Genomic DNA, 115,343 nt, shown 5'->3' on the forward strand with positions numbered 1-115,343 from the left:
TTCATCTGCTTGCTGCTCTGCAATAGCTGAGAGCAAACGTGAAACACCAATACCATAACAGCCCATAATAAACGGATTGCTGCGCCCATTTTCATCTAGGAACGTAGCGTCCATCGCCTCACTGTATTTCGTACCCAGTTTAAAGATATGGCCTACTTCAATTCCTTCTGCAAATTTAATTACGCCATGTCCATCCGGTGAAAGGTCACCTTCTTTAATTAAGCGCAAATCGAAATACGTATGCACATTGAAATCGCGTTTTGGTTGTGCATTAATGATATGGTACCCTTCTTCATTGGCGCCAATTGCTGCGTTCACAATATCTTGCACATCGTTATCAGCAAAAATACGCACATGTTCTGGTACACCGATAGGACCAAGTGAACCAAAGCCTGAACCGAGTAATTCGATTGCTTGCTCATTCGTTGCGAGCTCCACTGTTGTAGCCGATAGTGCATTTTTAATTTTAATATCGTTCACTTCATGATCCCCGCGAACGAGAACCATGATAATTTCTTCTTCATCAAGCACATAAAGCATCGATTTGATTGTTTTCTCCATTGGCATATCGAAAAATGACACAATATCGGCAATCGATTTCTGATCTGGTGTTTCTACTTTCGTAAGCTCACCGGCTTCTTCATGCGATTTCTTCTCCATGTGCATAACTGGTGCCATTTCAACGTTGGCTGCATAATCCGAAGCATCACTGTAAGCAATTGTATCTTCTCCAATATCAGATAACACGATAAATTCTTTCGTCTCGTTTCCACCGATGGAACCCGAATCCGCAATAACCGCGCGGAAATCTAGACCACAACGTGTGAAAATGTTCGAATAAGCTTGGTACATCTTATCGTAAGTTGCATCCAGACTTGCTTCTGTTGCATGGAAGGAATAGGCATCCTTCATAATGAATTCACGACCACGCAATAATCCAAAACGAGGACGCAATTCATCACGGAACTTCGTTTGAATTTGATACATCGTTAAAGGCAAGCGTTTATATGATTTCACCTCATCGCGTAGTAATGATGTAATAACTTCTTCATGTGTTGGCCCCAATGCAAAATCACGCGCATTGCGATCCTTTAAGCGCATTAATTCCGAACCATAATCTTCCCAACGACCAGACTCTTGCCAAAGCTCTGCGGGTTGTAATGCTGGTAGTAATAATTCAACCGCATCGATTCGATTTAACTCCTCACGAATGATCGTCTCGATTTTTTGTAACGTTAGTTTAGCGAGTGGTAAATAGCTGTAAATGCCACTTGCTGTTTGTCGGATAAAACCTGCGCGCAATAATAACTGATGACTTTTTACCTCTGCATCAGCAGGCACTTCTTTTAATGTTGGAATAAAACTCAATGTTTGACGCATCTTTAACACCCCTATTTTTTTATCTTTAAAATCTAAAAGACAATCATGCCCTCAGATTTCCCCCTATTTTTTAGAAAAAGGCTCGTTGGATATCGTTCCATGTCACAAGTAGCATCAATACCATCAGCAGTGCAAAGCCAATGAAATGCACCATGCCTTCTTTTTTCGGATCGATTGGTTTTCCACGAATTAATTCGTAGAGGAAGAACAACAAACGTCCGCCGTCTAATGCTGGTAATGGTAATAAATTCACGATTCCTAAGTTAATACTTAGAACTGCCGTCCAATTAAGCAACGTCAAGAAGCCATAGCTCACTACTTCTTGTGTCGAAGTATAAATTCCCACCGGACCATTTAGCATATTCAGCGAGAAGTCCCCTGTCACCATTTGTCCTAGTACATGTCCGATTTGTGTGATCCAGAACCACGTTTGCGTAAAGCCATACGTTATCTTCGTCAAGAAGGAATCTGAACCTGGTTGCGCTACACCAATTTTTCCAACGCTTGTGCCATCTTGTGCTTTTTCGGCTTTTGGCGTCACATCAATATCTTGTGTTTTGCCATCGCGCTCGATTTTGAAGTCCAATTCTTTATTTGGGCTCTTCTCCACCGTTGAATAAATATCTTGCCATGAGTCTACTGCCTTACCATTGATAGACTTCACCTCATCGCCTTGTTTCAGCCCAGCCTGTTGCGCCGCGCCATTATCCATAACCTGTCCGATTTCAGGATCGTTCGAAGGAACACTCCCCGAAACAAAAGCAAGAATTGTAAAAATAATAATAGCTAAGATAAAGTTGAATAACGGTCCCGCAAAAATAGTCATCGCACGTTTGCCGAGTGATTTGGATTGGAACACACGATCATACGGTGCAATGATCGTTTCTATTTTGCCATCGACAACGATCGCATCACTCGCGACTTTATAGCGAACAATTTTATCCTCATCATATTCTTCATAACCTTCGATGAAAAGTTCTTTTTCAAGGTCACTCCCCGATACTTCCAGAGGTTGCACATCTTGATATTGATCTTTTCCATTGATGATAATTTTGGTAACGACTTCATCATCATTTAAAATTAAGCCAACGCGGTAACCCGGTTTAAGCTCAACTACTTCGCCATCCTCGCCCGCCATACGCACGTAGCCACCGATGGGGAGAAGTCTTAATGTATACTGTGTTTCTTTCTTGCGGTAAGCAAATATTTTTGGACCAAAACCGATCGAAAAATCACGAACTAAAATGCCAGATCTTTTAGCAAATAAGAAATGTCCGAGTTCATGAAAGAAAACGATTAAGCCAAAAACAAATATAAACGCAATAATGGTTGTCATTGTTTCACCTCTATAAAAGTGTCTTCACGTATGCACGTGTTTCCTGATCTACTTGGAAAATTGTCTCCAAATCAGGGTTGGGTGTTACTTCATGGCGATTCATTGCATTTTCAACGAGCGCCTCGATGTCTTGAAAAGCTACCTGCCCATTTAAAAAGCCAGCCACAGCGATCTCATTTGCCGCATTTAAAACGGAAGGCATCGTTCCACCTATTTTACCAGCAGTGTACGCCAATTTCAATGCTGGAAAACGATGAAAGTCCATTTTATCAAAATGAAGTGTGCCGAATTCTGTAATATCAAACGGTTTTTGGAATGAAACACTCGCTCGCTCAGGGTATGTGAGGGCATATTGAATCGGGACGCGCATATCCGGCAAACCGAGCTGGGCAATATGACTACCATCTTTAAACGCTACCATCGAATGGATCACACTTTCACGGTGAACGACCACTTCAATTTGATCATACGCGATGTCAAACAACCAATGTGCCTCGATAACTTCCAATCCTTTATTGAACATCGTTGCTGAATCGATTGTAATCTTGTTCCCCATCGACCAATTAGGATGTGCTAAAGCTTCCGCAACTGTCACATTTTTCAGCTGTTCGCGCGTCTTATCACGGAAGCTTCCGCCAGAAGCCGTCACAATCAACTTATCAATATTCGCGGGATTCTCACCTTGCAAGCATTGAAAAATCGCAGAATGTTCGCTATCAATAGGAACTAAACGAACACCTTTTTCTTTCGCGGCACGCATGACTAAATGTCCCGCTGTCACAAGTGTTTCTTTATTTGCAATCGCAATTTCTTTCCCCGCTGCAATCGCATCAAGCGTTGGTTGTAAGCCCACACTTCCCATCACAGCATTAATTAAAATATCGCCATGACTATATGTCGCAACTTCTTGCAACCCTTGCGCACCATAGTATACTTTAATAGTTGGGAATTCTAGTTTTAATTTTTCATAATCACGACGATGCTCTACCGAAACAATTTCCGGTTTAAACTCTCGAATAACCTGCATTCCTAGTTTCATATTCCGTCCGAACGAAAGCGCGGCAACTTGAAATAATTCAGGGTGTTCTTTCACAATCGCAAGCGTTTGGCTTCCAACCGAACCCGTTGCGCCTAGTAAATTAATTTTTCTCATCAGTACACCTCTATTTTATAAAATTTGAAGTATATGTAGTAATGGCAAAAGAAGTGGTAACACAAATAACAAATTATCAAATCGATCTAATACCCCGCCATGACCGGGAAGTAATTTCCCAGAATCCTTTACGCCATAATAACGTTTTAACGCGGATTCCACTAAATCTCCCAGCTGACCAAAGATGGATAGTATCACGACCAGTAACGCAATAACGATCGGATTTCCGTCTAGCCCTATATATAAATAATACCCGCCAGCGATTAAAACAGCAAATACAATACCGCCAACAAATCCTTCTACAGTTTTATTTGGACTGACGTTTGGCGCCAATTTATGCTTCCCAAGCGCACGTCCCACAAAGTAAGCCATTGTATCGGTCACCCAAACAATCAGAAGCGCAAAAATAACATATTCGAGCCCTTCATTTCGCGTCTCCGCCAAATAATGAAAGCCAAACCCCGTATAAAACGCCGCCAGAATTCCAATTCCTACTTGATCAAAATGATAGCGATTTTTTGAAAATACCGTGTAAGAAAGCAGTAGCGCCATACATACAAAGGTAATCTCCATTTGTCTAATACTGTATTCTTCCAGCCATTCTAAAAAACGTGTCGGCGCTGCAATCGAGAGCGTCAACACAAGTGTGATAATACCGTTTACTGAAAACAAACTTTGCTTTGTCATCACTAATATTTCGTATAATGCGATCGCCGCGAGTAACATACTCAGCAGTTCAAATGGCAATTTCCCGTAGATCACAAACGGCAAGAACACCGCTAGACCAACAATTGCTGTAATAATTCTCGTTTTCACAATATATCCCCCTATAAGCCCCCGAAACGTCTCGAACGATTCTGGTACTCCACAACTGCTTGCTTGAAATCATCTTCCGAAAAATCTGGCCAGTGCGTCTCTGTAAAATAAAACTCGCTGTATGCCAACTGCCACAGCATAAAATTACTAAGTCGCAATTCACCACTTGTGCGAATGAGTAAATCTGGATCCGCAAGCCCTGCACTCATCAAGTACTTCGTCAAACGCTCCTCCGTCAAATCCTCAGCAGTAAGTCCAGCGTCCAACAATTCACGCATCGCAACTTGAGTCGCCGTCACAATCTCAGCCCGTGAACCATAGTTTAGCGCAAAATTAAGAACAAGTCCTGTATTATCCTTCGTTGCCTCAATCGCGCGTTCTACAGCATCCAGCGTGTGCTTTGGCAACTCTTCTTTGTACCCCATCACATTTACACGCACGTTCTCTTCCATCAACTCTGGAATAAACGTATCAAAAAACTCACCTGGCAACTTCATCAGGAAATCAACCTCATCGTTCGGTCGCTTCCAATTCTCCGTAGAAAAAGCATAAAGCGTTAAAATATCAATTCCAAGCGAGTTCGCATAACGGGTCATCCGCTTGACGACTTGCATTCCTTCACGATGCCCAGCAACCCGAGGTAAAAAACGTTTTTTCGCCCACCTGCCATTACCATCCATAATAATCGCCACGTGAGCCGGCAAAGGAAGCTCCGCTGAAATTTCACTATTTATCGTATTCTCATCTTGACGAAATATCTTCTTAAACATGTTCTTTCCTCCAATAGAATTACCAAGAGTCGGCACGTCTATACCTATAATAACAAAAATAACAGAAATTATGTACTATAACTTGCTCAGTCTAGATTAGAAATTGGTGAGACGATCCACTTTTTTTAAAATTTCGCGTGCCAGAAAGGAGAGAGGCACCTCCTTACAAGGAAATGCCCCCTTCTTGTCGAGAAGCTTTTGTAGGAAACTTATTTGGCTGAGTTAGAGTCTCCTTTATACATTAGGACGAAGATAGCATGTAATCAGCAAGTAACTCTCACAAACTTGTCCTAAAAAATAAACCAAGAGACTATCTTCCTCTCAATAAGCTTTTACTGTCAGCTCCGTTTTTCATGCTATACTTCCATTATCTCATCTTCTTTTTGCTTGGCGATTTCATCTAATTTTTTAATGCTCGCATCTGTTAGCTTTTGAACATCTTCTGTGAAGTTGCGCAAGTCGTCTTCTGTAATATCACCAGACTTCTCTAGCTTCTTCAAATCGTCATTCGCATCACGGCGCACGTTACGTACCGCTACTTTTGCGTCTTCTGCTTCTTTTTTCACTTCTTTAACTAGCTCTTTACGGCGTTCTTCTGTTAATTGCGGAATCGCGATACGTATTACTTCACCGTCGTTATTTGGCATAATACCAAGATCTGCTTTTAAAATCGCTTTTTCGATATCACCCAGTGCCGTTTTATCGTATGGTGAAATCATTAGTAAGCGCGCTTCTGGAACACTCACTGCAGCTAATTGATTAATCGGTGTTGGAGCACCGTAATACTCGACAGATACGCGATCAAGTAGTGACGCATTGGCACGACCAGCACGAATCGATCCTAATTGATGTTGTAATGCTTGCTCCGATTTTGTCATTTTCTCTTTTGCTAAGGCTAAAACTTCTTTACTCATGTTATTTCCTCCCTCTTATAGTAGTCCCAATTTTCTCGCCTAAAATAACGCGTTTGATATTGTTTTCTGTTTCTTCAAACGAAAAGACGACAAGTGGGATATCGTTATCCATACTTAAGGATGACGCCGTTGTATCCATAACTTGCAAATTATCTTTAATCACATCCAGATAGGATAACTCATCGTATTTCACAGCTGTATCATCCAATTTAGGATCGGCGCTGTAAACCCCGTCCACATTATTTTTAGCCATTAAAATGACTTCCGCTTCGATTTCCGCTGCTCGTAGCGCTGCCGTTGTATCCGTTGAAAAATAAGGATTACCAGTTCCAGCTGCAAAAATGACTACACGCCCTTTTTCTAAATGACGAATGGCTTTACGTCTAATATATGGCTCAGCAATTTGGCGCATATCGATGGAAGTTTGAACACGTGTAGCCACGCCAACGTTTTCCAGTGAATCTTGTAGTGACAAGGAGTTCATAACAGTCGCGAGCATACCCATGTAATCAGCCGCTGCGCGATCCATTCCCATTTCACTACCTAACTTACCACGCCAAATATTGCCGCCACCGACAACAATAGCAACCTCGACACCAAGTTCTACAACTTCTTTCACTTGTTGCGAGATGGAGTTCACGACGCGCGGGTTAATCCCAAACCCTTCCGTTCCTGCTAAAGCTTCACCACTAAGTTTCAATACTACTCGTTTATATTCTGGGGTATCCATATTGACCTCCATCTACTTTCTATTTGGCTCATTCCTAACACTCGGAATAATTCCATCATAATCTATAATACTAAAAAAAAGCCCGCAACAAAAGCATTTTCATACAAATTTCAAAAATATTATTTTGTTCTCCCGTTTTAGACTACTATTTACTAGTTAGCTATCGTATAATAAAGAACAGAATAAGGGGGAGAAATTTCATGAACCAGATCAAAGTATGGCAAACATTGCGGGCTTCTTTGTTTTATACCCGTTTTAACTCATGGTACTACATAAAATTTGTCTTTGTTTTACAAGCACTGATTCTTTTACTTGCGTTTCCGTTTTTGGCTTTGTTTTTCCACTTCATGACAACATCGCTCGGCTACGATAGTATTACCGATCAGAATATTTTAGAATTCTTACGAAATCCGCTTGGGTTACTATTTGCTGTTATTTTTGGATTATTAGCTTTATTTTTTATTTACATTGAATTATCTGTTTTAATTCTTATCACCTACTACCATCAGCAACAGATTCCATTCACGATCCGAATGATTCTGCGCAAAATCTTGCGGCAATCGAAATATTTGTTGTCCTATCAGTTTATTTTCTTTCTATTGTATTTCGTATTGATTGTACCAATTGCAGGGATGGGATTGCATTCTGAATTAACTGACGGGATCTATATACCTAATTTTATCGTGAATGAGTTATTGAAATCCACATCTGGCGCGATTCTTTATTTTAGTTTCATCGCCGTCGTGATTTACATTAATATCCGACTATTATTCTCGCTGGCGATTTTTCTCACTGGTGAATGCACGATTTTCCAAGCAATTAAGCGTAGCTGGGTCATAACTCGCTGGCAGACGTGGCGCATCGTAACAAATTTCGTTCTGATGTCGTTTGTAGCCACTGCCCTGATTTTCATCGCCTTTTTGATTTTCCTATTTCCGACTATTTTAGCAGAACAACTATGGGCACCTGCAGCTCCAGTCGTTGCAGGAATTTCGTTGACACTGAGCCAAATATTCTTTATTGTCGCTTTCACAATCGTGCCCATCTACATCGCGCATGCCGTCAATTTCATGTTTTTAACACGTGAAGACAAAGTCATTCCCCGCTCGCCAAATAGAATTGTGAAGAAGCCACATCGGAAGTCTTTTTATGTCGTTATCACCGCTGGAATCATTGCCCTCATAACGATTAACGGTGTTTATCTGACTGAAGTCACGTACAGCGATAATACGCAAATAATCGCCCATCGTGGACTGAAAAGTGCAGGAGTAGAAAATTCGCTGGAGTCCCTTCATGGCGCCGCGAAAATCGGTGTCGATTTTGTCGAAATGGATATCCTCGAAACAAAAGATCATCAGTTCGTCGTGTTTCACGATACCAATCTCAGACGTTTAGCCGGCATAAACCGCAACGTTCGCGATATGACCTTAGCCGAACTTGAAAAAGTAACGATTCGTCAGGATGGCTTCACATCAACGATTCCATCATTAGATACGTATATTGAACATGCGAAAAAATGGAACGTGAATCTGAATATCGAGATTAAGACACACGGCGATGAATCAAAAGATTTCCTTGCAAATTTCGAGAAAATAGTTCAGAAACATGGCGTGGAGAACAATTATATTTATCAGTCGCTGAATCGTAATATCGTTGAAACGGTTAAGAAACGCTATCCAGCGATGCGCGTCGGCTTTATTGTCCCCCTTAATTTTGGTAACTTGGTCAATGTCGATGCAGATTTTATCGTTATTGAGGAATTCTCCTTTAGCTCTAGCATGCAGAGACAGGCCCATGAGCGTAATATGGACTTATTGGTGTGGACAATCACGACGCCAGAAGCAGCGCGTAAATACATGCTTGCAGACGTCGACGGGATCATTACAGAAATCCCAGAAGACGCTATGAAGGTACAAAATGATTTGCGAAATGATCAAGCAGTTAGCACGAAATTATCGGATGCGATTGATTTGTTAACTGGAAATTAGAATAGAAGCGAGATATGATGGATTCTCATTGTATCTCGTCTTTTTATGTAGAGTCGAAAAATGCCCCACAATTGTCCCATAAAACTTTTTATTTATATGTATTTAGAGATTTATAAAAATCAAAAACCGCTATTCAACGCGAATAGCGGCCCATCTAAATCACGCAAAAACATGACTTATTTTTTTCACTTGATAAATAAGGAAATCATAAATTTGGCTTTATACCAAGGTTTAGTTAGCAAAGAATGAAGATGTCCCCCAATTGTCCCCCTAGAGATTCTACAGTGATAATTATTCCTGTAATAGCAATAGCTTATTAATGTTGCACATTTGTCTATTCATGTCAAAATCTGTTTCTCCTAAGCAAATTGCTCAAAAAATCTCATAACATGTGTTTCCTTGATCGGATTTCCCTCTATATCAGTGTATGAGTCAATCTCAATTTCAGCTGATATGTAGGCTGGGAAAACTACAGTCAATTCATTTGTTTTCAATCTGCGAAAAAGCTCTTTTTCAAATTTCCCTGATACTTTGCCGTTAACAGTATTTATTGAAAATGAATTTCTATCAACGCTAGCTGACCTTAGCTCTCCCTCAATAGTTTTTATTTCCTTATTAACTGATACAGTCGATTTCGTATTTATACTTTCTTTAAAAATAGCTAGGTTCTTATCGACATTGATTTTTTGAGATATACTAGTCAATTCCTTACCGTCAATTGATTTTGAAAACTCAAGAGAAATACCCTCTTCTTTTATAGTCTCATATAATGAGATAGTGTTATTTATTAATTCAACATTTAGTTTAGTATCAAGAATATCTAAATCAACTTCTTTCTCTGAAACACTAACTTCCTGCAGAATGTTTAACATTGGATAAAAATTATTGCTCGTCTCCAATAAATTTGTATTTTCCAACAACTCAAAATTGACCTTGAATGACCCTTTAGAAAAAGGGCTCATCATCAATTCTTGGTTATTTTCAAAGTCATAGGCACTCTTAATTGAACTAAAAGACTCGGATACATACTTCATCACATTCTCAATTATCGTATATTTATATAAGTTTGAATTTACTTCATTAACTACCCGTACCGTAATCTTATCTGCCTCCAAAGGAAAGTCTAAATAGTTTTCAAACCTGTAATCTTTTTCAATTATTCTATTAGAATTAAAATCAAATTCAATCAAATTAGGGATATTGGGATAATCCTCAATGGCCTGTTTATTGTGCTCTGCATTCGTGTATTTTATAGAATCATTGAGAAAATCAAATTCTAAAATATAAAGCTTTTCCCTACTTATAAGGTCATTAATTAACTTTGTTAAATCTTTACATTCCGACAAATATATAGTATCGCTTTTAGTTAATTCTGCTGTAAAAAAACTTGTGTCATCTATAAAATAGAATAGATAGTTATGCTGGTTGGCGTAGCCAATGAATGATAATGGTTTATCGTAATACTCAAATATGAATTTATATTCAATATTCAGCAGTTCACTGTGAGACAACTTGTTCATCGAGGTACACCTCTTTCCAGTTACCTTCAATCGCATCTACTATACAAGGTTCTTTTAAATCCCAGAGACTATAATGACCTTTATCTCCTGTTTTTTCAATAACACCACAATACCTATTCAGCTCAATCTTAATTACAGTATTTCCTATTTTAGGGTGTTTTCTTAATAAATCTTTAACTCCTTTTACAGTATCGAAAAACGATAGAGCCTTTGCGCTACACTCCTGTACTGGAGGAAAATTTCTTCTTGGAGTCTCCCAAGCTGGTATAAAGTTATCAGAATTTAATTTCCCGTTTTTAACCAATTCATTTTTACAAACTCTAAATAATACTCCCCCAATTGGACAATTAGCCGTGCTAGGCGGACATTGCTTCGGATAATCATCCCCATACCTATATTTAGATTCCATATGTAACTCCCATCCCTTGTATCTTTGTATATTCCATTAAAAAATCATTCTCAATTTATCCATATTATAGCATACCGTAAAAAAATTACAATAAATATAAAAAGAAACACCACTAACCTTCAATACTTCTTTTTGCCCTTTCATCATGGTATGCTATCCAAATATCTTCTAAATCTTCTATTAAGTTCCCTTATTAATCCCAAAGTGACGATGGATAATCAGCTTCATATCCTTCTGCTACATCACTTCTATTTCTTTTTACAGATAAAAATAGCACTCTGAAGAACTTTTCTTTTGCTTTTTCAAAGTTGTCAAACTCAAATGATTTTCCAACCACATAACTTCTCTCATCTCTAGAATTGACTATAAATTTTCCATCCAGCCAGAATAGATGAACAGCAAATGGAGTACTATCTTTATCATTAAATAACACATAACGGAGTGTCTCATATTGTTTCTTTTTGATCTCTGAAATGATAATTGCTTTTAATTCATTAATATTTTCCATATTCATTTAACCTCCTTTATTAATCCTAATTGTTCATAGTATTTAACGCTTGTAGTAAATCTAATTTGCGCCCCTCCACCTGCTCCAAAAACTTGAGCAACGTCACCTCGTTGTGGATTAGCTAAATCTTCAAAACTTAATCCCCATTCTTCCATTATGTCATCAATCTTATTTTGGACTTCTTTGGAAGATTTGCTATAGGCAGTCTTTATATTTGTCTCTGTGATGTCTTTAAGTACTTCATATTGATGATATTTCATACTACTCTCTGGATAAGGCAGCCCTCTAGTTTCATAGTCTAATATTTTCCCGCTTTCCACTGGACTTGTAAATCTTCCACCAGCATCTCCATACCTATCAACAATTTGTCCAGCTTTCAAATCAGCATTAATTGTAATAGCTCTTCCAGTTTTATCTACAATAAATCCGTTTGCTACGGGCCACTTTATTTCCCCAGCTCCATCAAGATACTTAGGTGAGCGAACCAATTCTCCCCATTTAGATTGATATGCGATTTCTCCGTTTGCTAAGCCAATTTTCTTCGGGGTAAACGGCGTTACAACTGCCCCAACTTCTTCATTCAAAGCATTTACTTTAGAACTCACACTTACTTCTTTCACGTTTTTTATCTTGCTTAAATCATTAATTCCTTTCGTAATTCCAAACATACTAGCAAAAAATACAGTTGTGCTGGCCAACCCATAGGCATCGCCTTTTTTATAAGGCTCTAAATAGCTAGACACGATACCCTCCCAAAACATTCCCATTGTTCCTGATGGATCACTTCGCAAGTTTTTCATTAACATAGCGATACTTTCTAAATGCTTTTCTGGATGTTTCAAGCTATCAAGCGCACTTTTCCCAAATCCAAAAATAGAATCCCTCGTAGACGCACCGATTTGACGTACTTTATTTCGATCATATTGGCTATTTATTATAGCAAAGTTTTCTTATTTTGAAACCAGTGTTATTAAAATTTTTTACAATCAAATATTTCTTGATAAAAAAGAAGCTATTGGATGGCAGAGAATAAGTAGCAAAAACAGAACTGGACAAAATTTTCTAGCAGAAATGCCCACGATCCAATGAATCTAAATGATTTTAGTTAAAATCTAAAAAAACCGCTATTCAACGCGAATAGCGGCCCATCTAAATCACGCGAAACATGACTTATTTCTTCACTTGGTTCATAACTTCCTCAACAAAGTTATCTTCTTTTTTCTCTAACCCTTCGCCGACTTCAAAGCGAACGAATGATTTGATTGTAGCGCCTTTTTCTTTCACGAATTGGCCTACAGTTACGTCTGGATTTTTAACAAACGGTTGGTCTTCTAGGCTAATTTCGCTAAGGTATTTCGTTAAGCGGCCTTCCACCATTTTCTCAACGATATTAGCTGGTTTGCCTTCATTAAGCGCTTGTTCTGTAAGAATTTTTCTTTCGTGCGCAATTTCGTCTTGAGAAACGTCATTACGTGAAATGTATTTAGGATTGATCGCAGCAACGTGCATCGCAACGTCTTTCGCAATCGCGTCATCAGATGTTCCTTCAAGAACAACTAACACACCAATACGTCCGCCCATGTGGATGTATTCGCCAAACGCGTGATCGGCAACTTTTTCTTTTACTTCAAAGCGACGAAGTGAGATTCTTTCACCGATTTTTTGGATAGCTTCGTTAATGTAATCTTGCAAGCTTTGACCATTTGGCATTTCTGTTTTTAATGCTTCGTCTAAATTATCTGGACGAACCGTTAAAATTTGATTGGAAATATCTTTTACTAATTGAATGAATTGGTCATTTTTAGCTACGAAATCTGTTTCTGCATTGATTTCAAGTACTACAGCATGCTTATCATTGCTGACAACACTTGTCATACCTTCTGTAGCGATACGATCAGATTTTTTAGCAGCTTTCGCGATACCTTTTTCACGTAGGTAGTCGATTGCTTGATCCATATCTCCATCTACTTCTACTAATGCTTTTTTACAATCCATCATACCTGCACCAGTTTTTTCGCGCAGTTCTTTTACCATTTGAGCTGTAACGTTAGCCATTTACAATTCCTCCTAATATAAAAATCTTTGAAAAAAGGTGATAAGAGATTGCCACTTATCACCTTGTTAGTTGTAAATCGTTTTTATGCTTCTGTAGTTGGTTCTTCCGCAACAGGAGCCGGAGCTGCTGCAACAGTTTCTTCAACAACTGGAGCTTTTACTTCTTCTACAGGAACTTCTTGCTCTTCACCTTGATTTACTTCGATGATTGCATCAGCCATTCTAGCAGTCAAAAGTTTAACCGCACGAATAGCATCGTCATTTGCAGGGATTACGTAATCAATTTCATCTGGATCACAGTTTGTATCTACAATACCGATGATCGGGATGTGTAATTTACGAGCTTCTGCAACAGCAATACGTTCTTTACGAGGGTCAACGATGAACAAAGCGTCAGGAAGACCTTTCATATCTTTAATACCGCCTAGGAATCTTTCTAATTTCTCTTGTTCTTTCTTAAGTAGAACAACTTCTTTTTTAGGAAGGACTTCGAAAGTACCGTCTTCTTCCATTTTTTCGATTTTCTTAAGATGTTTAATACGTTTTTGGATTGTTTCAAAGTTTGTCAATGTTCCACCTAACCAACGATGGTTAACGAAGTATTGACCTGAACGAATCGCTTCATCACGAACGGAATCTTGCGCTTGTTTCTTAGTTCCTACAAAAAGGATTGTTCCACCGTCAGCAGAGATTTCTTTCATGAAATTGAAAGCTTCGTCTACTTTCTTGACAGTCTTTTGTAAATCGATAATGTAGATACCATTTCTTTCTGTGAAGATATATTTCTTCATTTTTGGGTTCCAACGGCGTGTTTGATGACCGAAATGTACCCCAGCTTCTAACAATTGTTTCATTGAAATAACAGGCATGTTATTCCCTCCTATTGGTTTTATTTTTGCGGATTCTTCCGCCCTCCGCATGTATCAACCAGACAAAGACTTGCATGCAAGCACCTTTTGTTCTGTCCACCATGCGTGTGTGATTTAACACTGTTTTCTATAATAGCACAAAGTTCGCATTGTGACAAGCGTTTTGCAGTGTTTCCTCCTGTTTTATATGCCTACGAAAAACTATGCTAATCCCTTAAATCAGTCTTCTATTCATGTCTATGCCCAGAAAACGACGTGTACACATTTATCGTATTGCAAATGCATCATCCCAGTCATAGCGTGGTCAAAGCTTTGGCAATGATTTATCCGAATACTAGAGAAAAAGTAAGAATCGGCATGCCAAAACACTCAAAATACGTCCAGCCCTCCAGAAACGTCGGTATTTGAAAAGCAATCATAAAAACGGAAAGCCACGATACAAAAATTGCATAGCATTGAATCCGTTTCCTCCATATTGTTACTTCTCTTTCTAGAAAATACACTATTTTATTGGGAAATTATGCGATGCTCCTGTTAAACTCTTACAATCCAATCAAGCGACGCTCCTCTATTTTCTCAAAATGTATAGGTCAAACAGTTCATTTCTCTTCTTCATACTTATATCCATTTTACCATTTTCAGCATCAAGTGAATATATTCACAATAAACTGTAGACAAAAACTTTGTGAAGTGTTACACTTACATTGTAAATAAGAAATCCAGAAAGATGACGGCGAGTCGACCGCCGCAATTTTTTTGGAACAATAGGGACGTTAAACGTCACAATAGGACGTTTTAAGTCCCTATATCATTGGAGGGTTCACAAATGGCAATGAAAGAAAAAGCTGTTAATGAAGTAGTAGAAGTTCAAAAAGTAATCGATACACTCGCAAGTAACGGACAAAGCGCACTAAAGGCGTTCGCCGATTTTGATCAAGAGAAAGTAGATAATATCGTGCATGCGATGGCCTTAGCTGGTCTTGACCAACATATGCCACTTGCTAAACTAGCGATTGAAGAAACAGGTCGCGGAATCTACGAAGATAAATGTATTAAGAACATTTTCGCAACAGAATATATTTGGAATAACATCAAAGCAGACAAAACAGTCGGTATTATTCATGAAGATAAACAAACCGGCGTGGTTGAAATTGCAGAACCAGTCGGCGTTATTGCTGGGGTAACACCTGTTACAAACCCCACTTCTACGACACTTTTCAAAGCAATCATTGCAATCAAAACACGTAACCCAATTATTTTTGCCTTCCATCCAAGCGCTCAAAAATGTTCCTCTGAAGCGGCTCGTGTCGTATATGAAGCAGCAGTTGCGGCAGGCGCTCCCGAACATTGTATTCAATGGGTAGAAAAACCATCGTTAGAAGCGACAAAACAATTGATGAACCATAAAGATGTAGCGCTCGTTCTTGCAACAGGTGGTGCTGCCATGGTTAAATCAGCGTACTCTACTGGTAAACCGGCACTTGGCGTTGGCCCTGGTAACGTTCCCGCTTACATCGATAAAACAGCGAAAATCAAACGTGCAGTAAACGACTTGATCCTATCGAAAACATTCGATTACGGTATGATCTGCGCCTCTGAACAAGCTGTAATCGTCGACAAAGAAGTGGCTAAAGCTGTTAAAGACGAAATGGAAGCAAATAAATGCTACTTCGTTAAAGGTGCTGAGTTCAAAAAACTAGAAAGCTATGTGATCAATCCAGAAACACACGCGTTAAATCCAAATGTAGTCGGTAAATCCCCTGCTTGGATCGCAAACGAAGCTGGTTTCAAAGTTCCAGAAGATACAAAAATGCTTGTAGCTGAAATTAAAGGTGTGGGCGATGATTACCCACTATCTCATGAAAAACTAAGCCCAGTTCTAGCTTTCATTGAAGCAAAAGACCAAGCACAAGCCTTCGATCGTTGTGAAGAAATGCTCGTATACGGTGGTCTCGGTCATTCAGCAGTTATTCATTCTACAGATCGCGAAGCACAACTTGCATTCGGCTTGCGCATGAAAGCATGTCGTATCATTGTGAACGCCCCATCTGCTCAAGGCGGAATCGGCGACCTTTACAATGGCTTCATTCCTTCTCTAACACTCGGTTGCGGATCTTATGGTAAAAACTCTGTATCCCAAAACGTTAGCGCAACAAACCTTTTAAACGTGAAACGTATCGCAGAACGGAGAAATAATATGCAATGGTTCAAACTGCCACCAAAAGTATTCTTTGAAAAATATTCCACACAATATCTACAAAAAATGCCTAACATCGAACGCGTATTCATCGTAACCGACCCAGGAATGGTTCAATTTAAATACGTTGACGTTGTTATCGAACACTTGAAAAAACGTAGCAATAATGTGGACTATCAAGTATTTGCAGACGTAGAACCAGACCCATCTGACGTTACCGTTTATAAAGGTGCAGAATTAATGAAAGACTTCAAACCAGATTGCATTATCGCACTTGGTGGTGGTTCCGCAATGGATGCTGCCAAAGGAATGTGGTTATTCTATGAACACCCAGAAGCTTCATTCTTCGGTTTGAAACAAAAATTCTTAGATATTCGCAAACGCACATTCAAATATCCTAAACTTGGTGAAAAAGCGCAATTCGTTGCTATCCCTACTACATCTGGTACTGGATCTGAGGTTACTCCTTTTGCCGTTATTACAGATAAAGAAAATAACATTAAATACCCACTAGCAGATTACGAGCTAACTCCAGACGTAGCAATTGTCGATGCACAATACGTTATGACTGTTCCAGCTCACATCACTGCTGATACAGGTATGGACGTATTAACACATGCGATTGAGTCTTACGTATCTGTTATGGCGAGCGATTATACACGCGGATTATCTCTACGTGCCATCGAAATGGTATTCGAATCATTACGTGCTTCCGTACTTGAAGGCGATGAAGATGCCCGTGAAAAAATGCACAACGCTTCCGCTATGGCAGGTATGGCCTTCGCCAATGCTTTCCTAGGAATTAACCATAGTTTAGCACACAAAATCGGGCCTGAATTCCACATTCCTCATGGCCGTGCCAATGCTATCCTTATGCCACACGTTATACGTTACAATGCAACAAAACCTAGAAAACATGCGTTGTTCCCAAGATACGAGTCTTACCGTGCAGACCAAGATTACGCACAAATCGCTCGCGTATTAGGTCTTCCAGCTTCGACAACAGAAGAAGGCGTGAAATCACTAGTTGATGCGATTATTAGCCTTGGTAAAGATTGCGGAATCGACATGAGCTTGAAAGGTCAAAACGTTGATAAGAAAGCATTTGACGCAGTGGTTGATACACTTGCTGATCGTGCGTTTATGGATCAATGTACGACTGCTAACCCAGTTCAACCGCTCGTTTCTGAGTTGAAGGAAGTTTATATGAATGCTTATAAAGGTGTTTAATAAATAGTAATGCAAAAGAGGACAGCCGATTTTTGGTCGTCCTCTTTTATTCATGTTAAGATGAAATTTTCATACTACCGGTATTTTCTTGGCATACTTGATTTTTTCGATGTACCCCGCTGCAAATTAGTACTGTCTGGATTTAAATTAAAGCTTTACCTCAGGTTGTGCATTTTCAGAGCTCAGCGTATCTCATCTGTATTTGATAGTGTCTCATTTGGGCTCTTCTTTCTTGCTGAATAGCCTTCTTTACATGCATAAGAGGTATACTCTCATACATCCGAAGAATATACCCAACATATTAAAGTGGAAATATACAAACGCATCACAAAGTGATAAAACCTTTCTGGAAAAATGATTAATAACTATTTTGATCATTTTTCCATACTTTCAACTTATTAGTTTACATAATATGATTATTGTCACTTAATAATTTGCTAAGAAATTTTGTTTTTCGTTGGATTTATCAAGGGAAATCGCTTATACTTGCTCTATCACCTAGCGTGATAAACTAGTTTAGGAGGACATACTATGCCAATAACAATACCTTACTTACAATTTAACGGAAATGCAAAAGAAGCTCTGGATTTTTACGGAGATGCTTTTGGAGCCACGCCAACAATGGTTCAAACCTATAATGAAATGGGTGATTCTCGTGGGGATGAAGCCCTTGGAAACCGAATTGTACATGCTCGCCTTGAAAAAGATGGTGTCGAAATACTTTATTTCTCTGACTCCTATGTTGACGAATCATTAGTTCCTGGAAATATGCTCTCCATCGCATTCATGTTTGCAGATGAGGCTTCACTTAAGTCTACGTATGACATTTTAAAAGACGGTGGACAAGTGGGGATCGAGCTTCAAGAAATGCCTTGGGGCGGGGTTTATGCAAAAGTCACGGATAAACTCGGTATTGAATGGCAACTCAATTGGCAAAAAGCATAAAATAGGGCGAGAAGCATGGTCATATTTAGATGACTTGGCTCCTCGCCTATTTACTATTCCATATTCCCCATGAGCGTCAGTGCTCCTCGTGCTTCATTATTTGAGTCTGGACAATGGTACGCTGAAAGTACGAAGGTCTGTGTCACCTGTTGTTAAAATCGCATTTCCTGTAAACTCCATCATTTCAGCCTTCTTCCCTAAAGTATATTCACGCTTTATCATGGGAACTTAGAAAACCTGAACAAAGCTAATCACGATTTTCGGTATGATACGGGCAGGTCACAACATGATCATCAATCATCCCAATCGCTTGCAAATAAGAATAAATAATAACCGGCCCAACAAAAATAAAACCACGTTTTTTAAGATCTTTGCTGATTCGCTCGGACAATTCAGTTTGAGCTGGCATTTGTGACATGTCTGTCCAATGGTTGATAATGGGCTCTCCATCTGAGTATCCCCAAATATAGTTCGCAAAAGAACCAAACTCGGCCTGCACTTTCAAAAAAGCAATGGCATTTTTGCGGACTCCGCCGATTTTTAGTTTATTTTTCACAATTTCTGCAGTTTCGCGTATGTGTTCGAGCTCCTCATCGGTCATTGCAGCGCATTTATCTGGGTTAAATTGATGAAAAGCTTCTTTATATGCAGCTCGTTTATTCAAAATTAAACGCCATGATAACCCGGCCTGTGCGCCTTCCAAATTCAGCATTTCAAATAGATATTGTTCGTTACGGCTCGGCACTCCCCATTCGTTATCATGATAAACTTGCTCTACCGTCTCATTCATTGCCCAACCACATCGTTCTTGTTGTCCCATACTTTCCCCTTCTTTCTTCAGGCTTTAAATAAAGCTCGAACATCGGCTATCTCCGCTTGTGTTAATGTAGCATCCAATGTCTTCATATTCGCACGCACTTGTTCGGGGCTCTTCGCTCCTGGAATCACGACATCTACACCAGGAATGCCAAGTGTTGCCGCCAAGACGATATTCGCAATAGAGACACCGTATTGATCTGCTAAACCTTGAAGACTATCCACTTTTGCGATGGTATCTAGATACGCTTGTCCTTGGAAATGCGGGCGATCTTTCCGGAAATCTTGCGGCGGATTCTGTGCTGTGAATTTCCCTGTTAATAGGCCACTTGCAAGCGGTGTATATGGTATGAAAGAGATACCGTTCTCAGTACAATAAGGAATCATATCTGCCTCGAGTTCCGGATAAATTAAAGAATACTTATCTTGCACCACATCCACATATCCATCTTTGTTCGCTTCTTTCAGTGCCGCCATACTAAAATTAGATACACCAATCGCTCGAATTTTACCGGCCTCTTTAAGTTCCTGCAAGGCTCCAACTGCTTCATCAGGAGGGGTTACGCCATCCGGAAAATGAATGTAGAATAAATCAATGTAATCCGTTTGCAAACGATCCAATGCGCTATCTACAGACTTCTTCAAAAAATCCGGAGAATTATCTAATGTCACACCGGCATCTGTCACAATGTGTGCAGCTTTCGTTGCCAAAACGACCTCTTGTCGGCGCCCAGTCTCTGCCAAAACCTCACCAATAAGCGCTTCTGAACGCCCCAATCCATACATAAATGCACTATCAAAAAAATCGACGCCTTCTGCTAAAGCTACACGAACCGTCTCACGGCTCACCTCTTCATCAATATTTTGAAATAGATTATGTGCGCCAATCGTATTTGCTCCAAAGCCAATTGGCGTTACCAGAAGCCCAGTCTGACCGATCTCTACTTGTTTCCCCATCTGAAAACCCTCCTTAAATTATCGCTATAACATATGATACCATAAAAAAACATCGAACGCACGTTCTTGTTCGATGTTTTTTCATTTTCTTTATTTCTTTAATTTTCCGCGTAGAACCATTGGTAAAATACCGCCGTGACGATAGTAATCAATCTCCACGTCAGAATCAAAGCGAACAAGTGCTTCAAATGTTTTCTTTGTACCATCTTCGGCAATTGCTGTTACCGTCACGAAATCTTGTGGGGAAACCGTTTCATCAATGGCTACACTAATCGTTTCGCGACCAGTAAGCCCTAATGAATCAGCGCTTTCACCAGCTTTGAATTGTAATGGTAATACGCCCATCATCGCAAGGTTTGAGCGATGAATCCGTTCATAACTTTTGGCGATAACGGTTTTAATACCAAGTAGATTTGTACCTTTCGCAGCCCAGTCACGAGAAGATCCCATACCGTAATCATCTCCAGTTAAAACAACAAGCCCTGTGCCGGCTTCTTGATATTTCATAGACGCATCATAAATCGGCATGATTTCTTCGGTTGGCCAGTAAGTCGTATAACCGCCCTCCGTTCCTGGCGCTACTTGATTACGAATTCGGATATTGGCAAATGTGCCACGCATCATCACATCATGATGCCCACGACGCGAGCCGTACGAGTTGAAATCACGAATCGCTACACCATTCGCTTGCAGATACTTCCCAGCTGGCGTATCTTTTCCGATTGCCCCTGCTGGAGAAATATGGTCGGTCGTAACCGAATCGCCAAATTTCCCGATCACACGAAGACCATTTAGCGGTTCTACTGTGCCAGCCTCTGGCGATAAATTCTCGAAAAACGGCGGATTTGCAATATACGTTGAGTCACCATCCCAGTCGTAAAGTGCTTGTTCCGAAGTCGCAATCGCGTTCCACTCTTCATTTTGACTGAAGACATGTTTGTATTCTTCGCGGAATAGTTCAGGCGTTACGGTTGCTTCCACGAGTGCCTTCACTTCTTCTTGTGCCGGCCAAATATCACTTAAGAAGACATCCTCACCGTGTAGGCCTTTCCCAATTGGTTCTGTTAACATATCGATATTTGTTGTCCCAGCAAGCGCGTACGCTACGACAAGTGGTGGTGAAGCTAGGAAGTTGGCTTTCACCAAAGCATGAATCCGTCCTTCAAAATTACGGTTTCCACTGAGTACAGCAGAAACAAGAAGATCATTATCCACAATCACCTGTTCAATTTCGTCTTTCAATGGGCCAGAGTTACCGATACACGTTGTACAGCCGTAACCAACAAGGTCAAAGCCCAACTTCTCAAGAAACGGCAATAGACCAGCATCTTCTAAATAACCCGTAACCACCTTCGAACCTGGCGCAAGCGATGTCTTCACGAATTTTGGTACTTCTAGGCCTAGTTCCACAGCCTTTTTCGCTACAAGTCCGGCGCTTAGCATCACATATGGATTTGATGTATTCGTACAACTTGTGATAGCCGCAATTGCCACGGAACCTGTTTTCATCGTTGATTGGTCGCCGTTACCGAATGTTATTTTTGCTTCCTTGTGCAGATCTTTTTTCGATAACCCGAAACCTTGGTTGCCATTTGGCGCACTAATGGATGCTTGGAAGCTTTCCTTCATTTTAGACAATGGAATCAAGTCTTGCGGACGTTTTGGACCTGCGAGATTCGGTTCGATCGTACTTAAATCAAGTTCCACCACCGACGTATAGTTCGGCTCTTCATTTTCAGGTGTGAAAAACAGCTCATTTTGTTGTAAATATTCCTTCACAAGCGCAACTTGCTTCTCTTCACGACCGGTCAAACGTAAATAGGTGAGCGACTCCTCATCCACAGGGAAAAAGCCACACGTTGCACCGTATTCTGGCGCCATATTCGCAATCGTTGCACGGTCAGCAAGCGGCAATGACGCCACGCCATGACCAAAGAACTCGACGAATTTGCCGACTACTTTCTTTTCGCGCAATACTTGTGTTACTTTTAAAGCTAAATCGGTTGCTGTTGCGCCATTTGGTAACGCGTTAATCAGCTTGACGCCGATGACTTCTGGGATTGGAAAATAAGATGGTTGGCCAAGCATTCCAGCCTCCGCCTCAATTCCACCAACACCCCAGCCCAGTACGCCAATTCCGTTGATCATCGTCGTATGTGAGTCCGTACCGACCAAACTATCTGGGAACGCCGTATACTCATTCTCCGCTACTTGATTTGCAATCACAACACTCGCCAAGTACTCCAAGTTTACCTGATGCACAATACCTGTTGCAGGTGGCACCGCACGATAGTTATCAAACGATTTCTGCGCCCAATTTAAAAATTGATACCGCTCCATGTTGCGCTCAAACTCTAATTTCATGTTGATTTCAAGCGCTTCTGGATTCGCATAACTATCCACTTGTACCGAGTGATCGACAACGAGATCTACCGGAATCTCTGGGTTGATATCTTCCGGGTTACCGCCCAGATCTGCCATCGCTTTACGCAGTGATGCCAAGTCTACAACCGCAGGGACTCCAGTGAAATCTTGCAGAATAACACGTGCTGGTTTGAATGGAACTTCCCCGTCGTTCTTACTGTTCGCATTCCAGTGTGCCAAATCCTCAATATGCTTATCTGTGATGATGCGTCCGTCCGCTTGACGCAATACTGATTCTAATAATACGCGGATCGAGTAAGGCAGTTTTTTAATGGATGTTTGACCATCCGCCTCGAGTGTTTTTAATTGATAATAATGATACGTGTCGTCGCCAATTTGAAACGACTGCTTTGCTTTCTCATTCCATTTTGTCATTATTTTTTCCTCCCACTTGTGTTTACCATTCGCTCTTGCTGCCCTCTTCTACTCCTCTATTGTACGAAAAAAAGCGTGATAAGTAAACTAAGATAATTCGATGCTTTTTGATAAGTAAAAATTATTGCCAGTGCCACACCAAAAAAAGTCGAACAAAACTGCCCGACTCTTTCTTATTTCCCTGCTAGATCCTTGCTCCAGGCCTTCTTGAACTGATCGCGATAGAATAAAATATCCTTCACGTAAATATCACTATGATTATATTTAAAAATCGCCTGTTTCTCTTTACCTTCTTTGGCTCCGTTGTCTGCTAAAAAATTGGCCGTAGAGTACACTGCGTCTTCTAAATTCCACGGATCAGCCTTTCCATCACGGTTTGCATCCACTCCGTAACCACCGTACGCCTTAATCACGGCCGGATCTACCATGTCATCATCAGAAAAGTAGCCAACGCCACCCGTCGCTTGGCAACCTTCTGCGCCCCAACCAACAAACGTACAAGGCATAAATTGCATCGGACCAATCGCACCAACACCTGAAATCATTGGCTCGACCGTCGAGAATTTGGTCTCCACGCGATGTACCGCGGCTAGTAAAAACCAGTCAATCCCATATTCTTTTGCCGCCGCCTGATAAACCTGGACAAACTGCTCCGGAATATCCTGCGTGTATGGTTTAGGTTTTTCGCCCGCCCGAAACTGCATCAAAACGACGAGCGCCAAACCTAATACGAACAAGGATAAAATCGCCAAAAACAGGCTGCGTCTTTGTTTATTTTTGCGTAGTTGCGCCTTTGTGGGCTTTTTCTTCGCTACCATTATCTTGCCAAAATTAAGATTTCACCGCTGTGTAGCGCGCGAACAAACGCATCAATTTGCGCATCATCTAAATCAAAATCAGCAAGCAAGCGTTTCACCGATTTATCACTCGTATTTGAAAACCATTTGGCAAAAGGACCTGCCGCGTAAAGCGCACCATACTTTGGATTGTATACTTGCGGGATCATGATAGCGCCACTGAGCGATTGTAAAATCCCAGAAATAACACCAAAAGCCTTTTCATTTACCGGCCTTTCTCGCTCCACATTCGTTGATTCAATGATTTCATCTATTTCGTCCTCTTGATCCGATTTAGCGAGAATCGAAATGTTCTCTTTTTTATAACCACGAACTTCTAATTCTGTAATTTTTGCTACCGCTTCATCATCATTTCCGACCACAAACACTTCCCAATTTTCCATAACAGTCGCGTCCCTTCTCTAATTCAATGTCAATATTTCTTTTATCTCATCTGTTGTTAAACGATGCAACATTTGCTCGCCAGGCTGGATTAATGCATCCATCAACGCCTGTTTTTTCTTCTGTAAATTATAGATTTTCTCTTCAATCGTGCCTTTTGTTATCATCCGAATAACCTGCACCACGTTCTTCTGACCAATTCTGTGCGCACGACTCGCCGCTTGCTCTTCCACCGCCGGATTCCACCATAAATCATATAAAATAACAGTATCTGCACCAGTCAAATTCAAACCAGTTCCACCAGCTTTTAGGGAAATAAAGAATAGATCAGCATCTCCAGCATTAAACGCGTTTACAAGGTCCATTCGACTTTTCGAAGGCGTGCTACCATCCATATAAAAATAGCGATAGCCTGCTTCTTCCGCTTGCGCTCTCATAATCTGCAACATAGACGTAAACTGCGAGAAAATCAAGATCCGCTTGCCACTTTCTCGTGCTGTCTGTATTGTATCAAACAACTGTACTAGTTTACCAGAACCACCCTCATAATTCTCAACAAAAAGGGCAGGATCACAACAAATTTGACGCAATCTTGTTAAACCAGCCAACAGTTTGATACGATCTTCCTGATCATTACTATCATTTGACGCAAGCTCTTGCTGAATTTTTTCTAGATAAGCCAAATAAATCGTTTTTTGTGGCTCGGTTAACTCAGAATAAAGATTCGTTTCGATTTTATCCGGCAACTCTTTTACAACGTCGCGTTTGAGACGGCGCATTAAGAACGGTCGAATCATTTGCGCCACTCGATCATGTGGCAGTTCTTTGAATTTGCGTAACGATGGGAAAAAGCCCGGCATAATCGTCTGGAACATCGTCCACAACTCATCGATACTATTTTCAAGAGGCGTACCACTGAGCGCGAAAATATTCGTTGTTTTCAGCGATCGAACTGCTTGCGATGCTTTCGTGTGGTAATTTTTAATCGCCTGTGCCTCGTCCAAAATAATCGTTTGGAAACGAGTCGTCAAAAACTCTTGCTCATCTTGACGGAGCGACGGATACGAAATCAAGTACACGCTATTCGGTTCGATTTGTTGAATAAGCTCCAAGCGCATTTGCGATGTGCCATGAATCACCGTCACTGGAATATCTGGTGCGAACTTCTCAAACTCGCTTGCCCAGTTATATAAAAGCGATGCCGGCGTCACAATTAAGACCGGCTTCATATCGACATTTCCTTCCAAACATGACGTAATATACGTGATCGCCTGCAAGGTTTTACCGAGTCCCATATCATCGGCCAACACGCCACCTAAATGATACTTCCCAAGCGATTTCATCCATTCAAAACCAGTCACCTGATACTCACGAAGTTCCGCGTTCAAGTTCTCTGGTAACGGATATGAAACGTCTTCTTGGTTCACAATTTCCTGTAGCAAATCACGGAATGTCCGGCTAAACTTGTTGTGCTCATTTTGCGCACTTCCCATCGCCTCATAAATCTGCATGCCACGATAAAGCGGCACTGCCATTTGCTTGTCCACTTCTTTTTTACGGACGTCTAAAATATCAAAAATCGCTTCCATTTGCTGATAACTCTCGTCTTCAAGCGACAAGAAACGGCCATTATTCAAACGATGGTACTTCCGTTTTTCCCGCAACGACTGCAGTACTTCTTGAATCTCATCCTCTTCAATTCCTTGGAAATCAAAAGCAACCGATAAATAATCATTGTCCTGCGACACATCGATTGTTGTCGTTGGCTTCACGTGCTCCTCCACCATCTCTTCTAAGCCATCTTCCAAATAAATCGCGACATCCGCTGACAAGCTTGGCACGACCCGATAATAAAACTCGTAAAGACTCGCTTCATCCGAATTCACAACCATTTGCGTCTCCGAAAAATGAACTGGTGCAGCCTCGATTTTACGCATAATTTTAGCCTCTGTTTCCATATCACGAATCATAATTCGCCCATCTGGATCCACACTTTCTGTGAGTGCAAAAGGATCAAAAACCTGCGTTCCATAATGATACTCCAGTTTTAATACATGTTCGCTGTCTTTTTGCGAGATCCACATCTTTGACACAAGCGGTTGCTGAATAACCCGGTCTTCAATCGATGGATCAATTTGGACGTGTCCACTTTTTTGTAGCGATGGCAACACATAGGACATCACTTCACTGAGTTGCGACTCCTCGAACTGGACAACCTCATTTTCCGTCACACTATGAAAGTGGATAAGCGGCGTCAATTGATCCCAAACCGCATCACTTGGCCGATAAAATACCCCGTTCAAAAACAACAACTGATAACTCTCCAAATAACTCGCCTGCTGCAATTCCTCCATCACGAGCTGATACATGTCACCATCCTCATTTTTGCGGAACACAAAAGAAAATGGCAAGGTACCCTTTTTAAAGGCCAAGCCGCTATATTTAATATCCTCATGAATACAAATCGTATTTTGCCCCATCAAATCAGCTAAAATCGACTCTGCTAAACTTGGCGGAATAATTAACACTTTCTCTTCTGCATACGATTTATTCCAATAAAAACTGTCCGTATCATACATTTTGGCAATCTCGTTAATCTTTGCCAACTCAGCAAAAATCACCAGATCACGCTCGCCGAAATAATGCTCAAACGGATCGAAACTGAAATTCTTCGTGAAAAAATAGCTCGTATGTTGCTTGATCGCCTGCAAAAAATCGCCAATGTTTTTTACCACATACGTCCGATCTTGCCCCACTTTCAAATCAAGCGTCAACATGTTTTTATCGCGATTTTCCTGCATTCGCAAAATATATTCGACCCGAAGCGGCGTCTTAGCCGTCGTATCAAACGTATCAAACTGCCGATCCATATTTTCCTGAAACAAGGAGAGAAGCGTCGTTGCTTCTTGCGCCAAAATTCGTTGCTTGAAGTTCGCTTTTTCGATTTTCGTTTGGCGCGCCTCATGTTCGAGCTCAATCGCGTAAATATGCGAGCAAATGCTGTTTTCTTGATAATAAATACAGTCGCATTGATAATTCCCATTCGCCACATGCTTTACTTCATAAGAAACCCGATCATCCACCACCACAGAGCGAAACATGTTGGCATAAGAAGTCGCCTCCTCAAAAACAGTAATGGCACCATCTTCTAGTAACTCGCGCCCTTTTTTCTTAATTGAAACAGGAATCATTGTGTTTTTTGGATCTGTTAACAAATTCGCTCAACTCCTGACATTTTGGGTCATATGATAATAATCATGACCAGATAAAACCAAATCGTACTCCGACTCGAAACCTAATTTTTTATAGAGATTCAACGCTCCTTCATTTGCCTTTTCCACGTTGAGCGCAATAATTTCGCAATTTTTAGCAACCGCCAATTCTTTAAAAGCATGCAATAATTCTTGTCCAATACCTTGTCCCCGATAAGCAGAATCGACAACGAGTGAGTCCAAATAATATTCACCCATCCACGTCTCCTGCTCCGTAAAGAGCGGTATTTTATTAACGATTCCAAACATATCTTGAATGCCTTCCCAATCGTCGTCCAGATGTTCCGCATGATCCCCATGGTAACTTACAAGAATCCCCGCAACATTCCCATCTATTTCCTTCACCATCACATTCTCCTTACTAAACCGGTAATCCGGTCGTAAAAAGCTCGCCTCAATCATTTCTAACATCATTTCCTTACTAACACCATTCAAAAACGGCAATTCCATATCCTCTAAAATTATATAAATAAGTGGTGCGACATGTTCCGCATCTTCCGCCTTCGCTTGTCGTATCATCACAATTCCTCCATTCATTTCATCAGGAATAATGTTCCCTTTTTTTATCCAATACTTCATTATATCGAAAAAACGATGATGTTACAAACTAGGAAGCCAAATTCACACAAAGTCCGCACCTCCATCCTAAATGCTTATTGCTCCTGCGTGAAAAATTTCGTCGTGCTGCCATGATTTGTAGCCGTTACTTCTAGGCGTGTCGAAATCCGTTCTTTTAGCTCCGGAACATGCGAGATAATTCCTACAAGCCGACCCGACTCCTGCGTCTCTAGCAAACATTCCACTGCCATTTCCAAGGATTCCGGATCAAGTGTACCGAATCCCTCATCGATAAACATCGTCTCAAGCGAGATTCCACCTGACATTTCCTGCACCACTTCCGCAAGTGCCAAAGCCAAAGCGAGTGATGTTTTGAAGCTTTCCCCGCCAGATAACGTCTTCACATGCCGTTCCAAGCCAGTATATTCATCATAAACCTCAAGCTCCAACCCACTTTGCACGTTTCCCTTTGACTTTTCCTTTTTGCGGATCAGTTGAAACCTACCATTCGTCATTTTTTTCAATCTTCCATTCGCCCGAAGCAAAATCGTATCCAAGAAAGTCGCTAACACAAAGCGTTCAAATGTCAGACGTCGCTCATTTTTCCCACGCGCCATATCTGCAAGATATCCAACATCCGCATACGCCTTCTCCGCCTCACTCGTCTCACCAAGGTACGCTAAAAACTGCTCCGATAATGCCGTAATCTTGCGAATCGTCTCTTTTTGCGCCATCCACTGTTCCGCTTTTTCATGATATTCCTGCTTCGCCTCACGATCTAATTGCTGTAAAACTAGAATATCCGGTTTTTTCGACTCTGCAAGTCGCGCCTCCATCGCTTTCAAACGCTCCGATACAAAATGGTATTGTTGCTCAAAATCCCTAATCCATCGTTCCTTCTCCTCCAGAATTTCTGCTGTTAAAATGGCTTGGCGATACGTTGGATAGTCCGCAAAACCATTTGCCACCATAATCTCTTTAAAAATCGTTCGCTGTGTGGCTAAAGCCATTTCGGATTTTTCCGTTGCTTTTTCTGTCACTTCTTTTGTCGAAACTGCCTTGTATTGTTGCTCCTTAGCGCTATTGTGTTCTGCCTCCACACTCTTTTTTCTTGCCTCAAAAGCAGCAATTTGCGCCGTTAGTGTCTCTTGCTGTTTATAGAATTGTGCCGTATCCTGAAACGCCTCTGGTACATCTTCTAATAGTAAGGTATACGTTGTTGCCGCCGTGTCGACTGCTTTACGTACCACTTCTAACGCCTCTTGTTGCTTCCCTTTTAACACGGCCAACTCTGTCTGCTGTTGCTTATTACGCGCCATCTGGTCTTCGATATCTCTAGTTTCCTCAAAAAAAGCTTCCATTTTCAGACGTTCTTGCTCTTTTTCAGTCAAAACCCTGGAACATTCGAGTTGCTTCGCCTTTAGTCCTGTCAATGATTCTTCCGTCGAAATGGGAATCTGTTCGATTTGCCAACGTTTCTGTTCTACCTGCATCGCGATTGTTTTTAGCACATCTGCCTTTGCGATTTTCATCGCGCGCGCCGCGTCTACCTCTTGCTTCGTCACGATCGCTGATTGCGTCGCGATTTTCGGATGGTCCAGCGCCCCACATACCGGGCATGCCTCCCCATCAACCAAGGTCGCCGCCAACATCGCCGCCTGCTCCTTCTGCCACTTTGCATCTAATTCAGCTGATCGTATTTCAGCTTCCCGAGATGCTTTTTCTACCACCTCAGAATCAATCTCCAACTGAACCAATTCCGCTTGTAATACCGCTTTTTGTTCCCAATTGTCTATCTCTGACAACAACACCGCTTCTCTTTGCTTCCATTCGCCATGTTCCTGCTTTACTTCCGCATGTCTCACGCGTGTCTCATGCACTAAACGCACTTGTTCCACCAAATATTCTGATCTAGCCAGGCAATCCTTTTCTTGCGCTTGTAAAAGACCCAATTTCTCCTCCAAAGCTTGTTTTTGCTCACGGTCACGTGCCATATCCTGTTGCAGCCCTAGTGCTCGTGTCACCTTCACTTCCATTGCTTGGAGCTGTTCTCTTTCCTTGATCCAAGCAACATACGATGGTTCCACTTCTTTGATTTGCCCCATTTCCAAAACCGCCTGCGTAAGCCTTTCTTCGCTTTCCTGCAACGCTTCCAACGCACGCTGCTGTTCTTGTTTCGCCTCATCTAGTTGTTGCTTCAATCGCAAACATAACGCATCCTGATCAATAATCGCTCCCGCCTTACGCGCCAAATCCACTACGTGCTTCTCTTGATTACACTGCGAAAATTGCTCCGTCAACGTCTCTTTTTCTGCGCGTAACTGAGCTAATTCGGCCCATTCTGCTAGCCTTCCCTCTGCTAACGTCACATTTTTAGCCGCGATTTCTGCTTTTTGCTTCGCCAGATCGACTTGTATCTGCATCGCTGCACCGGTTTCTCGCTCTGCTTTAATCCGCTCGGAAAACATCATTTCCAAATCCCCCGTTGTCTTCCCAACAAGCGCCTCCTCATCAAAAGCGCCCAGCGTAATCCCCGCTACTTTTTCACGTAATAACCGCACGCGCTGTTCCAGTTCTTTTTGCCGATCCCACAACTGATTTTCAATCAACTGATAAAAATGCGTATGTGCCAATCGCTGCAAAATCGCTTCCTTCTCCTTACTTTCCGCAACGAGTAATTCGCGAAACTCGCCTTGAGGGATCATCAAAATTTGCCGAAACTGATCCACATTCAGCTGAATAATCTCCTCCATCTTCGCACCAACATCACGAACTGAAGTCGCAAGCAATTTTTCCTGCTCCCCGTCCAACTCATAAAGCTCCGCCTTCGCAGTGACTGTTGTGAAGCCTTCCCCGCGTTGTTTTGGAACGTCCTGTTGCGGCAAACGGCGAACCAAATACCTCACATCCCGCAGTAAAAATTCGAGTGTTACTTCCGTCAAATCCTCCGCTTTCGCAAAATGACTACGTAGCGAAAACCCTTCCCGATCATTCGTATTTGCCCGTCCAAAAATCGCAAAACTAATCGCATCAAAAATCGTCGACTTCCCAGAACCCGTCTTCCCAGAAATCACAAAAATCCGCTCCGCACCGAGCTCCGTAAAATCAATTGTCTCCTTACTTGCATACGCCCCAAAAGCCTGCATCGAAAGTCGTAAAGGTCTCATATTTCCACGCCACCCTTCACACTATCCATCGTCTCGCGCATAATTTCTACTTGTTGCTCCGACATTTCTTTCCCACTAACATGCTCAAAAAACTGCGCAAACAGCTCTAAATCATCTTTTTTAATCACATCTTCAAATCGCTCAAACGATCCTTCTGCCAATTTCTCCTGTACTCGCTCTAAATGCAGCACATTCGGATAAAACGCCCGCAACTGCCCCATTGGATCAATCAGCGCACCCTCATCTAACAAATTAATTTGCAAAAAGTCCTCATTTCCAGGCTCAACGGTCGTTATCAAATCTTCCAAATATCCTTCGATAATCCGCAAATCATGCAACGGCTCTAAAAAGCGTTCCCGAACCTCCTGCAACACCTTACCTTCCAGCGTTACTATGCGCACACTCTTCTTGTCTTTACTCTCCGAAAATGAATATTTAAGTGGCGAACCCCCATAAAAAATACTCGGATGATGAATCGCATGTGGATGATGTAAATGCCCCAGTGCCACATAATCAAAACCGTCAAAACAATTCGTCGACACCCGATCCACATTTCCAATCGCTAACTGTCGCTCCGAATCACTCGGAATGCCACCCGCCACAAACGCATGCCCAACCAAAATTTGCGGCTTATCTGGATCCCAAACCGTTCGAATTTTGGCGGTTATCGCTTGCATTGCATCCTCAAACGAATGCACCGACTTATGCTCAAAAACGGCACGTACCAATGCCGGCTCATGATACGGGACAAGCCAAACTTGCGCTCCTTCCCACTCGATAGGCGTCCACACTCCACCAAGCTCCCCTTGAATATGTAAGCCACTCTTTTCATACCAAGCCGAGCCAAAATTCACCCGTTGCGCACTATCATGATTTCCACTAATAGCAAAAATCGGTTTTCCAAGTGTCACATTCAGCCTCATCAACACGTCATTCAAAAGCGTCACCGCATCCGCTGGCGGCACCGACCGATCATACAAATCCCCAGCAATCACAATACCGTCGACTTGCTCTTCCTCCGCAATCTGTGCCACCTGCTCTAAAATATAGCGCTGCTCCGCAAGCATAGAAACCCCGTTCACAATTTTACCCAAATGCCAATCTGCCGTATGTAAAAATTTCATCCCAACGCCCCATTTCAAATTTTTATGTAAAAAAAACCGTTACCTTCAGTATACTATATTTTAAAGAGAAATAAGAACACCACATAAGCACTAGACGTTTTCCAAACTTTTCAGTATACTAAAACCAAGACTAAAAAAGAATTATGGGAGTGAACCAACTTGTTCTACACTTTTGCGCGAAATTTCGTCCACGTCATCCTGACTATCCTTGGCGGACGTTTCGAAGTACAAAATAAAGAAAAAATTCCAGAAGCACCGTTCGTTGTTGTTTCAACGCACACATCGTGGATGGAGATCCTCTACTTAGGCTTTGCAATCAAACCACTTCAAATCAACTACATGGCTAAACAAGAACTATTCAAAACAAAATTCCTCAACTGGTTAATGCGCCATCTAAATGCCTTTCCAGTCAACCGTGAAAATCCCGGTCCAAGCGCGATCAAATTACCAATCCGCCTTTTAAAAGATGGTAAAGTCGTCGGTATTTTTCCAAGTGGGACCAGAAAATCAACGGGACTGCACTTAAAAAGAGGCGCCGTTACCGTAGCACTAAAAGGAAAAGTCCCGATTTTACCAGCCGTATACGACGGTCCGAAATCATTCGGTGAACTTCTCAAACGTAAAAAAATCACCATCCGCTTCGGCGATCCGATTCATTTCAACGACAAAGACCTTGATCAAAAAGAATTACTAGAAGTAAAATCAACGGAAGTATTAAGCACATTTGAGCGATTACAATCCGAAATAGACGCAACCAAACTAAAATAAACAAAAGCCTTGATCTCCCTCTAGTTATGAAGAGGAATATCAAGGTTTTTTGATAGATAGAAAAACGCTGCACCCAATTTCCGAGTACAACGTTCTTGATCACTTCGTATTAAGCGGCTGTGTCGTTCATAATATTCGACGGTGCTAAACCGACATCTTTCAATACTTTACCAAGTGCATCCGAAGCTTTTTGCATCGCCTCATCTGCTGATTTTGTATCAATTGGAGAAGCTTTTAAACCTGCCGCTTCATCTGCATAAGCATCACTTAATTCTTTTACCGCTGCTTTAAAGGCACCTGTTGATACGCCTAGATTAGGTACTTTTACATCTGCTAAAACAGTCGACACCTTATCCGCAGAAGTACTTGCTGCCGTTGCAAGCTTTGTTAACTCCGCTCCTGTTGGCGGTGTGTCACTACCAATCGCTGCTTGATAAGCATCATAATCCGCGTCGTTGTCATTAATTTTTGCTACTAAATCCATGTAGAAGCTCATTGCATCTGCACTGACGTCCTTTTTCTCTGTTGCTTTCTCATCTTTTGCACTATCTCCACAAGCCGCTAAGCTAAAAATAAGCGCGAGTGAAAACAAAGCTACTAACCATTTTTTCAAATGAAAAACCTCCTCTTTTTATACATGTTGCCTTTTTCACGCAACCTTACTCATTATAGCGATGTTACAAGAATAATTCAACCGTTTTCAGGAGATACATGCTCCCCATTTTTCTGGGTTATATTTCTTCGGTTTGCTCAAGCTTTCCGGCGACATTTTTATATTGGAAATACATTGCAATACGCCACGGGACAATCATGGCAAACGCTAAAATCCAGAACATGCCAGACAGCTCGCCGACATCGACAGAACCGCTGATCCAATACTTGATGCCAAGTCGAATTAACAGCAAACTTAGCAGGATGACAGGAAAAGATTTCGTTCGTTTAATAAAGACATACTTATGCTTAATTTCAAAGCGCGTCGTCCAAATTAAAATAAGCGAAAAAACGAACCCCATCAAAACTGCCTCTAAAATGCCAGCTGGCGATACACGAAAATATGGAATCACGAACATAAGCGCCCCTGTGCTCATCATAATTGGCGGAATAATGATCTTTTTCACAGTTGCCGGCTCCTTTGATGCTTTCATTCGAATCAAGATAACCCCGACACCAAAGACAAGTGTGATGATAATTGATAAAATAAATGACACGTTTTTTCCTCCTAATCAGCACTATTTTACTTGCCTCATTATAAACTTTTTTAGCAGAAAAACAACCTTTTTGTCCGTTTAACCAATATCTTCTAAATCCATACCACTGTTCTGTAATTGATACATCGAGTGGTACACACCGCCATGTTCCAGCAATTCCTCATGCGTTCCTCGCTCAATAATGCTTCCTTTACTCAGCACTAAAATCAGGTCGGCATCTTTAATGGTCGAAAGCCGATGCGCAATCGCAATCGTTGTTCTACCCTGGCGCATGTTACGCAGACCTGTTTGAATCAAGGTCTCCGTTTCCGTATCAATATTCGCCGTCGCCTCATCTAAAACAAGGATTTGCGGATTTGTGACTACCGTCCGGGCAAACGATATCAACTGACGCTGCCCACTTGAAAACGAAGCCCCACGTTCAATCACCTTATGGTCATACTTATCCGCGAGCGTATTAATAAATCGATCCGCCTGCACAAACTCCGCCGCTTCCAAAATTTCCTTATCCGTAATCAGCTTATTATGCAGTCTAATATTATCTTTGATCGTGCCATAAAACATGAAACTATCCTGCAAAACAAGCCCTGTTTTGGCGCGCAGTTCCTCCATCGGATACCGCTTAATCGATTTCCCATCAATCAGAATTTCACCCTGTTCAAACTCATAAAAACGCATCATCAGATTGATAATCGAACTCTTCCCACTACCAGTATGACCGACAAGCGCAACGGTTTGCCCAGACTCTGCCGTAAAAGAAATATCTTTTAGCACATCCTTTTTGCCATCATATGAAAACGTCACATTTTTAAATTCAATTTTCGCTTTATCGATTGCAAGGTTCTCCTCCACCTCTTGTTCCGGCGCTAAATCCGTACCATCCATAATTCGGAAAACACGCGAAGCCGCCGTAATTGCCTCTTGATACATCGCCAAGCGTTCCATGATATTGTAAATCGCTTCTAAAAATCGATCAAAGTAGCTAACAAACGCGTAGATTGTACCAATCGCAACAGCACCTGAAAAAGATTGAACCCCGAAGAAACTAAGAATCAATACAATCGCTAACGAATAGATCAAATCAATCGCCGGACCGAGCAAAAGGGCGTTAAACTTAATGTTTTTCATGCCAACATCATAGTAATCCTTATTGATTTCCTCAAACTCGCCGATTAATCGCTTCTCTTGGTTAAACTGCTGTACGATCGACATACCAGAAATCGATTCCGCAATTTTGGCGTTTAATTGGCTCAATTTTTCACGGCGCGCCCGGTAGAATTTCGAGCTATACTTCCGATAGACGATAATAATCAGCAACGTAAGCGGGAAAATAAGCAAGCTATACGTTGCAAGTTGCGCATCCATCACGAACATCGCTGCATAAATACCGATCAACATAAATAAACTCTGAATCGCGGTTCCAAGCACATTAATAAACATGTCCTTAATCGCTTCCGTATCATTTGTCACCCGTGAAACAAGGCTCCCCGCAGGCGTTTTATCAAAATAGCGCATCCCCATCGTTTGGAGTTTACTAAAAATATCAATCCGTATTTGCTGCACAATGCGCAGTGCAATTTTTTGGAATAATACAAGTTGAAAGTACCAAACAACCGATCGACCAAGCGTCAAGCCAATATATCCCGAGGCCAACAAAAGAATTGGCCCATACGCAAAATGTAGCGGTGTCAAATAATCATCCAAAAATATTTTGATCAAAATCGGCAGAAAGACATCCGCAAGTGTCACAAGCAGAACAAGAAATACCGTCAAAACTAGCGCCGGCACATGATATTTCGTGTAGCTAAACAAACGTTTTAAAACAGCGCGATGTTCTGTCCCGCTCATCGTTAACATCTCTTCATTATTCGGCTCCATTCGTATCACCTCCCGACTCGATGAACTCTTCTAACTGCTGATTATGGAACATTTCGGCATACCAACCATCAAGCGCCATCAACTCCGCATGCGTTCCACGCTCAGCAATCATCCCCTTATCAATCACAATCACCAGATCCGCGTGTTCCACCGAGCTCAACCGGTGCGCACTAATAATTGTCGTTTTACCCGCCCGCTCTTCTTTTAAATTATGCAAAATTTTCTCTTCCGTTTTTGCATCTACCGCCGATAATGCGTCATCTAAAATAAGTAGCTCCGGATTCATGATAAGCGCCCGAGCAATCGCAAGCCGCTGTTTCTGACCACCAGAAAGAGAGACCCCACGTTCTCCGACTACCGTATCATAGCCATCCGTGAACTCCGTAATATCCTCATGCACCGAGACCATCTCCGCAATTTGCTCCACATCCTCTTGCGAAATTTGTGGATTTCCAAACCGAATATTCTCCCGAACCGTCGTCGAAAACAAAAACTGATCCTGCGGCACATAACCGATCGCCTCACGCAAACCACGCACCGTGTATCGTTGGATTTTTTCCCCGTTGAACTTAATCGTTCCCTCGTAATCATCATACTCCCGCATCAACAATTTCAGAAGCGTTGTCTTCCCAGAACCCGTTCGCCCAACAATACCAAGCGTTCCTCCAGCTTTTAAGGTAAAAACAATATCCTTTACAACAGGCATCTTCTCATCCGGATACGTAAAAGCATCTACCTCAAAAGCAATGTCGCCATGAGGAAGCTCATGAATTGCACCAGACAAATCTTGCACATCTTCTGGCTCATTCAATAACGTGTTCAAACGATCATATGAAGCATTCCCGCGCTGAATCACATTAAATAAAAATCCAAACGCTAACATCGGCCAAATCAGCAAGAATAAATAGTTCGTAAAAGCGATCACCTGTCCAATTGTAAGCGATCCTTCCATCACGAACTTCGAACCAAACCCGAGCGATAAGACAAAGGAAACCCCGACAATAATTGAAATCATTGGATCAAACATAGCATCAAGCTTCGCTACCTTGACGTTGACCCCCACGACCTCCTCCGTTTGTCGTTTGAAATCTGCAATATCTTCATTCTCTTGGCCAAATGTTTTTGTCACCTTAATCCCAGATAAACTTTCCTGCGTCTTATCGTTCAACTTCGAAAATTCCGCCTGAGCACTATGAAAGCGATCATGCAACTTCCGTCCCAGCACAGAACTCCCCCAAACCATAAGCGGCATCGGCAAAAGCGCAATCAATGTCAGCCGCCAATCAATCGTAATCGCCATCGTTGCAATAACCGTGCTTCCCGTTAAAATCGAATCACATAACGTCAAAACACCAAATCCGGCCACTTGCTGAATCGCCGAAATATCATTCGTCGCATGCGCCATTAAATCACCGGTTCTGTAACGCTGAAAAAAGAACGGCGACATTTTAGACAGATGTTCAAATAATCGTAGCCGCAATTTCCGTTGCAACTTATTATCCGATCCAAATATCATCATCCGCCAAAAATAGCGTCCAATATACGCCACAATAGCAGCACCAAGCAAAATTCCCATCCACACCCACAACTGATTTTTTGTCAATGTGTCTTTCGTAACCGCGTCCACCGTCATCCCTAAAATTTTCGGCGGCACCAGTTGAAGTAGCGTAATCATAAACAGCAAAGAAATCCCAATCATATACGACCGCTTCTGCTCTTTAAAAAACCACCCCAACTCCTTATAAATCTTCATTTGTTAATCCCCACTTCCCGAGCAACCATTTTTCTCCTATTTTTGACCATAAAAAATAACGGACACATCGTACCTTGTCCATTACTGTTTGGAAATATATCGAATTTAAAGCACAAAAGAATACATACGAGCCCTCAAATAAGCTTGTACCTCTTTCTCGATATTACGGACGCAGAAATCAGGTCCTTCCTTACAATAATGGTGAACATATCTAATCCAATTATCTTTTTCATCGCCCTTACCTCCTTCACGAATTTGTTTACAGAAACTAGTGTAACCGATTTCTTTAAAAGATTCAAGTAAATTTATATTTTTTTATTTCACAGACAAAGAACCCCTTACTCGGGATTCTCCATCAAATAAGTATACGCATACTGCGCATAGAGTTCTGCTCCACGTACCATCGCATCTTCATCGATATTGAAGCGACCATGATGATGCGCCCATTCCGTATCTTTTTCTACATTTCCAGACCCAACAAGCGCAAAACAACCAGGCGCCTCCTGTAAATAATAACTAAAATCCTCACCAGCAGTTGTCGGGCGATCCGAATAAAGCACCCCATCCCCGAAGCTCGATACAGCGACACGTTGCGCTAATGTCGCACTTACCTCTTCGTTGATCACCGCGTGTGTCCCATAACGATAATTCACCTCAGCAGTAGCACCATACGTAGCTGCAATCTGTTTCGCAAAGCGGCTAATCGCGTGCTCCATTTTTTCACGAACCTGCGGATGAAACGACCGAACCGTCCCTTCTAAAACCGCATGCTCCGCGATGACATTATAGCGCGTTCCCGCCTCCATCCGACCAACCGTAAAAACAGCAGGCTCAAGCGGATCTGTTTCCCGTGACACAATCGCCTGTACCCCCATCACAAAAGCCGATGCAACAACGGCAGCATCAATACAAGCATCCGGCATCGCTCCATGCCCACCGCGCCCTGTAAACTTAATTTCTACCACATCCGCCGATGCAAAAACCGGTCCAGCAGTACATGAAATCGTATTCGTTGGCATCTGCGACCAAATATGGATCCCAAATACATTATCAACACCTTCCATTGCCCCCTGCTGAATCATTGCCTCCGCACCTTCCGTAATCTCTTCTGCCGGTTGAAAAATAAAACGCACAGTCCCCGCCAATTCGTCCTGAACCGCGACCAGTGCTTCCGCCGCACAAAGCAACATTGCCGTATGCGCGTCATGCCCACAAGCGTGCATTTTCCCATCATTTTGCGACTTGTAAGACAAAGTGTCACTAAGTTCCACTACCGGTAAAGCATCCATATCCGCCCGCAAAGCCACCATTTTTCCAGGTTTGGCACCGACAAGTTCCGCCACAATTCCCGTCGGCTCCATTCGGCGATATGATATTCCCAAGCGTTCGAGCTCCATCACCACACGGTTTGTTGTCCTAATCTCCTGCCACGACAACTCCGGATAACGATGCAAATCTCTCCGAAAAGCAATCATCCTCTCCTCGTTACACTTCACCTCAAGCTTTATTTTCTCATTCATGAGCTCTCCTCCAATTCAGAAATCCGCTTCCAACTACGTATTACCCATTTTACCACTACCAGCCAATTTGTCTCCCCAAAAAGCTCATAATCCCGAAATATTCTGCAAATATAAACGCACTAACAAATTTCTATCCAAAATAAAAGCCCCCCTAAATAACATCTGAAAAATGTCATCTAGAAGAGCCTATACCATTTAAAATGAACCACAATTACGTATCGAAAAATAAAAAACAATCCCATTTGTGTTTCATATACCTAATAAACATTTCTTAAAAAATCCGTCCACTTAGGCATAAAACACCTTATACCATTTATTTTTTCTTCTTTGTTTTCGCTTCTTTTTCCTGCTGTTTACCCATTGCATTCATCATTTGATTAATTTTCTTTTGCGATGGTTTCATTCCCATTTGGGCCATCATCATTTGCAACATTTGTTCATTAATTGGCGGGTTCTTTTTCAAATACGTCATCATGTAACGTCTTGCGATAAAGAATCCTAGCGCTAAACCTGCAAGCAAGCAAAGTACGCCGATAAGTATATACCACAACATAATTCTCTTTCTCCTCCTCGAAACAATATATCCCTCTTATTGTACTTGATTTATCAGGCCAAAACAATAGTTTTTCGATATTCTATAGCAATAAAAGTTCGCTATCATTAAAAAATCACAACTGCCTCATTATACCATTAACGCAGTGTTTGTACAATCCTAATCCCACAGATTATCATAAAAGAAGCGCAAAATGATCTCGTCGAAACAGATCACCTTGCGCTTCTCCAACTCATTATAAAGATTTCACCGTATTTACAACATTTTCAACCGTAAAACCATAATTTTTAATAATCGTATCGCCTGGTGCCGAAGCGCCAAATCTATCGATACCGATTGCTTTACCATCTAGGCCAATATAACGTCCCCAGCCAAGTGTTGATCCCATTTCGATGGATACGCGTTTACGTACCGCATTGGGTAATACGCTCTCTTTGTAAGCGTCCGATTGTTGTTCAAACAAATCAAATGATGGCATACTCACAACAGATGCATCAATGCCATCCTTCGCAAGTTCTGCTTGTGCTTGTACAGCCAAATTAACCTCTGAACCAGTCGCCAAAAGAAGCACATCTGCAACTTCTTTTTTAGCTGGTGATAGCACGTAAGCACCTTTAGCAACACCTGCTTCTGCAAGCTTGGCAGAATTCGGTAATGTTGGTAGGTTTTGACGCGTCAATACTAACGCTGTAGGACGATCATTTGAACTGATCGCAATCTTCCAAGCCGCTACTACTTCATTGCCATCTGCTGGACGAAGTAAAGTAAGACCAGGCATTGCACGAAGAGATGCCACTTGTTCCACAGGTTCGTGTGTTGGACCATCTTCCCCAACTGCAATACTATCATGTGTCAACACATAATTTACTGGCAAGTTCTGAATAGCCGATAAACGAATGGCTGCACGAAGATAATCAGAGAATACGAAGAAAGTCCCGCCGTATACTTTAAGTCCAGAATGAAGTGCCATACCGTTTAAGGCTGCCCCCATCGCAAATTCACGAACACCGAACCAAATATTACGTTCAGCTGGTGTTGCCTTTGTAAATTCGCCATCTGTCGCGATATTCGTATTATTCGAACCAGCTAAATCAGCAGATCCACCGAATAATTGTGGTAATTTCGCAGCCAGAGCATTAATTACTTCGCCACTTGAAGCACGACTAGCAAGCGATTTATCCTCACCATATACAGGAAGATCTTTATCCCAATCTTCTGGAAGCTCCCCACGCAAACTAAGCTCTAACTGTGTTGCAAGCTCTGGATATTTCTCCTTATAAGAGGCAAACATCGTATTCCAAGCTTCCTCTTCTTGCGCACCACGCGTAGCAATTGTTTCTTTAAAGCGATCATATACTTCGCTTGGCACGTGGAAATCCTCCGCATAATTCCAGCCATAAACAGCCTTAGCAGCCTTAGCACCGTCTGCGCCTAGTGGGGCACCATGAACCTTACTTGTACCTTCATTCGGAGCTCCAAATCCAATCACTGTTTTCACTTCAATCATCGTTGGTTGCGACGTATTTTGTTTGGCTTTCTCAATAGCCGCCAAAATTTCTGTTGTATCATTACCATCTTTAACAAGCAAATGCTCCCAACCATAAGACTCAAAGCGCTGTTTCACACTTTCAGAAAATGACTTATCTAAATCTCCATCTAACGAAATATCATTAGAATCATATAAAAGTACTAAACGGCCAAGTTGTTGATGCCCAGCGAGTGACGCCGCCTCTGAAGCAACACCCTCCATTAAATCTCCATCACCACATAATGCATATGTATAGTGATCCACAACCGGGAAACCATCTTTATTATACATTGCTTCTAAATGTCTTTCTGCCATCGCCATACCGACTGCCATCGCAATCCCTTGGCCAAGTGGTCCTGTTGTTGCATCCACACCATCAGTATGATGTACTTCTGGATGACCTGGTGTTTTGCTGTCCCACTGACGAAATTGCTTCAAATCATCCAATCCTAATTTATAACCACTCAAATGTAATAGGCTATAAAGCAACATGGAACCATGCCCCGCTGAAAGTACAAAGCGGTCACGGTTAAACCAATGTGAATTCGCCGGATTTGCTTTCAATACTTTAGACCAAAGGGCATATGCCATAGGAGCAGCCCCCATAGGTAAACCTGGGTGCCCAGAATTGGCTTTCTGAATTGCGTCGATCGATAATGTTCGAATCGTATTAATTGCTAACTGATCAGTTTTATCAAACAAATGAAACATCCTCTCTTGTTTTAGTCACTACTACTCATAATAAGCCTTTCTTGCATATTTCACAACTAAAAAAGATTGAAATGTTCGGAATTGCATTAAAATGATCGATAATGTGCGTTTGAATTACTTAAAAAAGGCTAAGCTTTGTGCCTAACCTCTCTAAATTATAGCTTGTTCCGTTCTTCTCTTTTTCGCTTTATCTTTTCCGGTGTTACATCATCACCATTTGGATCAATAAAAGTAGTGTGCTCGATTGTATCGCGCACTTGATTCCGAAAAGATTTAATATATTCTTGTCGTAATGCATCTTGTTCTAACTTCTCTTCCACCGTCAGTATTCCCGCCTTCTTTTTGCGAGACAATTCATTAATCCGGTCTATTTTTTTCTTTTCTAGCATAATTCTCCTCCTTGCGTCTTGACTTCCATCCTATACAGAAACTTCTGGCTCTTCTTTTATAGATAAATCAGAAGTACATTGCGAACATTTTGTTGCTTGTTCTGGAATAGCCGATAAACAATAAGGGCATTCTTTCGTCGCTGGCTTCTTCGGCTCCAGAGGTATGTACTTCGAAACCAATTTAATAATCAAAAATACAGAAAAAGCAATAATTAGGAAACTAATAACGTTATTAATAAACATCCCATAATTAATGGTAGGCGCTCCAGCCGCTTGTGCTGCTTTTAAAGTATCATAGTGCGCCCCGTTCAAACTAATAAACAGATTTGTAAAATCCACATTCCCTATCAACAAACCTAGCGGGGGCATAATAATATCATTCACAAGCGAGTTTACAATACTTGTAAACGCAGCTCCGATGACAATACCAATCGCCATACCTAAAGCATTTCCTTTCGAAATAAATGCTTTAAACTCTTTAAACATCCAAAAACCTCTTTTCTATCATTGTCACCGCTTATTTTACATGAAAAGGCAGGTTTTTTAAAGTATTGTGCACTAACTATTTATCTGCTAATTGGATGGAGCTATCTATGTCTGAGTTCATCCTTTTTACAGGAATTGTAACCATTTCGCCCGCTGTTAACTTACCATCGATGATTTGGTTCTCTTTCTCCACCCATGCGACAAATTCTTGCTTACTCATCTTATACTTACCAGCATACTCATCCGCTAGTCCCCAAATCGAATCCCCACTAGCAACACTGACCTCGTTATAGTCAGATTCCGCCTGATTCACAGTTACTATCAATAACACAGCGCCTAAAACAAAACATGTAATAATAAAAATAATAGCAATATAATACCGATCCCAAATTGTTTTTAAAGTCATCGTTTATCCCTCCAAAAGAATATATGTTCGCTTTTTATTCATTATAGAACACTCGTTCTGTTATGTCAATAAAAAAAACGAACAATTGTTTGCATATCCAAAAAAACTTTGATATACTGGGATTAATAAAAGAAGTAATGAAAGAGTGAACGGGGTGAAACAAATGAAATTATCAAAACGGCAACAAGATATCTATGACTTTATCAAGTCAGAAGTAAAAGACAAAGGCTATCCACCTTCCGTACGTGAAATCGGTGAAGCAGTTGGTTTAGCTTCTAGTTCGACCGTTCATGGACATTTAGCACGACTTGAAGGGAAAGGTCTGATAAGGAGAGATCCTACAAAGCCTAGAGCTATTGAAATTTTGTCATTGGAAGACGACATAGCGACCCCACATGTTATTAATGTTCCTATAATTGGTAAAGTAACAGCAGGAATACCTATTACTGCCGTTGAGAATATCGATGAATATTTTCCACTACCTGAGTATATGGCTAACGGTGAAACAGAGATTTTCATGTTAGAAATCGATGGTGAAAGTATGATTAACGCTGGAATTCTAAATGGTGACAAAGTTATCGTAAGACAGCAAAATTCTGCTAATAACGGCGAAATTGTTGTTGCTATGACGGATGATAATGAAGCAACGTGCAAGCGGTTTTTCAGAGAATCTAGCCATTTCCGATTACAGCCTGAGAATGACTCCATGAAACCTTTACTGCTTAGAAACGTATCTATACTCGGAAAAGTGATCGGTTTATACCGCGACATTCGTTAAGGCCAAGTCAAAAGAGCTTTTCCCACCACGGTGGGAAAAGCTCTTTTTGTACTTTCTATTAATATATTTCCATATATTGATCGCGTTCCCATTGATGGACCGCTGTTCTAAACATGTCACATTCAATGATTTTCGCCTCTACAAAGTGCTCTAAAATGTGTTCACCTAAGCCATCCACAATAACCTCATCGTTAACAAGTTCTTTCAATGCAAGTGCCAAGCTTTCTGGAAGATCATAAATTCCATGCGCGTGACGCTCTTCTTCATTCATACCATAAATATTACGATCTACTGGTTTTGGCGGCGTCAATTTGTTCTTAATACCATCTAAGCCAGCACGTAATAATACAGCCATTGCTAAGTACGGATTCGCTGCTGGATCGACACTACGAAGCTCCAAGCGAGTACTTAAACCACGTGAACTTGGAACACGAACAAGAGGGCTACGATTTTTCCCTGACCATGCAATGTAACAAGGCGCCTCATAACCTGGCACTAGACGCTTAAACGAATTGACCGTTGGATTAGTTACAGCTGTATAGCCTTGTGCATGCTTCAACATACCCGCCAAGAATTGGTAAGCTGTTTCGCTTAGTTGCTCTTCTCCGTTTTCATCAAAGAAAGCATTGCCAGATTCATTGAATAAGGACATATTGAAATGCATTCCAGAGCCGTTGACACCAAATAATGGTTTCGGCATAAACGTTGCATGCAAGCCGTGTTTACGAGCAATTGTTTTTACGACTAATTTGAATGTTTGGATATTATCACAAGCAGTGACCGCATCCTCATATTTGAAATCAATTTCGTGTTGACCAGGTGCAACTTCATGATGGCTCGCTTCAATTTCAAAGCCCATTTCTTCTAACTCTAACACGATGTCACGACGACAATTTTCGCCTAAATCAGTTGGCGCCAAGTCGAAATAACCGGCATTATCATTCAATTCTAGCGTTGGTTTCCCTTTCTCATCCAACTTGAATAAGAAAAATTCGGGCTCTGGTCCTAAGTTAAAATCTGTAAATCCTAAATCATGCATTTCGGCTAATACACGTTTTAAGTTAGCACGAGGATCTCCCGCAAAAATCGTTCCGTCTGGATTATAAATATCACAAATAAGTCTTGCTACTTTCCCTTTCTCCGCTGTCCATGGGAATACTACCCACGTCGCAAGGTCTGGGAATAAGTACATATCCGATTCTTCAATACGGACAAAACCTTCAATAGAGGAACCATCAAACATCATCTTATTATCCAATGCTTTACCTAGTTGGCTCACCGGAATTTCCACGTTTTTAATAATTCCTAGGATATCCGTGAATTGCAAGCGGATGAATTTCACATTTTGTTCGTCTGCGAAGCGAAAAATGTCTTCTTTAGTATACGATGTCGTCATAATTAAATCCTCCCAATAATTGATATTATATAAACTTTTTAAAAGTAAATATCGTGTGTCAAAATCTCGGTAATTGCTGTTTCCCAGAAGCATCTTGTTTCACAAAACGGCCTGCTTGTTGCATTTCTTTTCGTAAAATCTTACGCACATCCTCATCGGTGAGCGGTGACTTTTGTTCCTCTTGCTGCATTTGGTACATTTTCTTAATTCCCGCAATATTCAGACCATCATTTAAGTAGTCTTTAATCTCAAGCAGTATATCGATGTCCTGAAGCGAGTACAAACGATGATTCCCTTGATTTCTTGCTGGATGAATTAATCCTTGATCCTCATAATAACGTATTTGACGTGCGGTAAGATCTGTAAGCTTCATGACAGGACCTATCGGAAAAAGAGGCATCGATCTTCTAATTTCTTTTTCACTCACGACTTTTTCCCCCTTCGGAAAACAACGTATTTTTCATATGTTAGTTGCATTATAATGTATGTTAAATCTTTTGTCAAATCTATGTAAGATAATCTAACATATACAAAAACGCTGTTGTACCAGTCATTTAGAGTTAAAATAAAAAAACAGCAAAAAATAAATTTACTGTTTTTCAAATTTTTTTACATCTTCATGTTACTCTGTTATTTGCGAGATCGTTAATAGATTTTGCTCTACTAAACGACTCGTTGCTACTAGTACAGCAAGCTTCACATGCTCATATGTAAGGCCTCCTTGCACATACAACTGATAAGGTTCCCTAATCGGTCCGTCTGCAGTTAGTTCCAAACTTGCTCCTTGTATAAAAGTTCCTGCTGCCATGATAACGTCATTTTCATACCCAGGCATATAGGCACCTTCTGGAACAACATGTGCATTAATTGGTGAAGCAGCCTGAATAGCCTGAGCAAAAGCAACCATTTTTTCACGACTATGAAAGGACACACTTTGAATTAAATCCGTGCGCGGAGCATCCCAAGATGGATCCGTTTGAATCTGAAATGCACCTAAAATTCCCGCTGTAAAACGCGCTCCCTTAATCGCCTGCGAAACAACATGAGGTGCTAAGAAAAAACCTTGGTACATCTCAAGTAAACTGTATAAAGAAGCACCCGCCTCCGCACCAATTCCAGGTGTTGTAAGTCGGTAAGCGCACAATTCCACCAAATCTGCTCGACCAGCAATATATCCGCCTGTTTTCGCTAAACCACCGCCTGGGTTTTTAATTAAAGAACCTGCAATCAAATCAGCACCTACCTCGATAGGCTCCATTACTTCGACAAATTCACCGTAACAATTATCCACAAAAACAATTACATCAGACTTCAACTCACGAACAAACGCAATCATCTCTTTCATTTTCGCAATGGTAAAAGAAGGGCGGTCTGCATAGCCTCGAGAACGTTGAATGCCAATCATTTTCGTAGTCGACTTCACCTTCGTTCGAACCAATTCAAAATCTACAGAACCATCAGCTAGTAACGGCACCATATCATAACCAATCTGATATTCTTTTAACGAACCTTTCCCCGAACCACGAATGCCAACAATCTCTTCTAGCGTATCATACGGCGCACCCGTCATGTATAACAGATCATCCCCTGGGCGAAGGACGCCAAATAAAGCTGTCGAAATGGCGTGCGTGCCCGAAATAATCTGTGGTCGCACAAGTGCCGCTTCCGCCTTGAAAACGTCTGCATAAACCCGCTCTAGTGTATCACGACCGTCATCATCATAGCCATAACCCGTCGATGGCGTGAAATGAAAGTCACTTACCCGATTTTTCTGAAAAGCTTGCATTACTTTCCATTGATTTTCTTCCGCAATTCGCTCACTGTCTTTCTGAAATACGTGCAACTTCGCTTCTACCTCGTCAGCCAATTGGCGTATTTCTTCCGGTATTTGTTTAAAAAATGATGTCATTTTAGTTTTCCTTTCGTGCTTGATAGCCTTTTAATCGGTAACATTCTGTTGCTTCATCAAATTCTTCCTCGATCACTACCGTATCATGTTTATATTTATGTAACATCCTGCCGTCACTTGCTGGAATACTGGCTACATACGGTTGCCAAAGCTGCTTAATTTCCCATAACATTTTTTCCTTCAAAAAATACTGAGACGACTCTTCCAACGCGCTCACTTCTACATAATTTGGCTGTGTCGGAATAAAATACGGCAATTGGCAGTCCTTTTTATTGTACACTGTTAAAATCGGAATATGCTGCATCTCTAGCTCTTCTAACAGCGTCAAAACGGTTCGCTCGTGTTGTACGTAATCAGGATTAGAGCAATCCACCACATGCAAAAGAACATCCACATTCGCCGTTTCCTCCAGCGTGGAACGAAAAGCCGCAACAACCGTGGTTGGCAAATCTTGAATAAAACCAACTGTGTCTGTTAAAAGCGCCGCATAGCCTTCTGAAAAGGGCATTTTTCGAGTTGTTGGATCAAGTGTAGCAAATAGCTGATCTTCCTCAAGGGTCTTCGCATCACTTAATCTATTAAATAGCGTTGATTTCCCCGCATTCGTATAGCCGATGAGCCCAAACCGAAAAATGGCTTGGTCGTTACGACGCGAAGTCATACGCTCACGATGCTTCACTACAACATCGAGCTGCTTCTTAATATCCACCATTTTCTGCCGGATATGACGACGATCCATCTCCAACTTTGTCTCTCCAGGGCCACGCGTTCCAATTCCACCACCAAGACGCGACAAAGAAATCCCTTGACCGCTCAACCTAGGCAATAAATATTGATATTGCGCCAAGGCAACTTGCAATTTGCCTTCCCGTGTTTTCGCCCGCATCGCAAAAATATCTAAAATCAATTGCGTCCGATCAAGAATACGCGCGTCAACGATCTTCGCAATATTCCGTACCTGTGTTGCGCTCAATTCACTATTAAACAACACCACATCGACATCCATTTCAGCGACAAATGCTGCAATCTCCTCTATTTTCCCCGACCCTACAAAAGTAGCTGGATGTACACGTTCCCGTTTCTGCGTCACTTCTCCGACGACTTCTGCTTGCGCCGTTTTCGCCAAATTCCCCAATTCTAGCATCGAATAATAAAAATGTTCTTCTGTCACTTTAGGTAACTCACAGCCTACCAATATCGCTCGTTCCACCATTGTTTCCGCACTCCCATCGTATCTTCCTTTCATCGTAGCATAAATAGCCCTACAAAGAAAGACGAAAACCATTATAAAAGCCGAACGCACACGCTTTGTAGTACTAGCGCATCACATTCGACTTTATCCTTCATTTTTTAAATTCAATCAGCCTATTCATCGTCCGATTTCAAAGCTACATTTTTTTGTGGTGAGAATGTCGAAATAGCATGCTTAAAAACGAGCTGTTGCTTGCCATCGACGTCTAGTAACACCGTAAAGTTATCAAAGCTAATAACCCGACCGCGTAACTGGAATCCATTTGTTAAAAACACTGTTGCCAAAATTTTCTCTTTCCTCAATTGATTTAAATAATGATCCTGTAACCCTTGCCCACCTTGTTTCATATCGAATCGCTCCTATTCTCTATCTTTTAAGTTATCTTCATTTTAAACGAAATGCACAAGAACTACAAATTGCACTCCCTAAAAAAAGATTCTTTTTTCTCTGCTAGTTTCAAATACCCTGTTTAGCCCCGATTAAAACACCCTATTCCCTTTTCAAAAATTGCTTTATTTCCATTGCTACTACACTGTTTATTCCTGATTCTCCAGTGTCAAACCAACGCACATCTAAGCGGTTTCGAAACCAAGTCAACTGTCGCTTCGCAAAACGCCTGGAGTTCCGCTTTAATAGCTCTGTCGCATCAGCGAGTGCCATATTCCCATCAAAATATGTAAACAGTTCTTTATAACCAATGCCTCGGGTAGCCGGCACATCACGAACACCTGTATCATAAAATCTGCGTGCTTCCTCAAGTAATCCCTGCGCAAGCATCAACTCTACACGCAAATTAATCCGCGCATAAAGCTCAGAACGCTCACGATTTAATCCAATCAAAAGCGGGTCAAACTCGCTCGATTGCGCCTCTTGATTCTGCAACTCCGAAAACTTTTTGCCAGATAGATGGTAGACTTCAAGTGCTCTGATAATACGTCTTGGGTTATTGGCATGCAAGCTATTCGCACTTTCAGGATCAACCTCACGAAGCATAGAAAGTAACGTTTCACTCGGCTTTTTCGCCAGTTCTTCACGAAAAACAGGATCGCTTTTCACCTCGGAAAACGTATAATCATAAAGCACAGACTGCACATAAAGCCCTGTTCCACCAACCAAAAAAGGGATTTTTCCTCGTTTCCAAATATCTCGAATCAATTGATGCGTTTCCCGTTTGAACTCCGAAACATCATAGGTTTCGCTCGGCTCCCTAATATCAATCAAATAATGCGGGATACCAGCCATCTCTTCGGGCGTTATTTTTGCAGTGCCAATATCAAGCCCACGATACACCTGCATGGAGTCACCACTGATAATCTCTCCATCAAATTTTTGCGCCAATTCGATACTTAACGCCGTCTTCCCAACCGCAGTCGGGCCAACAATTACAATAACGGGAATTTTGCTCAAAAAAACCTCCCCTTCCATATCTCCAATGTATCATAAAATGAAGATTTGTAAAGGGAGGTTTTATTATACTATTGTTAGAAATCGATCAATGCCAATCCGCTGGCTCGCGCGCATCATCAATCTGCGTTTGCAATTCCGCAACCAATTGTTCTTTAGTTGCTGCATCCCATTGAAATAAATTATCCATGTCTTTGATAACTTCTTCTTTCCACTCTAGCAAGTACGGCATATCAAACAAAAGATAGCCCGTACGACGAAGCAAGAAATCAATCGGATGAATGACAGCTTCCTGATAAATCGCATAATGTAGCTGCGCATACAAACTATTCGGCAAAGCGGATGTCCCGTTCTCTTTGTGCTCTTGCGCGTAGGTAAAAACGTGATCAATATTAGAGCCGTAACGTTTGGCAAGTTCACGACCTTCCGCCAATGTCCAACCAAAGCGACTGTTTCCTTCTTTCGCTTTTTTCTCGATGAAAGCATCAATATTATCGGAACCGCCTACATCCCCACCCGAAATTGGTAAATGATGTGTTTGTACAGCTTTGAATTTCTTACCAGTTTCTTTGGACAGCGCTTTTGTGACTTCATCTAGTAGTTTTTCAGCCATTTTGCGATACCCCGTTAGTTTTCCTCCGGCCATCGTAATTAAGCCACTTTCCGAAAACCAGACTTCATCCTTCCGCGAAATTTCAGATGGATCTTTGCCTTCTTCATAGATCAGCGGGCGAACCCCTGCCCAGCTCGATTCAATGTCATTTTCGCTAATATGCACATCTGGAAACATATAGTTGATCGCCTTAATCACATATTTATGATCCTCTTCATTCGCTTTCGGATTAATCACCATTTCGTCATACACTGTATCCGTTGTACCCACATAAACCTTCTTTTCACGCGGAATCGCAAAAACCATCCGACCATCTGGTGTGTCAAAATAAACCGCCTGCTCCATTGGGAATTTCTTTTTATCGATGACTAAGTGTATCCCCTTCGTTAAACGAAGATGCTTATTGTTCGTCGCATAATCCATCTTACGCACCCGATCCACCCAAGGACCCGCTGCATTGACAACCCGATGTCCCTTGATATCAAAAACTTTCCCTGTAATCCGGTCACGTGCCACGACACCCACAACCTGCTTCTTCGTATCATATAAAAAGTTTTCTGCTTTCGTATAATTGATTACTTTAGCACCTAATTCCACCGCTTTTTTCATGACTTCAATCGTTAAGCGTGCATCATCTGTCCGATACTCAACGTAGTAACCCGATCCTTTTAAGCCTTCTTTTTTCACAAATGGGTTTTTCGCCAATGTTTCTTTTGCCGATAAGATTTTACGACGTTCCTCTTTTTTCACACCTGCTAAATAATCGTAAAGACGAATTCCAAACGAAGCGCTGACTTTCCCCATGTTACCACCTTTATGAAACGGTAGCATCATCCATTCTGGCGTTGTCACATGAGGACCATTTTCATAGACAATTGCGCGCTCTTTTCCAAGATCCGCTACCTCTTTAATCTCAAATTGTTGCAAATAACGCAAACCACCGTGCACCAGTTTAGTCGATCTACTAGAAGTTCCCGCCGCAAAATCTTGCATTTCAATTAGCGCCACGCTCATACCACGTGAAACCGCGTCAAGAGCAATCCCTGCACCGGTAATACCACCACCTACAATAACGAGGTCAAATGTTTCCTCCGTCATCTTTGTTTGAATCGTTTCTCTATCAAAAGCCGAAAATAATTGTACCATTCTTTTTTCCCCCTCTAGAATTAAATACAGCCTATCTATCACCATCTGTTTTCCACTTTTTGTTGGCTTTAAACCGATACACAAAAAAAGAGAGACTACAAAGTAAGCGATTGCGCTCGCCATTTGTAGTCTCTCCGTATCTCAGACAATAATTAGTATTAACTTGTCTCCAATTATAGTACAGCCTCTCGTTAAAAGTAAAGCTATTTGTTCCGCTGCTTTCGGATTTCCACCGCTTTAGCCGGGAAATCTGTCATAAACCCCTGCACCCCTTCATCAAAGAGCGCTTCGATTTGCCCTGGTTTATTTGCAGTCCAGCATCTTGTTGGAACATTTTTAAGCGCGTCTATGTTCCGAATTTTGAATGGTGGATTAATACTATCCAGCTTTAGTATATCTCGTTGTGCTAAAGCATCTTCCACATCTAATTTTGTAATTGCAGAAAGCTTGATGTCCTTATCAAGTGCGCGTAAACGTGCTAGCGTCTCCAGATTAAAAGAACAAAATACAAAGGTCAGCCTCCCCGCCTTCTTTTGACACAGTTCTAATACTTTTTCCTCAATGCCATCATAATCATACGTATCTGTTTTTAGTTCGATATTTAAGATTAGTGGATATTTACCTAAAACATCCAAGACTTCCTCCAATGTTGGAATCGTCGTTTTTTTGAACAATGCTCGCAAACGTTTTCTATAGCCTTGGTGCGCATCCAATTTACGAAGCTCGCGCAATGTAAAATCCTTTACCAATCCCGAACCGTTCGTCGTCCGATTGACTTTTTCGTCATGGATTACAACGGGAATACCATCCTTACTCAGCTGAACATCTAGTTCAATCCCATCTGCTCCAGCTTTTACCGCCGCTAAAAAAGCAGGTATCGTATTTTCTGGGTGTGTGCCTTTACTCCCTCGATGGGCAAATATTTCCGTCAAATTCCTCACCTCATTTATGCACATTACTACCCTTTTTATTATACATAAATAAGACAATTGTCTCAAATTTAATAAATTCCTGTTATTTGCTCCTCTATCGTATTACAGTCTAGGCAACATGTGGTATTATAGATTAGTAGAGAATAACCAATGAATAGCGTGTTCGTCTTGACGTTAAACGCATCCGGGGGGATTTAATAACAGTTTCATTATTCCTACTACTTCACATTAGCAATTGAAATGGGAAACATTCTTTCCATATAGATTTGCAGTTAGGAGAGATCGCATGGAGAGATCCGCTCGACATAAAAGAAAATACGTACCTAGCATAGACGGGCTTCGAGCATTGGCAGTTATTGCTGTCATCGCCTATCATCTCAGTTTCGGATGGGCTTCCGGTGGTTTCTTGGGAGTCGACATCTTTTTCGTTTTGTCAGGCTATTTAATTACAAATATTTTACTTACCGAATGGGAAAAAAATGAACGCATTGATTTGAAAAAGTTTTGGATAGGACGTTTCAGACGACTGATTCCAGCTGTGTATTTAATGATTGTCGTGGTGGTCGTTTTTGCCGTTATCTTCAATCGCCCACTGCTTGCCACTTTAAGAGGAGATGCAACAGCCTCCTTCCTATATATGAGCAATTGGTGGTTTATCTTTCATAACGTTTCTTATTTCGATTCATTTGGAATGGCCTCTCCACTGAAAAATTTATGGTCACTGGCCATCGAAGAACAATTTTATATCATTTGGCCACTATTTTTATTTGGTGCCCTGAAATTTATCAAGAAGCCTGCCATTATTTTGCGCATCATTGTGATTGCAGCTATCATTTCTGCGATTGTCATGGCTATTTTGTACTCTCCTGATGGTGATCCTAGCCGTGTTTATTACGGTACAGATACGCGTGCTTTTGGGCTATTACTCGGCGGGGCGCTAGCTTTTGTTTGGCCATTTACACGACTATCACCTAATATTCCAATGGCCGGCAAAATCACCGTTAACTTGGCAGGAACGATAAGTGTCGCCATCTTTGTATTCTGTGTTGCTACTGTTAATGAGTATGATTCCTTTTTATATCGCGGAGGCATGTTTTTAATTGCGATTAATGCCATCGTTATGATTGCAACGATCGCCCATCCAGCCTCGTACTTAAGTAAACTATTTAGCTTCAAACCACTGCGCTGGATCGGCGTAAGGTCTTACGGGATTTACCTCTGGCATTACCCCATCATCACATTGACAACACCGATTACGGAAGTCGGGACACCTAGTTTAGGACGAGCTGCCCTGCAGGTCGCGGCAACATTGATTATCGCGGAACTTTCCTATCGCTATGTGGAGACGCCAATTCGCAAAAAAGGGTTTATTCCCTACATCAAATCATTCCGCCTACAAGAACTGCTACACTGGCGTGGATATCCAATCGGTAAATGGGCTTTTATCGGGAGCCTCGTTCTTCTGTTAGGATTTTTCGCACTCGGAATGAGCAACTTGATTCCAGTTAAAACAAACGCGGAAGGCACGCAGAAAACACATGTAAAAACCGTTGCAAAACCAAAAACGTCTGTAGTCCCTCCGAAAAAAGAAGCAGCACCTTCTGATCCACCGAAAAAGCCGGCAACAACACCTAAGAACAGCGAGTCGAAAAAACCGGTGACACCCGATCAGATCAAGTATACACAATCAGTCGCTATTGGGGATTCCATCATGATTGATATACAACCTGTTTTAGAAAAAGCTGTGCCTAATATCGCGATTGATGGTTTAGTCGGACGCCAGATGACGGATGCTCTCAATACAGCTACCCAATACGGTAAATATAATTCTAAAGGTAGCGCAGTGATTCTCGAACTTGGTACTAATGGTCCTTTTGCTCTCAAAAAAATGGAAGAACTTGTTCAAATGTTTGACCAGGCCAGCATTTACCTCGTAAATACACGCGTTCCACGTCAATGGGAATCTGAGGTCAACGAATCCATCAAAAAAATCGATGCAGAGTATGACAATGTCACCTATGTCGACTGGTATAGCCTCGCTGTGAATCACCCAGAATATTTTGGTCAAGATGGTGTCCATCTAACAAAGAAAGGCGTCGCAGCCTATGTCAACTTACTCACCAGCAAGATGGCACATTAAAATAATTCGCATTGTAATCTTTAGATAGATGGCAGTGCGAATTTTTTTTGCATCATAAAAAGACTAGCCGTTCTTGCTCATTAAATAAATTCTGGATTTCATTCGATTGGAATAACGCATCCTGCTCCTGATAAAATAAATAAAGCATCAACACGCGATCAAAGGCAATACTCACCGCGATACTTTTAGGCCTGATTAACGTTTCCCGATGCCTTTTTCCATTTAAATCAATATAAAAACTGCGACCAGAATCCCAATCTATTTCTAAATTGATCGAGTCTGGTTTTTGTTCATTTTCAAAGCTATATAAATGCCTTGGTATATGTAGTTTCGATAATACTGCTACTGCTCGCTCGGTGGTCGCAACATCTGGACTAATATCATAATCTGTATCGCGCAAATATTCATGGATTTTCCAGATATATTTCTGCCGATAGTGACTACGCATGGTCCATAAATAAAAAATTCTAGCACCCTCACGCTCATCAGAAAAACTCGCTAAATGCTCCTTTTCCACCACTTTTTCCTTCTTACTCCGCACGTAAAAATAGTGCCACTGTTCACTATTTTTTAAACGTTCGCGTTCTAAACGATAATAATCTTCATCTAGTTCATGATATGTTTCTACGCTATTTTTCTTCACAATAATTTGTTCACCACGTTGTTTTAATAAACGACAGATACGCTCTAGCTCCATATAAAAACGGTTCCTTCCCTAGGATTTTTACTCCTCTATTTTCAAATAGCCATAATCTATCAAGTTTTTGATGGAGGCGATAATCCACAACTCTTTTTCTACATGTACGCGACCCTTTAAATATTTCCGAAATCCACTATCGATTGCATCCATCCGGTGAATAGCTTTTTCACACATCGATTCAAATGGTTCGATAACAATATATTTGCCCGCCTTTCTCGTTTCCACTATAGAAGTGGTCTCTCTTTTCGGTAATCCTTGTAACCTATTGACAGCATCATTAAACTTGCTCAATTTCAGATCCATTTCATTTTGATGCATAATTGAAAATTGCTTCATCATCATTCACCTTTCCAAATAATTATTGTACAATCAAGGTGTTTCCGCTTTCAAATAAGAATTAAAAAAAGACCACTATGACAGTGATCTTCATCATTGTGTATATATATTCAATTTAACACATTCTCGCTTGAGTGTAAATATTTTTACAGGCTATTCTCCAAAAACTTGTGGCCATTCTTGTTTTTTATCTAAGAAATTTTTAGCTAGTTCCTTGGCACCAGATAAACTATGACTAGCTGCCCAGCCACATTGCACTTCATTACAAGCCGGAACTTCTGTAGCATTTAATACATCAATTAACGTTTTTTCTAGAATAGAGAGCACATCCTCATAATCTTTATGATTAATAATCGATAAATAGAAGCCTGTTTGGCAACCCATTGGACTAATATCTACAATTTTATCCGAGTGGTTACGCGATAACTCTGCCATCAAATGCTCCAATGAATGAAGTGCAGGCATATCCATATGTTCTTTATTAGGTTGCATAAAGCGAATATCGTATTTATAAATTTCATCGCCATGCTCTCCCATTTTTTGACCAGCAAGACGCACATATGGTGCCTTTACTTTCGTATGATCTAGATTGAAGCTCTCAACATTCATTTTTTCAGACATTACATTTCATCCCTTTCTCAATTTTATAAGAATATTCCTAGGATAGCACACCCTAGGAATACATTTCACGTTTATTCTACCGTATTTTCTGTAATAGTTGCTAGCGATAACCATGTTTCTACCGGTACGCCTTCTAGTTGTTCGTCCATAATGAAAGAGCCATTCGAATAACGATCTGTCACGCGTAAATTAGAGACATCCATATCTACAACCACCTCTTTATTTGTGGCAATATGAATAATATCTTTACTACTCGCTAAATCGAGACTAATAAAGCGATGTGGGCTACTTTTAAGCTCTCGAAGCATGAGCAACCCGCGCTTAGCTCTGGATATCGTTTCAAATTCAGACAGTTTCATTCGTTTTGCCGAGCCTCGTTGTGTCACCAAAACGAGATCGCGTGTTTCGCTCGGCACAATGACTTTCGCACCCGCAATATAATCTCCCGCTTTAAGATTCATCGCTTTTACACCAGCAGTTCTAGCACCAGAAAGCGGTACTTCACTAATAGAATAACGCAACCCATAACCGTTATGGCTAGCAAGGAAAACATCTTCATTTCCGATCACGGTCTCTACTGAGATTAGACTATCGTCTCCTTTTAAGTTGATCGCCATCAATGTTTTCGAGTAGCGCTGTGGTTTGTAGTTGAGAACAGCAGATGCCTTAATCATGCCATTCTTTGTTACAAACAAGAAATAATCTGTCTCGCTAAAGGTTTTCATCGGAATCGCTGCAACCACTTCTTCTTCTGCCGACGTATCCGACACAAGATGGCTCACATGTTCCCCTAAGTTCTTCCATTTGATATCCGGTAATTCATGAACCGGGCGATAAATATAGTTCCCTTTACTTGTGAAAAGTAGCAGAGAATCCATTGTATTCATCGTCTGGATAAAGATGGCATGATCTGTTTCTTTCATCGATAAATCTTCTCCGTTAGATGCTGAATAAGAACGCATCCCCGTACGCTTCACATAGCCTTCTTTCGTCACAGAAACGACGACGTCTTCACTTGCAACCAGAACTTCGGTATCAATTTTTATCTCTGAAATTTCATTTTCAATTACCGTTAAGCGTGGTGTTTTGTAGGTTTTTTTGATTTCATTCAGCTCGCTCTTGAGGCATGCAATCAAGTTATTTTCATCGCCCAAAATTGCTTCTAATGCTGAAATCTGCGTCGCAAGTTCGTCAGCTTCTTGTTGTAATTGTGTAATATCCGTATTTGTTAAGCGATATAATTGTAACGAAACGATCGCTTCTGCTTGTTTTTCACTGAAATCATAGGTCGTTTGTAAGTTTAATTTTGCATCGCGTTTATCTTTAGAACCACGAATGATGCGGATGACCTCATCTAAAATCGATAAAGCCTTCATCAGACCATCAATAATGTGTTGGCGCGCCTTCGCACGACGAATATCATACTCAGAACGCTTCGTAATAATCTCTTTTTGGTGAGCAATATACGCATCAATCATCGAAATAACACCCATCAGCTGCGGTCTTTTGTTAAAGATCGCGACCATATTAAAATTATAGGAAATTTGCAGATCGGTATTTTTGAAAAGGTAGTTCAAGACGCCGTCTGCATTCGCATCTTTTTTGAGCTCAATAACGATTCGCAAACCCGTTCTATCAGTCTCGTCGCGAACCTCAGAGATACCTTCAATTTTCTTATCGATGCGCAGGTCATCCATCCGTTTGACAAGTGTCGCTTTATTGATCTCGTACGGAATTTCCGTAATCACGATCTGTTGACGACCGCCACGCATATCTTCAATAACCGTCTTCGAACGCACAACAACGCGCCCTTTTCCAGTCTCGTAAGCTTTTTGAATCCCGTCTATTCCTTGAATAATGCCACCAGTTGGAAAATCAGGGCCTTTAATCAGTTTCATAATATCTAGCGTTGTACAATCTGGCTTGTCCAAACGCTTAATGACGCCTTCAATAACTTCAGTCAAATTGTGCGGTGGAATATCCGTCGCATAACCTGCAGAAATCCCTGTTGAACCATTTACAAGCAAATTCGGAAAACGGCTCGGCAACACCGTAGGCTCGCTCGTTGTGTCGTCAAAGTTGGAAACAAAATCAACCGTTTCTTTATCCAAATCTCGCAACAACTCGGAGGAAATTTTAGATGTTCGTGCTTCCGTATAACGCATCGCTGCAGGCGGATCACCGTCGACACTACCATTATTCCCGTGCATTTCAATCAGTGTGTTACGAACTTTCCAATCTTGACTCATCCGAACCATCGCTTCGTACACTGACGAATCACCATGTGGATGGTAATTACCAATAACATTACCAACTGTTTTCGCAGATTTACGGAACCCTTTTTCAGCAGTGTTACCTTCCACATGCATCGCGAACAAAATCCGTCGCTGCACCGGTTTTAAGCCATCACGTGCATCAGGTAACGCCCGCTCCTGAATAATATATTTACTATAACGACCAAATCGGTCTCCTAAAACTTCTTCCAGGGCTAAATCTTGAATCTTTTCATCTGGAGTACTCACTCGCCCGCCTCCTCAATAATCATATTCTCATTTTCTAGAATGCTTTGGTCTTCTTCTAACGAGAATTCGACGTTTTTCTCAATCCAGTTACGTCTTGGCTCTACTTTATCGCCCATCAATGTTGCCACACGACGCTCAGCGCGAGCGATATCATCAATGCGCACACGGATTAGCGTTCGTGACTCAGGATTCATCGTCGTATCCCACAACTGGTCAGCATTCATTTCACCAAGCCCTTTGTAACGCTGAATAATGTAGCCTTTTCCGATTTTCTTAATGGCAGAATCAAGTTCTTCATCCGTCCATGCGTACGCCATCACTTCTTTTTTACCAACACCCTTACTCACCTTGTAAAGCGGTGGTAATGCGATATAAACCTTGCCCGCCTCAACAAGCGGACGCATATAGCGATAAAAGAACGTCAAGAGCAACACTTGAATATGCGCGCCATCCGTATCCGCATCGGTCATAATAACGACTTTATCATAGTTACAGTCCTCGACTTCAAACTCCGCACCTACGCCGGCACCAACTGTATGAATGATCGTACTAATCTCTTCGTTTTTCATGATATCTGCGAGCTTCGCCTTCTCGGTATTAATAACTTTACCTCGAAGTGGCAAAATAGCTTGGAAACGGCGATCTCGGCCCTGTTTGGCTGAACCACCCGCCGAGTCTCCTTCGACAAGATACAGCTCATTTTTCTGCGGGTTACGCGATTGCGCCGGCGTTAATTTACCAGAAAGCGATGTTTCTGAACGTTTGCGCTTCTTACCATTTCGCGTTTCTTCACGCGCCTTACGAGCAGCCTCACGTGCTTCACGCGCCTTCACAGCCTTCTTCACCAGCAACGCGCTCACTTCTGGGTTTTCCGCTAGAAAATAGCCCAAATGCTCAGCAACAACGGCATCCACAGCAGGTCTAGCTTCTTGCGTACCTAGTTTTTCCTTCGTTTGCCCCTCAAATTGCAGCAAATTCTCTGGAATTCGGATAGACAGCACCGCTGAAAGCCCTTCTCGGATATCGCTACCCTCCAAGTTCTTCTCTTTTTCTTTCAACATACCAACACGACGGGCGTACTCATTAAACACGCGTGTCATCGCCGCCTTCATGCCAGCTTCATGCGCACCAGCACCCTTTGTCCGCACATTATTAACAAAGCTCAAAATATTTTCTGCGTAACCATCATTAAACTGGAATGCCATTGCAATCTCAATCGTATTGCTTTCTCCTTCAAAAGAAACGACAGGATGTAGCACATCTTTGCCTTCGTTAATGTATTCAACAAAGTTCTTCACGCCATCCTCAAAATGAAATTTCTCTTCCATCCCGATTCGCTCATCGACCAGCTCGATCTCCATGCCTTTCAAAAGAAACGCTGATTCACGCAACCTTTCCGATAACGTTTCATAATTATACGAAGTCATGGAAAAAATCGTTTTATCAGGTTTAAAACGAATGATCGTACCTCTTTTGTTAGTTTTACCAAGCTTGCGCAATGTTCCAACTGGTTTACCACCATCCGCGAAATCCATTTCATACGTGAAGCCATCACGATGAATCGTCACCTTTAGCGATTCCGATAAAGCATTAACAACGGAGGAGCCAACACCGTGCAAACCACCACTTGTTTTGTAACCACCTTGACCAAATTTACCACCAGCATGAAGTACTGTTAAAATAACCTCCACAGTCGGTTTCCCAGTTTTATGCATCCCAACTGGCATACCACGACCTTCATCCGAAACACTGACACTTTCATCTTTATGCAACACAACTTTAATTTTATGGCCATATCCTGCCAATGCCTCATCGACGGAATTATCCACGATCTCATATACTAAATGATGTAATCCTCGTGTATCTGTCGAACCGATATACATCGCTGGGCGTTTACGTACCGCCTCAAGTCCTTCCAATACTTGAATGGAATCATCATTATATTCATTTTTTGAGCGACTCATCTTTTTTCTCCTTCCATTCTTGCGTATATATCTTGTTCGTTTACCCATTTCTACCTGCTGTCCAAACATATGTTGGTAGCAACTACTTTAACAGAATAGCATTAACTCACCAAATAATAAAGCCCCAATTTCTCTTTTGGTTACATAGCGGTTTTCTAACGCGAGCAGGTTTTCCATACATATATGTTTTTTGGCAAGTCAAAAGCCCCTTTTGAAGAGGCTTTCGTTACGAACTATTTACCCTAGTCTAACATTATCCTTTACCAGAAAGCAAATACTCAACCATAATACAACGATCCATGATGACCGTATGACCTCTTTCTTTTAGAAAATTATAGGCTTCATCATTGACAATACCCGACTGTGCCCAGAAGACATCTGCATCTATCACATCAAATTCTTCAGCAAGTGCTGGCAAAAATTCTGATTTCCGAAAAATATCAACAATGTCGATATGCCCTTCAATATCAGCTAGTTTGGCTACAGCCTTCTCGCCCAGTACTTCGTCTACCTTTGGATTCACAGGAATAATCGTGTAACCTTCTTGTTGCATTCGCTCGGATATTTGATACGATGTGCGCTCAGGATTATCGCTAAGCCCCACGACCGCAATCCGTTTTGCTTGTTTCAAAATCTGGTGAATTTCCGACCTTTCAGGATTCAAAATTGTCATCTAAATCCCCTCCTATACGTCTATCATAGCGGAACGGACAGCAAAATAGCAAGCAAATCGACTACCGATCATCCTCGCTTAAGTTCTTTTTCTCGAAATAAGAAAAACTGCTCTAAAATAATCGCAAAAATACTGCCTACAATGAGCCCATTATTTAGTACCGCTATAACCGCTGCAGGCAAACCCTGCGTCGCTGATGGAGACAAGAACATAACACCAACACCGACCATCAAAGATATTCCGATGACAAGGTAGGCGTTTTCCTCTCCAACTGTAATTTTTTTCAACTCTTTCAAAGCCATAATAACCATGTTCGTAAAAATAACAAATGTCACCGCATAACCAACCGGTGCAGGCAACGCGCTCATTACATTCATAATTGGCGGAAATAGCGTTATCCCAATAACAAGAATGCAACCAATTAAAAAAGGTTTAATGGACTTCTGACCAGTTTGTGTGACAAATCCAGCAGCCCCTGAAATAGGCACTGAACCAATCGCCGAAAACCCACCACCAAGCAATTGATTAACACCCGATATGAGGCCTCCACGCCGATACCGTTTTGGATCACTCGACTCGTCTTTTGCAACAATACCTTCCATCAATCGTACCGAAGCCACTAGATTCGTAATCAACAGCAAAGTAATAAATATCGCGGTTGTAATGACACCAGAATCAAAAGTCGGCGCGCCAAACGCAAATAATTTCGGTACATCAAACCAAGTATGTGCGGCACTGACACTAGGTGCCTTCCCAGCAACCAAAAATAACCCCCATCCAAGTATCAAACTAAAGATCACCGAATATTGGCGCACCCACATCGCCTTCGATCGTCCGAACGTAAATGTAGCGATGATGACAATAGCGCTTAATAAAGCCATCCACGGATCCATTGTCGGATGATCTGCTGAAATGCCAAACATTCCTTTGATAAAGGAGCCACTTAGCTGGAGGACGAGTAGCATTAAGTAAACAAAAGTAACCGTCGGCGTAAATAACTTCGCCAAAACACCGATAAAACCGCTTGCTGCAAGGATAATAAAGAAAACACCGCTCACGAGCAATCCGCCAGATAATGCTTGTAATGCCGCAATATTAGATGTGTATAAAACGCCAATAAATCCTGCATAAATTGTGAATACACTCCACCATAACCCGGCCGGCCCTTCATGTATTGGTAAGCGGTGCCCCAGTAAGCCTTGTAGCAAACCTGCAACACCCAGTACAAAAATCGTCCGCTGCATAAATCCAGCCGTTTCCACTGCGCTTAATTGGTATAAATCTGCAATCGCGATCGGCGCTACAATCGCAGCAGCGATCATAAAAATCATCCACTGTAGCGCTGCAATTCCTAACTTCATTCCAAAACCCCTTTTCATTTGTATTATTTTCTGATTATTCCGATTGAATATCACGCTTATCCAATTTCATATTCTACGCCAATTTTGGCTAAAAGTCCACGAAATAAATAAGTAGCATCTATATTCTATATCACCTTTTTATGCTATAATGGCGGGAGTTAGGTAGTTCGAAATAAAAGGAGTTTCTAAACACATGGAAATGATAATCTTACTTTGCTTTATCGCTTATATGCTTGGTTCCATACCCTCCGGTTTGTGGATAGGAAAAATTTTCTACAAGAAAGACATTCGTGAATTTGGTAGCGGTAACCTAGGTGCTACCAATTCGTTTCGCGTGCTCGGCATCAAACCTGGCATCGTCGTAACCGTGATGGACATTTTGAAAGGAACGGCTGCAACATTATTGCCATTCTTCTTTCAATTAGATATTAACCATCATTTCTGGCTACTCACGGGTGTTTTTGCAATTATCGGGCATAGTTTCCCAATCTTCGCGAAATTCAAAGGAGGCAAAGCTGTGGCCACGTCGGCCGGCGTCATTTTAGCCTATGCACCATGGCTGTTCGTGGCTGCGATCCTGATTTTTGCTCTTTCGCTAAAATTAAGCAAGTACGTCTCTCTTAGTTCTATGATAGCAGCTGCAAGTGCACTCGTTATCTCGCTCTTCTTAATGGATTGGATTTTGGTTGGTATTATAGCCGCGATTGCTGCATTCATTATTTATCGCCATATCCCGAATATTAAGCGGATCAAAAAAGGAGAAGAGCCGAAGATAACATGGATGTAAAATAATGAGTAAAAACCTCAAAAGCTAGAATAAAATCCAGCTTTTGAGGTTTTTACTTTCACCCAATTGTAATCGTGTATTCACTTGAAAAATCGTTACCTACAGCCAATTCTTCCATCGCTTTCTTGTCTTGTAATTCGACCGATGCGCCTTTCGTATCTGCAATACCAAACCATGGTTCAATACATAAAAACGGAGTCCCTGGTTTCGGCGTCCAAATACCTACATATTTGAAATTAGGAAACGCTACTTTGACAAAATGCCTGTTTTTTCGCGAACGAATAGTGATTTCATTTTTCGTTAATCCTTCGAAAATCAAAGCATCATTCGCAAATAAATCATAGTTCAGCGCTAATTTTTTTGCATCCGCTATTTTCTTTTTCTCCCCTGATAAATAAGGCCCTGATAACGCTAGAGTATCGAGTTGCTCGGTGGCGCCAAATTCCAAGTAATAGTCCTCAAACACTTCGCCCTCAACAAATGGCACGTTAAACGCGGGGTGTGCACCGATCGAGAAATAGATCGTTTTATCATCCAAATTTACGACGTGATACCCCACATGAATGGTTCCACCTTCTAATCGATAGGAGATTTCCAACGCAAAACGGAACGGATAGATCAGCAGTGATTCCTCATCTGCTTCTAGTCGTAAAGTTATCGACTGCTCACTTTGATCCGTCACTTGGAATATGCGATCCCGCGCAAAGCCATGTTGCCCCAAATGAAACGGTTTTCCATCCACCAAATACGTATCCTCTACTAAGCGTCCCACCGTCGGAAAAAGCACCGGTGAGTGTCTACCCCAAAACGCGCCATCTGCGTGCCACAAAAATTCTTTTTCCGAATTTTTATCGAAAATACGGGTTAATTCCGCTCCATCTTCTTTTAGTTCTACAAGTAATGCATCATTTTCTAATTTCAACATTCGTCATCACCATTCAAATGAAATCGCTCTAGCTGATCCCATTCGCCTTCTTTTTTTAATACGGTTCGTTGTATTTCTCCAAACAAATCATAGTGAGGATAGCCGTCGTGGCGCTTATCAATCCACTCGGGCTTGAAACCATACGTCGCTCCCCATGCTTCAAGCTTTTCGATATCCGCACAAGCCGCCTTTGTTACTGTTTTGGAATCAGGAAAGCGATCATCTAACCAGTAATGTGTTAAAAAAGCTACTTCACCGCTATCCGCTCTTTTTTTCCATGCTTCAAGCTCCGCACGCTTCACTCCAAAAGCCATCGTCCTCACCTACCATTATGATTTCATTGCTTTTAAATAAGCCTCATGCCATAAAGGGAATGTCCGTCTTGTACTCACTGGCCTAAAGTCGCCTTTGCGAACTGCGATATGCTCTGTCTCACCAAAAATATGTATTTGCTCGCTACCAACCTGCCTAATCTCATAGCCATAAACAATCCGAAACCCGTCATAAGACTTAATCCACGTTTTTACTATAGCCGTTTGTCCGTACTTCATCGCCTGCTTATATGACAAATGCACATCCAGAACCGGTGAAATATAACCTTCCTGCTCCATATCAAAATAGCGCAAACCGATGCTCTCTAGAAACTCCGTACGGCCAATCTCCATCCACACTAAATAATTAGCATGATAAACAATTCCCATCTGATCCGTTTCTGCATACCGGACAACAATCCTTGACTCATGATACTTCATCCATTTTCCCCTCCTTAGCACATACCATTCTACCACGACAAAAAAACTTCCACAATCAGAACAATCGCGGAAGTCTCTAAAACTAGTTTCGAATTAATGGTTTTTTAATTTTTCTAATTCTACTAGGAACTTGTCATTCAAGACACGGATAAATGTACCTTTCATTCCTAGGGAACGTGAGTCGATAACGCCAGCACTTTCAAGTTTACGCAAGGCATTCACAATAACTGAACGAGTAATACCTACACGGTCAGCAATTTTAGAAGCAACAAGCAAGCCTTCTTTACCATTTAGCTCATCGAAAATATGCTCAATCGCTTCAAGTTCACTATATGAAAGTGAGCTGATAGCCATTTGAACAACAGCACGACTACGCGCTTCCTCTTCAATTTCCTCTGCTTTCTCATGTAAAATTTCCATCCCAACAACTGTTCCGCCATACTCGGCAAGCAACAAATCGTCATCTGTGAAATCATTTTCTAGACGAGAAAGAATCAATGTACCAAGACGTTCCCCACCACCAACAATAGGAACAATCGTCGTTAAACCTTTGACAAAGAGATCGCTATTTTCGATTGGGAAAGCTGTGTATTGGCTAGAAACCTCCAAGTTAGAAGACGTTTCATTTACATTGAAAAGACTGTTCGTATACTCTTCTGGGAATTGACGTTCTACTAACATTTGTTTCATACGTGCATTTTCGATTGGTAAAACTTCAGAATAACCTAAAAGTTTCCCTTTACGGCTCACGACATATGTGTTTGCTTCGATAACATCCGCTAATGTATCCGCCATTTCTTTAAAGTTAACCGTTTTACCTGCTGCATTTTGTAACATGGCATTAATTTTTCTTGTTTTTGCTAATAAGTTCATTATTAGTCCTCCTAAAATTTTTATAAAATGAATTGCGTTAAATCTTTATCCATCATAATCGTTGCTAATTTGTCGTTCACATAACTTTCTGTTACCGTGACAGCTTCTAGTGTAATCTCTGGCGCTTCAAAAAGCAAGTCTTCTAATAATTTCTCCAAAATTGTATGCAATCTCCTGGCACCGATATTGTCCGTTTCTTGGTTGACGTGAAAGGCGATTTCAGCCAGTCGCTCTACAGCTTCCTTCGTAAAAATAAGTTCAATATCTTCCGTCTTCAATAGTGCTTTATATTGTTTAATCAGCGCATTATCTGGCTCCGTTAAAATTTTAACAAAATCTTCTTGGGATAATTTATCTAGCTCAATCCTGATTGGAAAACGCCCTTGTAATTCTGGAATAAGATCTGATGGCTTAGACATATGAAATGCCCCCGCGGCAATGAACAGAATATATTCTGTGTTCACCGTACCATATTTCGTCGCGATTTGTGAGCCTTCCACAATCGGCAAAATATCTCGTTGTACACCTTCACGCGATACTTGCGCATTTCCCCCGCCTTGTCCACCACTGGCAATCTTATCTATCTCATCAATAAAGATGATACCCATTTGTTCCGCGCGCAGTATTGCTTCTGACGCGACTTCGTCTTGATCAATCAACTTCGACGCTTCATCTTCAAAAAGAATTTTGCGCGCTTCTTTGACTGTTACTTTTCGCTTCTTCATTTTGGACGGAAAAAGACCTGAAAAAGCATCTTGCATACTGCCCATTTGGTCCATCCCTGTGCCACGAAACATATCTGCCATTGGACTTTGTTGCTCTTTCACTTCGACCGTAACATAGTCATTGTCCAGATCACCATTTTTTAACTGCCACTCGATTTGGTTACGTTTTGAGCGTACAGTGTCATCTTCCGGCTCCACTTCTTCTTCCTGTTGCTGATTTCCACCACCGCCGAATAGCATTTCTAGTGGATTTTGCGAGGATTGTTTCTGCTTTTTCTTATTAGGAACAAGCAGTTTTACTAAGCGTTTTTCCGCATTTTCCTCTGCTTTCACGCGAACAAGTTGCATTTTTTCATCCTTCACAAGACGAACGGAAACCTCGACAAGGTCGCGAACCATCGATTCAACATCTCGGCCAACATAACCAACTTCTGTAAATTTTGTTGCTTCTACTTTAGAAAATGGCGCCCGAACAATTTTAGCAATACGGCGCGCAATCTCTGTTTTTCCGACACCAGTTGGGCCAATCATCAAAATGTTTTTAGGAATGACCTCATCACGTATTTCATCCACCATCAACGAGCGGCGATAACGATTTCGGAGGGCTACAGCTACCGATTTTTTAGCACCTGTTTGCCCAATGATATATTGATCCAGTTTCTCTACGATTTGGCGAGGTGTTAAATTGACATTTGACAAATCGAGTCCCTCCTCTACAATTGTTCTACAATAATATTATCATTCGTGAAAACACAAATTTCCGAAGCAATATCCAGCGCATTCCGAGCAATCTCCTTGGCTTCCAATCGATCGCCATCGAAGCGAACCATCGCACGTCCTGCGGCGAGCGCATAATTCCCTCCAGAACCGATTGCTAGAATACCATCGTCAGGCTCAATGACCTCACCTGTTCCAGATACTAATAATAATTTTTCGTCATCCATAACAATTAGCATCGCCTCAAGTTTGCGTAAAACATTGTCGCTACGCCACTGCTTCGCTAGTTCTACCGCCGCACGCTCCAGGTTACCATTATACTCATTTAGCTTTCCCTCAAACTTCTCAAAAAGCGTAAAAGCATCCGCAACCGAACCTGCAAAACCGGCGACTACTTTCTCATGAAAAAGACGTCTCACTTTCTTAGCAGTATGTTTCATCACGACAGAATTTCCTAATGTTACTTGCCCATCTCCAGCCATCGCAGACTGTCCATTATGACGGATTGCAAATATCGTAGTCATTTTTTGATACGCCTCCATTCTCAAAAATTAAGCTCTTGGATGATGTTTCATATACGTTTCTTTCAAATACTCTTTTGTCACATGCGTGTATATTTGTGTTGAGGAAAGGCTCGCATGTCCCAATAGTTCTTGAACAGTTCGCATATCAGCGCCGTTATTTAACAAGTCTGTAGCAAACGTGTGTCGCAACATATGAGGATGAATTTTCCGGGTCAGCGAAGCTCTCTCAATCACCTTGTTCAAACAATAGCGAATTCCTCTTGCTGTCAGTGGATCACCATAATGATTAATAAGCAAACTCTGATGCGTCTTTTGGTGGTGCTCCATTAGCAGATCTCGTCCGCCATTTGTATAATCATTCACAGCGTCCAACGCAAAAACACCAAACGGAACATATCTTTCCTTGTTCCCTTTTCCCCTTATTAAAATTGCTTGATAGGCTTGATCAATATCAGACAATAGAATTCCTGCGCATTCACTCACTCGGATACCAGTAGCATATAACAGCTCTAGCAAGGCCCGATCTCGTAAAGTAAGCGGATCATTATTCGCATATACAACATCGAATAATGCTTCCATCTCCTGTGAGTAGAAAAATTTCGGCAAACGCAACTGCTTCTTAGAATGTGATACAAAAGCAAATGGGTTCTCATTTATAACTTTTTCTCTCAGTAGAAAGGCATAAAAACTGCGCAAACTTGAAATTTTCCGTGCTACTGTTGTGCGGGCAAATTCCTGTTTGCGTAAACGCGTAAGATATAGCCTAACATCCATATAACTCACATCCGCAAAGACATGAATCGCTTCCTCCAACATGAACGAATGAAACTCCCGAATATCATGGAGATAATTAATATTAGTATGTTCTGAATAATTGCGCTCAATGCTTAGGTAATTGCTAAACTCTTGTTCCCAATTTCGTCCAGCCATCATATGCACACACCTCTCAAACAAGTCCATCGTAACACACATGGTGTGATGTTGCAATAATTTTATACATTTTTCGCAACCTTTCGAATTGAACCGATAAAGTGTAAATTAAAGGATGAAAGGCACTCTCATGCGATTTCTAAAAATATCCATTTTTCCAATTTGTTTATATTATATCAGTAATATTTTTCCTCTAAAATGAAAATAAGACAATACGGCTTTATTGTTTGTTTGATAAAGCCGTACCACGTTGAGTCCTAAATGGTAGGAATAACTTCTTTTACAGCTGCAATAGCTCGGTTAGCATGTTGCTCATTTCGTTCTTGCTTATTACGAATTTTCGATGGTAAATCTGGGAATAGCCCAAAATTCACATTCATTGGTTGGAATGTTTTCGTGTTGGTGTTTGTAATATAATATGCCATACTACCGATCGCTGTTTCTGGTGGGAACACAAGCAAATCTTCACCAAGAACAAGACGCGCAGCATTGATTCCAGCAGCTAAACCACTTGCTGCAGACTCCACATACCCCTCAACACCTGTCATTTGTCCAGCAAAAAAAAGATCTGGCCGAGCCTTTAGTTGGTATGTTGGTAACAATACTTTCGGCGAGTTAATGAACGTGTTACGATGCATCACACCGAAACGAACAATTTCAGCATTTTCTAGACCAGGAATCATTTGGAAAACTCGTTTTTGATCGCCCCATTTCAAATGTGTCTGGAAGCCAACCATATTGTACAGCGTTCCAGCTGCATCATCTTGGCGTAATTGTAAAACCGCGTATGGGCGCTTGCCTGTCTTAGGATCCTCAAGGCCTACTGGTTTCATTGGACCAAATAACATTGTTTTGATACCACGCTTAGCCATAACTTCTATAGGCATACAACCTTCAAAGAAAATTTCTTTTTCAAATTCTTTTAATTCAGCAGTTTCAGCTGTTACTAAAGCCTCGTGGAAAGCGTTAAATTCTTCTTCTGTCATGGGACAATTTAAGTAAGCCGCTTCTCCTTTATCATATCTTGATTTCAAATAAACTTTATCCATATCGATACTATCTTGTTCAATAATTGGAGCCGCCGCATCATAGAAGTACAAGTACTCTTCTCCTGTTAGCGCCTTAATCTTCTCAGCAAGTGCTTCACTCGTCAAAGGACCTGTCGCAATAATAGTTGGCCCTTCCGGAATTTCTGTAATTTCTTCGTGATGTGCCGTCACATTCGGATGCCCTTTTACTTTCTCGGTGACATATCCAGAAAATTCATGGCGATCGACCGCTAATGCTCCACCTGCCGGAACAGAAGCTTTGTCTGCTGCTTCGATAATGATAGAGTCGAGCAAACGCATCTCTTCCTTGATTACACCAACCGCATTTGTCATCGTATTAGCGCGCAATGAATTACTGCATACTAACTCTGCAAATTTATCTGTATGATGAGCCGGTGTTTGCTTCACTGGGCGCATTTCATATAAATCCACTTTAATTCCACGTTTTGCGAGTTGCCAAGCTGCCTCACTACCTGCAAGCCCAGCTCCGATTACATTTACTTTTTGCTCCATTTTATCCCCCAGTTCAGAACAATAGCAACACACGATAATCGCCGTTGCCATTGTTTCTAGCTATTTTATTAAATTTGATATGTGTGCATCATTGCTGAGGCTGTTCTTTATAGTCACAATGTGTACATTGAATTTGCACACCTTTTTTGAGCTTCTTCTCTACAAGTGCTTTTTCATTACATTTCGGACAAGGACGCGCGATCGGTTTATCCCAAGATACATAATCACATGCTGGATAGCGATCACAACCATAAAATATCCGTTTTTTCTTACTCTTGCGTTCAATAACTTGCCCTTCGTTACATTTCGGGCACGTCACACCAATTTCTTTTACGATCGGCTTTGTGTTTCGACAATCAGGGAAACGACTGCAAGCTAAGAACTTACCGTATTTACCCATTTTAAAAACCATTGGCGCGCCGCACAGGTCACAATCTATTCCTGCGGGCTCATCTTTGATTTCAATTTTTTCCATTTCTTTATCTGCCCGTTCTACATTCTTCTCGAACCCTTTGTAGAATTGGTCAATAACCTTTACCCATTGTATTTCACCATGTTCTACTTCATCGAGCTCTGCTTCCATGTTTGCCGTGAACTGGACATCTAATATTTCAGGGAAATAATCTCGAATTAACTCATGAACAATCTCACCTAGTTCCGTAGGTACAAAGCGTTTATTATCTAAAGAAACATAGTTGCGTCGCTGGATAGTATCTAATGTAGGAGAATACGTAGATGGGCGACCAATACCGATTTCTTCTAGCGTTTTTACTAGTCTCGCCTCCGTATAACGTGGTGGTGGTTGCGTGAAATGTTGGCGCTGTTCTAGCGATTGTGACTCTACTTTGTCACCTTTTTTTAGATCCGGTAAAATGTTTTCTTTTTCTTCTTTATTATCGTCGTTACTTTCAACGTATACTTTCATAAATCCAGCAAACTTAATTTTAGAACCATTTGCTCGGAACATCACGCCATTATTATCTAAGTCTACGCGCATTGTATCCAAAACTGCTGGTGCCATTTGACTTGCTATAAAACGTTCCCAGATAAGGCGATACAATCGTAACTGATCGCGACCAAGATATTCTTTTACTTCTTGTGGAGAGCGCATAGCACTAGTCGGACGAATCGCTTCATGGGCATCTTGTGAACCCTTTGCTTTTTTGTCATTTCTTTTTTGCGTCCGCCCAAATTCTTTGCCGTAATTCTCTGTAATAAAAGTCGAAGCTTCTTGAATCGCTGTATCCGAAATACGTGTGGAGTCTGTACGCATGTAAGTAATTAGACCTACCGTCCCTTGGCGTCCAAGTGCAATTCCTTCATACAATTGTTGCGCTAACATCATCGTTTTACGCGTCCGGAAATTCAATTTACGAGCAGCTTCTTGTTGCAGTGATGAAGTTGTAAAAGGTGCTGCAGGATTGCGTAAACGTTCCTTTTTAACAACATCTATAACTTCAAATTGCTTGCCCTTGATCGTTGACATAACTTCTTTCACATCATCAACCGTTGATAATTTTTTCTTCTTGCCATTCATGCCGTAAAAATTGGCTTGGAATTCTTTTTTGCCTTTTTTGAAATTGCCGTCAATTGTCCAATATTCTTCAGGTATGAAGGCTTTGATTTCATTTTCCCGATCGATAACGAGCTTCAGTGCCACTGATTGAACGCGTCCAGCACTCAACCCTTTTTTTACTTTCTTCCATAGAATAGGACTGATATTATATCCCACTAATCGATCTAAGATACGACGAGCCTGTTGTGCATCTACTAAGTCCATATCAATCTTACGTGGATGTTTGAATGATTCTTTCACTGCTTCTTTTGTAATTTCATTAAAAACGACACGTAAATCGTCTGTTTGATCTAATCCTAAACTGGTCGCAAGGTGCCAAGCAATTGCTTCACCCTCACGATCTGGATCGGCTGCGAGATATACTTTTTTAGCTTTTTTAGCAGCTTGTTTTAGCTCTTTTAAAATGGGACCTTTCCCACGAATAGTGATATAGCGGGGTTCAAAATTGTTTTCTGTATCTACACCCATTTGACTCTTTGGTAAATCTCGAAGATGTCCCATCGAGGCTTTTACTTTATACTTCTTGCCAAGGTATTTCTCAATTGTCTTAGCTTTTGCAGGTGACTCTACTATTACTAAATAATCAGCCATTGTTAATTCCTCCCTAATTTGGGATACGCATTTAAGACAGCGGAGCGCGTCATACTATATTTTCTGACAATCAGCTTCCGATTTTAAATAGTCTCCAACTCTAATCACAAAAAATAATTTGTAATCAGTAGTAAATGTTATCCTTAGTTGTGCTATTTGTCAATTCATTTTCATTCCACTCGTTCTTTTGTATGTTTGGAATAATGATGATTCTTTAGCCAACTTATATCAAATACGCGAGAAATGCAAGTCTAATCACTTAAAATGTAGAATTTTATCCTTATTGACGCAATTCTTCCATTATATCTGGTGCGTCCATCACTAATTTTGCTCCTTCCTGAATTAATTTATTAGTACCTGCTGAGCTAAGCCCAAAAATCCCTCCTGGAACCGCAAACACTTCCCGATTCTGATTAAGGGCTGCATCCGCCGTGATCAAAGAACCACTTCTCTTCTCCGCTTGAATGATGAGCGTACCCAAACAAAGACCACTAATAATTCGATTCCGCTCTGGAAAATGCCATTTCCGCGCTGTCACATGGGGGGCATATTCACTTAAAACAAGGCCACTCTTCATTATCGCTTCAAAAAGCTCCATATTTTCACGCGGATAAAAATTGAAAAAACCACTACCAATAACCGCCATTGTCTTGCCACCTATTTCGAGAGCTTCGCGGTGAGCCTGTGCATCAATTCCCGTCGCCAAGCCGCTCACAATGACTAAGGATTCCTTACATAGAGGCTCCACCAAATGATGTAGTATCTGCTTGCCATACTCTGTCATTTTCCTAGTCCCGACAATAGCTAGTTTTTCCCACGCCAATAATTCTAGATCACCTCTAGCAAATAGTAACAAAGGGGGATCATATAATTCACGCAATAATTGCGGATAATAGTCATCTTCAATAGATACTAACTGGATTTCACGATTATCTAACTCATTCGTGGTACTTACCAAGTTAAATTGATAAAACTCTTTTTTAAATCGTTCACTCTTTTCCTCAGGCATCTCTAAAAATACCGCTATCTCGTTTGGTGCCAAGCTTCTCAAACGATCTTTTGGAATTTCACGCCATAGCTTACTTAGCTGTTTCACAGATAGGGACGGACAGTATTTCATATGCAATAACCAATTTTTCATTTATTTGCTCCTTCACGTTTACCTCATTTTATCCGCCTACCTTCATTTTGTAAATTGTGTCAAAAACAGCAAAAAAGCAGAATCGAACACGCAAAATCATCTCTTTCTTTTCAAAAGATAATTTTGCATGCTCTCTCTGCTTTTTGAACTAGCTTTTATTAGCTAAAAAAATATTTTTCACCGGTGCGAAACTTAATCGATGAATTGGGCAAATACCTTGTTTCTGAAGTCCGTCCAAATGAATTTTTGTACCATATCCCATATTTTTTGAAAAGCCGTATCCTGGAAATTCGATATCAAAACTGGCCATCATTCTATCTCGTGTCACTTTCGCAATAATCGAAGCCGCGGCTATAGAAACACTCTTACTATCGCCTTTTATTAAGGACAATTCATGTTCACAGTATTTTAACGGCATTGCATCAATCAAACAAAAATCGGGCGTAACGGGAAGCGCGTCGATAGCTTCTGCCATCGCTAACTTCGTGGCTTCATAAATATTAACTTTATCAATTACTTCATGGGATTTAATACCTATTCCTACAGCAATAGCATTTTCCATAATCGCATCAAATAATTGATCCCGTTTCGCCTCATTCAGCTGTTTGGAATCATTGACACCGACCACATCAAAATCTTCTGGCAATATAACCGCAGCCGCAACGACGGGCCCAGCAAGCGGACCGCGCCCCACCTCATCAATGCCTGCTATTCGTTCGAAACCACGAGCGCGCGCCTCTGTTTCATAGTATTTCATTATCTCCAATTGTTCGTAAAGCGCCTTTTGTTTCGCTTGCCTCCGCCTGAAAGACGTAATCAAGTTCGCGACACCTTTTCGCTCATCTAAAAGACACGCTTGAAAAAACGGATCGTCCTCAGAAATGACAGATGCCAATCGCTCTTTAATGACTGCTATTTTCTCCGCCATCTGCATCATCCTCCACTAATAAATCGCTTGGAAAATCGAAAGAAACGCGTCCCATTTTTTCTTGACGCATCTCACGTACTAGTAGTTCTGCTGCCCGTGAATAATCAGGATCACGATAGCGGTCAAAAATACCTCGGCGCTCCGCAATCATCGCCAGTACTTCTGTCGTCTCTTCCGGCAAAACCTCGATTTGCAACCAGTGATGTAGCTTTTCTGGATAATGTGCTTCTAAAAAACGCAAACCAAAGCCTGCAACCTCTTCCATATGCAAAAGATCGTCCTTTATCGCCCCAGTAAGCGCTAATTTATAACCAACGCGTTGATCTTCAAATTTAGGCCATAAAATGCCGGGAGTATCAAGCAATTCCAACGTTTTCCCCACTTTGATCCATTGTTGCGCTTTCGTCACACCTGGTTTATTCCCCGTTTTTGCAATATTTTTCTTCACAAGCCTATTAATCAAAGTAGATTTTCCAACATTAGGAATACCTAAGATCATGGCCCGAATAGCTCTTGGCTTCATGCCACGACTACGCTGACGCTCAAATTTTTCTGCCATCAACGCTTCTGCTGCCCGTTCAATTTTATGCATTCCTTTACCTTCTTGTGCATTTACTGCAACCGCTGGCAGACCTCGTTCCGCAAAATGATCAATCCATTCTTGCGTTACTTTTTCATCTGCCGTATCGGCTTTATTGAGTATAATTACTCGCCTTTTCTGGTGAATAATTTCTTCCAACATTGGGTTAGACGACGAATATGGAATTCTTGCATCCACCAGTTCAAAAATCACGTCTACCAGCTTCAATTTCTCTGTTACTTCACGACGGGCCTTCGCCATGTGACCCGGAAACCATTGTATTGTCATAATAAACTCCTTTTATTGAATAAACTTAGCATGCTCTAAAGGCCAGTAACAAACCGGTGTCGTCCCAAGTATTTTCGACTCAGGAATAGGACCCATAATGCGACTATCCTTACTTGCACGGCGATTATCTCCTAATACGAAAACCGTTCCTTTAGGCACCACACCACCTGGAATCATGTCCTCTGTACTAAAATCATCCGTTAATAAACTATTGTCTAATTGCTTTTTATACTCATCTAGATAAGGCTCTGCTTGTTTTTTCCCATTGATATATAGGACATCATTTTTGTACACGATCTTGTCCCCTGGAACACCAATGACGCGCTTCACGTACTCTCTACCCTCATCTTTAAAAATGATCACATCGAAGCGATCGACATTTCCAAATCGATTAATAATCACCCGATCTCCGTCGTGTAGCGTTGGCATCATTGAGGAACCATCCACCATCACAGGCACGAAAAAGTAAAAACGAATCAGTACCGTTAAAAGAAGTCCAAGCACAATTGCCCATGTCCAGCTCCATAATAATTTCAAATTCTTTTCGTTCAAAATGCCATCTCCCCTAGATCTCTTGTTAGACGTATCACCCTTTTGTTTTTATTTTTTCTAGTTCTAAGTATACACTAATCGCAAAAAAAAAGCTTGTACATGATGTACAAACTCTCTTTTAAAAAACAAGTTTTCGCGGTCTTTATTTACTTCTGCAAAGATTTTCCGAATGAAATCACTTTACCAAGTACTTTATCTTCGTCGATAAAGCCGATATAGCGACTATCTTTACTTATTGGACGATTGTCCCCTAAAACGAATAACTTGCCCTCAGGAACCTTTGTTGCCCCTCCGCAAGCGGGAATCGTAGCCAAGGAGAAGTTAGGATTACCTTGTGCGCCATCGTTTAATGTCGTTAAATAACCATTCGTTAAATCTTTCTTTGCCTCATCTAAGTATGGTTCATCGTATTTTTTTCCATTGATATACAGTTGATCTTGTTTATACTCAACCGTATCGCCTGGCAAACCGATCACGCGTTTGATATACTCAGTATCTTTCTCGTCCGGTGCTGGGAATACAATAATATCAAAACGATCAGGACCTGTTACTTTATTAATAAATAAGTGCTCTCCGTCATGAAGCGTCGGGTACATAGAATCCCCAAATACTGTAACTGGTGAAATCACAAAATAGCGAAGTGCCATGGAAAGTATTACAGCAACAAGAATTACTTGCACCCATCCCCATATCGCCTTACCTTTACCACGACCAGTTTTTTTAGTCTCATTAGTCTCACTATCCATATTCTCAAGTTCCTCTCTACAATTACTACGAAACACAAATTAAAGTATAGCACGAATAGCTTTAAAAAAAACAGCAAAATATACTGCGCCGTAGTAATTCTAATCCATTTCTAATAAATAGTCCATATCCTAACTACTGTTTACCCGATTCCCAAAAAGAAAAACGCTAAATCCTAAATCTGGACTTAGCGTTTTCTTGTTCCATCAAGCTGATGTTTTAATCGGGATGACAGAGCCATCTTCCAGTTGTAATTGTGGCTGTGCATCGCCCGTAACAGCTTCTTTTGTAATGATGCATTTCTTAATATCATCACGGGAAGGAATTTCAAACATAACTTCCAGCATAATATGCTCAATAATTGAGCGAAGTCCACGTGCCCCTGTTTTACGAGCAATCGCTTCTTTGGAAATCTCAGATAGAGCCTCTGGTGTAAACTCAAGCTCCACATCATCCAGTTCTAACATTTTTTGATATTGTTTCACAAGTGCATTTTTTGGTTCTGTCAAAATCGAGATCAATGTCTCTTCATCTAACTGCTCAAGTGTTGCAATGACTGGTAAGCGACCGATAAATTCTGGGATTAGACCGAATTTCAGTAGATCTTCGGGAACAACTTTAGAAAGATATGTTTCGTTTTCTTTTAATTGTTCATTCTCTGTTCCAAAACCAATCACTTTCTCGCCTAGACGATTTTTGACGATTTGTTCTACGCCGTCAAAAGCTCCACCGACGATAAACAATATATTTCCAGTATCGATTTGGATGAACTCTTGATGTGGGTGCTTACGTCCACCTTGTGGAGGAACACTTGCAACCGTTCCTTCTAAGATTTTCAGCAAGGCTTGTTGCACACCTTCACCAGATACATCACGTGTAATAGACGGATTTTCTGATTTACGTGCAACTTTATCAATTTCATCAATGTAAATAATACCTTTTTCGGCACGTTCCACATCAAAATCAGCTGCTTGGATTAGTTTTAGAAGAATATTTTCTACATCTTCGCCGACATATCCAGCTTCGGTTAAACTTGTTGCATCTGCAATTGCAAACGGAACATTAAGCAACCTTGCAAGCGTCTGTGCTAGCAATGTTTTACCACTACCAGTCGGTCCGATTAAGCAGATATTACTCTTGGAAAGCTCCACCGCATCGTCTGCTTTCTCATTGGAGTTAATACGCTTATAGTGATTATAAACGGCAACTGCCAACGCTTTTTTCGCGCGGTCTTGACCGATCACATAATCACTTAAAATGCGGCGAATTTCATGAGGTTTCGGCACATCACCAAAATCTACAAATTCAGACACATTCAGTTCTTCTTCAATAATTTCGTTACATAATTCGATACACTCGTCGCAAATATACACGCCAGGTCCTGCAACTAGTTTGCGTACTTGGTCTTGTGTTTTACCACAAAAGGAACATTTCAAAGATCCTTTTTCGTCATTAAATTTGAACAAGGTTTTCACCCCTTCTAATTAAGTGTTTTCATAAGCGTTATGCCTTATAAAACAAGCTTATGTCTGTTTATCATATCACTAGTTTGTGAGAAATGCTATTAAGAAACATTGACACTTTGCTCCAATGCATATTGAGACCCTAACTCAATTAAAGTCGCTTCGTAAAAAAAGCAACAAAAAGGAGGACACACAAGTCATAAACTCATGCCTCCTCCTCAAACATACTAATGAATTGCTTTCTTCCTAAAATTACTCCGCTGATTTTGCTTCGACTTCTTTAGCGTTTTCCACTAAAAGATCGATCGCTTTACGGATTTTAAGGTCGGATTTCAATTCGTTCATATCGCCTAATGCTGCACGAACTGCGTCTACTTCCATGCTGTATTTCTCAGCAAGCGTTTTTACTTCTTCTTCAATATCTGCTTCTGTTGGTGTAATACCTTCAGCTTCAGCAATTGCTTCAAGAACTAGGTTTGTTTTTACGCGTTTTTCAGCGTCTGTTTCCATTTGTGCATGCATCGCTTCTTCTGTTTGACCAGTGAATTGATAATAAAGTTCAGGAGTTAACCCTTGTGCTTGTAAATCTTGCGCAAAATGGTTCATCATGTGGTCTGCTTCGTGGTGTACCATTGCATGTGGAATTTCCACTTCTGCATTTTCTACCGCTTTAGCAATCGCATCATTTTGCTTCGCTTGCACAACGCTATCTTCTTTCGCTTCTTGTAAACGTTTTGTTACTTTTTCTTTCAATTCAGCAAGGTTTTCCACTTCTTCGTCGATGTCTTTTGCAAGCTCATCATCAAGTTCTGGAACCTCTTTTGCTTTTACTTCATGCACTTTGATTTTGAAGACAACTGCTTGTCCTGCAAGATCTTCTGCATGATATTCTTCTGGGAATGTTAATTCGATATCTTTTTCGTCGCCAGCTTTCAAACCAACCACTTGTTCTTCAAAACCTGGGATAAATGAACCTGATCCAAGTTCTAATGAATGATTGTCTGCTTGGCCGCCTTCAAAAGCAACACCGTCTTTAAATCCTTCAAAATCAAGGATAACTGTATCGCCATCCTCAGCTGGAGCATCTTCACGAACAACTAATTCTGCTTGACGTTCTTGCATGCTCTTAAGCTCAGCATCCACTTCTTCGTCTGTTAATTTCGAATCACGCGCTTCTACTTCCACACCTTTATAGTCGCCTAATTTCACTTCAGGTTTCACAGTCACTTCTGCTGTTAGTACCCAAACTGCATCTTTTTCCATAGACTCTACATTGATTTGTGGGTTGTCCACTGGATCAATTCCAGATTCTTCAATTGCAGCTGCATAAACTTCTGGCAACAAGATATCCAAAGCATCTTGGTACAAAGCCTCTTCTCCAAAACGTTGGTTAAAAATTTGACGTGGCACTTTCCCTTTACGGAAACCTGGTACGTTTAAATTTTTACGAACTTTTTGGAACGCTTTGTCCATTCCTGTTTTAATTTGATCTTGATTGATTTCGAAAGTTAATGTACCAACATTACCTTCTTTTTTTTCCCATTTCACTGACATGGTATTCCCTCCATACATCTATTTACTGGTTAATAGTCTTGATTACTCAATCCTTATTTCAGTCACACTCATATATAATAACATAAAACTTATCTACTTGAAAACTACAATCCTCTAGTTACAGCAGATAATTTTGCTGTGCTTGTTCCATCCTCTCAATAAATCGTGTTGCTTCTATTAACTCCTCCTGATTTATTGCCGTGTCATCTTGCTGACTCTCACCATATAGTTGTAGCAACCACTGGCTATAAGCCTCGCTCCAGAGGTCTGTATCTGTCGATGGGAACTGAAAAGGATACATAATAAATAAATGCTGTTGAACAATAACTAGCACTTGCTCCAAAAGGCTTGGATTCGTATGCTCCCAGCGCTTCGTTAACTTCTCCATTAATTCCTCCATAAACGTGTTGCGGCTTAAAAGCGGTACTTTACTCGGGTTAAAGCTTTCTTCCAACCCTAATTTCTTCACAAGAAATACTACATTCACCTTCTTTTCTTGCAAAAGCTCAAAAATCATCGACTTCACAAACGGAGAGGTTGTCGCATCCTTTAAAAACACGGCAAACGGCTCAAAATATGGCTCAATATCATGAAACCGAGCTTGTTGCAAAAATTCTAATTGCTCCGGCGTCCCCCACTCTAAAAAATTCGCGATATTCCGTCTTGGCTTAATTTTTTTTGGAAACAGAATGACATTGCTCTCGGCCACATCATTGATTTCAAGATCATCCAACTGAGATTCTTTCTCCAAGTGTTGTTTTACTAGACTAAAGTACGTATCCATTTCGTTGAGCGATAAAAACGTTGCTGAGAGCTCACCCAGTATCGCTTTGTTATACCCATCCATCATTAAAAAGGCCTGACCAACTTCTTTAGCATTGCCAAACTCCTGCTGGGCATTGTAGAATTTAATCAAGGCATACACTATTTGTTCATTGCAAGGCTGATCGCTGTAGGCTTGCTCAAGAAATTTCTGTACGGCTTGCGCCTCATTGTCACCAAGTGCAACTGCTCCTTCTTTTAAAAACATCTCCACAATTGTAGGAAAAATAATTTCTGACTCTTTCATAATTCAAAACTCCTCACAGAATAGATCCCATTTTTTTATAACTCTCCATACAATATTTGTTGGATGGGTAGCGTTTCTCGCTATTCTCCTTTATTTTACACGATTTCGCGCCTAGTTGATATTCTTTTTTCACTAAAATGCCTTTTTAGGCGATATCATTTTCTTTAACACACAAAAAACGTGACGAATCGTCACGTTTTGACGGGGTTTTATTTAAAAAAGTCTTCTTGCTTACAATGGAGAATTTCAGCTAAAATCGCTGCTTTTTCAGCGGTTAACCTCACCATCCCTTTTTCTAAATTAGAATAACCAGAACTGTATTTGTAACCCATTTTTCTTGAAATAAACGCTTGCGAAATACCTAGAGACTCTCTCTTCTTTCTCACTTTCGCCCAATTGATTTTCTTGTCTGTAGCTGTTGCCATGTGTATCGCTCCATTCTACTCAATTTGTGTTTATAACCCTATAATATCAACTCTATTAGTTGATGTCAACTGAATATAATTCGTTTTGTGTAACAAAATAGCTGTATTGTGTAAGTTGTGGTATAATATTTTCTAAAAGGAGTGATAAAATGTCGAAATTAAAAAATCGTTTGACCATTTTAAGAGAACAGAAGGGGTGGTCCAAAGTAGAGACCGCTCGTAGGCTCGGCTTAAATGCCACATCAACATACGGCAATTGGGAGTACGGTATTCGGGAGCCTGATATCGAAATGTTACGTCATATTTCCATGGTATTTGATGTTTCCGTGGATTACTTAATCGGGCAAAAAGATGATTCTGATTACAAACCGAGCGAACTCGAAAAGAATCTCGACATCGCAAAATCCTTAGAAAAAATACGGGAAAATATTCGTTTCGAGGAGAGTATACAACTAGATGCGAAAACGGTTCGTCCAGAAGTCACCCAATTTATCGATGATACAATCGTCTTTTTACTAAATCAAGCGAAAGCGTTAAATCAAGCGACTGAGGAACAAGAGTAAAAATCAATTGCTTTTTCAGGGCACCTTACCAAGCCAACTTTTACTAACATTCTAAAACCAAAAAACAAATTCGTTTTTTCTTAATTATGACGTTTCAACCTATTCATTTTGTGGAATTAGAGGGAGAGACTATAAATATAGATAAGGGAGGCGATCCATTTGTCTCATTGGTTTTTTCAAAAAAATGACAAGACAATTGGTCCACTGACAGATTATGAACTCAGAACACTCTACAAAAGAAAGGAGTTAACAGATGAAACAAAGGTAAAGCAAGAGGAGAACGGCACATGGATTCTTCTAAAAGATAGCCCCATTTTCCAAGCTTTACACCACACAACTGATGCCCACACAAGCTCTGCAAAGAACACCAATCACCATCCTCATGAAAAAAATGGCGCCCAACATTTAGGTTTAGGAGATGTTTTTTCAGATATATTTAAGAAACATCCTAAATCAGATAGTGAGAAGGTTTTTATTGCCGGAACAATTTACACAACGCCGAAAGAAGAAGAAATTGCATCTTCATGGACGCGACCATTTCTGTTTTCTCGCGTATTTTTTGCGCTAGCTATTACTTATTTATTGTTACTTGCTTGTACTTATATTTTTTCCAACTCCAATACCATTCCCGGCTTAATGGTAATCGGATCGTTCGCGGTACCGTTTTCTGTTCTTGTACTGTTTTTTGAAATCAATGCACCGCGGAATATTAGTTTCTTCGATGTACTGAAGATGTTCTTCATTGGTGGTGTTGCGGCACTTGTTGCCACGCTCATCTTATACGATTTAATTCCTGTTGGTAAGCTGAACTATTTCAATGCCTTCTTAGTTGGAATTATTGAAGAAACTGGGAAAATGGTGATTGTCGCCCTCTTCATCGTGGCATTGAAACCAAAATATATTTTGAACGGCTTACTTATTGGGGCAGCTGTTGGTGCCGGTTTCGCATCCTTTGAATCGCTCGGTTATGCGTTTAATTACAGTATCGAAGCCGCAGCCGTATTTAAAAATCTTCATTTCGCTGGTGATACGATGCTAAATATCATTTTCTCTCGCGGTTGGCAGTCGATTGGCGGACATGTTGTCTGGGCAGCGATTTCCGGTGCAGCACTTATGATTGCCATGGGATCTGATCCGAAACTAAAAATGCGCCACATATTTAGCGGCAAATTCTTAAGCCTCTTCATCATTCCAATCGGGCTTCACTTCCTGTGGGATTGCCCATGGAATCCTCTACCACAGATTGCGTTCAAACAAATTCTACTCATCGTGGTCGTTTGGATTGTTATTTTCTACCTTATCAATAAAGGGTTACGCCAAATCTCAGCTAAAAAAGTTGCGAAAGCGTAAATTCCGAACCCATTCTATCTTTTTTGCTAGAATGGGTTTTTTTGTGCCTCAAAATAGTGTACAATGAATGGATATAATTTGACTTTAAAAAGGAGAATCGTCCCTATGCGTGCATCTTTAAAGAATAGCAAACGGATCGTCGTCAAAGTCGGTACAAGTACGTTGATGTATCCAAATGGCAATGTAAATTTACGCACTATTGAAAAATTAGCAATGGTACTCAGCGACCTTTGCAACGAAGGAAAAGAAGTGGTTCTTGTGTCGTCTGGTGCCATTGGTGTAGGCTGTCACAAATTACAACTTCCCGAACGCCCCACCACCATTCCAGAACAACAAGCGATTGCAGCCGTGGGTCAAAGTGAGCTGATGCATATCTACAGCAAGTTTTTCGGTGAATATGGGCATACGGTCGGCCAAGTCCTGTTAACACGCGATGTGATCGATTATCCAATCAGCCGTAAAAACGTCATCAACACCTTCAATATGCTCATCGAAAAAGGCATCGTCCCTATCGTTAACGAAAATGACACCGTCGCTATCGAAGAAATTGAGCACTTAACAAAATTCGGCGACAATGATCGTTTATCTGCAATTGTACTTGAGGTCATTCAAGCAGATCTACTGATTATGTTATCTGATATCGACGGTTTTTACGATAGTAATCCGAATGAGTTCCCTGATTCCACTATGTTTACAGAGATTAATCAAATTACACCCGAACTACAAGCGCTTGCTGGGGGGAAAGGTTCTGCTTTTGGAACTGGTGGTATGTTTACAAAGCTCGCCGCAGCTGAAAAAGTATTGAAGAATGGTGGGAAAATGGTGTTAACAAACGGGAACAATCCGAGTGTTATTTTTGATATCATAAACGGGGATGCTATTGGCACGCTTTTTGCGACAAAACAGTTAGTAAAGGGGGAAAATAGAACATGAGCGAACTGATTCAAAAGGGAAAACAAGCAAAAGAAGCCGCGCTAACTCTAGCTCAAGCAAAAACAAAGGCAAAAAATCAGGCCTTATCTGATCTAGCTACGTCACTTATCGCGAATACCGAGCTTATTTTAGCAGCTAACGAAAAAGATTTAGAGCAAGCTTCTGAAAATGGCGTGCGCGATGCAATGCTCGACCGGTTGCGACTTAACAAGCAACGCGTGGCAGATATCGCAGAAGGCGTTCGACAAGTAGCGTCTCTCGCTGATCCGATTGGCGAAGTGATGCATATGTGGAAAAACGAGGCCGAATTAACAATTGGGAAACAGCGTGTACCACTCGGTGTCATTGGCATCATTTACGAATCACGACCAAACGTAACCGTAGACGCCGCTGTCCTTTGCTTTAAAACAGGGAATGCTACTATTTTACGCGGTGGAAGCGAGGCCTTCCATTCTAATCTTGCTTTAGTAAGTGTCATTCGTGATTCGCTTACCAACTCAGGATTCCCAGCAGATGCTGTACAAATTGTTGAAAATACATCGCGAGAAACGGCTCAAGAACTAATGCGACTAAATCGCTATCTTGATGTACTCATCCCTCGTGGAAGCGCACGCTTGATTCAAGCTGTCCTTGAAACTGCCACCGTTCCTGTCATCGAAACCGGAACTGGCAATTGCCATGTTTATATCGATAAAGATGCGCAATTAGAGATGGCCACAAAGATTATTGTCAATGCCAAAGCTAGTCGCCCTTCTGTTTGCAACGCTGCCGAAACGCTACTCATACATGAAGACGTTGCTGCTGATTTTCTCCCGTCCATTATCGCCAAACTCCGCACCGAAAAAGTGGAAGTTCGCGGAGATAAAACGGTTGCCACAATCGTCTCTGATGTCATTCCTGCTGTGGAACTAGATTGGGAAACCGAATATGCCGATTATATTTTGGCTATTAAAGTTGTCACAAGCGTTGATGCTGCTATCGCGCATATCAATCACTACGGCACAAAACATTCTGAGGCAATTGTCACCGATAATTATTTTACCAGCCAAAAATTCCTCCAACAAGTCGATGCTGCAGCGGTTTATGTCAATGCATCTACCCGTTTCACAGACGGTTTCGAATTCGGTTTTGGGGCTGAAATCGGTATCAGTACGCAAAAACTACATGCGCGCGGTCCGATGGGATTAAACGAACTTACCTCTACAAAATATATCATTTATGGGGAAGGTCAAATCCGCGAATAACAAAAAATCGATGCTACGCACTAAGCTGCAAGCATCGATTTTTTTGTTATATTTGTTGTCTGTACCAACCTGAAACATCTTCAAAAACCTGTTCTTTATTTATTTCATTGGTGAGCTCATGTCTGGCATCTTCGTATATTTTCAGCGTCACATCTTCCACACCGGCCCGTTCGTATTTCACCGCTAATTTGGGCACGTCCTTACCGAGATGTCCTACCGGGTCTTTACTCCCCGAAATAAGCAATAACGGCAGTTCTTTCGGCGTACCCCGAATCGTCTTCTCATTTTGCGATTGCTCCACACCGCGTAATAAACTATGATAAAAACCTAAGGAACCGATGACTTGACCGCCAAACGGATCTGCCATATAAGCCTGGTGAACTTCCCGATCTCGTGAAAGCCAGCTAAATGGATGTTTTTCCTTCGCAAATTCGTGATTAAAGCCGTAAAATGATAATTTATGCAGCACCTTGCTACGCCTCGTCGCATTTTTCTGCGCTCTAAATCTGGCGTACAATAGCCCTGTTTTCAAAAGCGGATCTGGCTGCAAGCCGCTACCCGCGAGGACTGTCGCATCAACTTTGTATTGCGTAATCAAAACACGTGCCACAAAACTACCCATGCTATGTCCGAAAAGCAGATGGGGTAGATCGGGATAACGCGCTTTCACAAAATCAGCGACGGAAACCTCATCTGATACCATCGCATCAAAACCGTCTGGAAAAGGTAAATGCCCAAGCCCTGCCTCGTCTGACGCACTCTTACCAAACCCTCGATGATCGTCTGCAATCGCAATGAACCCTTGACTGTTTAAATAGCGTGCAAATTGACTATATCTTGCGCCATGCTCCCCCATTCCATGCACGATTTGGACAATGCCGATTGGATCTGCTACCTCTTCCCAAATATGTACGTGCAAAGGTAAATTATCATGTGTCGTTATTTTTAATTCTGTGTGCATCGTATCCCTCCTCTTTCCATCCTAAATTTATTATACAGCACTTAACCTTCCATACCCAAATATTCCTATCGGTACACTATCCAGTCTCCATTTTTTCTGTTACTTTTTTCACTTGTTCACCTAATCACAACATGTTAAAATAGAGCTATGAAGGAGATGTTGACATGATGAATGATATCGCGCATTTACAAATGTTTGACTATTGTTTAAAGAAATATGGTAACAAAGAGCTCTTCGCTAATACACGTATGGTTGTAGAGATCGACGGCAAGCTCTGGACAGGCGATTTTTTGATATTGGAGGATTGCCATATTATCGAGGTGGACTGGGCTGATAATGGCTACACGAACGTAGAGCTGACACGTGAGTCGATTAATCCTACTTTTGATGAAGCTATTCACGTGTCGAATGTGAATGTCAGTCAAAATCGCATCGATGCAAAAATTGCTTCGCTCAAACAACCGGAAATACTGTATCAGGAAATCAAACGTTTTGTCGGTACGATCGATAACAGTTCGACTGATCTAAAACCACTTTTATACAATGCGTATTGTTTAGATACACGTGTAAAGTTACCATTTTTGGATATCGCAAATAAAGACATGCAAGTGGTTTCCTTAACGGTGTAATAGTTCAAGAACGGCGGCTTTTCATGGCTGCCGTTCTTTTTACGCCAAACTTACAATTTTGTCACATAAAAAACTAGTTTTGTCATCTGGATCGATGTTTTTAAGCGGCTCCTATTTGGTAAAATAGTAATTTAGAAATGGAGCGATGGAACGTGATGAAATGGTGCAGAATTTTTCTGATTATGTATTTTATATATATTATTTATGTGTTAGATGGGTATTTTTTCTTAATTTTAAACGTATTGTTAGCTTACATACCGCTTGAACTGGCAGCCTTTGTGTATCGTAAAAAGAGAAGCCCTTATCTTTTTTGGCCAGTCGCTTTTTTATGGCTATTATTTTTTCCGAATGCGCCGTATTTGTTAACCGATTTCTTTCATCTAGAAAATTTACGTATTAACGCCGCCCAAATTGGTGTCTTCTCGAACCATCCTCATATTTGGGAGAGGTTTACTGTCATGACCGTCGGCGTTTTCTTTGGACTATACACCGGTTTTGTATCTTTGAAATGGATGCTAGATGAATGGATGATCCGCTGGAAATCAGCGAGTACCCTGTTTTATTGGGCAACGTTTGGTGGGCTTACAATTCTTTCTGGCTACGCTATTTATTTAGGCCGATTCGCCCGACTACATTCCGTTTATTTGTTCACTGACCCACTGCGTTCGCTACAACAAATGCTGGATGCCTTTTCTTATCCCATGCTTTATTTTGTAATCTGTTTTATCGTGATCCAAACGCTTATATACCTCATATTTTTAAAATTCCCGGATAAAAAAGACTAGTGAGCAAGCTCACTAGTCTTTTTTATTGATCATCGGGTGTGGATTTGCACCACACAAACTCATATTTAAATCTTCATTTGTTTAAATGTACTTTATACTGTTGCTCTGCTTCGAAGTTCTTTGCAACTAAATGCGTCTACCTATTCCGCCACCGATAATGTTAAATTAACAACGGTAACTATTATACCATGCCCTTTATTTTTATGCAAGTCTTTTTTGCAGCTAGAAGATAAATCGTAATAATGCCATCAGGATAACTCCTAGAATAACTGTCCAAAGCAGACTTCTTGTAAGGAGCGAAATCACGAGTGTACAGATGACTGCAATAAGCTCCAGCCAATGGATTTGAAATCCTGTCGATCCGTTTGTCATGAAGCTTTCGATGATCAGGGCACTAAATATGCAGAGCGGGATATAGCTGAGCCACTTTAACATCGGTTCGGGGATTTCCATATTCCGCATCATTAAAAATGGTAACATCCGAGGTATTGCGGTAACGAGAGAACAACCAAGTAATAGGAGAAGGAATGAATAGCTGATACTCATCGGTCTGTCACCACCCCAATAGTAGCTACGATTAAGGTCGAAAGCACTACAGCAACATTGGTTGTCACGATGAAGGAGAGACCAATCATACAAATAAGCATGTATGTAATCAGCATCACAATATGCCTTATCTTCGTTTTAGGAACACTCTGTAGCTGAAAAACAAATAAAGCAACAAACATCGCTGTGAGTGCAAAATCAAGTCCTAAGACGTTCGGATTTGGAATGAGTTTCCCAACAAGTCCGCCGAGTGTACAGGACGCAATCCAGACAATGTAAGCCGTAATATTTAGTCCGTTCATCCAAGCGGCATAAATCGGCTCTTTCTTCGCCAGTTTTATTGCTGCGACGCCAAAAGATTCATCTGTCACCAACAGGCTGATACCGATATTTTTTAACATGGCATCTTTTTGAAAATGCGGTGCTAATGTCGCCCCAAGTAACAGATGGCGGAAATTGACGATGAAAGTCGTCACAACGATAGCAAGCGTCGTGCTATTAGTAAGCAACATCGCACAAATAATAAACTGCGCTGCTCCCGCATAAACAAAAATCGCAAGTAATGTAATTTCTAAAACACTCAAATGGGCTGCTACACCGGCAACACCTGCAGCAATACCAATGCTTATGTATCCTAGTAGCGTTGGAATACAATCCCGAACGCCTTGTTTAAAAGTAATATTCCCTGCTTCTTCTGACAATTCAATCCCTCCTTTTCTTTCATATCCTATCAGAATCTACAAGGTTTGACCAGTGCGCTGTTGACTTTTTAACCATTTCATTTTATACTAACTTTATAAAATGACTCCGAAGTCAAAATATGACTCGCGTTTAAAGGAGAGCTCTAAATGAATTGGAAGGAACAGCAAAAATACGACCGAGAACAGCTAATACTAGCACAGGCTGAAACAATGCTAACACAAAACATGGACGGTACGATTAATATGGATGAACTGGCTCTTGCTGTTGGTATTTCTAAGGGAACACTTTATAATCATTTCACAAACAAAGATGCGATCATTGCTCGAATTTTAGAGCGTAATGCCCAGAATTTCCTTAAAATGATGCGCGAGACAATGATCAATGTGGATGACAGCACATTGCGTATCAAAACACTGATTCACACGATTAGTCGCAACCCCTATTTCATTTTAGTGTTACAAAATAAGCCTGATAGGACAAAGAAAACAGAGCTCACTTCCATTTTCGAGAAGATTTACGAGGAGTTGGCAATTCTTTTTAAGCATTTGCAAACACAGAACATACTTGATTCTGTCTATCCGACTACATTTCTAGTTTCGTATTTTATTCATTTATTTGATCCTGCTATCTTTGATCATCTATTACAAGAAGGCGTATTGGAAGATCAGATTATCGCCTTAACCGAGCGTTTTTTCTTCCAGGGAACGCAAAAGGAGAGTTAAACCATGAAACCATTTATAACAAATGTGAATTACCATTTCATTTTAAAACAGGCGATGAACGCTTTTTATGGCGCTCAAAATACAAATGATGAAGGTGTCAAAAATGCACTTCGGTTTTCATGTATTGATAAAGCAACGGCTATTTTCGATACATTGGACAGCGAGCAAGAGCAACTAATCGGAGAGATTTTCCATATTCGCTCCGAAGAGCATTTAGAAAAGTATGATGCAACATTACAAGATTTTCTCCTCCCCTTCCCTACCATTGATGACGCGGTTGTGAAAAAACTCTTTCCGAAAGCGAAGAAATTGAAAGCTCCGACAATATCACCCGAGGAAATGGCACGACTTGTATTTCTAGGCTGGAATGACACTGGCGCACAGAAGAAATTTATTATCGCTCCATATAAAGAGCAATTAACTGGCATACAAGGTAATTTCACACCTATAGCAAAAAAAGGTATCTGCGCCTTTTGCCACGAAAATGGGCGTGTCGGTTTATTTAAAGCAGATATTAAAACAAAGGGGAATACCGATCAATATCGTGCAGTGGGACAATATATTTGCGCAGACAGCATAGCATGTAGTACGCAAATGAAGGATCGTACAAAGCTTGATGAGTTTATTGGTGTCTTAAAATCGTGAGTTCGGGTATACTATTATATATAAAATAAAGGAGGTAGAAAAATGGCAACACAACCAAAAATGCTCTTTGTTAATTTAGCAGTAAAAGATCTTGATAAGTCGGTGGAATTCTTCACTGCGCTTGGTTTCGAATTTAATCCTCAATTTACAGACGAAAACGCAACATGCATGATCTTGAATGAAAATACGTTCATCATGTTACTTGTCGAAAAATTCTTCCAAAATTTCACGAAAAAAGAAATTGCGGATTCAACAAAAACAACAGAAGCGATAATCGCCATCTCCGCAGATGATCGCGCTGGTGTAGACGAAATTGTTGAAAAAGCCCTTGCTGCTGGCGGGACGGTTTCTAACGATAAAACGGACGAAGGTTTCATGTATAGCTGGAGCTTCCAAGATATTGATGGACACCTTTGGGAAGTTGTCTATATGGACCCTAGCGCAGTTAACGGCTAAGATAAAAAACGATGGGAATCAGATCCTATCGTTTTTTTGCGTACCCATAATGATGCGTGTACCCCTGTAAGATAAGCGGCATGATTATTTCATGAAAATCATTCAGTTCTTCCATATAGTAATCAATTTCTTGCTTTGCAATACCTAATGAGCTTTCCTCGTTACGTTTTTTTAGGAAGGTTTCTGTTGCCTCTTCAAAAGAATAGCGATTGCGGATAGCATCTGCCACAGTCAGCCCATTTTGCGCCTCTGTTTTCCCTAGATTATAGTAGTCTAATTGTGAGTAGCTCCCCCCACTAACTGCCTTCAAGCTATTGGCCACAGTCGCTACAATACGAGGTCGGTACACTGCAATGAAATCCGGATGTTGTCGTAAAATTTCCCTGGCTAGATTTTTTGTATAATAATTGTCAAACCAAAAATCAGCAAACCGAAAAATCTCCTTTGCTAAGAGCTTCGTTATTTCCGTTGATATCAGCTTTTCATGCATTATTCTCCACCTTTTGGTTATAAGACATACGATTATTGTACTTTTATTTCTAATTGGATGCAATATCTTTTAGCTACTTTATCGCTTCTTTCTGGCAATAAAGCACTCGGTTGAAAAATTTATGAAAAAATGTTGATTTATATCTTGGCAAACCAACATTTTCATGATACAATAATTCTTGTGCTTATGGAGGAATACCCAAGTTTGGCTGAAGGGATCGGTCTTGAAAACCGACAGGCGGGTAAGACCGCGCGGGGGTTCGAATCCCTCTTCCTCCTTTTTAAATAATATGTGTGAAAACAGATCTATGTTAATCATAGATCTGTTTTTTTATTCTAATTTTCGAATGTAAAGACGCCCATCAAATGCGCGAATGATGGGCGTCTTTATTGCTTATTGAGACAAACGAGGCATTGACTGCTTTCGCTAAGTCATACGGATTGATGCCTACTTGAAAACCTCTTTTTCCCGCGGAGATTAAAATACTGTCTTGTGACATTGCCTGATCTGCGATAAAAGTTGGAAATAGCCTTTTCATGCCAATCGGTGAACAACCGCCACGTATGTATCCTGTCGTTGCTTCCAAGTCTTTCATCGGTAACATCTCTATCTTTTTATTATGACTTGCCTTGGCTAATTGTTTCAGATCTAATGCTTCATTCCCTGGAATACACGCCACGACGATACCCGTTTTGTCTCCTTTTGTCACCAATGTTTTATAGATTTCGTCCGGCGGTACGTTTAAATCATGCGCCACCGTGACGGCATCCATGTGTTTATCGTGAAATGGAATTTGATGCAATTCGTAAGCTATCTTTTTTTGATCTAAAATTCTGCCAACATTGGTTTTAGGAATTTTTTTATTATGCGCCATGTGCCCTTCCCTCCAAATGAAAACAGGTATTCCATCGCGCTTTTAGAATACCTGTTGCCGTTTAAATTTAACTGACAATTTCTCCATCGGAAACAATTTCTTTACGATCCCATTTCACAATGATTTTGACTGTCTTTTTACGTTTATCGACTTCCTCATAGCTCTCTGTGTACAATTTCTTTTGATGCTGGATTTGTTCGGCGATAAAGCCAGCTTCGAGTTTGAATATCACATTGCTGTCATTGTCTAGGCGTAAAGCGACCATTTCGCCACTTAAAATCAGATGCATTTCATCTTTCTTTTCGGTAGTCACTGCGAGGTCTCCAAACGAAGCTCGCGCAAAAAAGTCCGCAAGCTCATCTAGCGTCTCTAACGGGTATTTCCGCGCGAGTTCTTTGCCAGCCCAATATAAAATATGCGGCGCCTCTTCACCTAACACATTTGGCAACAGCGTATCGCGAATTAGTTCGTAGCCAAATACTGGTATCATTTTTTCGTTTACAATTTCTTCATTTTCTGCCATTTACAATACCCCGCTTTCTTCTTTGTTTATTATACCCAGAAAACCCGCAAAATAGAAACATCAACCTATAAAATTCGCAAAAAAAAACTGAAAATCCATCAAAAAACTTGCGAAAACGCTTAAAAAATACGAAAATGGAGAGTATAATGTAAAACTATAGTATACTAATAAGAAGATGAAAATAAAGAAATTGAGGCGAAACGTGTGAAAAGAGCAATTGGTTTTATTGATTCGGGTGTTGGCGGACTGACGGTTGTTAAAGAAGTCCTGAAACAGCTCCCCCACGAACAAATATATTATCTCGGTGACACCGCACGTTGCCCGTATGGACCGCGTGATAGTAAGGAAGTAAATCAATTTACTTGGGAAATGACGAATTTTCTCGTCGATCGCAATATAAAAATGCTCGTCATCGCTTGTAACACCGCGACCGCGGCAGCATTAACTGACATTCGGGCAAAATTAGATATCCCGGTTATCGGCGTCATTCAGCCTGGTTCAAGAGCAGCATTAAAGGCAAGTCGCAACAACCGCATCGGCGTACTCGGCACGATTGGGACGGTTCAAAGCATGGCTTACCCGAAGGCTCTAAGAGGGCTGAACCGGCGTGTAGAAGTTGATTCGCTCGCCTGCCCCAAATTTGTGTCTGTCGTTGAAAGCCGTGAATATAAAAGCGCGATCGCTAAAAAAATCGTTGCAGAGTCTCTCCTACCATTAAAAAGCACCAAAATTGATACGATCATTCTTGGCTGTACACATTATCCGCTACTCAAAACATTGATTGAAAATTTTATGGGATCGGATGTTGCTGTCATAAATTCTGGAGAGGAAACGGCGAGTGAAGTCAGCGCTTTACTGGATTATCATGACCTTTTAGACCATGACGACATCGGTGTGAATCACCGGTTTTTCACGACTGGCTCGGTCTCTATTTTTCAAGATATTGCGGAAGATTGGTTAGATATTCCTGACATGCAGGTGGAACATATTAAATTAGGAAATGAAAAGGGTGTTAGACATGAGATTTGATGGAAGAGAAAAAGATGCATTACGCCAAGTTGAAATGATTCCTGGGTACATAAAGCATCCAGAAGGCTCGATTTTAATTACAGTCGGCGATACGAAAGTGATTTGTTCCGCATCTGTGGAAGATCGGGTACCACCATTTATGCGCGGAGAAGGTCGCGGCTGGGTTTCTGCGGAATACGCGATGTTGCCTCGTGCAACGGAACGCCGGAATATCCGTGAATCCTCTAAAGGAAAAGTAACAGGAAGGACGATGGAAATCCAACGGCTGATTGGCCGTTCTTTGCGTGCTGTTGTCGATTTAGACGCGCTTGGAGAACGCACTATTTGGCTGGATTGTGATGTAATTCAAGCAGATGGTGGAACGCGGACTGCCTCTATTACTGGCGCTTTTGTGGCGATGGCACTCGCGATTACCAAACTACACGAAGCGGCTCCGTTTGCAAAATTCCCGATCAAAGATTTCCTTGCTGCAACAAGTGTGGGCTTACTTGAAAATGGCGACACAGCGCTTGATTTGAACTACGTAGAAGACAGTGCAGCGGCTGTGGACATGAATCTCGTGATGACTGGCGCTGGACGTTTTGTCGAACTCCAAGGAACCGGCGAAGAAGCAACATTTTCCGAAAGCGAGTTAAGCGAACTTTTAACTCTGGGCAAAAAAGGAATTGGAGAACTCGTGACCTTGCAAAAAGAAATACTCGGTGCGACAGCGGGTTTGATCGGAGGCGTCGAACAATGAAAAAGTTGGTCATTGCGACAAACAACGTAGGCAAAGCGCAGGAATTTGAGAAGTTATTCGGTGCACATGGCATTGAAATTTTGACACTGGCTGATTTTCCGGAGATTGGTGAAATTGAAGAAACTGGGACGACATTCGCTGAGAATGCAGCGTTAAAAGCCGAAACAGTAGCTAATCAAATTGGGCAGGTCGTGATTGGCGACGATTCAGGATTGATCGTCGATGCTTTAGACGGCGCGCCAGGCGTCTATTCTGCGCGCTATGCAGGAAACCAACATAATGATGCCGATAATAACGAAAAGCTGATGAAAGAGCTCAGAGACGTGCCAAAATCGGCGCGCCAAGCTCGTTTCCACTGCACACTTGCTATTGCATTTCCTGGCGAAGCAACGCAATTTTTCACAGGAGAATGTGAAGGAGAAATCTTAGCGTTACCACAAGGCAAAAACGGATTTGGTTACGATCCCCTCTTTTACCTTCCTGAATTTGATAAATCTATGGCTGAAATTACCCCTGACCAGAAAAACAAAATAAGCCATCGCGGAAAAGCTTTAGAAAAAGTTGCGAAAAATATAGACCAATTGCTTGAAAAGATTGTATAATAGGAAAGTAACGAAGATGGGGGAGAATAATTTGAAATTACTAGTAGTCAGTGACAGTCATCACGAACGCGACTGTCTCATCCATTTAAAAGAGAAATATGAAGGTAAAGTTGACGCGATGATTCACTGTGGGGATTCTGAACTTGAAAAAGACGATCCAGCGATGCAAGGATTCCATACCGTTCGAGGAAATTGTGATTTCGGTTCGGACTACCCGAATGATTGGGTCGGCGAAGTAGATGGATATCGGATCTTCACAACACACGGTCACCTGTATAATATTAAAATGACGCTGATGAATTTGCGCTACCGTGCTCGTGAATTAAATGCTGATTTTGTTTTCTTTGGTCATTCCCATGAACTAGGCGTTGATATGCTGGATAACACGATTATTCTGAATCCTGGTAGTATTTCGCTTCCAAGAGGACGTGTTCATGATAAGACCTATACACTGATTGAAGCAACAGATGAAGGCGTAATAATTCGCTTTATGACGATTGATGATATCGAATTAACCGAGCTAACACAGACATTCCCGCTAGTGAAGAACAATTAAGTTTTTCCAGCGGGTAAGACAGTTAAAACTATTAAAAATGGATAAACTTGCAGTAATATGAATATTTTTTAAGAATATCACTCAAAACCATTGACAAATCCGCGAATACATCATAAAATGATACTTGGCTGTGAAAATTGTATAGCGTGTCCTGATAGCTCAGCTGGATAGAGCAACGGCCTTCTAAGCCGTCGGTCGGGGGTTCGAATCCCTCTCAGGACGTTAATTGAAACTACTGGAAACAGTGGTTTTTTTATTTCCAGTTGAAATTGTCTGCGCTTCTTTCCTTCTCATTCCGCTCCCTTCTTAAGAAAGCGCTATCTTTTTTATAAAATTTAAATATTTATTCATATTTTATCTACAGACAAGCTAGCTCATATCTTGTAATATTGAAGTCCAACCTCCGATTTTCTTCACTATCAGAGGTTTTTTTAATTTCAAACTACTAACAAATTTTACTCTATCCATTTGTCGATAAATGCGAATTAATCCCATTTCAATAAAAAAGCGCGATCTAGAAAGGAGAATTATACTTAATGTCACAGGTTAGAAAAATAGCTGTTTATGGAAGTTGTTTTAGTCGTAATTTTCTAAATTCAGCACCCTACTTTAATCCAACATATAAGTCGTACTTTAAATGTGTTTGCACACGGTTTCACGCCCCTTTCGTACCTATCCAACAAGATAAAATCGAGACAGATACTTCCTTTTCAAAAAAGAAAAAGCAGTTTGTAAAGGAGAGCTCTGAAAAAATATTTTTTAAAACCATGAGGAAAACTACACCAGATTATCTGCTTATTGATCTTTATGCGGATGCTCTAAAAAGTGTTTCTTTTGTCTCGGGGAAAATCATGGAGACATCGCCTAGCAGCAAAATGAGTGTTATTCAGCAAAATCTTCGTTCAGATTATCAGCAAGAATGGCGCGCCAAGCTGTGCGAATACAAGTCACGATTAATAGATGGTATGGAAGAGGAACAAATCATATTAAATCGTTGTCAGTTGACGAAAACGTACTATGACCTTAACAGAGAAATTATGTCGTATAGTGCCACCGAAACGATAGAAAGATGTAATCAGTTTTGGGACGAATTAAATAGCATTTTTATGCAAGTATTCCCACTATCAAAAGTTTTAGATATGCGAGAAAGTGGATATATTGGTGATATTTCCTACCCCTTTGGTCATGCTGTATCACATTATGAAAGTGCCTATTATCAACATATGATGATGAGATTAAAACAACTAACGAAATAAAGGAGAGCATGATTTCCGAATGCCGTAACCCACATCCGTTCACATGCTCCCATTAAGAAATACGATTATAAATATACATTAAACGTGTAGTCTAACCAGTTCCATCAATCTTCCAACTCAAACCTATCATGCAACACTTGTGCGGCTTTGATCATCTTCTTCTCATCCACCACGGTCGAAACCTTGATTTCCGATGTACTGATCATTTTAATGGCAACATCATTATCTGTCAATGCCTCAAACATATGCGCCGCAACACCTGGATTGGATACCATCCCTGAACCAACAATGGACACTTTTGCCAATTTCTGTTCGGATTCTAGCTTCGCGTATTGCAACACTTCTTGGTATTCTTCCAACACCGCTAGCGTCTCTAGCAGCGCCTTTGTTTTAATCGTGAAGGAAAGGTTTCCGTGGCCAAGCCCTGTAATGCCTTGAATAATAATATCCACATCAATATTATGATCTGCGAGTGTTGTAAACACTTTCGATACACGCATGTTTTCTTTTTTATCCCAGTGAATCGTCACGCGGGTTATTTTATCTTCAAATGCGATCCCTCGCACGACTTTCGTATTTTCCAAGGTCATTTCCTCCTCAATCATCGTTCCTACTTCGGTTTCATGGCTGGCGCGAACTTCCAGCGGGATGCGATAATTCTTCGCATATTCCACTGCTCGCGGATGCAAAACACCTGCGCCTAGATTGGCCAATTCTAGCATTTCATCATAGGTTACTTGGTCTAGCTTCCGCGCCTTTTTGATGTAGCGTGGATCGGTCGTGAAAACGCCAATGACATCTGTGCAAATGCTACATTTATCGGCCTCAAGCGCTGCGGCGAGGGCTACTGCTGTCGTATCCGAGCCACCTCTTCCAAGCGTTGTGATTTCTCGTTCGGAGCTCACGCCTTGGAATCCTGCAACGATCACGATTTGGCCTTTGTCTAGTGCATCTTGAATCGTTTCAGTATCGATATCCAGAATCCGCGCATTGCTTGCAACAGCTTCGGTTGTGATGCCTGCTTGCCAGCCAGTAAAGGAGACAGCTTCATAATTTTTTTCATGGAGCGCCATGGATAGCAACGATATTGTGACTTGCTCGCCAGTCGAGAGTAACATGTCCATTTCACGCTTGCTCGGCTTATCACTGACTTCTAGCGCCATATCAACGAGGCGGTCTGTCGATTTTCCCATTGCAGAAACTACTATGACCACCTGATTTCCCTTTTCAAATTCGCGGATCGCTTGGTCTGCTGTTTTTTTGATTTTTTCGATCGTGCCCACTGAGGTTCCACCGAATTTTAAAACTACTCTTCCCAAAAAATACCCCTCCTATTTTGGTTTTTCTTCGTTCATTTTTGCAAATTTCGCGTGTACTGCTTCCGCCACAGCAATCGGTACGCCTGCTTCTTTTATCTCTTCGACGGTGGCCGCTTTGAGTTTTTTCATCGAGCCAAAATGTTTTAAAATTGTTTTTTTGCGGCCTGGTCCAACGCCTGGAATGCCGTCAAGTAATGATTGGAAGCCTGTTTTGCTTCGTAGTTGGCGGTGGAATGTGATCGCAAACCTGTGGACTTCATCTTGGATTCGTTGCAGTAAATAGAATTCCTGGCTGTTGCGGTGCAGTTGAACGACGGCCAATGGATCGCCGAACAGGAGCTGACTAGTTTTGTGTTTGCTATCCTTCGCTAGCCCTGCGACCGGAATATCCAGCCCCAACTCGTTGACTAGCACATCTTTTGCACTATCGATCTGCCCTTTTCCACCATCAATCAAAATTAAATCAGGAAGTGGCAAGCCTTCTTTGAGCACGCGCCAATAGCGACGACGTACAACTTCGCGCATCGTGGCGTAGTCATCCGGGCCAACAACGGTTTTTATTTTATACTTGCGGTAATCGTTTTTACTTGGTCGTCCGTCAAGGAAGGTAATCATCGCGGAAACAGGATCGGTTCCGTAGATATTGGAGTTATCAAAAGCCTCAATTCGGTTTGGCGTCGGAATTCCCATCGCCTCGCCTAGCCGTTCTGTCGCGCCAACTGTCCGTTCCTCATTTCGCTCCAGTAGCAGGAATTTCTCATTTAATGCGATTTTAGCATTCTTATATGCAAGTTTCACCAGATCCTTCTTGTTACCACGTTTTGGCACAAGAATTTTCGTGTTCGGCAACAGCGCTTGAATCGCCTCTTCATCCACATCATCTGGCAAAAAAATCTCCTGTGGTGGAATATGGTTGGTTTTCTGATAAAATTGCCCGATAAACGTGAGGAAATCCTCATCCGCATCACTATAAAATGGAAACTGAGAAACATCGCGCTCAATCAATTTTCCTTGGCGAATAAAGAAGACCTGCACGCACATCCAGCCTTTGTCAATCGCATAGCCGAACACATCGCGATCCACAAAATCGTTCATGGTCATTTTCTGTTTCTCCATCGTCGTTTCAATCGCGGTAATCTGATCACGGTATTCCGCTGCTTTTTCGAATTCCATAGACTCTGCTGCTTCTTGCATCCGCCCCTGCAAATCTTGTTTCACTTCTTTATAACCACCGTTTAAGAATTGCACAATTTCATCCGTCATCGTTTTATACGTATCCGCCTCGACCTTAAATACGCACGGTGCTAAACACTGACCTAAGTGATAGTACAGACAAACCTTGTTTGGCATCGTCGTACATTTGCGAAGTGGATAAAGCCGATCCAGAATTTTCTTCGTCTCATTTGCCGCATACACATTCGGATATGGCCCGAAGTACTTTCCTTTATCCCGCTTGACTTTACGTGTAATAATCAGCCGCGGATGGCGTTCGTTGGTAATTTTGATGAACGGGTAAGTTTTGTCATCTTTTAACATAATATTGTACCGCGGATCATGTTTCTTAATTAAATTTATTTCGAGTAACAAAGCCTCCACATTCGAAGATGTTACAATATATTCAAAATCACGAATTTCTTGAACTAAACGCTGGGTTTTCCCGTCATGCGAACCCGTAAAATAAGACCGCACGCGATTCTTCAAAATTTTTGCCTTACCGACATAAATAATCGTGCCCTGTTGGTCTTTCATCAAGTAACAACCAGGCTGATCAGGTAAAAAGGCAAGCTTATTTCGGATATGTTCTGTCGTCATTTCTATCACTCCAAATTACAGGCTTTACTTCCAGCGTGACGACAAACACTCACTTTTGCCTAGAAATTGAGTATTTGTCGCCACACTGCGGTTTAGCGGCTTTATCATGTAAAGCGGTTTTCTACTGTTCAGCTTTACTCCTCTTTAGTGTAGCATAAATCGTCCTTGTTGCAACAAAAAAGCTGGGAAAATGTCAGGAAAACGTAGATCTAATCTCGCTTCTCTGACATTTAAACCAGCCTTTAACATGCTTATAGATATTTCGCTAAAACTTCATCAAGTTCTTCTTTTGGACGGTAGCCAATAATTGTATCTACTACTTCGCCATCTTTCTTGATCAGCAATGTTGGGATACTCATTACACCAAATTTACCTGGTGTTTCTTGGTTCGCATCCACATCCATTTTAACGATTTTTAATTTATCGCCTTGTTCCGCATCAATTTCTTCCAAAACCGGCGCAACCATACGGCAAGGACCACACCATGTCGCCCAGAAATCTGTTAGCACTAAGCCTTCGTTCGTCTCTTTCTCGAACTCTGCATCTGTAATTTCTTGAATAGCCATTTTCTCTACCTCCTTACACATATTGTACGGCTAGTATAGCACTGCGCCTGTGTATAGAGCTAATAATCTGCTCAAAAATTTACTTTAACTCAGCGATTGTCACGCCATTTCCACCCTCTGCTGCTGCTCCAAAACGGATCGATTTCACCATTCTGTGGTTTTTCAGGAACTCTGTGACACCTTGACGCAAGGCTCCTGTTCCTTTACCGTGAATGATGCTGACTTGATGATAACCTGCGAGAAGTGCCTCATCGATATATTTGTCCACTTGTTGGAGCGCATCTTCATAGCGAACACCACGCAGATCAAGCTCTGTTTTAGTAATCGAATGATCACTTCTAACGGTTGTCACATGATGCATTTTTTTCGGCTGCTCTGGTTTGATGTATTCCAAATCTGTTTCTTTCATCTTCGTTTTGATAATGCCGATTTGAACGTTCCATTCCTTACTGTTCACGCGATTTAAGAGAACACCTTTTTGCCCCAATGACAAAATACGAACTTGATCTCCTTGCGCAAAAGTATGCGCCACTTTTGGAACATCATGAACCACTCGTTTTTGAATCGTTTTCGGTTTCACTTGGTTTAAGCGACTTTTCATATCGATAAGCTCATGTTCTTTCAGGCCTGCAGCGCCTTGAAGTTGCATTTGACGCAACTCTTGGATAATAACTTCAGCCTCAACTTCTGCTTTTTCAATGACGCCTGCTGCTTTTTCATTCGCTTTTTCAAGCAATTTATCTTTTTGATCGTGGTATGCAATAATCTCTTTTTGGAGATCTTTTTGGAGTTTTTCGGCGTCGCGACTCATTTGATAGGCTTCTTCATACTCCAATTCTGCGGCTTTCCGTTTTTCTTCTAGGCTGGAAATCATGTCGTTTAAATCTGCACTCTCTGTGTCTACCAAACTACGCGCAGACGCAATGACCTCTTCTTTAAGCCCCAAACGTCGGGAAATGGCAAACGCGTTACTTCGTCCGGGAACACCGATCAATAATTTGTAGGTTGGGCTCAGCGTCTCCACATCGAACTCTACAGAAGCGTTCGTCGTAAACTCACGGTTATATCCATACGCTTTTAGTTCAGGATAATGCGTCGTTGCAACGACACTCGCTTGTTTTTCCGCCACGGCATCGAGAATCGCAATGGCGAGCGCAGCGCCTTCTTGTGGGTCTGTACCAGCGCCCAACTCATCGAAAAGAATCAAGGATTTTGCGTCCATTTTATCAAGAATCGATACGATATTCGTCATATGAGAAGAAAATGTACTCAAACTCTGCTCAATCGACTGCTCATCGCCGATATCCGCAAAAACTTGTGAGAACACCGCAATCTCAGACTCCTCCTCGGCGGGCACTTGCAAACCGGCCTGCGCCATCAATGTAAGCAAACCTAGCGTTTTCAATGTGATCGTCTTCCCACCAGTATTCGGTCCCGTAATCAGCATTGTCCGATAATCACCGCCAAGCAAAATATCATTGCTCACAACCGTCTCTGGATCAAGCAACGGATGACGCGCGTGAAGCAGTTTCACAACACCATCTTGATTGATTCGTGGCGTGATTCCCTTCATCGATTTCCCAAACCGCGCTTTCGCAAAAATAAAGTCAAATCTCGCGAGGACATACGTATTTTGGCGGATCTCCGCTATAAATTCAGCGAGAATGGCAGAAACCTCTGCTAATATCCGTTCCATTTCTTGTTTTTCTTTTGCCTGCAATGTACGGCGTTCATTATTCATATCTACCACACTTTGCGGCTCCATGAACAGCGTTTGACCGGAGGCAGATTGATCATGCACAATACCGCCATAATGCCCTTTATATTCCTGTTTGACCGGCAAAACGTAGCGATCATTTCGAATCGTAATCACCGTATCGCTTAGCATTTTCGACGCATTTTTATCGCGCAAATATTGTTCTAAACGCTCGCGCACTCGACCTTCTGTACGACGTAGCGTTTGACGAATATTCCGCAGCGCCTCACTTGCCGTATCCAAAATTTCTCCTGCTTCGTCCACCGTAAGCGCAATCGTATCCTCTGTATCTCGCATCGGAACGAGCTTTTGCGCCAGTTCATCTAGTAAGGGAAGCTCCACACCTTGCTCCACAAGCCCGTCAACAAACTGTTTCATCAAACGGCTCACGCGGAGATTACTTCCTGTTTGATAGAGCTCTAAACCGCTTAAATCGCCACCGATCTCTAGCCGTTTCATATGACCTGATACATCATAAATACCTGAGATCGGCGCAGCACCACGTAAACGGATGACTTTCGCACCTTCCTCGGTTTCTTTTTGTGCTAACATCACTTTTTCGACGTCAGGTGTCGGATGTAGCGCCCTAATCGCCTCCTCACCGAGCGCAGAAGAGGCAAATTCGAGTAGCTGTTGCTTTATTTTATCGAATTCTAAAATCGTTTCTACTTTTTTATTCATTATTTTTAACTCCAGGTAACGTCCTATGTTAAGAACGATTATTTTTTATAAAAGCGAGAAAATCCTGTTTCCTCATCGTATTTAATACATTTTCCTTGCTCAGCCAACCTTTCGTCGCTGCTCGAACCCCAATCTCCATAAAATCAAGATGTGTTGTGTCATGCGCATCCGTGTTAATCGCGATTGGTACTCGCTGTTCTGCTGCAAGTTCCAAGTATTTCGCTGTTAAATCAAGCCGTTGCGGGTTAGCATTAAGCTCCAATGCCGTGCCCGTTTTGGCAGCCATTTCAATCAGCGTCTCCACATTAACATTATACGGATCACGACGACCGATGACGCGGCCAGTCGGATGCGCGATCAGATGCACATATGGATTTTCACAAGCCGTTTGCAGACGCTTCATGATTTCCTCTTCCGATTGAGAAAAACTCGAATGAATCGACGCAATCACAAAATCTAAATCCTTCAGTAAATCATCTTCAAAATCAAGCGTGCCATCCGGTAAAATATCCATTTCAACCCCTGATAAAATCTCTATTTCCGAATATTGTTCATTATAAGCTCTTATTTCCGCCTGCTGCTTCCGAATTCGCTCTTCCGTTAAACCGTTGGCAACGCGTAAAAACTGCCCATGATCCGTAATTACCATGTATTCGTAGCCCTTCGCAACACACGCTTCAATCATCTCAGGTAACGAATAAGCACCGTCAGACCACGTTGTATGCATATGCAAGTCGCCCTTTATATCGGCTAACTGCACAAATCTCGTTTCCCCTTGAATCCTGTCGATTTCCGTGCCATCACGCCTTACCTCTGGTGGCAAAAACGGTAGGTTAAAATGAGCAAAAAATGCTTCTTCCGTCTCAAATTGCTTCACATTTCCAGCCTCATCTTCCACCCCATACTCGTTAATTTTCTCCGATTGCTGTTTCGCAATCTGACGCATCCGGATATTATGATTTTTCGACCCCGTAAAATGATGAAGCGTACTGACAAATTCACCCGGCGCAACCATTCGAAAATCCACCGATATTTTGATGCCATCATCCAGCTCCATAGAAACCTTCGTGTTCCCTGCGGCAATAACTTGATCAATCGTATCCAATGCCAAAAGCTGCTTCGCGACAGCCTCTGGATTTTCCGTCGCAATCACGAAATCCAAATCCTTCACCGTTTCCCTTAACCGTCTAAAACTACCAGCGTGGGAAAAGCGCGTAATCTCAGGAATCTTCGCTAAATAAGCCTCCAAGCTCTTAGCAACCCGCAACACATCATTCAGCGGATACCGATCAGGCCGTTCCCCCATCTCTTGAATCGCTTCCACCATCTTATCCACCGACTTCTGCCCAAAACCTTTCAACGCTGAAATACTTCCATCCTCAGCTTTTTCAAGCAAAGAAGCCTGATCGATGACACCAAGTTCCTGATACAAACGCGACAATTTCTTTCCACCTAGACCAGGCACTTTCAAAAGCGGTACTAAACCTTCTGGTACTTCTTTCTTCAGTGATTCTAACTCTTTTGATTCACCCGTCTCGATATAATTTTGAATAATAACGGCCATCGATTTTCCAATACCGCTCATTTTTGTGAAATCATCTATTTCCGAAAGGCTTCGTTCATCTTGCTCCAATGCCAATGCCGCCTTACGAAAAGCTGATATCTTAAAAGGATTCTCACCCTTCAACTCCATATATAAAGCAATTGTCTCTAATAAATTAATAATTTTCTTTTTATTCATCTTCTAACACTCCCCATCTCAAACAAGCAGAAAAGCTGGAACTGAGCAGCCCCAGCTTTTCGCTGACATAAACTATTTCGGTAATATCCCCGTCATCCACTTGTAAAACGATTCTGACAGGATCGGTGTATTCTCTAAAATCCATTCTGCAACAGACGAACCCGTAATCGCATTTTGCGCCCACTCCGCTGGGAAAATAGCACCCACATACAGCAGTAAGAAAAGAACCAAGTATGTTTGCAAGACGCCTAACACAGCCCCGATTAGTCCGTTCACTTGGCGCAAAACTGGCACTTTAGTCACGCCTTTAAACAGTGATGCAATCATGTGAACCACAATCACTGCCACTAGAAAAATCATTAGAAAAGCGATACTGTTATAATAGGCATCCTCTGTGTGAAGCGCATCCAGTACTGCATACAAATCATTCGACTTCTCCAACTCTGGATAGGGAATAAACGTAATATGAGGAGCTAAAGCCTCATAGTATTTGTACGCAACAAAAAAGGATAGCAAATATCCAATCGTAATAATCAACTGCCTTAAAACACCGTTCCGATAACCATTGATGAATCCGCCAATCAATAAAATGAGTATAATAGCATTTAAAATCATTTATTCGCGTCCTTTGATACGAGCCAGCTCTTTCTCTAACTCTTGATATTTTTCCTCTAATTTCAGATAATCGTGTGTGGCATTAACAGCAGTCAATACAGCAAGTCTACCACTATCTAGCGTCCTATTTTGCGCACCAATCTCATGCATTTTCTCATCGACTAAACGCGCTACAAGACGAAGATGTTCGGTAGGTTCCACACCAACAATCGTATATTCTCTTCCATATATTGTTGTTGTCAGCTTATTTCTAGTATTATCCGCCATCTGTCTTCCTCCTCGTTAATATCCTTCGCACACATTTATCCTACTTGTACCCCATCTTATCATGAAAAGCAAATGAAGAAAAGCGCAAATGTTTCAATCTAGAACGATTTCAGCCTTAAGTATGAAACAATCGCGTGAATTGTGGTAAAATGAAAAGCAATGAAACTTAAGAGAAAGAAGATGATCTCCATCGCAAACACTGTCATTCAAGCTACACCAACTCAAATCGAAGCTATGCAAAAAGCTTATTTAGCCAATATGTCTGATAAAATTCCACCTGGTGCTATTTTTGCGGTAAAAAAAGCTGGCCTTTCCATCACCGCTTACAAATCGGGGAAAGTAATGTTTCAAGGTACCCAAGGAGAACGAGAAGCCGCTAAATGGGGCACTGCAACCACACCTAAAGCAAAAGCGTCCAAAGTAAGCACATCCGTCTTGCCCGCTGGCTTTGCCTCCAAAAATGTCGTAGGCTCTGATGAGGTTGGAACTGGTGACTACTTTGGCCCTATGATCGTTGCTGCCTGTTACGTTGACCAAGCGATGATGCCATTGCTAAAACAACTCGGGGTCAAAGATTCCAAAGCCATGACTGACCCAGAAATCTGCGAGATTGCCAAAAAAATTATCCCCGTTGTCCCGCATAGCTTGTTGCTTTTACCTAACCCTAAATACAACGAACTCCAAGCAAAGGGCATGAATCAGGGCCAGATGAAAGCCATCCTGCATAATCGGGCACTAGAAAACGTCTTAACAAAAATACGACCTATCAAGCCCGATGCCGTTCTCATTGATCAATTTGCCGAAAAGAATACCTATTATCGATACTTAGCAAAAGAACCATCTGTCGTCCGAGAAGATGTCTTCTTCGCGACAAAAGCAGAAGGATTACACCTATCAGTTGCTGCGGCTTCCATCATCGCCCGCTCACGCTTTGTTGAAGCTTTTCAAGATATGGAACGCGAACTGGGTCTACTCATTCCAAAAGGCGCAAGTTCCAAAGTCGACCAAGTAGCCGCGGATATTCTAGATACAAAAGGCCCCGAAACGCTACAAAAATATACGAAATGGCACTTTGCAAACACAGATAAAGCAAAGGCCTTATCACGAAGAAATTGATCATCCTAAGCGTGGAGCAAACTCATAGATTTGGAATCTGCCAATCGATTGTTTGCTCCCCATTTGTCGCTAAATAACGATTCGCCTTTGAAAAATGCTGACATCCCATAAACCCTCGATTAGCTGATAGCGGGCTTGGGTGGACAGATGTTAGTATCAAATGATTTGGATTATGTAACAAGACTTGCTTTGATTTCGCATTATTTCCCCAGAGCAGAAAAACAACTGGCTCTGTTTTCTGGCCAAGAAGCGAAATAATCGTATCTGTTAATAGTTCCCACCCGTGATTTGCATGCGAATTTGGCTTCCCCTCCCTGACAGTAAGCACCGTGTTTAATAATAAAACACCCTGTTTTGCCCAAGGAAGCAAATACCCATTATTCGGCATCTGTAGCCCTAAATCATCCGCCAATTCTTTATACATATTCACAAGCGACGGCGGGGTCCTCACTCCTGGCTTCACGGAAAACGACATACCATGTGCTTGCCCAGCCCCATGATACGGATCCTGCCCCAGAATCACCACTTTCGTATCTTGATAAGCCGTATACTTTATCGCATTAAAAATATCATACATATCCGGGTATACTCGCTCATTCCCATACTCCACCTTCAAAAATTCCCGCAAGTTCAAATAATAATCCTTACTAAACTCCTCTTGTAAAAGCGCATCCCAATCATTTCCTAATTGAATCATGTTGTCCCCCTCCACTTATTCCTAATACCACAATTATACATGTAATAAGCGAATAAATGAACCATTTTCATACAACTTAGCCAAAAATGAAATTCAACACCTTGCTTCTTTGTTCATGATGGAAATTCGAACAGCCTTCTTCCCACCCCACAAGCGGATTGAAAAAAATGTATGTTTACGTTTTCATTGAAATTAATTACTTTGTCACTAGCTAATGAAATGTAAAGAGAACTTGATCCTTGAAAACTATAATGATCAGAGAAATACATGTTTGCTCCTTATTAACAGAAAAAGCTCAAAACAAGAAAAAAAAGATACCCGATGAACTTTAGAAATATGTAATAATACAGGTAAGACTTATTATTTGGAGGAAAGAAAAGCATGAAAAAAGTAATTTTAGCAATTTTTATCGGGATTCTAACTTTCATGGGGGCCAAACAAGTATTTGCAGAAGAGTTAGAAACTGCCGATAAATGGCATATATATACCAATGAAAAGACGCTTCATATTGATTTGAACAACCAACCAGACCCCTATGACCTTAGGCGAGCGATTGGTGCTCTGTATGCTCAGGATAAATTAAATACAATTGAGAAGGTAAAGCTACAAGGTTCATTTTCAAGAGATAATGAAAATGACACAACAGTCGGTGTTTTCTATCGTTTATTGTGGTCAGATACATTAGAAGAAGTGGAATTTGCCAACTCGAATTTTGTTCCAAGTAGATTCTTTGCTGAAGCTAAAAATCTTCAAAAGTATGCGGATGACGGCTCGGTCACGGATTTCCATATCCGGTCTTTTCAACAAGCACCCCTGCAATCTATTGATTCTAGGAACTTAAAAAGAATGGCTGTCGGTGCCATCAATAACGTCCAAATCGCTCATTTAAAATTAGAGTCTTTAGAAGAATTTTATTATAGTGGTGATCTATCGTTTGCCGGCAACACCGCCATTCAGAGCATTGACTTCCCAGCGCTTAAAACGGGGACACGATTAATAGACAATATTCCCAATTTAGAAGCAGTGAACTTGCCAAAGCTTGAGAATGTAGGTACTTTTATGGGCGGTGACGAATATAAAATAAAGAGGGTCACTTTACCTGCCATTAAGAATATTGGAACCTTAGGATCTGTATCGATGTACTCAGCAAGGCTTATGGTCGAAATTCCTCATGACGCAACGATTGACTACATAAGCTCTAATAAAATGGCATTTTCAGAAACGCAAAAGACGCACTATACGTATAAAGTAGGAGAATTTATCAAGATAACGGCTTTTGACCAAGCCCTCTTTGGCCGTTTTTATAATGGATATCCAGTTATGGGAGAAGACCGACGATTTCGTGTGAAATGGAAAAAAGATGGTGAATGGATTAGTCCAGAAGGTAATCAAATTTTCCAATATACAAGAGGAAAAGCATCAGATTCAGGGACATATCAAGCGTTTATAACACAATTTGATGAAGTCGTATCGGAATTTGAGGCCCCAATCATTCAGTTGGATGTAGAGGAAGAACCCTCAGGGGGACTCTCCTTTTCAAACATAAATCCGTATTTCTTATTTAAGCCCTATCAAATTACTGGAAACAAGGCATTGGTAAAAAGAAAAGATGCGACAACTGGAATTACAGTCAGTGATACGCGTAGCAAGAAAGAAGCCTGGGAACTGCGCGCAAGAATTGAAGAGCCTTTAAAAGATGAAAGAACAGGAAAGGTTCTTGATGATGCGCTAGTGTATAAAGACGAAACCGGAAAATTGAGTAACCTCACAAGCGAAAGTCTTCTCGTATATCAGAGTGGTGCCCTAGGGGAAGAAGAGACAGAAATAAAATGGCCGGAAGATCAAGGTATACTGGTAAACATACCAGCCAATGCCTCCGCTTCTTCCTATCAAACTAAAATTTATTGGGATTTAGCAAGCACACCAGACTAAAAAATGTTGGATATAGAAAAAATACGTATCGAAAATCTAATTGCTGATTTCCGATACGTATTTTTTTCTTTCGGGAACCTTGTGTCGCGGTTTCCTCTCTGTTTATTCCCGATTTTTTGGATCTACATTTTCCTGATGCTCATTTTTCCTAGTGATAAATGGCCACCAGTTTGCTTTTCCGAATAAACGAACCATGACTGGGACGAAGAGTGGTAAGACGACAAAGGCGTAAAGGAGTAACCCTATCAGTACCACCGAGGCGATTTCTAGCAGAGATAGTACTCCCGCAGGCATCATCGCTGCGAACGTTCCTCCAAGAATTAGCACAGCTGAGAAGATGACGCCTCCCATGTTTTTCATTGTTAAAATCATCCGCTCGCGAATCGGCATACCATGATATTCGTTAAATCGTGTCATCAGGAAGATGGAATAATCGATGCCGAGCGCGACGAGTACGACAAAGCCGAAGAACGGTGTTGCCCACGTTAAACCGTCGTAGCCAATGATTCGCGCGAAGATGATTTCCGCAATACCAATGGAAGCAAAGTACGTTAAGACGAGTGATGCTACTAAATATAATGGCATAACGAGAGAGCGTAGCACGATGACTAGCACAATGAATACCCCCGTTAATACGAAAATTAATACCATCTGATAATCAGCGCTAGACATGTCTCTTGTATCGTAGTTAATACTTGTCATACCACCAATTCCGATATTGGCATTTTCGAGTTTTGTTCCTTGTAAACTCGACTTTAGTTGCGCGTTGATACCATCAATCGTGTCCATTGCGGCATCAGAATATGGATTTTTTGTCAGGACTAGATTCAGTGACGTTAGTTTTCCGTCTGATGACATATATTGGTCTAGTACTTTTTGATAGTCCGCGTTCTGTAGTAGCTGGTCTGGAATGTAAATGCCTGAGTCTGCATATGGAACATTCGACCAGTTTTTCACGAAATCGTTTGCTCCGGTTAAGCCGGATTGTATTTGACCTAAACCATTAGCACTTTGTTTTAAACCGGTTGTTAATTGCCCAATTTGCCCTGTCATCGCGCTAAATCCGGTTTGTAATTGGCCCTGACCTGCTGCGAGTTGAGATAATGCGGACGAAATTTCTGGCATTTTAGCGATGACTTGATCTTCTCCTGCCGATGCTTGATTTAAACCGGTTTCTAGTTGGTCTAATCCTGTCTCGATCTGTCCTAAGCCGCTGTTGAATGCGCCAAGCCCTTGTGTGATTTCTGCATTTTTGGCGTTTAGTTGGGACATGCTAGATGCTAGTTTTTGGATACCATCATTAAGAGCCGTCATTTGTTGTTTTGCTTTCGCAGTTTCTTTGTCGATGCTGGCTTGAATTTGTGGTCCTAACGCTTTTGTGGCTTGGCCAAGTTTGGCGAAATCACCCATAATAGCTTGGAAATCTGGATCGTTTATCGCGGCTGGATGACTAGCAATGTAGGCTTTTAATGAGCCATTCATGTTGCTGAACAAAGCACCCAGCGCCGATGTATCAATCGCTGGTTTCGCCGGATTTTGGAATTGTGCGGTTTGATCTGCTACTTTTTGTAATGCCATTCCAACTTGGTCATAGCCAGCTTGAATTTGCTGTTGACCGTTTTGCAAAGTTGCGAGTTGGCTTCGAGCGGAGCGGATTCCTGCTTCTAAGTCCCCTGCTCCTGATGCCCCTTCTTTAATGCCCGCTGAAATTTGTGTTAGTGCAGCTTGAAGTTGGTCGACACCGTTTTTTGTAGCGACAGTTCCGGCTTGCAATTCACCGACACTTTTCACAGCTTTATTTAACTGTGGTTCTGATTTTGACATTTGTGAACTTGCATCGGATAAGCCTTTTTGAATTGTGCCGAGCCCCTTATCTGCGGTATCTAAGCCATCGCCTACTTTACCTGCTTGGTCTTTGACATAAATATCGTCGAGACGTTTGCCTGTTGGTCGTGTAACACCGAGAACCATGTCAACGCCATCCACATGAGATAAATCCGTCGAAATTTCTTCTAGTAAAGCAAGATATTCCGTCGTTTTCATCGAATCATCATTTTCTAAATAAACCGTCGTTGGCGCCACTTGTCCTGCTCCGAAACTATCGGAAACGACATCGAAGCCTTTTTTAGACGGGTATTTATCACTAATTTCATCCAAGGAGTTGAATGATAGATTTCCTGTGTACATAATAATTGGTGGCACAGTAATCGCCGCCACAACGAGAAGTGCTAGGATTGGTCTAGCAAAAGCGAACTTGCCAGCTGCTCCCCATAGCTTATTTTCTTTGTGCCCAACGTTTTTATTTAGTGGCCAAAATAATTTGGTGCCGAGTGTCGCCATGAAAAATGGAACTATCGTGAACAGCGCGGCAAGAAGGACTACAATGCCAACAGCCACGGCCACAGCGGAGCGATAAAGTTCGAACTGAACAAAGCTGAGCGATGCAAATGCAACAAGTACGGCAATACCACTGTAAATCACTGTTTTCCCGGCTGTCCGATACGTTGCAAATACAGCTTCTCTCCCTGTCAAGCCATTTCCAATCTCTTCCTTAAATCGGCTCATTAGCAAAATGCAGTAATCCGTCCCAATCCCAAACAGTATACAAACCATAAAGATTTGCGTGTATGTTGAAACTGGAAAATTGAGTTGGTCTACTAAGAACGAAACAACTTCTTGACTCGTTATATAGCTGATACCAACTGTTAATAATGGAATAAATGGGGCCACAACCGAGCGGAAAACTAAGACCAATACGACTAAAATAAAGACGATCGTAATGCCTTCTGTTTTATGTAAACCGTCTTCAGAACTTTGGACAACATCCTCTTGGATCAAAGCATTTCCAGTCAAGTAAGAGTCAACGCCTTTTATGTCCATTTTTTTATCGATCGCTGTTCTGATGTCTTTAACTGGCGTTTTGCCCGCATCGACATTGAATGTCGCCACCATCGTTTTGCCGTCTTTTGATAGGAACTTATCTTTTAGCTCTGGCTGGTTAAAACTGTCGACAACGCTTGTAATATGCAGCGATTCCTTATTTTTTTCAATATCGGTTAATGAGCCTTCGATATGATCGAGATCCGTATCTGTCAGTTTTTTATGAGATGTGTATACTGCGATGTAGGCCTGCCCTTGTTTATCAGGATTATGTTTCTTCTCCATTTCCGTTGCTAGTGAAGAAGGATAGCCATCTGGTAGCTTGATTTCGCCCTTTTCGCGAACGAGATCAGCCATATTTGGTGCCGTAAAAATAAGTGCAGCCATGACGACAAGCCACGCTACCACAATCAGCCATCTAAATTTTACAATCCATTTCATTACACGTTCCCCCTCTTTTTTTGGATGACTGACTCAGATATTTTTTTATATAATGTTAAAAATTGCTCGCTGTCTTCCTCGCCTGGAATTTCTAGCCACCCCGACACAAGTTCTTCTAGTTTTTGTTCTCATGTCTCGTATACCTTTTCCCTATTTTTCGTTACGGTTAACCTAAATCCGCGGAGATCTTGTGAATTTTTTGCACGGTGAATTGGATCTTTTTCAAGTAAGCGATTCATCTTGGCTGGAATGGCGCTTTTATGCACGCTAAGCGCGGTTGCCAAACATTTCATCATGCTCCTAGGCGGATGCAAAAAAACTGCCCTTTCCAGATCGGAAAGAACAGTTTTATAAAAAGATCCATTTAACGAATCACAACATCGAATTTAGTTTCGAGCGCCGTAACGATCGCTTGGTTGGCTTTGGTCACTTCTTCATCCGTCAATGTTCGTTCTGGATCAAGGAATGTCAACGTGTAAGCCATTGATTTTTTGTCAGCGCCTAGTTTCTCGCCTTCAAAAATATCGAAAAGTTGGATGTTCGTGAGTAATTTGCCAGCTTGTGTCTTGATTTCATTTTCGAGGGCAGCTTGGCTCACTTCTTTATTTACGAGCAAAGCGATATCACGCGTCATACTCGGGAATCTTGGGATCGTATGATATACTACAGTTTCTTTTGGTGCTGCTAAAATACGTGTAGCATCTAGCTCAAACACATACGTTTCCTTAAGATCCAATTCGTCAGCAAGGGATGGATGAACTTGTGCTAAGTAGCCGATTTCCTCGCCAGCTAGCCAAATGGAGGCTGTTCTTCCAGGATGCAAGTCGGTTTTCTCTGCTTGCTTCCACTCCAAAGCATCCTTTAAGCCAATTTTTGCTACTACGCCTTCCACAATCCCTTTCAATAAGAAGAAGTCTACTTTTTTGCCTTGCTTTTGCCAGTCATTTTCGTGCCAATTTCCAGTGATTAATCCTGCTAAATGCTCGGTTTCTAATGGTAAATTATCGCCCTCAGTCGCGTAGAAAACCGTTCCTAATTCGTATAGCGCCACGCTATTATTTTTACGTGCCACATTGTAACTTGCCGCTTTTAAAAGTTGAGGCACGATACTTGTGCGCAAATGGCTATGTTCCTCACTCATCGGCATGCTAAGTGATACCGCTTTTTCAGCAGATAGCGCAAGTCTTGTCGCGGCCTGTTCAGTCGTCAAAGAATACGTCAGCGCTTGGTTCAAACCAGCACCTTCAAGGTATGCCCGAATCGTTCTTTTAGCCGCTTGCTCCACCGTCAAGTGTCCAGCTGAAACACTGTTTGGCAATGTGGATGGAATGTTATCATATCCATAAATACGAGCAACCTCTTCAAAAATATCGGCCTCAATCGTGATATCCCAACGTCGTGACGGCACAATAATGGCTAGTGAATCACCGTCCGCTGTTGCTTCAAACGCTAACTTAGTAAAAATGGCTGCCACTTCTGCATTCGACATCTCTGTTCCAAGTACACGATTA

The 115,343-nt window shown here is 41.3% G+C and carries 105 protein-coding genes and 2 tRNA genes (2 of these 107 running past the window's edge); 25 read left to right on the plus strand and 82 right to left on the minus strand.

What is annotated here, in order from left to right; all coding sequences use genetic code 11:
- The 7 genes from HCJ54_RS03200 to pyrH form a co-directional block, all read right to left on the minus strand.
- Window positions 1–1,380 carry the 5' portion of a proline--tRNA ligase gene (locus tag HCJ54_RS03200; RefSeq protein ID WP_187136622.1) on the minus strand. Its footprint begins 333 nt before the window's first position, so the window shows 1,380 of its 1,713 coding nt (coding positions 1–1,380); it begins with the start codon at window positions 1,378–1,380; its stop codon lies beyond the left edge, outside the window.
- Between the two features lie 70 nt (window positions 1,381–1,450).
- On the minus strand, window positions 1,451–2,716 hold the full coding sequence (rseP, locus tag HCJ54_RS03205) for an RIP metalloprotease RseP (protein WP_036064912.1): 1,266 nt from the start codon (window positions 2,714–2,716) through the stop codon (window positions 1,451–1,453).
- Window positions 2,717–2,726: 10 nt separating this feature from the next.
- Entirely contained in the window at window positions 2,727–3,869 is a 1,143-nt protein-coding gene (locus HCJ54_RS03210; protein WP_187136623.1) for a 1-deoxy-D-xylulose-5-phosphate reductoisomerase, read from the minus strand.
- A 15-nt stretch (window positions 3,870–3,884) separates the two neighbouring features.
- Window positions 3,885–4,685, minus strand: a complete 801-nt coding sequence (locus HCJ54_RS03215; RefSeq protein WP_187136624.1) for a phosphatidate cytidylyltransferase — start codon at window positions 4,683–4,685, stop codon at window positions 3,885–3,887.
- An 11-nt stretch (window positions 4,686–4,696) separates the two neighbouring features.
- The gene (locus tag HCJ54_RS03220) at window positions 4,697–5,455 is read right to left on the minus strand and encodes an undecaprenyl pyrophosphate synthase (protein ID WP_187136625.1); all 759 of its coding nucleotides are present in this window, start codon (window positions 5,453–5,455) and stop codon (window positions 4,697–4,699) included.
- 356 nt (window positions 5,456–5,811) lie between these two features.
- On the minus strand, window positions 5,812–6,369 hold the full coding sequence (gene frr, locus HCJ54_RS03225; protein ID WP_036064904.1) for a ribosome recycling factor: 558 nt from the start codon (window positions 6,367–6,369) through the stop codon (window positions 5,812–5,814).
- A gap of 1 nt (window position 6,370) precedes the next feature.
- Window positions 6,371–7,099, minus strand: coding sequence for a UMP kinase (gene pyrH, locus HCJ54_RS03230; protein WP_036064902.1), 729 nt, complete (start codon window positions 7,097–7,099; stop codon window positions 6,371–6,373).
- Between the two features lie 200 nt (window positions 7,100–7,299).
- Here pyrH and HCJ54_RS03235 point away from each other — a divergent pair, with 200 nt between their 5' ends.
- On the plus strand, window positions 7,300–9,087 hold the full coding sequence (locus HCJ54_RS03235; RefSeq protein WP_187136626.1) for a glycerophosphoryl diester phosphodiesterase membrane domain-containing protein: 1,788 nt from the start codon (window positions 7,300–7,302) through the stop codon (window positions 9,085–9,087).
- 359 nt (window positions 9,088–9,446) lie between these two features.
- Here the strand turns inward: HCJ54_RS03235 and HCJ54_RS03240 are convergent, their stop codons facing one another.
- The 6 genes from HCJ54_RS03240 to rpsB all read right to left on the minus strand — a co-directional run bounded on the left by HCJ54_RS03240 (window position 9,447) and on the right by rpsB (window position 14,448).
- Entirely contained in the window at window positions 9,447–10,607 is a 1,161-nt protein-coding gene (locus HCJ54_RS03240; RefSeq protein WP_185525306.1) for a hypothetical protein, read from the minus strand.
- The gene (locus HCJ54_RS03245) at window positions 10,585–11,016 is read right to left on the minus strand and encodes a hypothetical protein (protein WP_185525307.1); all 432 of its coding nucleotides are present in this window, start codon (window positions 11,014–11,016) and stop codon (window positions 10,585–10,587) included. The genes HCJ54_RS03240 and HCJ54_RS03245 overlap by 23 nt, the downstream gene beginning before the upstream one ends.
- Before the next feature lie 193 nt (window positions 11,017–11,209).
- Window positions 11,210–11,524 (minus strand): Imm59 family immunity protein, encoded by a 315-nt coding sequence (locus HCJ54_RS03250; RefSeq protein ID WP_244966889.1) that lies wholly within the window; start codon window positions 11,522–11,524, stop codon window positions 11,210–11,212.
- 2 nt (window positions 11,525–11,526) lie between these two features.
- Window positions 11,527–12,366, minus strand: a complete 840-nt coding sequence (locus HCJ54_RS03255; protein ID WP_222712949.1) for a TNT domain-containing protein — start codon at window positions 12,364–12,366, stop codon at window positions 11,527–11,529.
- A gap of 328 nt (window positions 12,367–12,694) precedes the next feature.
- Complete coding sequence (gene tsf, locus HCJ54_RS03260; protein WP_036064898.1) at window positions 12,695–13,579, minus strand: translation elongation factor Ts; 885 nt, start codon at window positions 13,577–13,579, stop codon at window positions 12,695–12,697.
- A gap of 83 nt (window positions 13,580–13,662) precedes the next feature.
- Window positions 13,663–14,448 carry a 30S ribosomal protein S2 gene (rpsB, locus tag HCJ54_RS03265; RefSeq protein WP_036093911.1) on the minus strand — a complete coding sequence of 262 codons (786 nt, stop codon included), beginning with the start codon at window positions 14,446–14,448 and terminating at the stop codon, window positions 13,663–13,665.
- An 826-nt stretch (window positions 14,449–15,274) separates the two neighbouring features.
- On the opposite strand from rpsB, the gene adhE reads away from it, so the two are divergent.
- Entirely contained in the window at window positions 15,275–17,875 is a 2,601-nt protein-coding gene (gene adhE, locus HCJ54_RS03270; RefSeq protein ID WP_187136628.1) for a bifunctional acetaldehyde-CoA/alcohol dehydrogenase, read from the plus strand.
- A 531-nt stretch (window positions 17,876–18,406) separates the two neighbouring features.
- Window positions 18,407–18,820 carry a VOC family protein gene (locus HCJ54_RS03275; RefSeq protein WP_185408749.1) on the plus strand — a complete coding sequence of 138 codons (414 nt, stop codon included), beginning with the start codon at window positions 18,407–18,409 and terminating at the stop codon, window positions 18,818–18,820.
- Window positions 18,821–19,067: 247 nt separating this feature from the next.
- Here the strand turns inward: HCJ54_RS03275 and HCJ54_RS03280 are convergent, their stop codons facing one another.
- The 9 genes from HCJ54_RS03280 to HCJ54_RS03320 all read right to left on the minus strand — a co-directional run bounded on the left by HCJ54_RS03280 (window position 19,068) and on the right by HCJ54_RS03320 (window position 32,751).
- Window positions 19,068–19,640, minus strand: a complete 573-nt coding sequence (locus tag HCJ54_RS03280; RefSeq protein ID WP_185525317.1) for a DNA-3-methyladenine glycosylase I — start codon at window positions 19,638–19,640, stop codon at window positions 19,068–19,070.
- Window positions 19,641–19,657: 17 nt separating this feature from the next.
- Window positions 19,658–20,593, minus strand: a complete 936-nt coding sequence (locus tag HCJ54_RS03285; RefSeq protein WP_187136629.1) for an aldo/keto reductase — start codon at window positions 20,591–20,593, stop codon at window positions 19,658–19,660.
- 90 nt (window positions 20,594–20,683) lie between these two features.
- Window positions 20,684–23,392: an aconitate hydratase AcnA gene (gene acnA / locus HCJ54_RS03290; RefSeq protein ID WP_187136630.1), complete on the minus strand. Its 2,709-nt coding sequence runs from the start codon at window positions 23,390–23,392 to the stop codon at window positions 20,684–20,686.
- 173 nt (window positions 23,393–23,565) lie between these two features.
- Window positions 23,566–24,144 carry a lytic transglycosylase domain-containing protein gene (locus HCJ54_RS03295; RefSeq protein ID WP_244966890.1) on the minus strand — a complete coding sequence of 193 codons (579 nt, stop codon included), beginning with the start codon at window positions 24,142–24,144 and terminating at the stop codon, window positions 23,566–23,568.
- Window positions 24,145–24,209: 65 nt separating this feature from the next.
- On the minus strand, window positions 24,210–24,632 hold the full coding sequence (locus HCJ54_RS03300; protein WP_187136631.1) for a general stress protein: 423 nt from the start codon (window positions 24,630–24,632) through the stop codon (window positions 24,210–24,212).
- An 18-nt stretch (window positions 24,633–24,650) separates the two neighbouring features.
- Window positions 24,651–27,821 carry a DEAD/DEAH box helicase gene (locus HCJ54_RS03305; protein ID WP_187136839.1) on the minus strand — a complete coding sequence of 1,057 codons (3,171 nt, stop codon included), beginning with the start codon at window positions 27,819–27,821 and terminating at the stop codon, window positions 24,651–24,653.
- 30 nt (window positions 27,822–27,851) lie between these two features.
- The gene (locus HCJ54_RS03310) at window positions 27,852–28,421 is read right to left on the minus strand and encodes a GNAT family N-acetyltransferase (protein ID WP_036064876.1); all 570 of its coding nucleotides are present in this window, start codon (window positions 28,419–28,421) and stop codon (window positions 27,852–27,854) included.
- A 134-nt stretch (window positions 28,422–28,555) separates the two neighbouring features.
- Window positions 28,556–31,627, minus strand: a complete 3,072-nt coding sequence (locus HCJ54_RS03315; protein WP_187136632.1) for an AAA family ATPase — start codon at window positions 31,625–31,627, stop codon at window positions 28,556–28,558.
- On the minus strand, window positions 31,624–32,751 hold the full coding sequence (locus HCJ54_RS03320) for an exonuclease SbcCD subunit D (RefSeq protein ID WP_187136633.1): 1,128 nt from the start codon (window positions 32,749–32,751) through the stop codon (window positions 31,624–31,626). The genes HCJ54_RS03315 and HCJ54_RS03320 overlap by 4 nt, the downstream gene beginning before the upstream one ends.
- A 159-nt stretch (window positions 32,752–32,910) precedes the next feature.
- On the opposite strand from HCJ54_RS03320, the gene HCJ54_RS03325 reads away from it, so the two are divergent.
- Window positions 32,911–33,519, plus strand: a complete 609-nt coding sequence (locus HCJ54_RS03325) for a lysophospholipid acyltransferase family protein (protein WP_185408756.1) — start codon at window positions 32,911–32,913, stop codon at window positions 33,517–33,519.
- A gap of 109 nt (window positions 33,520–33,628) precedes the next feature.
- Here HCJ54_RS03325 and HCJ54_RS03330 read toward each other — a convergent pair whose 3' ends face one another.
- The 10 genes from HCJ54_RS03330 to yneA form a co-directional block, all read right to left on the minus strand.
- Window positions 33,629–34,132, minus strand: coding sequence for a hypothetical protein (locus HCJ54_RS03330; RefSeq protein WP_187136634.1), 504 nt, complete (start codon window positions 34,130–34,132; stop codon window positions 33,629–33,631).
- A 118-nt stretch (window positions 34,133–34,250) separates the two neighbouring features.
- Window positions 34,251–34,727, minus strand: coding sequence for a CcdC family protein (locus HCJ54_RS03335; protein ID WP_185408758.1), 477 nt, complete (start codon window positions 34,725–34,727; stop codon window positions 34,251–34,253).
- Window positions 34,728–34,805: 78 nt separating this feature from the next.
- Window positions 34,806–36,605 carry an ABC transporter ATP-binding protein gene (locus tag HCJ54_RS03340; protein WP_187136635.1) on the minus strand — a complete coding sequence of 600 codons (1,800 nt, stop codon included), beginning with the start codon at window positions 36,603–36,605 and terminating at the stop codon, window positions 34,806–34,808.
- Window positions 36,592–38,358, minus strand: coding sequence for an ABC transporter ATP-binding protein (locus tag HCJ54_RS03345; RefSeq protein ID WP_187136636.1), 1,767 nt, complete (start codon window positions 38,356–38,358; stop codon window positions 36,592–36,594). The genes HCJ54_RS03340 and HCJ54_RS03345 overlap by 14 nt, the downstream gene beginning before the upstream one ends.
- 338 nt (window positions 38,359–38,696) lie before the next feature.
- Window positions 38,697–39,878 carry an amidohydrolase gene (locus HCJ54_RS03350; RefSeq protein WP_187136637.1) on the minus strand — a complete coding sequence of 394 codons (1,182 nt, stop codon included), beginning with the start codon at window positions 39,876–39,878 and terminating at the stop codon, window positions 38,697–38,699.
- Window positions 39,879–40,191: 313 nt separating this feature from the next.
- Window positions 40,192–40,428 carry a YneF family protein gene (locus HCJ54_RS03355; protein ID WP_114982960.1) on the minus strand — a complete coding sequence of 79 codons (237 nt, stop codon included), beginning with the start codon at window positions 40,426–40,428 and terminating at the stop codon, window positions 40,192–40,194.
- A 238-nt stretch (window positions 40,429–40,666) separates the two neighbouring features.
- Window positions 40,667–42,661 (minus strand): transketolase, encoded by a 1,995-nt coding sequence (gene tkt, locus HCJ54_RS03360; protein ID WP_187136638.1) that lies wholly within the window; start codon window positions 42,659–42,661, stop codon window positions 40,667–40,669.
- A 164-nt stretch (window positions 42,662–42,825) separates the two neighbouring features.
- The gene (locus HCJ54_RS03365) at window positions 42,826–43,059 is read right to left on the minus strand and encodes a DUF896 domain-containing protein (RefSeq protein ID WP_036064856.1); all 234 of its coding nucleotides are present in this window, start codon (window positions 43,057–43,059) and stop codon (window positions 42,826–42,828) included.
- Window positions 43,060–43,089: 30 nt separating this feature from the next.
- Window positions 43,090–43,545: a large conductance mechanosensitive channel protein MscL gene (gene mscL, locus HCJ54_RS03370; RefSeq protein ID WP_187136639.1), complete on the minus strand. Its 456-nt coding sequence runs from the start codon at window positions 43,543–43,545 to the stop codon at window positions 43,090–43,092.
- A gap of 76 nt (window positions 43,546–43,621) precedes the next feature.
- Window positions 43,622–43,951 carry a cell division suppressor protein YneA gene (gene yneA, locus HCJ54_RS03375; protein ID WP_185408764.1) on the minus strand — a complete coding sequence of 110 codons (330 nt, stop codon included), beginning with the start codon at window positions 43,949–43,951 and terminating at the stop codon, window positions 43,622–43,624.
- 163 nt (window positions 43,952–44,114) lie between these two features.
- Between yneA and lexA the strand changes: the two genes are divergently transcribed.
- On the plus strand, window positions 44,115–44,729 hold the full coding sequence (gene lexA, locus HCJ54_RS03380) for a transcriptional repressor LexA (RefSeq protein ID WP_036065261.1): 615 nt from the start codon (window positions 44,115–44,117) through the stop codon (window positions 44,727–44,729).
- A 58-nt stretch (window positions 44,730–44,787) separates the two neighbouring features.
- Here the strand turns inward: lexA and glnA are convergent, their stop codons facing one another.
- The 8 genes from glnA to HCJ54_RS03420 form a co-directional block, all read right to left on the minus strand.
- A complete protein-coding gene (gene glnA / locus HCJ54_RS03385; RefSeq protein ID WP_036064850.1) occupies window positions 44,788–46,125 on the minus strand; it encodes a type I glutamate--ammonia ligase in 1,338 nt (445 codons plus the stop codon).
- Window positions 46,126–46,183: 58 nt separating this feature from the next.
- Complete coding sequence (locus tag HCJ54_RS03390) at window positions 46,184–46,552, minus strand: MerR family transcriptional regulator (protein WP_185408766.1); 369 nt, start codon at window positions 46,550–46,552, stop codon at window positions 46,184–46,186.
- A gap of 195 nt (window positions 46,553–46,747) precedes the next feature.
- On the minus strand, window positions 46,748–48,034 hold the full coding sequence (locus tag HCJ54_RS03395) for a methionine gamma-lyase family protein (protein WP_187136640.1): 1,287 nt from the start codon (window positions 48,032–48,034) through the stop codon (window positions 46,748–46,750).
- Window position 48,035: 1 nt separating this feature from the next.
- Window positions 48,036–49,247 carry a GTPase HflX gene (hflX, locus tag HCJ54_RS03400; protein WP_187136641.1) on the minus strand — a complete coding sequence of 404 codons (1,212 nt, stop codon included), beginning with the start codon at window positions 49,245–49,247 and terminating at the stop codon, window positions 48,036–48,038.
- 152 nt (window positions 49,248–49,399) lie between these two features.
- Window positions 49,400–49,633 carry an RNA chaperone Hfq gene (gene hfq / locus HCJ54_RS03405; protein WP_036064844.1) on the minus strand — a complete coding sequence of 78 codons (234 nt, stop codon included), beginning with the start codon at window positions 49,631–49,633 and terminating at the stop codon, window positions 49,400–49,402.
- A 142-nt stretch (window positions 49,634–49,775) separates the two neighbouring features.
- A complete protein-coding gene (gene miaA / locus HCJ54_RS03410) occupies window positions 49,776–50,693 on the minus strand; it encodes a tRNA (adenosine(37)-N6)-dimethylallyltransferase MiaA (RefSeq protein ID WP_187136642.1) in 918 nt (305 codons plus the stop codon).
- 85 nt (window positions 50,694–50,778) lie between these two features.
- Entirely contained in the window at window positions 50,779–52,449 is a 1,671-nt protein-coding gene (locus tag HCJ54_RS03415; RefSeq protein ID WP_187136643.1) for a glycerol-3-phosphate dehydrogenase/oxidase, read from the minus strand.
- Between the two features lie 203 nt (window positions 52,450–52,652).
- Window positions 52,653–53,381, minus strand: a complete 729-nt coding sequence (locus HCJ54_RS03420; RefSeq protein WP_187136644.1) for a glycerophosphodiester phosphodiesterase — start codon at window positions 53,379–53,381, stop codon at window positions 52,653–52,655.
- A gap of 286 nt (window positions 53,382–53,667) precedes the next feature.
- Between HCJ54_RS03420 and HCJ54_RS03425 the strand changes: the two genes are divergently transcribed.
- Complete coding sequence (locus tag HCJ54_RS03425; protein ID WP_187136645.1) at window positions 53,668–55,521, plus strand: acyltransferase family protein; 1,854 nt, start codon at window positions 53,668–53,670, stop codon at window positions 55,519–55,521.
- 52 nt (window positions 55,522–55,573) lie between these two features.
- On the opposite strand, the gene HCJ54_RS03430 is transcribed toward HCJ54_RS03425, so the two are convergent.
- From HCJ54_RS03430 to HCJ54_RS03460, 7 genes are all read right to left on the minus strand, one after another.
- Window positions 55,574–56,218, minus strand: coding sequence for a hypothetical protein (locus HCJ54_RS03430; RefSeq protein WP_187136646.1), 645 nt, complete (start codon window positions 56,216–56,218; stop codon window positions 55,574–55,576).
- Window positions 56,219–56,245: 27 nt separating this feature from the next.
- Window positions 56,246–56,557: a hypothetical protein gene (locus HCJ54_RS03435; RefSeq protein ID WP_187136647.1), complete on the minus strand. Its 312-nt coding sequence runs from the start codon at window positions 56,555–56,557 to the stop codon at window positions 56,246–56,248.
- Window positions 56,558–56,710: 153 nt separating this feature from the next.
- Window positions 56,711–57,178: an S-ribosylhomocysteine lyase gene (locus HCJ54_RS03440; protein ID WP_187136648.1), complete on the minus strand. Its 468-nt coding sequence runs from the start codon at window positions 57,176–57,178 to the stop codon at window positions 56,711–56,713.
- 71 nt (window positions 57,179–57,249) lie between these two features.
- Window positions 57,250–59,700, minus strand: coding sequence for a DNA topoisomerase IV subunit A (parC, locus tag HCJ54_RS03445; protein WP_187136649.1), 2,451 nt, complete (start codon window positions 59,698–59,700; stop codon window positions 57,250–57,252).
- Window positions 59,697–61,664 (minus strand): DNA topoisomerase IV subunit B, encoded by a 1,968-nt coding sequence (gene parE, locus HCJ54_RS03450; protein ID WP_185408775.1) that lies wholly within the window; start codon window positions 61,662–61,664, stop codon window positions 59,697–59,699. Before parE ends, parC begins: the two co-directional genes overlap by 4 nt.
- 253 nt (window positions 61,665–61,917) lie before the next feature.
- Window positions 61,918–62,337: a CoA-binding protein gene (locus HCJ54_RS03455; protein WP_187136650.1), complete on the minus strand. Its 420-nt coding sequence runs from the start codon at window positions 62,335–62,337 to the stop codon at window positions 61,918–61,920.
- Between the two features lie 68 nt (window positions 62,338–62,405).
- Entirely contained in the window at window positions 62,406–63,698 is a 1,293-nt protein-coding gene (locus tag HCJ54_RS03460; RefSeq protein ID WP_187136651.1) for a purine/pyrimidine permease, read from the minus strand.
- A 193-nt stretch (window positions 63,699–63,891) separates the two neighbouring features.
- On the opposite strand from HCJ54_RS03460, the gene plsY reads away from it, so the two are divergent.
- Entirely contained in the window at window positions 63,892–64,485 is a 594-nt protein-coding gene (plsY, locus tag HCJ54_RS03465; protein WP_187136652.1) for a glycerol-3-phosphate 1-O-acyltransferase PlsY, read from the plus strand.
- Window positions 64,486–64,543: 58 nt separating this feature from the next.
- On the opposite strand, the gene HCJ54_RS03470 is transcribed toward plsY, so the two are convergent.
- From HCJ54_RS03470 to HCJ54_RS03555, 18 genes are all read right to left on the minus strand, one after another.
- Window positions 64,544–65,410 (minus strand): aldose 1-epimerase family protein, encoded by an 867-nt coding sequence (locus HCJ54_RS03470; protein WP_187136653.1) that lies wholly within the window; start codon window positions 65,408–65,410, stop codon window positions 64,544–64,546.
- Window positions 65,404–65,724, minus strand: a complete 321-nt coding sequence (locus tag HCJ54_RS03475; RefSeq protein ID WP_187136654.1) for a hypothetical protein — start codon at window positions 65,722–65,724, stop codon at window positions 65,404–65,406. Before HCJ54_RS03475 ends, HCJ54_RS03470 begins: the two co-directional genes overlap by 7 nt.
- Before the next feature lie 15 nt (window positions 65,725–65,739).
- Window positions 65,740–66,162, minus strand: coding sequence for an acyl-CoA thioesterase (locus tag HCJ54_RS03480; RefSeq protein WP_187136655.1), 423 nt, complete (start codon window positions 66,160–66,162; stop codon window positions 65,740–65,742).
- Between the two features lie 93 nt (window positions 66,163–66,255).
- A complete protein-coding gene (gene codY / locus HCJ54_RS03485; RefSeq protein WP_036077117.1) occupies window positions 66,256–67,035 on the minus strand; it encodes a GTP-sensing pleiotropic transcriptional regulator CodY in 780 nt (259 codons plus the stop codon).
- A gap of 20 nt (window positions 67,036–67,055) precedes the next feature.
- A complete protein-coding gene (gene hslU, locus HCJ54_RS03490) occupies window positions 67,056–68,480 on the minus strand; it encodes an ATP-dependent protease ATPase subunit HslU (protein WP_425324788.1) in 1,425 nt (474 codons plus the stop codon).
- On the minus strand, window positions 68,474–69,001 hold the full coding sequence (hslV, locus tag HCJ54_RS03495; protein WP_187136657.1) for an HslVU peptidase proteolytic subunit: 528 nt from the start codon (window positions 68,999–69,001) through the stop codon (window positions 68,474–68,476). Before hslV ends, hslU begins: the two co-directional genes overlap by 7 nt.
- Before the next feature lie 27 nt (window positions 69,002–69,028).
- Window positions 69,029–69,934: a tyrosine recombinase XerC gene (gene xerC, locus HCJ54_RS03500; RefSeq protein ID WP_187136658.1), complete on the minus strand. Its 906-nt coding sequence runs from the start codon at window positions 69,932–69,934 to the stop codon at window positions 69,029–69,031.
- Between the two features lie 254 nt (window positions 69,935–70,188).
- Complete coding sequence (gene trmFO, locus HCJ54_RS03505; protein ID WP_187136659.1) at window positions 70,189–71,493, minus strand: FADH(2)-oxidizing methylenetetrahydrofolate--tRNA-(uracil(54)-C(5))-methyltransferase TrmFO; 1,305 nt, start codon at window positions 71,491–71,493, stop codon at window positions 70,189–70,191.
- An 88-nt stretch (window positions 71,494–71,581) separates the two neighbouring features.
- Complete coding sequence (topA, locus tag HCJ54_RS03510) at window positions 71,582–73,660, minus strand: type I DNA topoisomerase (protein WP_185408785.1); 2,079 nt, start codon at window positions 73,658–73,660, stop codon at window positions 71,582–71,584.
- A 280-nt stretch (window positions 73,661–73,940) separates the two neighbouring features.
- Entirely contained in the window at window positions 73,941–74,801 is an 861-nt protein-coding gene (dprA, locus tag HCJ54_RS03515; protein ID WP_187136660.1) for a DNA-processing protein DprA, read from the minus strand.
- Window positions 74,802–74,949: 148 nt separating this feature from the next.
- On the minus strand, window positions 74,950–75,729 hold the full coding sequence (locus tag HCJ54_RS03520; RefSeq protein ID WP_187136661.1) for a ribonuclease HII: 780 nt from the start codon (window positions 75,727–75,729) through the stop codon (window positions 74,950–74,952).
- Window positions 75,704–76,597 carry a ribosome biogenesis GTPase YlqF gene (ylqF, locus tag HCJ54_RS03525; protein ID WP_036064809.1) on the minus strand — a complete coding sequence of 298 codons (894 nt, stop codon included), beginning with the start codon at window positions 76,595–76,597 and terminating at the stop codon, window positions 75,704–75,706. Before ylqF ends, HCJ54_RS03520 begins: the two co-directional genes overlap by 26 nt.
- Before the next feature lie 12 nt (window positions 76,598–76,609).
- On the minus strand, window positions 76,610–77,149 hold the full coding sequence (sipZ, locus tag HCJ54_RS03530) for a type I signal peptidase SipZ (RefSeq protein WP_187136662.1): 540 nt from the start codon (window positions 77,147–77,149) through the stop codon (window positions 76,610–76,612).
- Window positions 77,150–77,295: 146 nt separating this feature from the next.
- Entirely contained in the window at window positions 77,296–77,895 is a 600-nt protein-coding gene (gene lepB, locus HCJ54_RS03535; RefSeq protein ID WP_187136663.1) for a signal peptidase I, read from the minus strand.
- 204 nt (window positions 77,896–78,099) lie between these two features.
- The gene (gene clpX, locus HCJ54_RS03540; RefSeq protein ID WP_036064807.1) at window positions 78,100–79,359 is read right to left on the minus strand and encodes an ATP-dependent protease ATP-binding subunit ClpX; all 1,260 of its coding nucleotides are present in this window, start codon (window positions 79,357–79,359) and stop codon (window positions 78,100–78,102) included.
- Window positions 79,360–79,608: 249 nt separating this feature from the next.
- Complete coding sequence (gene tig / locus HCJ54_RS03545) at window positions 79,609–80,910, minus strand: trigger factor (protein WP_187136664.1); 1,302 nt, start codon at window positions 80,908–80,910, stop codon at window positions 79,609–79,611.
- A 118-nt stretch (window positions 80,911–81,028) separates the two neighbouring features.
- The gene (locus HCJ54_RS03550; RefSeq protein ID WP_187136665.1) at window positions 81,029–81,979 is read right to left on the minus strand and encodes a hypothetical protein; all 951 of its coding nucleotides are present in this window, start codon (window positions 81,977–81,979) and stop codon (window positions 81,029–81,031) included.
- A gap of 209 nt (window positions 81,980–82,188) precedes the next feature.
- Entirely contained in the window at window positions 82,189–82,404 is a 216-nt protein-coding gene (locus tag HCJ54_RS03555; RefSeq protein ID WP_185408791.1) for a helix-turn-helix domain-containing protein, read from the minus strand.
- Between the two features lie 149 nt (window positions 82,405–82,553).
- On the opposite strand from HCJ54_RS03555, the gene HCJ54_RS03560 reads away from it, so the two are divergent.
- From HCJ54_RS03560 to HCJ54_RS03575, 4 genes are all read left to right on the plus strand, one after another.
- Window positions 82,554–82,967: a helix-turn-helix domain-containing protein gene (locus tag HCJ54_RS03560; RefSeq protein ID WP_036064702.1), complete on the plus strand. Its 414-nt coding sequence runs from the start codon at window positions 82,554–82,556 to the stop codon at window positions 82,965–82,967.
- Between the two features lie 159 nt (window positions 82,968–83,126).
- Window positions 83,127–84,317 (plus strand): PrsW family glutamic-type intramembrane protease, encoded by a 1,191-nt coding sequence (locus HCJ54_RS03565; RefSeq protein WP_187136666.1) that lies wholly within the window; start codon window positions 83,127–83,129, stop codon window positions 84,315–84,317.
- A 105-nt stretch (window positions 84,318–84,422) separates the two neighbouring features.
- A complete protein-coding gene (gene proB, locus HCJ54_RS03570; RefSeq protein WP_187136667.1) occupies window positions 84,423–85,250 on the plus strand; it encodes a glutamate 5-kinase in 828 nt (275 codons plus the stop codon).
- Entirely contained in the window at window positions 85,247–86,494 is a 1,248-nt protein-coding gene (locus HCJ54_RS03575) for a glutamate-5-semialdehyde dehydrogenase (RefSeq protein ID WP_187136668.1), read from the plus strand. Before proB ends, HCJ54_RS03575 begins: the two co-directional genes overlap by 4 nt.
- 46 nt (window positions 86,495–86,540) lie before the next feature.
- Here the strand turns inward: HCJ54_RS03575 and HCJ54_RS03580 are convergent, their stop codons facing one another.
- Entirely contained in the window at window positions 86,541–87,455 is a 915-nt protein-coding gene (locus HCJ54_RS03580) for an alpha/beta fold hydrolase (RefSeq protein ID WP_187136669.1), read from the minus strand.
- A 164-nt stretch (window positions 87,456–87,619) separates the two neighbouring features.
- On the opposite strand from HCJ54_RS03580, the gene HCJ54_RS03585 reads away from it, so the two are divergent.
- Window positions 87,620–88,084: a hypothetical protein gene (locus HCJ54_RS03585; protein ID WP_187136670.1), complete on the plus strand. Its 465-nt coding sequence runs from the start codon at window positions 87,620–87,622 to the stop codon at window positions 88,082–88,084.
- Between the two features lie 155 nt (window positions 88,085–88,239).
- Entirely contained in the window at window positions 88,240–88,869 is a 630-nt protein-coding gene (locus HCJ54_RS03590; RefSeq protein ID WP_187136671.1) for a DUF1361 domain-containing protein, read from the plus strand.
- 222 nt (window positions 88,870–89,091) lie between these two features.
- Here the strand turns inward: HCJ54_RS03590 and HCJ54_RS03595 are convergent, their stop codons facing one another.
- A complete protein-coding gene (locus HCJ54_RS03595) occupies window positions 89,092–89,415 on the minus strand; it encodes an AzlD domain-containing protein (RefSeq protein ID WP_185408799.1) in 324 nt (107 codons plus the stop codon).
- Window positions 89,412–90,116 (minus strand): AzlC family ABC transporter permease, encoded by a 705-nt coding sequence (locus HCJ54_RS03600; protein WP_222712950.1) that lies wholly within the window; start codon window positions 90,114–90,116, stop codon window positions 89,412–89,414. The genes HCJ54_RS03595 and HCJ54_RS03600 overlap by 4 nt, the downstream gene beginning before the upstream one ends.
- 147 nt (window positions 90,117–90,263) lie before the next feature.
- On the opposite strand from HCJ54_RS03600, the gene HCJ54_RS03605 reads away from it, so the two are divergent.
- Genes HCJ54_RS03605 through HCJ54_RS03615 form a run of 3 tightly spaced genes read left to right on the plus strand, consistent with a single transcriptional unit; the run spans window position 90,264 to window position 91,940 of the window.
- Entirely contained in the window at window positions 90,264–90,839 is a 576-nt protein-coding gene (locus HCJ54_RS03605; protein ID WP_187136672.1) for a TetR/AcrR family transcriptional regulator, read from the plus strand.
- A 3-nt stretch (window positions 90,840–90,842) separates the two neighbouring features.
- Window positions 90,843–91,484, plus strand: a complete 642-nt coding sequence (locus tag HCJ54_RS03610) for a FusB/FusC family EF-G-binding protein (protein WP_187136673.1) — start codon at window positions 90,843–90,845, stop codon at window positions 91,482–91,484.
- A 42-nt stretch (window positions 91,485–91,526) separates the two neighbouring features.
- Entirely contained in the window at window positions 91,527–91,940 is a 414-nt protein-coding gene (locus tag HCJ54_RS03615) for a VOC family protein (RefSeq protein ID WP_187136674.1), read from the plus strand.
- A gap of 25 nt (window positions 91,941–91,965) precedes the next feature.
- Here HCJ54_RS03615 and HCJ54_RS03620 read toward each other — a convergent pair whose 3' ends face one another.
- Window positions 91,966–92,430: a hypothetical protein gene (locus tag HCJ54_RS03620; RefSeq protein WP_187136675.1), complete on the minus strand. Its 465-nt coding sequence runs from the start codon at window positions 92,428–92,430 to the stop codon at window positions 91,966–91,968.
- A gap of 188 nt (window positions 92,431–92,618) precedes the next feature.
- Between HCJ54_RS03620 and HCJ54_RS03625 the strand changes: the two genes are divergently transcribed.
- A tRNA-Ser gene (locus HCJ54_RS03625) sits at window positions 92,619–92,708 on the plus strand.
- Window positions 92,709–92,791: 83 nt separating this feature from the next.
- Here the strand turns inward: HCJ54_RS03625 and ybaK are convergent.
- Both ybaK and HCJ54_RS03635 read right to left on the minus strand, forming a co-directional pair.
- A complete protein-coding gene (ybaK, locus tag HCJ54_RS03630; RefSeq protein ID WP_187136676.1) occupies window positions 92,792–93,304 on the minus strand; it encodes a Cys-tRNA(Pro) deacylase in 513 nt (170 codons plus the stop codon).
- 67 nt (window positions 93,305–93,371) lie between these two features.
- Entirely contained in the window at window positions 93,372–93,827 is a 456-nt protein-coding gene (locus HCJ54_RS03635; protein ID WP_187136677.1) for a YslB family protein, read from the minus strand.
- A gap of 204 nt (window positions 93,828–94,031) precedes the next feature.
- On the opposite strand from HCJ54_RS03635, the gene racE reads away from it, so the two are divergent.
- The 6 genes from racE to HCJ54_RS03665 all read left to right on the plus strand — a co-directional run bounded on the left by racE (window position 94,032) and on the right by HCJ54_RS03665 (window position 98,009).
- Window positions 94,032–94,856, plus strand: a complete 825-nt coding sequence (gene racE / locus HCJ54_RS03640; RefSeq protein WP_187136678.1) for a glutamate racemase — start codon at window positions 94,032–94,034, stop codon at window positions 94,854–94,856.
- Window positions 94,846–95,595, plus strand: coding sequence for a ribonuclease PH (rph, locus tag HCJ54_RS03645; RefSeq protein ID WP_187136679.1), 750 nt, complete (start codon window positions 94,846–94,848; stop codon window positions 95,593–95,595). The genes racE and rph overlap by 11 nt, the downstream gene beginning before the upstream one ends.
- Complete coding sequence (locus HCJ54_RS03650; protein WP_185525428.1) at window positions 95,592–96,197, plus strand: XTP/dITP diphosphatase; 606 nt, start codon at window positions 95,592–95,594, stop codon at window positions 96,195–96,197. Before rph ends, HCJ54_RS03650 begins: the two co-directional genes overlap by 4 nt.
- 31 nt (window positions 96,198–96,228) lie before the next feature.
- Window positions 96,229–96,753 carry a metallophosphoesterase gene (locus HCJ54_RS03655; protein ID WP_036065233.1) on the plus strand — a complete coding sequence of 175 codons (525 nt, stop codon included), beginning with the start codon at window positions 96,229–96,231 and terminating at the stop codon, window positions 96,751–96,753.
- Between the two features lie 148 nt (window positions 96,754–96,901).
- Window positions 96,902–96,975, plus strand: a tRNA-Arg gene (locus HCJ54_RS03660).
- Window positions 96,976–97,289: 314 nt separating this feature from the next.
- Window positions 97,290–98,009, plus strand: coding sequence for a DUF6270 domain-containing protein (locus HCJ54_RS03665; protein WP_187136680.1), 720 nt, complete (start codon window positions 97,290–97,292; stop codon window positions 98,007–98,009).
- A 104-nt stretch (window positions 98,010–98,113) separates the two neighbouring features.
- On the opposite strand, the gene HCJ54_RS03670 is transcribed toward HCJ54_RS03665, so the two are convergent.
- The 7 genes from HCJ54_RS03670 to zapA form a co-directional block, all read right to left on the minus strand.
- On the minus strand, window positions 98,114–99,328 hold the full coding sequence (locus HCJ54_RS03670; protein ID WP_187136681.1) for an aspartate kinase: 1,215 nt from the start codon (window positions 99,326–99,328) through the stop codon (window positions 98,114–98,116).
- 12 nt (window positions 99,329–99,340) lie between these two features.
- Window positions 99,341–101,140 carry an excinuclease ABC subunit UvrC gene (uvrC, locus tag HCJ54_RS03675; protein ID WP_185525431.1) on the minus strand — a complete coding sequence of 600 codons (1,800 nt, stop codon included), beginning with the start codon at window positions 101,138–101,140 and terminating at the stop codon, window positions 99,341–99,343.
- A 251-nt stretch (window positions 101,141–101,391) separates the two neighbouring features.
- Window positions 101,392–101,706 carry a thioredoxin gene (trxA, locus tag HCJ54_RS03680; protein WP_036064666.1) on the minus strand — a complete coding sequence of 105 codons (315 nt, stop codon included), beginning with the start codon at window positions 101,704–101,706 and terminating at the stop codon, window positions 101,392–101,394.
- 79 nt (window positions 101,707–101,785) lie between these two features.
- Window positions 101,786–104,143, minus strand: a complete 2,358-nt coding sequence (locus HCJ54_RS03685; protein ID WP_187136682.1) for an endonuclease MutS2 — start codon at window positions 104,141–104,143, stop codon at window positions 101,786–101,788.
- Between the two features lie 28 nt (window positions 104,144–104,171).
- Window positions 104,172–105,884: a DNA polymerase/3'-5' exonuclease PolX gene (gene polX, locus HCJ54_RS03690; protein WP_187136683.1), complete on the minus strand. Its 1,713-nt coding sequence runs from the start codon at window positions 105,882–105,884 to the stop codon at window positions 104,172–104,174.
- Window positions 105,885–105,956: 72 nt separating this feature from the next.
- Window positions 105,957–106,499, minus strand: a complete 543-nt coding sequence (locus tag HCJ54_RS03695; protein ID WP_036064660.1) for a CvpA family protein — start codon at window positions 106,497–106,499, stop codon at window positions 105,957–105,959.
- On the minus strand, window positions 106,500–106,766 hold the full coding sequence (gene zapA / locus HCJ54_RS03700) for a cell division protein ZapA (protein ID WP_036064659.1): 267 nt from the start codon (window positions 106,764–106,766) through the stop codon (window positions 106,500–106,502).
- Between the two features lie 189 nt (window positions 106,767–106,955).
- Between zapA and rnhC the strand changes: the two genes are divergently transcribed.
- On the plus strand, window positions 106,956–107,882 hold the full coding sequence (gene rnhC, locus HCJ54_RS03705; RefSeq protein ID WP_187136841.1) for a ribonuclease HIII: 927 nt from the start codon (window positions 106,956–106,958) through the stop codon (window positions 107,880–107,882).
- Window positions 107,883–107,904: 22 nt separating this feature from the next.
- On the opposite strand, the gene HCJ54_RS03710 is transcribed toward rnhC, so the two are convergent.
- Complete coding sequence (locus tag HCJ54_RS03710; protein ID WP_187136684.1) at window positions 107,905–108,579, minus strand: uracil-DNA glycosylase; 675 nt, start codon at window positions 108,577–108,579, stop codon at window positions 107,905–107,907.
- A 381-nt stretch (window positions 108,580–108,960) separates the two neighbouring features.
- On the opposite strand from HCJ54_RS03710, the gene HCJ54_RS03715 reads away from it, so the two are divergent.
- Entirely contained in the window at window positions 108,961–110,511 is a 1,551-nt protein-coding gene (locus HCJ54_RS03715) for a hypothetical protein (protein ID WP_187136685.1), read from the plus strand.
- 102 nt (window positions 110,512–110,613) lie between these two features.
- Here HCJ54_RS03715 and HCJ54_RS03720 read toward each other — a convergent pair whose 3' ends face one another.
- The 3 genes from HCJ54_RS03720 to pheT all read right to left on the minus strand — a co-directional run.
- A complete protein-coding gene (locus HCJ54_RS03720) occupies window positions 110,614–113,832 on the minus strand; it encodes an MMPL family transporter (protein WP_187136686.1) in 3,219 nt (1,072 codons plus the stop codon).
- A gap of 128 nt (window positions 113,833–113,960) precedes the next feature.
- Window positions 113,961–114,128 carry a helix-turn-helix domain-containing protein gene (locus HCJ54_RS03725; protein WP_187136687.1) on the minus strand — a complete coding sequence of 56 codons (168 nt, stop codon included), beginning with the start codon at window positions 114,126–114,128 and terminating at the stop codon, window positions 113,961–113,963.
- Between the two features lie 68 nt (window positions 114,129–114,196).
- Window positions 114,197–115,343: the end of a phenylalanine--tRNA ligase subunit beta gene (gene pheT, locus HCJ54_RS03730; RefSeq protein ID WP_187136688.1), read on the minus strand. 1,262 nt of this gene lie beyond the right edge of the window; the window shows 1,147 of its 2,409 coding nt (coding positions 1,263–2,409); the start codon falls outside the window, past its right edge; it ends in the stop codon at window positions 114,197–114,199.

The sequence above is a fragment of the Listeria grandensis genome (genome assembly GCF_014322885.1).
GTDB lineage: Bacteria > Bacillota > Bacilli > Lactobacillales > Listeriaceae > Listeria_A > Listeria_A grandensis.

What these genes read in the sequence shown, in the direction of transcription:
- rseP (WP_036064912.1), bottom strand. Translation starts at nt 2,716, where the DNA reads ATGACAACCATTATTGCGTTTATATTTGTTTTTGGCTTAATCGTTTTC.
- HCJ54_RS03210 (WP_187136623.1), bottom strand. Translation starts at nt 3,869, where the DNA reads ATGAGAAAAATTAATTTACTAGGCGCAACGGGTTCGGTTGGAAGCCAA.
- HCJ54_RS03220 (WP_187136625.1), bottom strand. Translation starts at nt 5,455, where the DNA reads ATGTTTAAGAAGATATTTCGTCAAGATGAGAATACGATAAATAGTGAA.
- frr (WP_036064904.1), bottom strand. Translation starts at nt 6,369, where the DNA reads ATGAGTAAAGAAGTTTTAGCCTTAGCAAAAGAGAAAATGACAAAATCG.
- pyrH (WP_036064902.1), bottom strand. Translation starts at nt 7,099, where the DNA reads ATGGATACCCCAGAATATAAACGAGTAGTATTGAAACTTAGTGGTGAA.
- HCJ54_RS03235 (WP_187136626.1), top strand. Translation starts at nt 7,300, where the DNA reads ATGAACCAGATCAAAGTATGGCAAACATTGCGGGCTTCTTTGTTTTAT.
- HCJ54_RS03240 (WP_185525306.1), bottom strand. Translation starts at nt 10,607, where the DNA reads ATGAACAAGTTGTCTCACAGTGAACTGCTGAATATTGAATATAAATTC.
- HCJ54_RS03245 (WP_185525307.1), bottom strand. Translation starts at nt 11,016, where the DNA reads ATGGAATCTAAATATAGGTATGGGGATGATTATCCGAAGCAATGTCCG.
- HCJ54_RS03250 (WP_244966889.1), bottom strand. Translation starts at nt 11,524, where the DNA reads ATGGAAAATATTAATGAATTAAAAGCAATTATCATTTCAGAGATCAAA.
- tsf (WP_036064898.1), bottom strand. Translation starts at nt 13,579, where the DNA reads ATGGCTAACGTTACAGCTCAAATGGTAAAAGAACTGCGCGAAAAAACT.
- rpsB (WP_036093911.1), bottom strand. Translation starts at nt 14,448, where the DNA reads ATGCCTGTTATTTCAATGAAACAATTGTTAGAAGCTGGGGTACATTTC.
- adhE (WP_187136628.1), top strand. Translation starts at nt 15,275, where the DNA reads ATGGCAATGAAAGAAAAAGCTGTTAATGAAGTAGTAGAAGTTCAAAAA.
- HCJ54_RS03275 (WP_185408749.1), top strand. Translation starts at nt 18,407, where the DNA reads ATGCCAATAACAATACCTTACTTACAATTTAACGGAAATGCAAAAGAA.
- HCJ54_RS03280 (WP_185525317.1), bottom strand. Translation starts at nt 19,640, where the DNA reads ATGGGACAACAAGAACGATGTGGTTGGGCAATGAATGAGACGGTAGAG.
- HCJ54_RS03285 (WP_187136629.1), bottom strand. Translation starts at nt 20,593, where the DNA reads ATGGGGAAACAAGTAGAGATCGGTCAGACTGGGCTTCTGGTAACGCCA.
- acnA (WP_187136630.1), bottom strand. Translation starts at nt 23,392, where the DNA reads ATGACAAAATGGAATGAGAAAGCAAAGCAGTCGTTTCAAATTGGCGAC.
- HCJ54_RS03300 (WP_187136631.1), bottom strand. Translation starts at nt 24,632, where the DNA reads ATGGAAAATTGGGAAGTGTTTGTGGTCGGAAATGATGATGAAGCGGTA.
- HCJ54_RS03305 (WP_187136839.1), bottom strand. Translation starts at nt 27,821, where the DNA reads ATGATTCCTGTTTCAATTAAGAAAAAAGGGCGCGAGTTACTAGAAGAT.
- HCJ54_RS03310 (WP_036064876.1), bottom strand. Translation starts at nt 28,421, where the DNA reads ATGATACGACAAGCGAAGGCGGAAGATGCGGAACATGTCGCACCACTT.
- HCJ54_RS03315 (WP_187136632.1), bottom strand. Translation starts at nt 31,627, where the DNA reads ATGAGACCTTTACGACTTTCGATGCAGGCTTTTGGGGCGTATGCAAGT.
- HCJ54_RS03320 (WP_187136633.1), bottom strand. Translation starts at nt 32,751, where the DNA reads ATGAAATTTTTACATACGGCAGATTGGCATTTGGGTAAAATTGTGAAC.
- HCJ54_RS03340 (WP_187136635.1), bottom strand. Translation starts at nt 36,605, where the DNA reads ATGGAGCCGAATAATGAAGAGATGTTAACGATGAGCGGGACAGAACAT.
- HCJ54_RS03345 (WP_187136636.1), bottom strand. Translation starts at nt 38,358, where the DNA reads ATGAAGATTTATAAGGAGTTGGGGTGGTTTTTTAAAGAGCAGAAGCGG.
- HCJ54_RS03350 (WP_187136637.1), bottom strand. Translation starts at nt 39,878, where the DNA reads ATGAATGAGAAAATAAAGCTTGAGGTGAAGTGTAACGAGGAGAGGATG.
- HCJ54_RS03365 (WP_036064856.1), bottom strand. Translation starts at nt 43,059, where the DNA reads ATGCTAGAAAAGAAAAAAATAGACCGGATTAATGAATTGTCTCGCAAA.
- mscL (WP_187136639.1), bottom strand. Translation starts at nt 43,545, where the DNA reads ATGTTTAAAGAGTTTAAAGCATTTATTTCGAAAGGAAATGCTTTAGGT.
- yneA (WP_185408764.1), bottom strand. Translation starts at nt 43,951, where the DNA reads ATGACTTTAAAAACAATTTGGGATCGGTATTATATTGCTATTATTTTT.
- lexA (WP_036065261.1), top strand. Translation starts at nt 44,115, where the DNA reads ATGAAATTATCAAAACGGCAACAAGATATCTATGACTTTATCAAGTCA.
- glnA (WP_036064850.1), bottom strand. Translation starts at nt 46,125, where the DNA reads ATGACGACATCGTATACTAAAGAAGACATTTTTCGCTTCGCAGACGAA.
- HCJ54_RS03395 (WP_187136640.1), bottom strand. Translation starts at nt 48,034, where the DNA reads ATGACATCATTTTTTAAACAAATACCGGAAGAAATACGCCAATTGGCT.
- hflX (WP_187136641.1), bottom strand. Translation starts at nt 49,247, where the DNA reads ATGGTGGAACGAGCGATATTGGTAGGCTGTGAGTTACCTAAAGTGACA.
- hfq (WP_036064844.1), bottom strand. Translation starts at nt 49,633, where the DNA reads ATGAAACAAGGTGGGCAAGGGTTACAGGATCATTATTTAAATCAATTG.
- HCJ54_RS03415 (WP_187136643.1), bottom strand. Translation starts at nt 52,449, where the DNA reads ATGGTACAATTATTTTCGGCTTTTGATAGAGAAACGATTCAAACAAAG.
- HCJ54_RS03425 (WP_187136645.1), top strand. Translation starts at nt 53,668, where the DNA reads ATGGAGAGATCCGCTCGACATAAAAGAAAATACGTACCTAGCATAGAC.
- HCJ54_RS03430 (WP_187136646.1), bottom strand. Translation starts at nt 56,218, where the DNA reads ATGGAGCTAGAGCGTATCTGTCGTTTATTAAAACAACGTGGTGAACAA.
- HCJ54_RS03435 (WP_187136647.1), bottom strand. Translation starts at nt 56,557, where the DNA reads ATGAAGCAATTTTCAATTATGCATCAAAATGAAATGGATCTGAAATTG.
- HCJ54_RS03440 (WP_187136648.1), bottom strand. Translation starts at nt 57,178, where the DNA reads ATGTCTGAAAAAATGAATGTTGAGAGCTTCAATCTAGATCATACGAAA.
- parE (WP_185408775.1), bottom strand. Translation starts at nt 61,664, where the DNA reads ATGAGTCGCTCAAAAAATGAATATAATGATGATTCCATTCAAGTATTG.
- HCJ54_RS03455 (WP_187136650.1), bottom strand. Translation starts at nt 62,337, where the DNA reads ATGACAATTTTGAATCCTGAAAGGTCGGAAATTCACCAGATTTTGAAA.
- HCJ54_RS03460 (WP_187136651.1), bottom strand. Translation starts at nt 63,698, where the DNA reads ATGAAGTTAGGAATTGCAGCGCTACAGTGGATGATTTTTATGATCGCT.
- plsY (WP_187136652.1), top strand. Translation starts at nt 63,892, where the DNA reads ATGGAAATGATAATCTTACTTTGCTTTATCGCTTATATGCTTGGTTCC.
- HCJ54_RS03470 (WP_187136653.1), bottom strand. Translation starts at nt 65,410, where the DNA reads ATGTTGAAATTAGAAAATGATGCATTACTTGTAGAACTAAAAGAAGAT.
- HCJ54_RS03475 (WP_187136654.1), bottom strand. Translation starts at nt 65,724, where the DNA reads ATGGCTTTTGGAGTGAAGCGTGCGGAGCTTGAAGCATGGAAAAAAAGA.
- HCJ54_RS03480 (WP_187136655.1), bottom strand. Translation starts at nt 66,162, where the DNA reads ATGAAGTATCATGAGTCAAGGATTGTTGTCCGGTATGCAGAAACGGAT.
- codY (WP_036077117.1), bottom strand. Translation starts at nt 67,035, where the DNA reads ATGAACTTATTAGCAAAAACAAGAAAAATTAATGCCATGTTACAAAAT.
- hslV (WP_187136657.1), bottom strand. Translation starts at nt 69,001, where the DNA reads ATGACTACGATATTTGCAATCCGTCATAATGGACAGTCTGCGATGGCT.
- xerC (WP_187136658.1), bottom strand. Translation starts at nt 69,934, where the DNA reads ATGATGGCTGGACGAAATTGGGAACAAGAGTTTAGCAATTACCTAAGC.
- trmFO (WP_187136659.1), bottom strand. Translation starts at nt 71,493, where the DNA reads ATGGAGCAAAAAGTAAATGTAATCGGAGCTGGGCTTGCAGGTAGTGAG.
- topA (WP_185408785.1), bottom strand. Translation starts at nt 73,660, where the DNA reads ATGGCTGATTATTTAGTAATAGTAGAGTCACCTGCAAAAGCTAAGACA.
- dprA (WP_187136660.1), bottom strand. Translation starts at nt 74,801, where the DNA reads ATGAAAAATTGGTTATTGCATATGAAATACTGTCCGTCCCTATCTGTG.
- HCJ54_RS03520 (WP_187136661.1), bottom strand. Translation starts at nt 75,729, where the DNA reads ATGGCGGAGAAAATAGCAGTCATTAAAGAGCGATTGGCATCTGTCATT.
- ylqF (WP_036064809.1), bottom strand. Translation starts at nt 76,597, where the DNA reads ATGACAATACAATGGTTTCCGGGTCACATGGCGAAGGCCCGTCGTGAA.
- lepB (WP_187136663.1), bottom strand. Translation starts at nt 77,895, where the DNA reads ATGGATAGTGAGACTAATGAGACTAAAAAAACTGGTCGTGGTAAAGGT.
- tig (WP_187136664.1), bottom strand. Translation starts at nt 80,910, where the DNA reads ATGTCAGTGAAATGGGAAAAAAAAGAAGGTAATGTTGGTACATTAACT.
- HCJ54_RS03550 (WP_187136665.1), bottom strand. Translation starts at nt 81,979, where the DNA reads ATGAAAGAGTCAGAAATTATTTTTCCTACAATTGTGGAGATGTTTTTA.
- HCJ54_RS03555 (WP_185408791.1), bottom strand. Translation starts at nt 82,404, where the DNA reads ATGGCAACAGCTACAGACAAGAAAATCAATTGGGCGAAAGTGAGAAAG.
- HCJ54_RS03560 (WP_036064702.1), top strand. Translation starts at nt 82,554, where the DNA reads ATGTCGAAATTAAAAAATCGTTTGACCATTTTAAGAGAACAGAAGGGG.
- proB (WP_187136667.1), top strand. Translation starts at nt 84,423, where the DNA reads ATGCGTGCATCTTTAAAGAATAGCAAACGGATCGTCGTCAAAGTCGGT.
- HCJ54_RS03575 (WP_187136668.1), top strand. Translation starts at nt 85,247, where the DNA reads ATGAGCGAACTGATTCAAAAGGGAAAACAAGCAAAAGAAGCCGCGCTA.
- HCJ54_RS03580 (WP_187136669.1), bottom strand. Translation starts at nt 87,455, where the DNA reads ATGCACACAGAATTAAAAATAACGACACATGATAATTTACCTTTGCAC.
- HCJ54_RS03585 (WP_187136670.1), top strand. Translation starts at nt 87,620, where the DNA reads ATGATGAATGATATCGCGCATTTACAAATGTTTGACTATTGTTTAAAG.
- HCJ54_RS03590 (WP_187136671.1), top strand. Translation starts at nt 88,240, where the DNA reads ATGAAATGGTGCAGAATTTTTCTGATTATGTATTTTATATATATTATT.
- HCJ54_RS03595 (WP_185408799.1), bottom strand. Translation starts at nt 89,415, where the DNA reads ATGAGTATCAGCTATTCATTCCTTCTCCTATTACTTGGTTGTTCTCTC.
- HCJ54_RS03605 (WP_187136672.1), top strand. Translation starts at nt 90,264, where the DNA reads ATGAATTGGAAGGAACAGCAAAAATACGACCGAGAACAGCTAATACTA.
- HCJ54_RS03610 (WP_187136673.1), top strand. Translation starts at nt 90,843, where the DNA reads ATGAAACCATTTATAACAAATGTGAATTACCATTTCATTTTAAAACAG.
- HCJ54_RS03615 (WP_187136674.1), top strand. Translation starts at nt 91,527, where the DNA reads ATGGCAACACAACCAAAAATGCTCTTTGTTAATTTAGCAGTAAAAGAT.
- HCJ54_RS03620 (WP_187136675.1), bottom strand. Translation starts at nt 92,430, where the DNA reads ATGCATGAAAAGCTGATATCAACGGAAATAACGAAGCTCTTAGCAAAG.
- ybaK (WP_187136676.1), bottom strand. Translation starts at nt 93,304, where the DNA reads ATGGCGCATAATAAAAAAATTCCTAAAACCAATGTTGGCAGAATTTTA.
- HCJ54_RS03635 (WP_187136677.1), bottom strand. Translation starts at nt 93,827, where the DNA reads ATGGCAGAAAATGAAGAAATTGTAAACGAAAAAATGATACCAGTATTT.
- rph (WP_187136679.1), top strand. Translation starts at nt 94,846, where the DNA reads ATGAGATTTGATGGAAGAGAAAAAGATGCATTACGCCAAGTTGAAATG.
- HCJ54_RS03650 (WP_185525428.1), top strand. Translation starts at nt 95,592, where the DNA reads ATGAAAAAGTTGGTCATTGCGACAAACAACGTAGGCAAAGCGCAGGAA.
- HCJ54_RS03665 (WP_187136680.1), top strand. Translation starts at nt 97,290, where the DNA reads ATGTCACAGGTTAGAAAAATAGCTGTTTATGGAAGTTGTTTTAGTCGT.
- uvrC (WP_185525431.1), bottom strand. Translation starts at nt 101,140, where the DNA reads ATGACGACAGAACATATCCGAAATAAGCTTGCCTTTTTACCTGATCAG.
- trxA (WP_036064666.1), bottom strand. Translation starts at nt 101,706, where the DNA reads ATGGCTATTCAAGAAATTACAGATGCAGAGTTCGAGAAAGAGACGAAC.
- HCJ54_RS03685 (WP_187136682.1), bottom strand. Translation starts at nt 104,143, where the DNA reads ATGAATAAAAAAGTAGAAACGATTTTAGAATTCGATAAAATAAAGCAA.
- polX (WP_187136683.1), bottom strand. Translation starts at nt 105,884, where the DNA reads ATGAATAAAAAGAAAATTATTAATTTATTAGAGACAATTGCTTTATAT.
- HCJ54_RS03695 (WP_036064660.1), bottom strand. Translation starts at nt 106,499, where the DNA reads ATGATTTTAAATGCTATTATACTCATTTTATTGATTGGCGGATTCATC.
- zapA (WP_036064659.1), bottom strand. Translation starts at nt 106,766, where the DNA reads ATGGCGGATAATACTAGAAATAAGCTGACAACAACAATATATGGAAGA.
- HCJ54_RS03710 (WP_187136684.1), bottom strand. Translation starts at nt 108,579, where the DNA reads ATGATTCAATTAGGAAATGATTGGGATGCGCTTTTACAAGAGGAGTTT.
- HCJ54_RS03715 (WP_187136685.1), top strand. Translation starts at nt 108,961, where the DNA reads ATGAAAAAAGTAATTTTAGCAATTTTTATCGGGATTCTAACTTTCATG.
- HCJ54_RS03720 (WP_187136686.1), bottom strand. Translation starts at nt 113,832, where the DNA reads ATGAAATGGATTGTAAAATTTAGATGGCTGATTGTGGTAGCGTGGCTT.
- HCJ54_RS03725 (WP_187136687.1), bottom strand. Translation starts at nt 114,128, where the DNA reads ATGATGAAATGTTTGGCAACCGCGCTTAGCGTGCATAAAAGCGCCATT.